106 protein-coding genes, 1 tRNA gene, 2 pseudogenes and 1 other annotated feature (2 of these 110 only partly in view) are annotated in these 115,343 nt (G+C 41.3%); of the genes and pseudogenes, 25 read left to right on the forward strand and 84 right to left on the reverse strand.

Going from position 1 to position 115,343, the window contains the following annotated elements; all coding sequences use genetic code 11:
- From H7992_RS18170 to H7992_RS18185, 4 genes are all read right to left on the reverse strand, one after another.
- Positions 1-333: the 5' end (the start) of an efflux RND transporter permease subunit gene (locus tag H7992_RS18170; protein WP_187045489.1), read on the reverse strand. 2,733 nt of this gene lie to the left of the window's left edge; only the first 333 of its 3,066 coding nucleotides appear in the window; it begins with the start codon at positions 331-333; the stop codon falls past the left edge of the window.
- A gap of 385 nt (positions 334-718) precedes the next feature.
- Positions 719-2,293 carry a peptide chain release factor 3 gene (locus tag H7992_RS18175; protein ID WP_187045490.1) on the reverse strand — a complete coding sequence of 525 codons (1,575 nt, stop codon included), beginning with the start codon at positions 2,291-2,293 and terminating at the stop codon, positions 719-721.
- A gap of 198 nt (positions 2,294-2,491) precedes the next feature.
- A complete protein-coding gene (locus H7992_RS18180) occupies positions 2,492-3,982 on the reverse strand; it encodes a UDP-N-acetylmuramoyl-L-alanyl-D-glutamate--2,6-diaminopimelate ligase (RefSeq protein WP_187045491.1) in 1,491 nt (496 codons plus the stop codon).
- A 13-nt stretch (positions 3,983-3,995) separates the two neighbouring features.
- Positions 3,996-5,048 carry a M42 family metallopeptidase gene (locus H7992_RS18185; protein ID WP_187045492.1) on the reverse strand — a complete coding sequence of 351 codons (1,053 nt, stop codon included), beginning with the start codon at positions 5,046-5,048 and terminating at the stop codon, positions 3,996-3,998.
- A 92-nt stretch (positions 5,049-5,140) separates the two neighbouring features.
- Between H7992_RS18185 and H7992_RS18190 the strand changes: the two genes are divergently transcribed.
- A complete protein-coding gene (locus H7992_RS18190) occupies positions 5,141-6,709 on the forward strand; it encodes a two-component system sensor histidine kinase NtrB (RefSeq protein WP_187045493.1) in 1,569 nt (522 codons plus the stop codon).
- Positions 6,710-6,731: 22 nt separating this feature from the next.
- On the opposite strand, the gene H7992_RS18195 is transcribed toward H7992_RS18190, so the two are convergent.
- The gene (locus H7992_RS18195; protein ID WP_187045494.1) at positions 6,732-8,120 is read right to left on the reverse strand and encodes an aldehyde dehydrogenase; all 1,389 of its coding nucleotides are present in this window, start codon (positions 8,118-8,120) and stop codon (positions 6,732-6,734) included.
- Between the two features lie 80 nt (positions 8,121-8,200).
- Positions 8,201-9,139 carry a Gfo/Idh/MocA family protein gene (locus H7992_RS18200; RefSeq protein WP_187045495.1) on the reverse strand — a complete coding sequence of 313 codons (939 nt, stop codon included), beginning with the start codon at positions 9,137-9,139 and terminating at the stop codon, positions 8,201-8,203.
- Positions 9,140-9,283: 144 nt separating this feature from the next.
- Between H7992_RS18200 and H7992_RS18205 the strand changes: the two genes are divergently transcribed.
- Positions 9,284-9,427, forward strand: coding sequence for a hypothetical protein (locus tag H7992_RS18205; RefSeq protein WP_187045496.1), 144 nt, complete (start codon positions 9,284-9,286; stop codon positions 9,425-9,427).
- 193 nt (positions 9,428-9,620) lie between these two features.
- On the opposite strand, the gene H7992_RS18210 is transcribed toward H7992_RS18205, so the two are convergent.
- Positions 9,621-10,463, reverse strand: a complete 843-nt coding sequence (locus H7992_RS18210; protein WP_255428705.1) for a DNA-3-methyladenine glycosylase family protein — start codon at positions 10,461-10,463, stop codon at positions 9,621-9,623.
- 139 nt (positions 10,464-10,602) lie between these two features.
- Here H7992_RS18210 and H7992_RS18215 point away from each other — a divergent pair.
- A tRNA-Val gene (locus tag H7992_RS18215) sits at positions 10,603-10,675 on the forward strand.
- A 508-nt stretch (positions 10,676-11,183) separates the two neighbouring features.
- On the opposite strand, the gene H7992_RS18220 is transcribed toward H7992_RS18215, so the two are convergent.
- From H7992_RS18220 to H7992_RS18240, 5 genes are all read right to left on the reverse strand, one after another.
- Entirely contained in the window at positions 11,184-12,176 is a 993-nt protein-coding gene (locus H7992_RS18220; protein ID WP_187045497.1) for an S-layer homology domain-containing protein, read from the reverse strand.
- 180 nt (positions 12,177-12,356) lie between these two features.
- A complete protein-coding gene (locus H7992_RS18225; RefSeq protein WP_187045498.1) occupies positions 12,357-12,749 on the reverse strand; it encodes an RDD family protein in 393 nt (130 codons plus the stop codon).
- Positions 12,750-12,988: 239 nt separating this feature from the next.
- Positions 12,989-13,672: a YfjL-like protein gene (locus H7992_RS18230; protein WP_187045499.1), complete on the reverse strand. Its 684-nt coding sequence runs from the start codon at positions 13,670-13,672 to the stop codon at positions 12,989-12,991.
- 2 nt (positions 13,673-13,674) lie between these two features.
- Positions 13,675-14,223 carry a zf-HC2 domain-containing protein gene (locus H7992_RS18235; RefSeq protein WP_187045500.1) on the reverse strand — a complete coding sequence of 183 codons (549 nt, stop codon included), beginning with the start codon at positions 14,221-14,223 and terminating at the stop codon, positions 13,675-13,677.
- Positions 14,220-14,714 carry an RNA polymerase sigma factor gene (locus H7992_RS18240; protein WP_067211747.1) on the reverse strand — a complete coding sequence of 165 codons (495 nt, stop codon included), beginning with the start codon at positions 14,712-14,714 and terminating at the stop codon, positions 14,220-14,222. The genes H7992_RS18235 and H7992_RS18240 overlap by 4 nt, the downstream gene beginning before the upstream one ends.
- 1,431 nt (positions 14,715-16,145) lie before the next feature.
- Here H7992_RS18240 and H7992_RS18245 point away from each other — a divergent pair.
- Both H7992_RS18245 and H7992_RS18250 read left to right on the forward strand, forming a co-directional pair.
- Positions 16,146-16,565: a hypothetical protein gene (locus tag H7992_RS18245; RefSeq protein ID WP_187045501.1), complete on the forward strand. Its 420-nt coding sequence runs from the start codon at positions 16,146-16,148 to the stop codon at positions 16,563-16,565.
- A pseudogene (locus tag H7992_RS18250) lies at positions 16,543-17,157 on the forward strand (IS30 family transposase); the annotation flags it as partial. The gene H7992_RS18245 and the pseudogene H7992_RS18250, both read left to right, overlap by 23 nt.
- A 362-nt stretch (positions 17,158-17,519) precedes the next feature.
- Here H7992_RS18250 and H7992_RS18255 read toward each other — a convergent pair.
- The 7 genes from H7992_RS18255 to H7992_RS25130 form a co-directional block, all read right to left on the reverse strand.
- Positions 17,520-18,098 carry a phosphatase PAP2 family protein gene (locus H7992_RS18255; RefSeq protein WP_187045502.1) on the reverse strand — a complete coding sequence of 193 codons (579 nt, stop codon included), beginning with the start codon at positions 18,096-18,098 and terminating at the stop codon, positions 17,520-17,522.
- Positions 18,095-19,084 carry an LCP family protein gene (locus H7992_RS18260; protein ID WP_187045503.1) on the reverse strand — a complete coding sequence of 330 codons (990 nt, stop codon included), beginning with the start codon at positions 19,082-19,084 and terminating at the stop codon, positions 18,095-18,097. Before H7992_RS18260 ends, H7992_RS18255 begins: the two co-directional genes overlap by 4 nt.
- 30 nt (positions 19,085-19,114) lie before the next feature.
- Positions 19,115-19,759 carry a DUF1232 domain-containing protein gene (locus tag H7992_RS18265; protein WP_255428472.1) on the reverse strand — a complete coding sequence of 215 codons (645 nt, stop codon included), beginning with the start codon at positions 19,757-19,759 and terminating at the stop codon, positions 19,115-19,117.
- Between the two features lie 1,087 nt (positions 19,760-20,846).
- The gene (gene ftsW, locus H7992_RS18270; protein WP_187045504.1) at positions 20,847-22,001 is read right to left on the reverse strand and encodes a putative lipid II flippase FtsW; all 1,155 of its coding nucleotides are present in this window, start codon (positions 21,999-22,001) and stop codon (positions 20,847-20,849) included.
- Between the two features lie 25 nt (positions 22,002-22,026).
- Positions 22,027-23,178 (reverse strand): rod shape-determining protein RodA, encoded by a 1,152-nt coding sequence (rodA, locus tag H7992_RS18275; RefSeq protein ID WP_370569903.1) that lies wholly within the window; start codon positions 23,176-23,178, stop codon positions 22,027-22,029.
- A gap of 84 nt (positions 23,179-23,262) precedes the next feature.
- Positions 23,263-23,838: a DUF1232 domain-containing protein gene (locus H7992_RS18280; protein ID WP_255428473.1), complete on the reverse strand. Its 576-nt coding sequence runs from the start codon at positions 23,836-23,838 to the stop codon at positions 23,263-23,265.
- Positions 23,839-24,626: 788 nt separating this feature from the next.
- Positions 24,627-24,827: an S-layer homology domain-containing protein gene (locus H7992_RS25130; protein WP_187047948.1), complete on the reverse strand. Its 201-nt coding sequence runs from the start codon at positions 24,825-24,827 to the stop codon at positions 24,627-24,629.
- A 405-nt stretch (positions 24,828-25,232) separates the two neighbouring features.
- Between H7992_RS25130 and H7992_RS18290 the strand changes: the two genes are divergently transcribed.
- Positions 25,233-25,961, forward strand: coding sequence for a hypothetical protein (locus H7992_RS18290; RefSeq protein ID WP_187045506.1), 729 nt, complete (start codon positions 25,233-25,235; stop codon positions 25,959-25,961).
- Between the two features lie 321 nt (positions 25,962-26,282).
- On the opposite strand, the gene H7992_RS24845 is transcribed toward H7992_RS18290, so the two are convergent.
- From H7992_RS24845 to H7992_RS18310, 5 genes are all read right to left on the reverse strand, one after another.
- Entirely contained in the window at positions 26,283-26,501 is a 219-nt protein-coding gene (locus H7992_RS24845; RefSeq protein WP_255428474.1) for a hypothetical protein, read from the reverse strand.
- 101 nt (positions 26,502-26,602) lie between these two features.
- Positions 26,603-27,559 (reverse strand): group II intron reverse transcriptase/maturase, encoded by a 957-nt coding sequence (ltrA, locus tag H7992_RS18295; protein ID WP_255428475.1) that lies wholly within the window; start codon positions 27,557-27,559, stop codon positions 26,603-26,605.
- Positions 27,560-28,074: 515 nt separating this feature from the next.
- A complete protein-coding gene (locus tag H7992_RS18300) occupies positions 28,075-28,260 on the reverse strand; it encodes an S-layer homology domain-containing protein (protein WP_187045507.1) in 186 nt (61 codons plus the stop codon).
- 126 nt (positions 28,261-28,386) lie between these two features.
- A complete protein-coding gene (locus tag H7992_RS18305) occupies positions 28,387-28,632 on the reverse strand; it encodes a hypothetical protein (RefSeq protein ID WP_255428476.1) in 246 nt (81 codons plus the stop codon).
- Between the two features lie 383 nt (positions 28,633-29,015).
- Positions 29,016-30,716: a methyl-accepting chemotaxis protein gene (locus H7992_RS18310; RefSeq protein WP_187045508.1), complete on the reverse strand. Its 1,701-nt coding sequence runs from the start codon at positions 30,714-30,716 to the stop codon at positions 29,016-29,018.
- Positions 30,717-31,575: 859 nt separating this feature from the next.
- Between H7992_RS18310 and H7992_RS18315 the strand changes: the two genes are divergently transcribed.
- A complete protein-coding gene (locus H7992_RS18315) occupies positions 31,576-31,761 on the forward strand; it encodes a hypothetical protein (RefSeq protein WP_187045509.1) in 186 nt (61 codons plus the stop codon).
- 100 nt (positions 31,762-31,861) lie between these two features.
- Here H7992_RS18315 and H7992_RS18320 read toward each other — a convergent pair.
- Positions 31,862-32,049, reverse strand: a pseudogene (locus H7992_RS18320) (EamA family transporter); the annotation flags it as partial.
- A 465-nt stretch (positions 32,050-32,514) separates the two neighbouring features.
- On the opposite strand from H7992_RS18320, the gene H7992_RS18325 reads away from it, so the two are divergent.
- Together H7992_RS18325 and H7992_RS18330 are read left to right on the forward strand one after the other, a co-directional pair.
- Entirely contained in the window at positions 32,515-33,654 is a 1,140-nt protein-coding gene (locus H7992_RS18325; protein ID WP_187045510.1) for a YibE/F family protein, read from the forward strand.
- Positions 33,651-34,424: a YibE/F family protein gene (locus tag H7992_RS18330; protein WP_067211806.1), complete on the forward strand. Its 774-nt coding sequence runs from the start codon at positions 33,651-33,653 to the stop codon at positions 34,422-34,424. The genes H7992_RS18325 and H7992_RS18330 overlap by 4 nt, the downstream gene beginning before the upstream one ends.
- A 457-nt stretch (positions 34,425-34,881) precedes the next feature.
- On the opposite strand, the gene H7992_RS18335 is transcribed toward H7992_RS18330, so the two are convergent.
- The 5 genes from H7992_RS18335 to H7992_RS18355 form a co-directional block, all read right to left on the reverse strand.
- Positions 34,882-35,496, reverse strand: a complete 615-nt coding sequence (locus tag H7992_RS18335; protein ID WP_370569904.1) for an MEDS domain-containing protein — start codon at positions 35,494-35,496, stop codon at positions 34,882-34,884.
- A gap of 450 nt (positions 35,497-35,946) precedes the next feature.
- The gene (locus tag H7992_RS18340; protein ID WP_187045511.1) at positions 35,947-37,986 is read right to left on the reverse strand and encodes a TRAP transporter permease; all 2,040 of its coding nucleotides are present in this window, start codon (positions 37,984-37,986) and stop codon (positions 35,947-35,949) included.
- A complete protein-coding gene (locus H7992_RS18345; RefSeq protein ID WP_187045512.1) occupies positions 37,958-38,497 on the reverse strand; it encodes a DUF1850 domain-containing protein in 540 nt (179 codons plus the stop codon). Before H7992_RS18345 ends, H7992_RS18340 begins: the two co-directional genes overlap by 29 nt.
- A 96-nt stretch (positions 38,498-38,593) precedes the next feature.
- The gene (locus H7992_RS18350; RefSeq protein ID WP_187045513.1) at positions 38,594-39,589 is read right to left on the reverse strand and encodes a TAXI family TRAP transporter solute-binding subunit; all 996 of its coding nucleotides are present in this window, start codon (positions 39,587-39,589) and stop codon (positions 38,594-38,596) included.
- 195 nt (positions 39,590-39,784) lie between these two features.
- Positions 39,785-40,369: a phosphatidylglycerophosphatase A family protein gene (locus H7992_RS18355; protein ID WP_067211817.1), complete on the reverse strand. Its 585-nt coding sequence runs from the start codon at positions 40,367-40,369 to the stop codon at positions 39,785-39,787.
- Positions 40,370-40,479: 110 nt separating this feature from the next.
- On the opposite strand from H7992_RS18355, the gene H7992_RS18360 reads away from it, so the two are divergent.
- The 3 genes from H7992_RS18360 to H7992_RS18370 all read left to right on the forward strand — a co-directional run bounded on the left by H7992_RS18360 (position 40,480) and on the right by H7992_RS18370 (position 42,237).
- On the forward strand, positions 40,480-41,202 hold the full coding sequence (locus H7992_RS18360) for an alpha/beta hydrolase (RefSeq protein WP_082786660.1): 723 nt from the start codon (positions 40,480-40,482) through the stop codon (positions 41,200-41,202).
- A gap of 84 nt (positions 41,203-41,286) precedes the next feature.
- Positions 41,287-41,802, forward strand: coding sequence for a YjcG family protein (locus H7992_RS18365; RefSeq protein WP_067211818.1), 516 nt, complete (start codon positions 41,287-41,289; stop codon positions 41,800-41,802).
- Positions 41,803-41,805: 3 nt separating this feature from the next.
- Entirely contained in the window at positions 41,806-42,237 is a 432-nt protein-coding gene (locus H7992_RS18370; protein WP_187045514.1) for a GNAT family N-acetyltransferase, read from the forward strand.
- A 183-nt stretch (positions 42,238-42,420) separates the two neighbouring features.
- On the opposite strand, the gene H7992_RS18375 is transcribed toward H7992_RS18370, so the two are convergent.
- From H7992_RS18375 to H7992_RS18405, 7 genes are all read right to left on the reverse strand, one after another.
- Positions 42,421-42,720: a hypothetical protein gene (locus tag H7992_RS18375; protein WP_187045515.1), complete on the reverse strand. Its 300-nt coding sequence runs from the start codon at positions 42,718-42,720 to the stop codon at positions 42,421-42,423.
- A gap of 89 nt (positions 42,721-42,809) precedes the next feature.
- Positions 42,810-43,064 carry a stage VI sporulation protein F gene (locus tag H7992_RS18380; RefSeq protein ID WP_067211824.1) on the reverse strand — a complete coding sequence of 85 codons (255 nt, stop codon included), beginning with the start codon at positions 43,062-43,064 and terminating at the stop codon, positions 42,810-42,812.
- A 17-nt stretch (positions 43,065-43,081) separates the two neighbouring features.
- The gene (locus tag H7992_RS18385; RefSeq protein WP_082786662.1) at positions 43,082-43,234 is read right to left on the reverse strand and encodes a YjcZ family sporulation protein; all 153 of its coding nucleotides are present in this window, start codon (positions 43,232-43,234) and stop codon (positions 43,082-43,084) included.
- Positions 43,235-43,301: 67 nt separating this feature from the next.
- On the reverse strand, positions 43,302-43,664 hold the full coding sequence (gene spoVAE / locus H7992_RS18390; protein ID WP_067211825.1) for a stage V sporulation protein AE: 363 nt from the start codon (positions 43,662-43,664) through the stop codon (positions 43,302-43,304).
- A gap of 9 nt (positions 43,665-43,673) precedes the next feature.
- A complete protein-coding gene (locus tag H7992_RS18395; protein ID WP_187045516.1) occupies positions 43,674-44,675 on the reverse strand; it encodes a beta-ketoacyl-[acyl-carrier-protein] synthase family protein in 1,002 nt (333 codons plus the stop codon).
- Positions 44,669-45,124, reverse strand: coding sequence for a stage V sporulation protein AC (spoVAC, locus tag H7992_RS18400; RefSeq protein WP_067211830.1), 456 nt, complete (start codon positions 45,122-45,124; stop codon positions 44,669-44,671). Before spoVAC ends, H7992_RS18395 begins: the two co-directional genes overlap by 7 nt.
- A complete protein-coding gene (locus tag H7992_RS18405) occupies positions 45,124-45,531 on the reverse strand; it encodes a hypothetical protein (protein ID WP_187045517.1) in 408 nt (135 codons plus the stop codon). Before H7992_RS18405 ends, spoVAC begins: the two co-directional genes overlap by 1 nt.
- A 114-nt stretch (positions 45,532-45,645) precedes the next feature.
- On the opposite strand from H7992_RS18405, the gene H7992_RS18410 reads away from it, so the two are divergent.
- Positions 45,646-46,167 (forward strand): CotY/CotZ family spore coat protein, encoded by a 522-nt coding sequence (locus H7992_RS18410; RefSeq protein WP_187045518.1) that lies wholly within the window; start codon positions 45,646-45,648, stop codon positions 46,165-46,167.
- A 221-nt stretch (positions 46,168-46,388) separates the two neighbouring features.
- Here the strand turns inward: H7992_RS18410 and H7992_RS18415 are convergent, their stop codons facing one another.
- Both H7992_RS18415 and mgtE read right to left on the reverse strand, forming a co-directional pair.
- On the reverse strand, positions 46,389-46,790 hold the full coding sequence (locus H7992_RS18415; protein ID WP_187045519.1) for a hypothetical protein: 402 nt from the start codon (positions 46,788-46,790) through the stop codon (positions 46,389-46,391).
- A gap of 262 nt (positions 46,791-47,052) precedes the next feature.
- Positions 47,053-48,426, reverse strand: a complete 1,374-nt coding sequence (gene mgtE, locus H7992_RS18420; protein ID WP_231885702.1) for a magnesium transporter — start codon at positions 48,424-48,426, stop codon at positions 47,053-47,055.
- A 93-nt stretch (positions 48,427-48,519) separates the two neighbouring features.
- Between mgtE and prpE the strand changes: the two genes are divergently transcribed.
- Positions 48,520-49,260, forward strand: coding sequence for a bis(5'-nucleosyl)-tetraphosphatase PrpE (prpE, locus tag H7992_RS18425; protein ID WP_187045520.1), 741 nt, complete (start codon positions 48,520-48,522; stop codon positions 49,258-49,260).
- Here prpE and H7992_RS18430 read toward each other — a convergent pair.
- Genes H7992_RS18430 through H7992_RS18445 form a run of 4 tightly spaced genes read right to left on the reverse strand, consistent with a single transcriptional unit; the run spans position 49,244 to position 52,054 of the window.
- Positions 49,244-50,200 (reverse strand): RluA family pseudouridine synthase, encoded by a 957-nt coding sequence (locus tag H7992_RS18430; RefSeq protein WP_187045521.1) that lies wholly within the window; start codon positions 50,198-50,200, stop codon positions 49,244-49,246. The genes prpE and H7992_RS18430 overlap by 17 nt on opposite strands.
- Positions 50,172-50,972, reverse strand: a complete 801-nt coding sequence (locus H7992_RS18435; RefSeq protein WP_067211841.1) for an NAD kinase — start codon at positions 50,970-50,972, stop codon at positions 50,172-50,174. The genes H7992_RS18430 and H7992_RS18435 overlap by 29 nt, the downstream gene beginning before the upstream one ends.
- The gene (locus H7992_RS18440) at positions 50,969-51,646 is read right to left on the reverse strand and encodes a GTP diphosphokinase (protein ID WP_067211844.1); all 678 of its coding nucleotides are present in this window, start codon (positions 51,644-51,646) and stop codon (positions 50,969-50,971) included. Before H7992_RS18440 ends, H7992_RS18435 begins: the two co-directional genes overlap by 4 nt.
- Before the next feature lie 18 nt (positions 51,647-51,664).
- On the reverse strand, positions 51,665-52,054 hold the full coding sequence (locus H7992_RS18445; protein WP_187045522.1) for a UPF0738 family protein: 390 nt from the start codon (positions 52,052-52,054) through the stop codon (positions 51,665-51,667).
- Positions 52,055-52,210: 156 nt separating this feature from the next.
- On the opposite strand from H7992_RS18445, the gene H7992_RS18450 reads away from it, so the two are divergent.
- From H7992_RS18450 to H7992_RS18460, 3 genes are all read left to right on the forward strand, one after another.
- The gene (locus H7992_RS18450) at positions 52,211-52,900 is read left to right on the forward strand and encodes a lytic transglycosylase domain-containing protein (protein WP_187047952.1); all 690 of its coding nucleotides are present in this window, start codon (positions 52,211-52,213) and stop codon (positions 52,898-52,900) included.
- 105 nt (positions 52,901-53,005) lie between these two features.
- Positions 53,006-53,398 carry a globin domain-containing protein gene (locus H7992_RS18455; RefSeq protein WP_067211850.1) on the forward strand — a complete coding sequence of 131 codons (393 nt, stop codon included), beginning with the start codon at positions 53,006-53,008 and terminating at the stop codon, positions 53,396-53,398.
- A complete protein-coding gene (locus tag H7992_RS18460; protein WP_187045523.1) occupies positions 53,395-54,201 on the forward strand; it encodes a DsbA family protein in 807 nt (268 codons plus the stop codon). The genes H7992_RS18455 and H7992_RS18460 overlap by 4 nt, the downstream gene beginning before the upstream one ends.
- Before the next feature lie 571 nt (positions 54,202-54,772).
- On the opposite strand, the gene H7992_RS18465 is transcribed toward H7992_RS18460, so the two are convergent.
- The 10 genes from H7992_RS18465 to H7992_RS18510 form a co-directional block, all read right to left on the reverse strand.
- A complete protein-coding gene (locus tag H7992_RS18465; protein ID WP_187045524.1) occupies positions 54,773-55,690 on the reverse strand; it encodes a nuclease-related domain-containing protein in 918 nt (305 codons plus the stop codon).
- A gap of 526 nt (positions 55,691-56,216) precedes the next feature.
- Complete coding sequence (pepF, locus tag H7992_RS18470; protein ID WP_187045525.1) at positions 56,217-58,034, reverse strand: oligoendopeptidase F; 1,818 nt, start codon at positions 58,032-58,034, stop codon at positions 56,217-56,219.
- A 54-nt stretch (positions 58,035-58,088) separates the two neighbouring features.
- The gene (locus H7992_RS18475; RefSeq protein ID WP_187047953.1) at positions 58,089-59,243 is read right to left on the reverse strand and encodes a competence protein CoiA; all 1,155 of its coding nucleotides are present in this window, start codon (positions 59,241-59,243) and stop codon (positions 58,089-58,091) included.
- Positions 59,244-59,331: 88 nt separating this feature from the next.
- Entirely contained in the window at positions 59,332-59,997 is a 666-nt protein-coding gene (gene mecA / locus H7992_RS18480; RefSeq protein WP_187045526.1) for an adaptor protein MecA, read from the reverse strand.
- A gap of 252 nt (positions 59,998-60,249) precedes the next feature.
- Complete coding sequence (gene spxA / locus H7992_RS18485; protein ID WP_186669618.1) at positions 60,250-60,645, reverse strand: transcriptional regulator SpxA; 396 nt, start codon at positions 60,643-60,645, stop codon at positions 60,250-60,252.
- A gap of 546 nt (positions 60,646-61,191) precedes the next feature.
- Positions 61,192-62,115, reverse strand: coding sequence for an ABC transporter ATP-binding protein (locus H7992_RS18490; RefSeq protein ID WP_067211875.1), 924 nt, complete (start codon positions 62,113-62,115; stop codon positions 61,192-61,194).
- Positions 62,115-63,179 (reverse strand): ABC transporter ATP-binding protein, encoded by a 1,065-nt coding sequence (locus tag H7992_RS18495; protein WP_067211878.1) that lies wholly within the window; start codon positions 63,177-63,179, stop codon positions 62,115-62,117. Before H7992_RS18495 ends, H7992_RS18490 begins: the two co-directional genes overlap by 1 nt.
- Positions 63,180-63,193: 14 nt before the next feature.
- Positions 63,194-64,213 carry an oligopeptide ABC transporter permease gene (gene opp3C / locus H7992_RS18500; RefSeq protein ID WP_067211880.1) on the reverse strand — a complete coding sequence of 340 codons (1,020 nt, stop codon included), beginning with the start codon at positions 64,211-64,213 and terminating at the stop codon, positions 63,194-63,196.
- A complete protein-coding gene (gene opp3b, locus H7992_RS18505) occupies positions 64,213-65,142 on the reverse strand; it encodes an oligopeptide ABC transporter permease (RefSeq protein ID WP_067211883.1) in 930 nt (309 codons plus the stop codon). The genes opp3C and opp3b overlap by 1 nt, the downstream gene beginning before the upstream one ends.
- Positions 65,143-65,312: 170 nt before the next feature.
- Positions 65,313-67,025 carry a peptide ABC transporter substrate-binding protein gene (locus H7992_RS18510; protein ID WP_067211885.1) on the reverse strand — a complete coding sequence of 571 codons (1,713 nt, stop codon included), beginning with the start codon at positions 67,023-67,025 and terminating at the stop codon, positions 65,313-65,315.
- 238 nt (positions 67,026-67,263) lie between these two features.
- On the opposite strand from H7992_RS18510, the gene H7992_RS18515 reads away from it, so the two are divergent.
- Both H7992_RS18515 and trpS read left to right on the forward strand, forming a co-directional pair.
- Entirely contained in the window at positions 67,264-67,608 is a 345-nt protein-coding gene (locus H7992_RS18515) for a DUF3899 domain-containing protein (RefSeq protein WP_067211888.1), read from the forward strand.
- Between the two features lie 59 nt (positions 67,609-67,667).
- Positions 67,668-67,922, forward strand: a binding site (T-box leader).
- Between the two features lie 251 nt (positions 67,923-68,173).
- The gene (gene trpS, locus H7992_RS18520) at positions 68,174-69,160 is read left to right on the forward strand and encodes a tryptophan--tRNA ligase (protein WP_187045527.1); all 987 of its coding nucleotides are present in this window, start codon (positions 68,174-68,176) and stop codon (positions 69,158-69,160) included.
- A 681-nt stretch (positions 69,161-69,841) separates the two neighbouring features.
- On the opposite strand, the gene fabF is transcribed toward trpS, so the two are convergent.
- Complete coding sequence (gene fabF, locus H7992_RS18525) at positions 69,842-71,077, reverse strand: beta-ketoacyl-ACP synthase II (protein WP_187045528.1); 1,236 nt, start codon at positions 71,075-71,077, stop codon at positions 69,842-69,844.
- A 79-nt stretch (positions 71,078-71,156) separates the two neighbouring features.
- On the reverse strand, positions 71,157-72,089 hold the full coding sequence (locus tag H7992_RS18530) for a beta-ketoacyl-ACP synthase III (RefSeq protein WP_067211895.1): 933 nt from the start codon (positions 72,087-72,089) through the stop codon (positions 71,157-71,159).
- Positions 72,090-72,275: 186 nt separating this feature from the next.
- On the opposite strand from H7992_RS18530, the gene H7992_RS18535 reads away from it, so the two are divergent.
- Entirely contained in the window at positions 72,276-72,458 is a 183-nt protein-coding gene (locus tag H7992_RS18535; protein ID WP_067211898.1) for a DUF2929 family protein, read from the forward strand.
- Positions 72,459-73,294: 836 nt separating this feature from the next.
- Here the strand turns inward: H7992_RS18535 and H7992_RS18540 are convergent.
- The 4 genes from H7992_RS18540 to H7992_RS18555 all read right to left on the reverse strand — a co-directional run bounded on the left by H7992_RS18540 (position 73,295) and on the right by H7992_RS18555 (position 78,027).
- Positions 73,295-75,430 carry an ATP-dependent Clp protease ATP-binding subunit gene (locus tag H7992_RS18540; RefSeq protein WP_187045529.1) on the reverse strand — a complete coding sequence of 712 codons (2,136 nt, stop codon included), beginning with the start codon at positions 75,428-75,430 and terminating at the stop codon, positions 73,295-73,297.
- Positions 75,431-75,585: 155 nt separating this feature from the next.
- Entirely contained in the window at positions 75,586-76,068 is a 483-nt protein-coding gene (gene rraA, locus H7992_RS18545; RefSeq protein WP_067211899.1) for a ribonuclease E activity regulator RraA, read from the reverse strand.
- Positions 76,069-76,896: 828 nt separating this feature from the next.
- A complete protein-coding gene (locus H7992_RS18550; protein ID WP_067211901.1) occupies positions 76,897-77,205 on the reverse strand; it encodes a metal-sulfur cluster assembly factor in 309 nt (102 codons plus the stop codon).
- Positions 77,206-77,259: 54 nt separating this feature from the next.
- Positions 77,260-78,027: a prolyl oligopeptidase family serine peptidase gene (locus H7992_RS18555; protein ID WP_187045530.1), complete on the reverse strand. Its 768-nt coding sequence runs from the start codon at positions 78,025-78,027 to the stop codon at positions 77,260-77,262.
- 135 nt (positions 78,028-78,162) lie between these two features.
- Between H7992_RS18555 and H7992_RS18560 the strand changes: the two genes are divergently transcribed.
- The 3 genes from H7992_RS18560 to H7992_RS18570 are packed head-to-tail and all read left to right on the forward strand — an operon-like array spanning position 78,163 to position 81,206.
- Entirely contained in the window at positions 78,163-78,972 is an 810-nt protein-coding gene (locus H7992_RS18560; RefSeq protein WP_187045531.1) for a Cof-type HAD-IIB family hydrolase, read from the forward strand.
- Between the two features lie 27 nt (positions 78,973-78,999).
- Entirely contained in the window at positions 79,000-79,866 is an 867-nt protein-coding gene (locus tag H7992_RS18565; protein ID WP_187045532.1) for a DegV family protein, read from the forward strand.
- A gap of 14 nt (positions 79,867-79,880) precedes the next feature.
- On the forward strand, positions 79,881-81,206 hold the full coding sequence (locus H7992_RS18570; protein ID WP_370569905.1) for a CoA-disulfide reductase: 1,326 nt from the start codon (positions 79,881-79,883) through the stop codon (positions 81,204-81,206).
- Positions 81,207-81,349: 143 nt separating this feature from the next.
- Here H7992_RS18570 and H7992_RS18575 read toward each other — a convergent pair whose 3' ends face one another.
- The 8 genes from H7992_RS18575 to H7992_RS18605 all read right to left on the reverse strand — a co-directional run bounded on the left by H7992_RS18575 (position 81,350) and on the right by H7992_RS18605 (position 94,865).
- Positions 81,350-82,810 carry an alpha-amylase family glycosyl hydrolase gene (locus tag H7992_RS18575; RefSeq protein WP_067211913.1) on the reverse strand — a complete coding sequence of 487 codons (1,461 nt, stop codon included), beginning with the start codon at positions 82,808-82,810 and terminating at the stop codon, positions 81,350-81,352.
- Between the two features lie 1,347 nt (positions 82,811-84,157).
- The gene (locus tag H7992_RS24850; protein WP_255428477.1) at positions 84,158-84,289 is read right to left on the reverse strand and encodes a hypothetical protein; all 132 of its coding nucleotides are present in this window, start codon (positions 84,287-84,289) and stop codon (positions 84,158-84,160) included.
- 55 nt (positions 84,290-84,344) lie between these two features.
- A complete protein-coding gene (locus tag H7992_RS18580; protein WP_187045534.1) occupies positions 84,345-84,719 on the reverse strand; it encodes a YisL family protein in 375 nt (124 codons plus the stop codon).
- Between the two features lie 73 nt (positions 84,720-84,792).
- Positions 84,793-85,692: a fumarylacetoacetate hydrolase family protein gene (locus H7992_RS18585; RefSeq protein ID WP_067211921.1), complete on the reverse strand. Its 900-nt coding sequence runs from the start codon at positions 85,690-85,692 to the stop codon at positions 84,793-84,795.
- 43 nt (positions 85,693-85,735) lie between these two features.
- Positions 85,736-86,932 (reverse strand): DUF418 domain-containing protein, encoded by a 1,197-nt coding sequence (locus H7992_RS18590; protein ID WP_255428479.1) that lies wholly within the window; start codon positions 86,930-86,932, stop codon positions 85,736-85,738.
- A 2-nt stretch (positions 86,933-86,934) separates the two neighbouring features.
- A complete protein-coding gene (gene addA / locus H7992_RS18595) occupies positions 86,935-90,642 on the reverse strand; it encodes a helicase-exonuclease AddAB subunit AddA (RefSeq protein ID WP_187047956.1) in 3,708 nt (1,235 codons plus the stop codon).
- Positions 90,620-94,117 carry a helicase-exonuclease AddAB subunit AddB gene (gene addB / locus H7992_RS18600; RefSeq protein ID WP_187045535.1) on the reverse strand — a complete coding sequence of 1,166 codons (3,498 nt, stop codon included), beginning with the start codon at positions 94,115-94,117 and terminating at the stop codon, positions 90,620-90,622. The genes addA and addB overlap by 23 nt, the downstream gene beginning before the upstream one ends.
- Positions 94,118-94,241: 124 nt before the next feature.
- Positions 94,242-94,865 (reverse strand): TVP38/TMEM64 family protein, encoded by a 624-nt coding sequence (locus H7992_RS18605; protein ID WP_187045536.1) that lies wholly within the window; start codon positions 94,863-94,865, stop codon positions 94,242-94,244.
- Between the two features lie 157 nt (positions 94,866-95,022).
- On the opposite strand from H7992_RS18605, the gene H7992_RS18610 reads away from it, so the two are divergent.
- Positions 95,023-95,748, forward strand: a complete 726-nt coding sequence (locus tag H7992_RS18610) for an AzlC family ABC transporter permease (RefSeq protein ID WP_187045537.1) — start codon at positions 95,023-95,025, stop codon at positions 95,746-95,748.
- Complete coding sequence (locus tag H7992_RS18615; RefSeq protein WP_187045538.1) at positions 95,748-96,056, forward strand: AzlD domain-containing protein; 309 nt, start codon at positions 95,748-95,750, stop codon at positions 96,054-96,056. The genes H7992_RS18610 and H7992_RS18615 overlap by 1 nt, the downstream gene beginning before the upstream one ends.
- Before the next feature lie 510 nt (positions 96,057-96,566).
- On the opposite strand, the gene H7992_RS18620 is transcribed toward H7992_RS18615, so the two are convergent.
- From H7992_RS18620 to fliS, 17 genes are all read right to left on the reverse strand, one after another.
- A complete protein-coding gene (locus tag H7992_RS18620) occupies positions 96,567-96,818 on the reverse strand; it encodes a CsbA family protein (protein ID WP_067211939.1) in 252 nt (83 codons plus the stop codon).
- A 38-nt stretch (positions 96,819-96,856) separates the two neighbouring features.
- Positions 96,857-98,026: a PDZ domain-containing protein gene (locus tag H7992_RS18625; protein WP_187045539.1), complete on the reverse strand. Its 1,170-nt coding sequence runs from the start codon at positions 98,024-98,026 to the stop codon at positions 96,857-96,859.
- 736 nt (positions 98,027-98,762) lie between these two features.
- Positions 98,763-100,211: a S41 family peptidase gene (locus H7992_RS18630; protein WP_187045540.1), complete on the reverse strand. Its 1,449-nt coding sequence runs from the start codon at positions 100,209-100,211 to the stop codon at positions 98,763-98,765.
- A gap of 73 nt (positions 100,212-100,284) precedes the next feature.
- Complete coding sequence (locus H7992_RS18635) at positions 100,285-100,866, reverse strand: redoxin domain-containing protein (RefSeq protein WP_067211949.1); 582 nt, start codon at positions 100,864-100,866, stop codon at positions 100,285-100,287.
- Positions 100,859-101,506, reverse strand: a complete 648-nt coding sequence (locus tag H7992_RS18640; RefSeq protein ID WP_067211952.1) for a hypothetical protein — start codon at positions 101,504-101,506, stop codon at positions 100,859-100,861. Before H7992_RS18640 ends, H7992_RS18635 begins: the two co-directional genes overlap by 8 nt.
- Before the next feature lie 121 nt (positions 101,507-101,627).
- Complete coding sequence (locus H7992_RS18645) at positions 101,628-102,941, reverse strand: murein hydrolase activator EnvC family protein (RefSeq protein ID WP_255428480.1); 1,314 nt, start codon at positions 102,939-102,941, stop codon at positions 101,628-101,630.
- A gap of 34 nt (positions 102,942-102,975) precedes the next feature.
- Positions 102,976-103,860, reverse strand: a complete 885-nt coding sequence (ftsX, locus tag H7992_RS18650) for a permease-like cell division protein FtsX (protein ID WP_187045541.1) — start codon at positions 103,858-103,860, stop codon at positions 102,976-102,978.
- The gene (ftsE, locus tag H7992_RS18655) at positions 103,850-104,533 is read right to left on the reverse strand and encodes a cell division ATP-binding protein FtsE (RefSeq protein ID WP_187045542.1); all 684 of its coding nucleotides are present in this window, start codon (positions 104,531-104,533) and stop codon (positions 103,850-103,852) included. Before ftsE ends, ftsX begins: the two co-directional genes overlap by 11 nt.
- 904 nt (positions 104,534-105,437) lie before the next feature.
- On the reverse strand, positions 105,438-105,779 hold the full coding sequence (gene cccB / locus H7992_RS18660; RefSeq protein WP_067211961.1) for a cytochrome c551: 342 nt from the start codon (positions 105,777-105,779) through the stop codon (positions 105,438-105,440).
- Between the two features lie 325 nt (positions 105,780-106,104).
- Positions 106,105-107,206, reverse strand: a protein-coding gene (prfB, locus tag H7992_RS18665) for a peptide chain release factor 2 (RefSeq protein ID WP_156476176.1) whose coding sequence is annotated in 2 segments (ribosomal slippage) — positions 106,105-107,133 and positions 107,135-107,206 — 1,101 coding nt in all. Because the reading frame shifts where the segments join, the coding sequence is not laid out codon by codon here.
- A gap of 38 nt (positions 107,207-107,244) precedes the next feature.
- On the reverse strand, positions 107,245-109,752 hold the full coding sequence (gene secA / locus H7992_RS18670) for a preprotein translocase subunit SecA (RefSeq protein ID WP_067211966.1): 2,508 nt from the start codon (positions 109,750-109,752) through the stop codon (positions 107,245-107,247).
- A 223-nt stretch (positions 109,753-109,975) separates the two neighbouring features.
- On the reverse strand, positions 109,976-110,542 hold the full coding sequence (gene hpf / locus H7992_RS18675; RefSeq protein WP_067211968.1) for a ribosome hibernation-promoting factor, HPF/YfiA family: 567 nt from the start codon (positions 110,540-110,542) through the stop codon (positions 109,976-109,978).
- A gap of 119 nt (positions 110,543-110,661) precedes the next feature.
- The gene (locus tag H7992_RS18680) at positions 110,662-111,057 is read right to left on the reverse strand and encodes a PilZ domain-containing protein (RefSeq protein ID WP_067211970.1); all 396 of its coding nucleotides are present in this window, start codon (positions 111,055-111,057) and stop codon (positions 110,662-110,664) included.
- 63 nt (positions 111,058-111,120) lie between these two features.
- The gene (locus H7992_RS18685) at positions 111,121-112,596 is read right to left on the reverse strand and encodes a methyl-accepting chemotaxis protein (RefSeq protein WP_187045543.1); all 1,476 of its coding nucleotides are present in this window, start codon (positions 112,594-112,596) and stop codon (positions 111,121-111,123) included.
- A gap of 476 nt (positions 112,597-113,072) precedes the next feature.
- Positions 113,073-114,539, reverse strand: coding sequence for a methyl-accepting chemotaxis protein (locus H7992_RS18690; protein WP_222617987.1), 1,467 nt, complete (start codon positions 114,537-114,539; stop codon positions 113,073-113,075).
- Between the two features lie 415 nt (positions 114,540-114,954).
- On the reverse strand, positions 114,955-115,311 hold the full coding sequence (locus H7992_RS18695; RefSeq protein WP_187045545.1) for a flagellar protein FliT: 357 nt from the start codon (positions 115,309-115,311) through the stop codon (positions 114,955-114,957).
- A protein-coding gene (fliS, locus tag H7992_RS18700; RefSeq protein WP_187045546.1) for a flagellar export chaperone FliS crosses the window boundary here: on the reverse strand, positions 115,308-115,343 show its end. Its footprint extends 366 nt past the window's final position; 36 of the gene's 402 nt are visible here — the last part of the coding sequence; its start codon lies off the right edge, out of view; its stop codon occupies positions 115,308-115,310. Before fliS ends, H7992_RS18695 begins: the two co-directional genes overlap by 4 nt.

Genomic DNA, 115,343 nt, shown 5'->3' on the forward strand with positions numbered 1-115,343 from the left:
CCTTTGCATAATATCGAGCTGGACATCATCGATTTTCGTTGACCAGTCAAACATAAGTAAGATGAAATTGGCGCCCTCCTGCGAGGTGGATTGCATTGATTTCAATCCAGGCGCAGTCGAAAGACTCGCTTCGAGTGGTTTTGTTATTTTCTCGCTCACTTCTGCCGGAGATGCACCTGGATAACTTGTCACAACGACAGCAATCGGCGGGTTCAATTCTGGTATTAGCGTCACTGGAATACGAAAGAATGATACCGCCCCTAAAATGATGATAAGAAACATAATGACAATCGTAAATACGGGCCTTTTTATAGAAAAATCACTAATTTTCATGGACACGTTCCTTTCTTTATTGGAAAAGCGGAAGGCGCCGCCTAGCCCCGACAGGCATAAGTGATAAAGGAAGTCAGTCTAAGAACGCGACGTCCTGTCGCAACAAGGAGGTATGTAGTTCAATCCCTCCCCGCTGCGTAACTCACATCCTGTAAGCCTCCGAGTGGTTGGCGCCTGGAGTCTAGACAACGACCAAAGTAGAAAAAATCGGTATTTTCTTATCTTTTAAAAAAGCTTCACTCCATTAATCATAATGAAACATGGTGTCGACTTCAAACGGGAGCGCCTAAAGCTTTGGTAACGGACTTAATTAATATCCTTCAACTGTTCGTAAATGATAAGAAAACCCGACAGGACGGATAGACCGTCTTGCCGGGTTTTTAAATTATAATTGGCTATATAATTCGATTTCCGGATACTTATCATGGAACCAACGCATTGCAAAATCGTTTTCAAATAAGAATACACGTTTGTCGTGGCGATCTTTTACAAGCATTGCTCGTTGCCCTGCCATCGATTCTTTGAGGTCACCTTCGTTGACAATCCAGCGCGCAACTTTCGAACCGACGTGCTCCATGCGCACTTCGACGTTATACTCATTCTTCATTCGGTGCTCGAACACTTCAAATTGAAGTTGACCAACTGCACCTAAAAGTACTTCCTCAGTATGGAGCGTCCGGTAATATTGAATTGCTCCCTCTTGCACAAGCTGAAGAATTCCTTTATGGAAATGTTTAGACTTCATAACGTTTTTCGCTGTTACACGAACAAAGAGTTCCGGTGTAAACTGTGGTAACGCATCGAATAGGAAGTTTGATTTACCACCGATTACTGTATCCCCGATTTGGTAGTTACCTGTATCGTGAAGTCCAATAATATCACCAGCTACCGCTTCCTCCACTATTTCACGATCATCCGCAAGGAACTGCGTTGTCTGTGTCAGTTTGAATGTCCTGGAAATACGCGGAACCGTTACAGTCATTCCACGTTCGAATGCACCTGAAACAATACGAACGAATGCGATTCTATCACGGTGCATCGGATTCATATTCGCTTGAATTTTGAAGATAAAACCTGAAAACTCTTCCGAATACGGATCGATTTCTGTTTTATCTTTTGTTATTCGTGGTTGTGGTGGTGGTGAAAACTGTAAAAACGTTTCCAAAAATGTCTGCACACCAAAGTTTGTCAATGCACTGCCGAAAAATACAGGTGTCAGTTCACCTATTGCTATTTTCTCTTCATCAAAATCATTGCCTGCTTCGTTAAGAAGTAGAACGTCTTCAAGTGCTTGCTTATAATATGATGTTTCCATCATTGGATGTGGTTCTGCAAGCCCTCCGTCTTCATTGATCGCAAGAAAACGCTTGTCATCGTCGACCCGAACCTGTTCAACACGGTTGTTAAAACGATCGTAAATACCAAGGAACTCTTTACCCATTCCAATTGGCCAGTTCATCGCGTAAGACTGGATACCAAGCACTTCTTCCAATTCTTCCATCAGTTCAAGCGGTTCCTTCCCTTGACGGTCCATTTTATTAATGAACGTGAAGATTGGAATCCCACGCATACGGCATACTTTGAATAATTTAATCGTCTGTGGCTCGATTCCTTTTGCTGAATCGACCATCATGACAGCCGCATCGACGGCCATAAGTGTACGATATGTGTCTTCACTGAAATCTTCGTGTCCCGGTGTATCCAAGATGTTAACACGCTTACCATCGTAATCGAATTGCATGACGGATGATGTTACCGAAATTCCACGTTGCTTCTCAATTTCCATCCAGTCAGAAGTTGCGAATTTCCCTGATTTCTTACCTTTTACTGTTCCGGCATCGCGGATTGCACCACCGAAATAGAGTAGTTTTTCTGTGATTGTCGTTTTCCCGGCATCCGGGTGAGAAATAATTGCAAACGTCCGGCGGGATGCAATTTCTTCATGTATTGGTTTGTCCATTATATATTGTCTCCTTCTGTTCTCTTTTCTTAGCATAGACACATTGGAGGATGATTTCAACAATTTTTTATCGGAATTAGTGAAGCACAGGTAAAACTGAACGTCAGATTCCCAAAACTCTTCAACAACAGCAAAACCACGATGTCATCCATTCCACAAAAAAAAGAGCTATCCCAAAATCAGGACAACTCTCTCTACTCATTTTCCAACTAATCCTGTACCAAATTTCTTCTCTGCCTCTACCAGCGCAATCTCCGCGTCTGAGTGTGGGTATTTCGTAGAGCCGATAATTTGATAATCCTCATGCCCTTTACCAGCGAAAATGATAATGTCATCACGCTCTGCAACCGCTATCGCATGGCGCACTGCTTCCGGTCGGTCACCAATACATGCATACTGATTATGCTTCATACCCGCTTCCAACTCTGCAAGTATCGATTCATACGGCTCGTCCCGCGGATCGTCCGTCGTTAAGATTACATAATCTGCGACGGATGCTTTATCTGCCATAATCGGACGTTTTATCCGATCACGGTTGCCACCCGTACCAATGACGAATATTAGACGACTTCCTTCCTTCTTATAAGGAAGAACTGCATCAATCGCTTTTTCAATAGCATCAGGTGAATGCGCATAATCGACATACATTGTAATCGGCAATTCTGTCGGTACTTGTTCCATACGCCCTTTAACGGCTGAAATCTTCCCTAGATAGTTAATAACATCTTCAGTCATCATTCCTTTGGCATACAAAGTAGCGATGACCGCGAGCGCATTATAGACACTGAATTCACCAATGAGGCTCATGTCAACTCGGAATTCACCATCGGGCGCAGTAAGCCTGAATGTCGTACCATTTGCCCGTAGCTCAATATCCGATCCACGAAAAACGGCTTCATTTTGGATACCGTATGTCAAAACTGGATAAGAAGTCATTTCCAGTAGCTTGTTGCTCCATTCATCGTCTGCATTGACAACGGCAAATTTACGCTTTTCCAAGTCTTGTCCTAGCTGAGAAAACAACAATCCTTTCGCCTGACCATAATTGTCCATTGTCCCATGGTAATCGAGATGATCATGCGTTAGATTTGTAAAAACAGCGATGTCAAATTCCGTACCAGCCAAACGACCTTCCACTAGACCATGTGACGATACTTCCATCGTCATTGTTGTACATCCTTCATCCGCTGCACGGGCAATCATCCCTTGTGTCGTCAATACATCAGCCGTCGTGTTCTCAGTCTCATAAAGGGTTCCATCCAAATCGAAACCGATTGTTCCAGTAACGGCGGATTTCTCACCCGCCCGCTGAAGAATCGCTTGGATGATGCCACTGACACTCGTCTTGCCGTTCGTACCCGTTACCCCAATCATCGTCATCCGCTTCGATGGATAATCGTAAAAACAGGACGCCAACAAGCTGATAGCCCGTGACGTATTTTCAACCATTACCACCGCGACTTTTTCCAAATCGACATCGACTTGCTTCGAAGCAACAATCACCCTTGCTCCATTGTCCACGGCTTTCCCAACGTAATTATGGCCATCTACCGTAAATCCTTCGATACAGACGAAAATTCCTCCTGCATTGACCGCGCGCGAATCAATCGCGATATCCGTCACAGTCGGCGGAACCGCTCCTGCTACCCGTTTGACAGGTAACATTGAAAGTAACTTTTCCGTTTCCATTAAACCCCTCCGTTCAGTCCATCATTGCTGAAGTTACATATGCACGAAGCAGCTGTGCTGATGCTTTTAGCGAATCGATATGTGTCCGTTCCAATGCATGCGATGATTCGATGCCTGGACCAAACAATGCATGTTTCACGTCAAAGCCCGCTCGAATTGCAGCAGATGCATCTGAACCGTAAAACGGGTAAATATCAAGTTTGAACGGAATGTACCCTTCTTTGCAAAGGCCCGTCAAATGTTGTGTCAACGCATAATGATATGGCCCGCTTGAATCTTTGGCACAAATCGACACTGTATATTCGTCCGAAGTTTGCCCGTCACCAATCGCTCCCATATCGACCGCGATATACTCAACAGTCTCAACTGGAATATTAGAGTTACCACCATAACCGATTTCTTCATTGTTAGAAATATAGAAATGCGTCGTATGCGGAAGTTTGACTCCTTCTTCTTTCAATGAACGAATCAGTTCAAGCAACAGCGCAGTACTCGCTTTATCATCAAGATGACGTGACTTAATGAAACCGCTGTCCGTCGCTTCAAAACGCGGATCAAATGATACAAAATCGCCCACTTCAATACCTAGTGCACGTGTTCCAGCTGCATCAGTTACTTTCTCGTCAATACGCACTTCGATATTTTCCACGCTTCGTTCTGCAGTCCCTGCGTTTTTATAAACATGAACTGTAGTCTGATGCATAAGAATTGTTCCTCGGACTTCTTTCCCTGACGCCGTATGAATGAGGCAGTATTCTCCTTCAACCGCGTTCCAATTGAAACCACCAATCATTGTCAACTTCAGGCGACCATTGCTTTTCACTTCTTTCACCATCGCCCCAAGTGTATCGGTATGCGCTGTAAGCAGACGATGTCGCGTTGAATCCACTCCTTCAATCGTTGCAATGATTGCCCCTTTGTTTGTTTTCTTATGTGTTACCCCAATTTCGTCAAGTTCCTTTGCTATTAACTTCATCACTTTTTCCGTATAACCTGACGGACTTGGTGTTTCTACAAGCCTTTTTAGCAGTTTAACAATACGTTTTTCATCAAATGTTGTAGTCATTTCTATTTCCCCTCTCTCGCGTCGAAATATGTAATTCAATCCCAATGTCGAATCATGTATGATAAGTATAAAGTAATGTTGTGAGGTGCCCAATGAAAGATTCGACAATCGTCCATTCACGCAATATATTTATTATACTTTTTTTTGCCTCTAGCGTCACCGTACATATTTTCACGTCACTTCTTTTAGATTTTCATAGCGCAATGATTTCAGGCCTTATCGGATTGTTCATCGTTACTGTACTGTTTGTCCTTTATAAATCGGGGATGAATTCTCTTACTTTTCGAATTCCCCTAATAATTGGGTACTTTTTATATATACTTATTTCAAACTTAGTAAATCCTGATTTAGTACACTTATTTTATCTTATCTTCCCTATCGCCTTAGTGGCAATCTACAATATCACTTGGTTAAACATACTGATTATGGCCATCACGGGTATAGAAGTGTTTGTTTTATTTTACTTATTCAGTCCAATTTATAAATCAGTGGATGAAACTCAATTACTCCCCAATATAGCTTTCATTTTCAGCTTGGCGGTGTTCCTTTGCGTACTGTACACTTTCAGAATCACACCGGAATGGAACAATATCTTCAAGGAAAACAAGAAGTTGGATGTTTTACTTACATCCAGAGAAAGCTATCTCGATCTCTTTTTTGAACATACGGAAGACGCAATTGTTGTGTTCGACTTAGATCAGAACATTGTCGCAATGAATCCCGCATTTGAAAAAACATACGGCTGGAAGCGCGAGGAATGCATGGGACGTTCGCCACGACTCTTCCCTTTGTCCGAGGATGCAACGATTGCAGAGAGGACAAAAAAATTATTGAACGGGGAAAGTTATCATTTTCTGCTAACCAAAGAGATGAGGAAAGATGGTACCGTGTTTGATGCTGAACTGACATTAGCCCCTATCTACGATTCTGAAAAAAAGTTAGTCGCCACGTCATTCATTGCACGCGACATTACACTTAAGCTACAAGCTGAACAACTAAAAATCGATACAGAAAAACTAAAAGTAATCGGTGAGATTGCAGCAAGCGTCGCCCACGAAGTACGTAATCCTATGACATCCATTTCAGGATTCGTACAGATGATGAACAACGATCCCGCTAATCCATATCGCGCATACACCGAAATTATGTATACAGAAATAAACCGTATTGATTTGATAGTCAGCGAGTTTCTCGTCCTATCAAAACCGAATTTAAAAAAATTCACTGATTTCTACATTGAAAAGTCACTTCTAGATGTAGTATCGATATTCGAAACGGAATTTAGTAATCGGTCAATTTTTTGCGATGTTCAGATTCCTAAAAATAATGCAATCATTAGAGGTAATGAAGATGGTATGAAACAAGTCTTCATTAACTTATTTAAAAATTCGTGTGAAGCGCTTGTAAAAAACGGCATAATCACTATCGTTGTCAAATTCCAAGACGAAAGAGTTACTATCTTCATCCGCGATAACGGTCCCGGGATGAATACCGAAACAATTGATAATCTATTTGAACCATTTTACACGACTAAAGCAGAAGGTACCGGCCTTGGCATGCTAATTACAAAAAAAATCATCGTCGATCAAGGCGGAACGATAACCGTGACCAGCAAAATAAATCATGGAACCGAAACAACGATTATACTTCCACTAGTTTAAACGAAAAGAAAACCGCCACCCATTAACGGATGAGCGGTTTTACTATTTTTAATTTATTGCCGTATGGCGGAAATGCAAGTGTCATTGGAATGGACGTACTTTTTTTCATCATGGATTTTGCATGTGTGAACGTATCGAAACTTGCTTTTCCATGATATGCACTCATACCTGATGAACCGACTCCGCCAAACGGTAAATTAACGTTACCAACATGCGCAATTGTATCGTTAATACATCCCCCGCCAAACTGCACGTTTTCAATGAAATAATCTGCGGCTTGCCCGTTTTCAGTAAACATATACGCCGCGAGCGGTTTTGGCAATTTACGAATACTTTGAATCGCTTCACCGAGATTCTCATACGTCATAACCGGTAGGATTGGACCGAATATCTCCTCTTCCATTGAAGCACTATTCCATGAAATAGTATCAAGCACTGTCGGTTCAATGAATAAATCTGAGCGGTCAGAACCACCACCACTTATCACATGTGCACAGTCTTTATTGATGATGTCAACTAGACGATTGAAATGTTTGTCACTGATAATTCTACCGTAGTCCGGACTTTTTGAAACATCTTTCCCGTAAAATTTACGGATTGAAGTAAGCATTTCTTTGACAAGTTTCTCTTTGACAGAATCATGAACAAGTATATAATCCGGCGCGACACATGTCTGTCCTGTATTAACAAATTTCCCCCAGACAATGCGTTCAGCTGCTTTTTTAATATTGGCAGACTGGTCTACAAGGGCAGGACTTTTCCCGCCAAGTTCAAGCGTAATTGGTGTCAGCCGTTCAGCTGCTGCCTTCATAATAACTTTCCCAACTGCTACACTGCCTGTGAAAAATATATAATCGAAGGAAGCGTGGATGAGTGCGGAAGTTTCTTCACGCTCCCCTTCTACGACTCGGATATAGTCTGGCGAGAATGTTTCTTTCACTATTTTTTTAATAATATGTGCCGTGTGGGCAGCTACCTCGGACGGTTTGACAATTGCGCAATTTCCACCTGCAATCGCTCCAACAAGCGGTTCCATCACAAGTTGAAACGGATAGTTAAATGGACCAATGATTAATACGGATCCGTATGGTTCACGAACAATGAAACTTTTCGCAGGTTGTAGATGAACAGGTGTCTTCACCGTCTCATCCTCCATCCAGCCTTCAAGATGCTTAATCATGTAAGAAATGCTTGAAAGGACGAAACCGATTTCCGTCACATAAGACTCGAAAGGACTTTTACGCAGATCTTTATGTAACGCTTCCGTAATTTCAGCTTCATTTGCAACAATTGCGTCTTTCAATGTCAAAAGCATTTCTTTACGGAATGCAAAACTCCTTGTTTGGCCTGAAAAATAATATGCGTGTTGGGAAGCAATCATCGATTCCACGTCTTGTGCAGTAAAGTTCAACTTATTCCCTCCATCCCTTTATACCTTCAATCATAGTTAGAATTGTTGCGGGATGCAAAAGTTAGCACTTTATTCCTTTATCAGGTCAAAAGGTGATCAATCAATTTTTGTATTTCAAGTCCTTCATCAAATGACACAAGTAGCGCAGTTTCACCGTTAGCTGCCGCAATGCACTCATCCGTAAGCGTTTTCACTGTATCGAAGGAAGTCAATATCTCAAAAGGACTGTCTTTTTGTGCCATGCTAAGTTCCGACCAATTGCGCAGTTTCAGAACACCTTCATCTCCATATACTGTATAGGACAGTTCTTCTTGTTGACCGATTCCCGAAACACCATTCAAGAAGACCGGAATGTCATCCGCGGTTTTTCCGATTGTAAGGACACTCGTTTCCGCAAGCGTTTCATCTTCAGGATAAACGGTTTGGTGGGAAGTAATCGCAAGTTGACCAAACATCCTGTACATAAGTTGAAGGTAATGCGGGAATACTTCTCGTGTAAAGCCGCCTTGTTTTCGCGAAGCGATCCACGGATTTTGTTGCCATAAACGTGGCCAATGCGGGAAATAAGTTTGTAGTTCAATTCGAATGATTTGACCAATTTCACCTTCATTAACAAGTTTCATCATATGACGAACGGACGAACTATACATGAGCGGAAAATGCATTGCCGTTTGAATTTTACTGTTCTCTGCAGCCGAAGCCATAACTAATCCATCTGTCACATCGTGTGCAAGTGGTTTTTCACAAAGCACATTCAAGCCTTTTGAAATCGCTGCCGTACTCAGCGCAGCATGCGATACGGGTGGAGTTCCAATATAGATCCAGTCAGGTTTCATCGCCAAAACCTCCTCATAAGAGGATGCCGCAAATAATCCGTATGTATCCGCCATTTCAGAAAGTCGTTCATCATTTTCATCAAACAAGGCAATAATTGTTGCAGATTCGTTATTGCGTAATTGATTGATGATTCGCTCGCCAACAATACCTGTACCAACGAGGGCAAATGTAGTTTTCTTCATAGAAATAACCCCTTTTCACGAATAATTGTATGAAAGGAAAAAGGATAGGTCTAACGATTCCTTTTCACCCTTTGACGTTTTGTATTATAGCATTGAAGGGAATAGAATGTTCAAATAACAAAGAATTTAAAGGAGGAAATGGACATGACAACAACTGATACTTGGTGGGAAACGATCTTTGAAGGAAATCTTTCATTGGGGATTAATAAAGAACGTCTTGTAGAACTTGAAGAAGAAAATTTCCTTTATTTTGATGAAGAGAAGCAACTACAGGTGCCTACACACTGATAATTATTGTAACTAACTTGTCAACGATACCAATTTCCAACGGACCATAAAAACAGCCTTTCCATGTATTTAAAATGGGAAAGCTGTTTTTTTATGTGTACGAATGGTGAGTTGATCTTTCGAGTGTGTGTTGTTTAGTTTTAGGCTTATGTTGTGCAGTTCTAGGCAAGCGTTGTTTAGTTCCCTATATACGTCACTCAATACTGTGCCACAGATAATGTGCTGCATAACTTAAGTACGGTGACCACTGAAAACGGGCAAGCATTTCATCTTGCGTGGGCTTACGATCCATCTTCCACACCTGCTTCAATGCGTTTTGCAAACCAATATCCGCCAGTGGGAATAAATTTGGACGTCCGAGCCCAGACATTAGGAAACCTTGTGCAGTCCAAGGTCCTACACCACGGTAAGCAACAAGTTTTGAAGTTACTTCATCGTCATCCATTTTCCTGAACTGCTCAAGGTCAAGCGTCCCCTCTGCAATCGATTGCGACAAGCCAATGACATATTCAGCCTTACGCGTGCTAAACTGCAGGTCTCGAAGTACTGAGACGTCAAGCGACGCAATACGCTCAGGGGATGGATAACGCCAGACGTCATCGACCATCTCCCCAAATGATTCTACAAAACGTTGCGTCAACGTATGTGAGAACGACAAATTGAGTTGCTGGTGAATGATGCTTTTCATTAGTGTTCCATATAATGAAAAACTTTTAACAAGCGGGGTTCCTTCACACTCAAGAAATAGCGGCCCAAGATCTGTTCCCGCAAAATGTAACCCGATTGCATCCAACGGTTTATCAAAATGAAAGATTGATTTAACCGTTTCAATTTGACTATCATCAATTGCATTTCCCACTATAAATGCAGGTAGTTGTTTCGTGCCTGTACTTTGCAACGTGATATTATTTCCCTCTTCCATAGGGATGCGCACTATGCGGCTTTGCAAATCCACAGAATTCACCGGGTCCCCTGCCAACCGAATAATTGCCCGATCGAAATCATAGACATAAGGCAATGAAAATTGAACGTCGATAAGAAACACCCCCTTTTTTTACAGCATTCTAGTGTCTATTATACTCTTTTTTAAAAAACTTTTCCTAAAGGTGTTGACTTCTATTACAGACCCGCTATAATAATAAATGTGCAGTAAGCAGAAACACAATTTAATTCCCGGTTCCGTAGCTCAGCTGGGAGAGCACTACCTCGACAAGGTAGGGGTCGCTGGTTCGAGCCCAGTCGGGACCATTGGGTGCCAAACCCGAAGAAAACCTTTAGGAACAAAGGTTTTTCCATAAAAAAGACGTTCAGGCCTTGTGCTTGGAGGTCTTTTTTTCTTTGGATTTTTACACCTAATGTCCGCCATTTGTCCGCAGCTTCAGGAAGATTCTCAATCCTTTCCATTAGTAAATAAGCAACAGTAAAAGATTAATGAGTAAAATAGGCTCGGTTCCACTAAAATAGGAACCGAGCTATTTTTAATTAAACCCACCAACAACTCTTGTGTTGCCACATACACTCTGCACATAACTCTTCATTCCAAATTGCCATGATTCCGACTGCTTCGCAGTGTGTCATAGGCATAGCATCATCATAAGCTAGAATTTCACAATTTCATCTTCGTTATAAATATAAAAACCTGTTGTTAAATCTTCACTTTTCATGCCTATCTCATTGAGTCTCTTTTCATCTGTTGAGAAAAACAGTTCTACCTAATTTATTGTAATTGTTTTGTTCTTAGAATCTACCACATTACCTACTTATTCTTTGAGACTTTCCTAATAAGCTCAAAATATGTGCCACCACCGGATATAATTAATGTATTATCATCTTTTATGAAGAATGTAGAAACATGACCTTTTGAATCTGAAACATTAATTTCTGTAATAGGTGCTTTAAGACCTAAAAGATCAAAAGGGATACGATGTTTTTCTACGAAATCACTTGCTGGAATAATCGTTTCGGTGTAAATAGGATTGGTAGCCACCTTTACTATATCTGAAGGTTTATCTCCAAAACAACTTGCTTTATTAGCTGTAAAAGTTAAACTTTTCCCTAATAAACTTTCTGCATCCTCACTACTATAAGTACCTACTCCATAAGCTTGAACTTGATTAATAATCCACTCACCATAGTACGACTCTGAAGCACGGCGAAAAGCCGGATTCATCGCTCTCGCAAGAAATGCAGATATATGTGCTCTAGATAGACCCTCATTCGGTTTAAATGTACCATCCGGATAGCCCGAGGTTATATTGGCTGCTGCTAACTTCCTGACAGCAACATATGAAGTTGATCCTTTAGGAACATCTTTAAATTTTATATCTGCTTGATTGGTCAATTTAAAGGCATTTGCTATAAAGGCTGCCATATGACCTCTTGTTACTTGTTGTGTCGGTTTAAATGTACCGTCTGGATATCCATTAATAATTCCAGCCCTGACTGCTGAATTAATATAACCCGAAGAATGCCTACTCTCCGGTACGTCTTTAAACTTCGTTTTGGTTTTCTTTCCATCAAGTCCAATTGCCTTAGCAACCGTTATTGCAACTTCTTCTCGTGTGACTTTTTGATTAACCCCAAACTTTTCAGCAGGCTCAATAACCCCCTTTTCCAGTAGATACATAATTTCTGTGTAATTCGGATGGCTTTTAGGCACGTCTTTAAAACCAACATTGTTAGCCTTCGTCTGCGGAGCTAGTGAAAGCAATAATACGAATGTCAACAAAACAGATAATACTTTTCTCATGATAATCCTCCTAAATATATTTCCATAATTTATCGTAACATTAATAATTGGGTATGAACATAAAGTGTTCTGAATAATCTCACTCAAAATAATGGGTGCTTTAGTTTAACAATCGGGATTTCGATGTGAATTGAAATTCCTTAGGTGCCCTGCTCTTGTAAACCATCCTTTTACTTCATGTTAAACCTCTCTAACAACCGTACCCGAAACCTGGTCATGAGGAAGAATTGCCCCATCTTGTACTTCAAACGCTTGCCGATTTTTTAAGTAATCAAGCGTACTCAAAGTATCTCGATAAGCCAACCGTTTAATGATTTGATTAGATGTTAGTTCTGAGCCATCTTGATTTTCTAGGGTTAGTCCCATTGTTTTATAACCGATTGTCTGACCATATTTACGCAGCTGTGCATATTCCAATGACCACATGACGACGAGAGTTGGTGTCACTAGAGCATGAAAAGCTTCATTTTTCACCTTTTTCCGCAAGAAATACTCAACACATGCTGTTACAGCCTTTGAAATTGCAAGGTCAATCAGAATCGCTTTTGTACGTTTTTTCGTAATGGATTTCATTAATATTCCCTCTTTTCTATTTTTTCTTAATGATACATATACGAATGGAAACGAGAAGAGTTTCATAGATAAGTGGGAAATATCGGGTGTAATGTCTACCAAAGTGATGTAGCATACAACCTTGCTGGTATATTTTTATTCAAGATCCTCAAAGGCTCTTTTTTATTGGTTTTGCTCCGAAGCGGAAAATCTTTCTTTCTCAACTATTCAAAATAAAACTGTATAAAGTATCTTCATTTTTAATTCACATCATCTATCGTCAGTTCTTGTTTTGGCGTAAAACTCACATAATCATAAATTTCTTCCCCGTCTACAATGCTGTGGTATCCGACTTCAGCCATATAATAATCAATGGATTCGCCGTTCAGCTGCTGTTGGATCGCCTTGCTCTGCTGCAGCATTTGCTCTTTGGTCAAGTCGCCTTTTTCAATTTCCGTCATAATGAGCATGGGCTTTGGTGTTTTCAGCTGGGGCGTCCATTCCGCGACTTCGTTGCTGTATACTTCTACATCTGTGGACACTCCATTGATTTCTGGAACTCTTTTCTGTAGAAGCGCTAGAATATATTGCTCCGCCTCTGCATTTATTTTTTTTGAGGCCGCTTTGTCGATTTTGGATACGTGGATTGTATCGCCAAGAATTTCGTACGGTTCGAAAGCGGAGACATCGAACATATAGGTGGTTTCAACTCCTATCGGTTCCTTTTCCACTACTTTAAAACGAAAAGTGCCATCGATCCATCCATACTCTGCCGACCGCTTGATCTCATAGTCCATGTCCGGATAAGTTTGTTCTAAAAACGCTTCCAGGCTCTCTTTTGCCCTGTTTTTCTCAATTGGATTTCCGCTCATTTGTATGTAAGCGAACACGACGGCGGCAATTAATAAAATTGCAATTACACTGTATATTATTTTCTTTTTCATGATTAATTTTCCTCCATTATTTTAAGAATACAAAAGCCGATGACGATTCCGATAAATGTAAACAGCAGGTGGACAATTAAGGAAAACAACGATAATTGAAGAGCTTCAGAAAAACTTTCAGCATAAAATTCGCCGAACCAATCTGTCATATATAGCAGGCAATTCCAAATGAAGTTCGGTACTCCAGCGAGCAAGACAGCAACGAGGACCGAACGATAAAACAGGTAGGTGACGGCCCCTAAAATGGCATAGGTCAGGATAAAGGTCTTGTTGTCATTCATAATGGTGGTGCTCATTGCTAATATAAAGGCAATGGCCACAAAGAAAATCTGTATCGTTGTCAAACGCACGGTTATTTTCCGGATCATTTTTTTAGAAGAACTCCCCGGCTTTACTTGTACAGGCAGCGGAATTTGTGACTGTTCTGCGATATGGCAGCATTTTGGGCAGCTTTGCAGATGCTCTTCAACAAATCGTTTGGTTTCCTCCTGCAATAACTCTTCTTCATATAAAGGCAATAAATCTTGTACAATGGCACATTCTTTATTCATAAAGTCACCTCCATCGCTTTTTGAATTCTTAATTTCAACCGGTGAAAAGTTACACGTGCGTAGTTTTCCGATTTACCGATCAACACGCCGATTTCTGCAAAACTCAGTTCGCCGTATATGCGCAGTAATACAATTTCCCTCGCAGCATCCTCCATTTTCGAGATATGGTGCAACAGCATTTTTGTATCTTCATTGACTTCCGTTAACTCTTCTATTGACTGTATTTCAGCTTCTGGAATTATTGCGAGCTTTTCCATTAAGCTCTGTTGATATTTATTTTTGCGGTAATACTTTTTTAATAAGTTGTTGGCAATTGAGAACATCCACGTCGACAAGGTGGAATGGCCATTAAAAGATGCAATATTTTTACACGCTTCATAAAAGGTATCGTGACAGAGATCCTGAGAGGTCGCCCGATTTCCTGTCTTGGCATAAAAAAACGCATATATTTTCGGTTGGATCTCTTCATATTCATCTTCAAGCTTATTCATGACGGCCCTCACTCTCACTGTTCTTAGTATTAATACCTTGACCGCAAATTCCGTTACAACTTTTCAAAAAATATATATAAATTTCCCAAGGCAAAATGATTCTTGTTGTTATTTTGCTTACACGATTTTAATATCCACGATTTGCTAAGCTTAACCGACAAAGGCAAGTATCGATAATGAAAATGAGGAGATTCTTTATGATTTATGAAGTATGCTGAAGGCGACCACCGCAAAAGAGACCGATTATAAGCGGGAAATGACGAGGAAATACAAGGCTTTCGAACAACTCACTCGGAGTGAAATAAACAAGGAAGAATGCTAGGTATGTAATTTTTATAGGGTACTCATTCATTCTCGAATAATTTATTTGAAATTATTATTACTTTTATCTGTTACTAAAAGAAAAGAAGAAACTCTTTGGTAAGTTCCTTCTCTACCTATAACTCCTGAAGTATTCCTTCTCTTAAGAGACTATTTTGAACATGGGTAATTGAAGTTAATAATCTTCTAACTCTGTCTTTTTCCGTTTCATCCATAAAAAGTTTCCTTATGCATTTTTCAATCGCATAATCATATACAAATATCACCATTACATAAAAAGTTGTATTACTAAAAAAAGCGTTCGCATAAGTACACTTTAACGAACGGGTCGAAATGAATTGCGATACAGCGAAAAGAGCGTCCGCCAATCTATTTAACTAGTTTGCGAACGTTCTTTTAATTACGTATAATTTTACGAACAGATAAGGTATGCAACAACAAATAAAAACTAAACAAGTGTTGTAAGGTATTCAAAAACGTCAGGAATTGATTCGACCCTTGCGATTAGCATAAAGTTCGGACGACCATCGATTCAAATAACAGATGAATTTATACAGGCTTACGGAAATTGGAAAGCCGGAAAGATCACAGCTTTTAGAACAATGGATGAGGCCTGATTGAAAAAACTTCGTTTTATAAGATGATAAAGGAGTATGAGGCTTTATTAATTTAATTAAATACCACACCCGATAAAGGAGGTCTATTTTGCGAACCAAATTGCAACGTTGGCTTAAAACTATCAGCTAGCATCCAAAAGTATATGACCACTATCTGATAACAGGGCTAAACTATGAACAGTCCTTCGAAAACTCAAAAAGCATAATGAGGTTGTAATGATAACGCAATGACGAGCCCCCGATTATGATTATTCCCTTCTCGTATTTCTGCAAATATTCATCCCCCGCCATTCAAGTACCTCCTTTATGTTTTTTCTTTGTTATTGACAGATTTGGTGTGAATAACCCTGTAATCGTAGGACCCACCCTTTTTTTGAGTGTTTATTCTAACTTTGACATACACCACTTCTGTGTGTACTGTTATTTTAAGGGTGTTATACCTTTTATCTTGAATATTGTTTATTTTAGTAATAGAGCTATATGGGATGGAAAAATGAAACAGTTTGAAAATGTTTATTATTTTTTTAGTAACGCAGAATTAAATCCTAATAAATTTTTTAAAGATTTTTTTGTAAAAAAGACAGAAGTTCCAATTAAAACGAGTGATTCAAATACTCCAAGACTTCTAGTTATAGAGATTGAAAATACAATTAAAAATTTCACTTTCAACTTTAAAGATTTTGATTATAACTGCTCTTACTGTTATCAAAGCTTGGATCCTGAGAAAACAGTGTTTAAAGTTACTAATGTTCTTAGTTATTCTTCTAGAAAAGAACAGGCTGCTCATGCCTTCTCTGAACTAATTCGAACTATAAAAATTAATAAGAAAAGTGATTTTAATATGACCGCAATAATCGACTCACTCTCAACTTACTATTCAGACCAATCAAGAAGTCCTGCCAATGAAGGGTAAACGAAAACCAAACGGTCATCAAGAAAGAAGAGGTAAGCAGGCTTTTAGACGCAGCATTCTCGATCGAAACAGTGAACATCCAAACTACCAAAAAGAATTCGAACATCTTGAAGGAGATACAATCGTTGGACGCCACCATAAGAACGCAATCATCACGTTAGTTGAACGAGTAAGCAAGTGCATTATCGCCACTAAATCTGCTGGAAGAAAAGCAATAAATATCGAAGAGGCATTCAATCAATGGTTCAACCAGTTACCGAAACACTTATTTAAATCAGTTATTTTTGACTGTGGCAAAGAGTTCTCCAACTGGAAAAGCATCAGTAATAATCACGGTATAGATATTTATTTCGCTGATCCAGGAACCCCTTTCCAAAGGGCTTTAAACGAGAATTCCAATGGGCTACTTCGCAAAAATGGGTTACCTAAAGAAATGGATTTCCGTCCTGTCTTACAGGATTATATCTCTAGTGTCGCTTTACGTAGAAACTATATACCTAGAAAATCATTGGATTATCAGACACCTATTGAGTGTTTCATGAGTCATATGGACGAACATGTTGATAAGGATATTCTGTCTCGCTTAATTTGACAAACCAAGATTATAGAAGATTTTTGTGTGTCAGCCAAGGTAACAACTCCGAAAACTGTTGTAGTATAAAGAACAATTTAAAAAAGTAATACAGACCACCTGCTTAATTTCTTGTCCGCTATTTGTCTGCATAATTAATTTTCTGTGCCGAACTTATTTTACTGAATTGATTTCCCAACTAAATAAAACCTTATTAAATCAAACTTCTTTAACCTCAACTATTTCAGCTTAACTAGTTTTTCTAAGGGCTACAAAATCGACAAATGATGTGTCTTTTTTTGTTACTTGAAATTGTCAATGGAACTATTGATTCGGCTACAAGGCTAGTGCAGTCAACTGATCACAGTGCAAAAGTTGAGTTATTAACCGATTTTTTTCGAATTTGATTTACTTAGGATGCGAATGACCCAATTAGTTGGCGATTCAAGAAGACGGCTTTGGGACATTACTACATAGGTTACAGCTAATGCAACCATTGCACCCGCTAGCAGATCCAAAGGATAATGCACTCCGATAAAAACTCTTGAAAGCGCCATAAAAAAAGCCGAAATTAGAAGGATACTCCCTGCTGTTCTTCGTTTCCAAAAAAGAGCGAGCGCTAAAGCAAAAGAACCTGCCGCATGATTGCTTGGAAATGAAGGATCAAGGTTTGATTTCTCAACTAACAATGTAACTGCATGATTGACATATGGACGCGGCCGAAAATATGTCATCTCAATGATCTTATCTATACCAAGTGTGATAATGACGATTGTTAGCGCAAATAATACGATTTCCCGATTGTCATTCTGATTCTCAGATTTTGAAAACCAAAGCCATACAAATACCACCCCAAACAGAATAGGACCATATTTTGAAAACCAAAGGACAATTTGATCGAAAGTATTGTTTTGCCCTGCAAACTGGTTGATTAGTTCGAAAAGTTGATAGTCTATAGTCATAGCCTTTTCTCCAATGGCCTAATTTCATCCAATTCGACACTACCGATATTGTTTTCCGATGATAAGAATTGTTGTAAAGACTGTTTATTTTTCTCAAAATCAATACTAAGTACTGCACCGACGTTCACACGTTCGTCCACATAAGAATTTGCAACAGGTATGCGTAATGTCTCTATCTTTTTAGACTTCCCAATGAGTAAACCTTTTCCGATTGTAAGAAGTGTTCGATTATCAACGTTAGTATTAACGTAAGACTCCACAACGCCGAGTAGCTTAGGCAAATTCATTAAATTGTGAATGCTGACAGCTTGTTCCTTCAATTTCGACAACGCTTCCTGCTGTCGTTCTACCCGCCCAAAATCACTTTGGATATCGTGACGGAATCGCACATATCCAAGTAACTGATCTCCATTCAAAAATTGGTTTCCGGACTGTAATGTCATTCCGATTCCATGAGACATGGCATATGGAATATCAACTTCTATCCCTTCAGGAGCTATAACATCTACAATTTTTGAAAATCCAGTAAAATCAACAATTGCATAGTATTGAACATCAATATCAAAGTTTTGCTTTATCGTTTTCCTTACAAGTTCCGGGCCTCCAAAAGCAAAAGCAGAATTTATTTTCTGTTTTCCGTGATCTGGGATATCAACATACGTGTCTCTCATAATGGAAACGAGTTTTACATCGTTTGTCGTTTGATCATAATGTGCGATCATTAAAGAATCTGAACGTGCATCTTCATCCCCACGAGCGTCACTTCCTAATAACAAAACATTAATTTCACCAAATTGCGGATCCGCTCCTTCGAACGGCTCAAATATAGTTTTGTCATCCTTAATCACACTTTCGCTCGCCAAAGACTTTCCGCTATTGTATTGATAGACCCAATAAATAATCCCCATTACGGCGACTAACGTGGTGACTAAGAAAATCTTTCTTAGCCCTTTACGTTTCGACTTTCTTTTTTCGCTTCTTTTCATAAATAAATCCACCTATCACTTAATTGTGTGTTATTTCTTTACTAATGAATTTGTAGCAAGTTGTACAGCAATTGCATCATCTAAATAACCGATAGGAAATATATAATCTGGTATAACATCCACGGGAATAATAAAATATAATAATGCACTTCCAATTAAAATGATTTCACTTGGAGTCCCCTTCCCAGAGGTGAATCTCTCATATAACTCCTTCAATTTGCTAATAAATGGACCTACACTGCCAACATTTTGTATCTTCTCTTCAAAGCTATTATGAATGGTATTTTCACCATCTTCCGTTTGCGAATATAGTCCGTAGTTTTCTAATTTTTGTTCAACACGTTCTATAGAGAACTGATTATTGTAAACATTAGAAGACGCAAGAACCCCTTGTATTGCGTCAATAGATGTATGGATATCTGAATGTGACTTTTCCTTTATCTGTTCAACAGAATAACCAGCAGCTTCAAAAAGATTGAGTAGAGGAACTTCAAGACAGCCGGCAAATCGTTCTAAATGTTGCAAGTTTGCCTTTCGTTTACCATTTATAATTCGCGAAATCGTTGCTGTATCGATTTCGGTGAGTTCACTAAGCTTTCGCATTGACAATGAACGTTCTTTTAATAAATCCCTTAGCAATAAACCAAAGGCGGTACTATTTCCTGCATCAGCCAAATTCTATTCTCCTTCCCCATTTTCTTAACGGGAATTAATTGGTAGTCAACTATGTAAATACATACTATGCTAAAGTCTATATAAGTGTTGACTTTTTGTCAACACTTGCTCTTAAATAAATGACGTAAAAGCAATTATTTATATTGAAATAAAGATTCCCATGAATCCGCTCCAGCGCCCAGTTATATAAGAATTATTTTGTTCAGCTTATAAAGTAAAATGGTTACAAAATTGATAATAAATCCAGAGTATTACCAGAAAAAGCGTACATATCAGTGACACGTACGCAACTTTTTCATCAGCCAATCATCCCTTTATTTCCGTCGACTGGGTAACTTCAAAAGCCTAGTTTCTTCTCGTAATTTAAGGAGAAATTAGGCTTGCGCTACTATAATTACAAATATTTATATCATTGACTCTGCAACTAGGTAAAAGAAAATCGTAAACCTTCAATATGAATTGAAACTATTCAACTCAATCACTCGATCAAAGTCTATGAATTAGCATCTCTTCATAGCTAATAATGATGAACCCCATCTCTCTTATTTGAGCAATTTCAAGGACAGAATGCCAAATCTGAGCTTGCGTGATTGCATCGAGCATTGTTATTATATTTTACAGATTCCAACTTTTTTTGTTCTATACAATTGAAAAGGATTCATTTAGCATAATAAACTATTACGGATCCATTTTATTACTTGATTTTCAAAACGGTTAGAAAAAAATAGGAAAATCGTCTTCAGGAGAAATGGATCCCTAGAAGATGATTTTTTAGTATACAACTTTATTGTAATGTGTATCTGACTTTAATGTCACCGGACAGTGATAAAGAGAAAATAAATGTATATTTAGTAAAAAACTTTATTGTCATATTACAATCTTACATGATCATGAACCCAGTACGTACCTTCACGAAAGACGTCGATTGATGTGACTTGGTCACTTCAATCGACGTCTTTTAACGTGCAGTAGATTTGCATTCCACAGCTCCCCTGATACTCAAGGAAATACTGTATGGAAATTACTTTTTAGTCGGTACTCTATCCATTATTAATAAGTTTTCCACCAAAAATGAAATACCTTTCTGTTAACTTGTTTCACTCGAATACGAATCTTCTAACTGCCGGTTCTTCTCGCTAGCTTTATTAACAACTGCAGACAGATTGACTAATATCCCCATTGTGATCATCATCAAAATAAGCGAGGTTCCACCATAGCTGATGAAAGGCAGCGTGATGCCAGTAATAGGAAGCATCCCAGTAACTGCCCCTAAGTTGAATACCACTTGGATCATTATCATGAAAGTTAGTCCAATAGCTAGTAGCTTAAGGAACGGGTCTTTCCCCTTTAGTGAAATACGCACACCACGATACATGATAAATAGGTAGCACAAGATTACAACGAGAAATCCTATCGCACCGAGCTCTTCTATGATAATTGACATGATGAAGTCTGTATGTGCTTCAGGTAGGTAGCCCATTTTTTGCACACTGTTGCCGATTCCATTGCCCCAAAGTCCACCAGAGATAATGGCGATATACGAATTGATGAGCTGATAGCCATCTCCTAAGGCATCTTCAAACGGATTGCGAAATGACAGTAACCTGTTCAAACGGTAAGTTGCGCTAAATGCGAAATAGACGATACCTGCAAATGCTACGCTACCAAGTGCAAACAAATGTGCGTAGCGGATACCCGAACACAGCAAGATACAACCACAAGCTAAGATAAGCGAAGTTGCCGTACCTAGATCCGGTTGTTTCAAAATTAACATAAAAACGGTTCCAACGATGAGCAGTGGAGGCAACACGCCGTTTGTTAAATTGTTGATGTTGTTTTGCTTTTTTGCGTAAACGTTAGCAAAATAAACGACCATTGCTAGTTTTACGGCTTCTGAAGGCTGAAACAACAGTGGTCCGAGTTGCAGCCATCGTTGTGAGTAATTCCGTTCCACTCCGAGTCCAGGAATTAACACCAGTACGAGTAAAACTAGCGAAACAATCACCAGTAAAGGGGTCAACCTTCCTAATGTGCGGTAGGGAAATATGATGGCTGTGAAAAACAACAGCAGTCCGATGCCAAACGATTTAAGCTGTTGCGTAAAAAAAATTTTATCATTATTATACTGAACCGTTCCCAGTGGATAGCTGGCACTGTATACCATGACTAACCCCAAGATACATAAAAACAGGCTGACCGTTACCAGTAAATAATCGACTTGTCTCAAATGCCTGACTATCATTACATCACCTTCAGCATAATTTCTTTTATTGGCGCAAAAACAGAAACTTCTTCGACCTTAACTGGATGCTAAGGACCAGACCCATAACTATCATATTGGTCAGCAGTGCACTTCCTCCGTAACTTATGAATGGCAAAGCAAGACCGGTAACTGGCATTAAGCCAATGGTCATGCCTATGTTTTGAAACACTTGGAATGAAATCAACCCAATAGAACCGGCGACGATATAAACGCCTAACAGATTTTCTGCACTAATGGCCACAATAATCATCCGATAAATTAACAGGAAATATAGCCCGATCAAAAAGGCTCCTCCTGCAAATCCAGATTCTTCCCCTACAACGGAAAAAATAAAATCAGTATGAGCTTCTGGGATTCTTCCGCTTTGAACTTGTGTCCCCTGATTGAAGCCAGAACCAAACATCTGTCCGGAACCTATACCAAGCATTGCCTGTGTCAGCTGATAGCTATAGCTCGCAATAAACTCATGGGGATTAAGCCAGCCATAAATCCGATCTAATTGATGGGGCTTAATAATCTTAATGAAATTATCGAAGAAATGATTATGCATCCACACTAACATTCCGATAAATACTGAAAAACCTGTGAACAATAAACCAATTAATCGATAGGAAATCCCTGAAGAAATCAGTAGTGTAAATAGTACAGCCGCTATTACAAGTGCTGAACCGAGGTCAGGTTGCACAAGCACCAAATAGAAAGGTATCATCGAAGCAATTACCAGCTTTAGCATAATGGGAATGCTTTCTTTAAATGTTAGCTTTTTCTCACCTTTTCGCTTTAGCATGACTGCGAGAAAAATGATTAACCCAACTTTCATGAACTCTGACGGTTGTATATCAAACAAGCCAAAACTCAACCACCTCTGCGAACCATTTTTATTCGTTCCGAAAAAATGAACCAATACCAGAAATACGATCCCTAGAGAATATATTGGCCAAGCCAGACGTTCAAGAATATCATAATCGAAACGCGCTACTGCCACCATTACCGAAGCACCTATTATATACCAGATAACCTGCCTTTTTACATAGAAGTAAGGATCCGACACTGAATATTGCCCTGAGCCGCTGTATACTGCCAATAGACTAAAAACGAACAGAGCGAATAATATATATGCTAATGAATAATCTATATGTGCTTTACTTTCTCTCACTTTCTTCATCCTTTACCGCAGTTGAGCCGTGTAAATTTTTATCTCTTTTTATATGTAAGAGCATTAACAGCTCTTCTGACAAAATCAAATTTTTGGATATAGTATATTAATAACAAATTTCACCGCAACTGCATCGTCCAAATAGCCGATTGGAAACATATAATCTGGAATCAGGTCGATTGGCATAATGAAGTATAGTAACGCACTCCCAATTATTGTGATTTCACTGACCGTGCCCGTTTTCATCCGGAATCTCTGGAACAGATGTTTTAATTGATTTATGTATGGTCCCTCGCTTTCTAGCTTTTTAAGCTTATCCGCAAAGCCCTTCAAAATGACTTCATGCCCTTCTTCTGTTTGTACGACTTTCTCGTAATTGAGCAGTTCCTGTTTTATATTTTTCTCAAAGGATTTTCTATCATACATAATAAAGGAAGCAAGAAAGTCCTGAATGCTGTCAGGATTAGGCAGCGGATCGTTCTCTTTTTCTTTTTGCTTGTTCTCAATATCGTAGCCTGCCGCCTCCATCAATTCGGCAAGTGGTACCTCCAAACAATTCGAGAATTTCTGTAGATGGTGTATATTGGCATTTCTCTTGCCGTTGATAATGCGAGAAATTGTCGCTTTATCAATACCAGTCAGCTCACTTAGTTTTCCCAATGATCACAATCGTTTGTCCAATAAATCTTTGAGCAACTTACCTAGTTTAAAATCATTACTTCCAGTACTCATAATTTCCCCTTTTTATACGAAAGATTTGTCCATTGCTAATAGGACAAATGAGTTATTCCATTTATATTAAGTCGCCCTTACTATATCTATTCGTTGACATTTTGTCAACGAATTAAAGAAACTGACAATATGCCTTATCCTCTTAAATAAAGATTGTTGTATTAAGTAATGGATTTATCCAAAATTTACAAAAATTTGATTTCATGCTTTATTCAAGCGTCCATAATTCCTTTAAACTCAGCATTTATTAGTAAAATCGAGTCCAAGAAAGTACTAGCAGAAAAAAATTGCCTATGATGCCTACATTACTCCCAGCCGCTGATTCTTTCTTCACCGAACCTACTGTTGAGTAACAAAAAAGTTCTTTACTGAACACACCTCAAAAACCAATGAATACGTCGATATATATTTACTAATAAGATGAAAAGTTCTTTACTGCATTTCACATAATTTGTAAAATAAACTAACGGCTGCCGCTGCCCCGTTAGCTGAATAAGAAATGCATTACTATTGTCACACTGTCGAGTAAAAGGGATCCTTTCTACCTATCCGAAAACAAAGACGAAAGGATCAATTAAGCTCTATAAGATGAATAAATTGTTCTTGGAAGATGACAAAGAAGAATACGGCGATGGATTTGGGGGTTTTTAATAAACGGTTTTTCCAATACAACATAAAAAAGCAGGGCAGAGTTTTTACTCTGCCCTGCACATATTTTACATAAACTTCGCTTTCTTCAGCATGCCACTAAGCACTTTCGCCATCTGTACACGTGTCAGAAACGCTTGAGAATCAAAGCTGCCATCTTCTTTCCCGGTCATGATATCAAGTGATTGTAGGACAGCAATATCACCTCGAGCGTAATCACTGATTGCCGCCGCATCCGTGTATTCTACATCCAGTCCACTTTGGTCAATGTTGACAGAGTGCGCATATGAATGGGGTAACTCACATCATTGATGAATACGTGTTTAAAGTGTTGTAAAAAGCATTCAGTTTTTTTCACTCTTAATATAAATTAAACAAATCGCAGCCACTGCTATTGAAGTTTTGGTGGAAAATCTCAAGATCACCAATAAATAGTTTGGCATTGATAAGCGTGAAAATCATAGTAGTCTCATAACATATTTGTACTCGCTTCAGGTATGAAAAGGAAACCATAATATATTCCGATGATGAATCCATAGCCAAGACCTTTTAATACATTTTTCTCCACAAAAGTTGCCCCCCCCCCCCCCCTCTTTCAGAATAAATGGTTATTGTTAGTAATTAAAAAACTATAGTGATATGGTTAATCTATTCCAAAATAGGAGGAGAATTACATGAAATCAAGAATCGGAAAACTATCTTTGTTGGCCGTTATGATCTTTTCAGTATTTAGTTTTTCTTCAAACCAGAATACTTCAGCCATGGAGCCTTTATTAAAATCTGCTGAAGGTGAGAATTGTGTTTTCAATTTACCAAAAGATGAACTTCAAATCTCTGAAAAGCTTGTATCTAAAGTGGGTCACGATGTTTATGAAGTAAAAGGGGACCCCGATAGATACGTTGAAGAATTAGGTCTTGTACGTCCAAGCCCCGATGCAAAATTAGTAGGGCTTGCATTTTCGCATGATAGTTCAGCTGCCACTGATTCTACTATGTTCTCAGATGACTATAGTACATTAGCTACTGGTGATAAATACGCTAAAAAAACAAGTTCGGGTGAAGTTTGTCTATTAAATGTACTTAGATCTTCGTACTATCCTGCTGGAAATGCAAAAATGATTGTTTCTGAAAAAGTTGCTGCTACAGTTTCTGCAAATGCAGAAATATCAGCTGTTGCGCTGTCTGCTAGTTTAGGATATAGCGTAACAAATGAGTTTCTTGTTTCTGACGAATACTCGACAGTAGTTCCGGCTGGGAAAACGTTAAATATATCTGCATATCCAATAAATATTGCTACAACTTTCGATATCTATCAAGAACGCTTTCTCATTTCTGATAAACTTATAGGCAGTGGAACTGCTTACAGACCTGTAGGAGTATGTTTCCAGGCTTGGGAGATTTAGAACTCTTTGAACCGAAGGCTTTAGGAACATAATCTTAAGGCACCTATCGTATCGCGTTACACTGAGTGTAATACTATTTCTAAACAGTAACATCCTTAATTCACTGGCATAGCCGTGGAATTAAGGATGTTTTTTAATTAATCTATTCCGTTTCCTAATAAACTCTTTGTACCGTACCAGGTAGAAACGATCGAGTAGGAGGCTAATCATTAATTGATTAGCCGACCTCTCACACCACCTTACGTACCGTTCGGTATACGGCGGTTCAACCTTTTAAGTATCTTCGCTCATAAAGTTGGAACATCTCTTTCAGTCCCCACTTTACGAGCTTTTTTTTGTTATTGCACGATGTAAGATTTCAGTCCTAGAAGTACGCCAGTATCCCTTTCGGGAATTTGCTTGTTTTATGACAGCCTCATGATCGATGCCATATTTACGGAGCATTGCGTATCTCGTACGGACCCTCTTCCATCTTTTCCAGACGATTTGCCTAAGTCGATGATTTAACCAACTCTGGGTTTCCAGGATAAAACTCTTCATTCTGTTTATCCCATAGTAGTTAATCCATCCAACTGTAATCTGATTAATCTTTTAACTATTCCCCAAAATTGTACCGGGTCGTTTGCGGATGGTTGCTTTCCTCAGTTTGTTTTTAAATCGTTTTTTCGCCGACTTACTTGGTCGGCATCCAACTTTCCCCTGAGGTTTTGAATATTGAACCCAAGAAATGTTGACAAGGTTGCACCACAGACTTTACTCTTCTCCTGGTTAATAAAGAGTTGTAAATCCTTTTCGATGAATTGGGTGACGCTTTCCATCACTCGTTCTCCCGCGCGTTTACTTTTGACATAGATGACTAAGTCATCCGCGTATCGGATAAAACGATGTCCCCTCTCTTCCAGTTCCCTATCCAACTTATTCAAGTAGACATTCGCAAGAATTGGAGATAGTAGACCACCTTGCGGGGCGCCTTCCGTTGTTTCGATGTAAATATCTTTATCAAGAATACCTGAACGAAGAAATTTCCAGACCAGTCTCAGAATAATCTTATCTGATATGAATTCTTCCAAGTACGCATGTATTCTCTGATGATGTATCGTATCGAAATAACTCTTTAGGTCGCAGTGCACTACAACTCGGTATCCTTCTTGGTAGTATTGCTCTGCCAACTTTATGGCTTGATGAGCGTCCCTACCTTTTCGGAAACCGAAGCTATTTTTCGAGAATTCTGGGTTAATGATTGGTTCAATGACCTGTAGAATAGCTTGTTGCACTACTCTATCCAGTACTGTCGGGATTCCCAAATTTCTTTTAGACCCATCAGATTTCGGCATGGCAACTCGTTTTACTGGCTGAGGCTGATAGGTACCATCCCTCAACTTCCTTTTTAGATGCTGAAAGTATTTTTCCATGTGTCCTACTAATTGATAGACGGTAATGCCATCAATACCAGGAGCACCTTTGTTACTTTTCACTTTTTTATACGCACTCCAAAGGTTGTGGTCTGCAATAACTTTATCGATTAAGTTAATACCATTTTGTTCTTTCAAATCCATATCGACATCCCTGCGCACTCCTATATACCCTTCGGTTTCCAACCTATCTCTCCATAGGCAGCCATCTATCGGTTTTAACCACGATGTTTTCTGCGTTTCGGCGGTGATGTCTACACATCCCTGCTTTCCAAGATTTAAGACTGTTCAGCCCTTCATTTCCGAAAGGAAATTACTATGGCTTCTGCTGACTTCTCACGATAAATCTTGTTTCAACCGAGTTTTCACTCGTCCGTGAGACCTCCCCGGGTAAGAGCTATAACCTTCCTCCCATGTGACTGCTGTATCTACTGAATGGAACTTGTGCAGTATTGGACTTCGTTTTGTTTTGCAAACTTGTACATTCCAATTCAGCCTTATATACAGTTTCTGTCCGTCAGATCGGGATTTTGCCGCCGGCTTCCTTCAGATTCCACCTCACGATGGACACCCTTGCCTTAAGCTAACAGTTCCTACTGCCAAGCCTGTAGTGGTCTTTCACCACCAAGTTATAGCCCATGCCGGGCGCACAAAAAAGACGGACAGAAGTTGAATACTTCTGCCCGCCTCTCTTATTCCCCTTACATAAATTTCGCTTTCTTCAACATACCACTAAGCACTTTAGCCATCTGTACACCTGTCAGAGACGCTTGCGGATCAAAGCGGCCATCTTCTTTCCCAGTCATGATACCAAGTGATTGTAGGACATCAATATCACCTCCAGCGTAATCACTGATTGCCGCCCTATCGGTATATTCTACATCCAAAGTGGACGTAATACGCTCCCTCAGTCATTGAGCCGAACTTTATGCCGTCAATTACAGCAGTCTTGGAATTGAACTGGCGGGGTTGCTTCTGAGCTCTTGGTCTACTAGGAACCCTCTGAACATTCTTCATACAACTAATCGCTCCTGATACTCATTTACTTCGAAGATAGTGATTTGAATTCTATCAAATTCCGCATCAGCCTCTGCGACCTGTTTCCTCTTACATACCAACCCATAACCAGCCCTAATGCTCTTATCTGATTTCAATGGTTTGCCGCTATTTCGCCTCGCTTTTAGGTACACCATTGAGATATTGTCGGGCAAGTCCTTCCTTGAAAGTGTGAAGTAACGGTGAAATACTACTTCTTCCATCGATATGCTCTCCCTTCAAAGATCACTCTCCCTATACTGATTGAAAAAAACTTTGTGGACATTGTGAGGTGTTCCTGTTACAAAATGGAGAACAAACAGTGTTTTTACATGAGGTTGTAGAAATATTGTCATGGACACTGTAAAATAGAAATTTCGAACGAAAAGTGAGAAATCTTATTCAAATCAGAAAGTCGACAGCAGGAACCTATTTCAATAATTCCGCGAATAATTCAGTATAATTCAAATAAAAAGCACTACAAATCTCTATGCTCTTTATCATTAAAAGACATGTCGATATGTAGTGCTTTTTGTATTTTAAGTTTGATTACTGTGTGGGTACAAATAATTATACTGGTCTGAATTCTATTATAAACACATACCGTTTACACTTTAAATTCATGAACTATTTCTTGTAACTCAGATGATAACTTACCTAATACTTGTGCCGATGCAGAAACTTCCTCCATTGTTGCGTTTTGCTCTTCCGCAGCAGTAGCAACTGTTTGTGCTTTATCAGACGAACTCTCTGAAAGAGTAGCCACTTCATCTATCTGACCTTTTACACTAATTGTATTCGCGCTTAACTGCTCAATAACTGCAGTAATATTTTCTGTTTGACTTGCTACATTTTCTATCATCAAAGAAATTTCTTGGAAATTATCTTCTGATTTTTTCACAAGCTCTATTCCTTCATGTACAGTACTAGTAGATGTCGTCATTGCATTTATTGCTTCAACTACTTCCTGTTGAATCGTTACTATTACCTCACGAATTTGATTCGCAGCAACTGATGAATCTTCCGCTAATTTTCTAACTTCGTCTGCTACCACAGCAAACCCTTTTCCATACTCTCCAGCCCTTGCAGCCTCAATTGCTGCATTTAATGCTAGTAGGTTCGTTTGATCTGCAATAGAGGTAATAAGCCCGACAATTTTGCTGATTTCCGTTGATTTCTCTCCTAGCGAATGAATGACTTTTGATGTCGTTTCAGATGAGCGTTGAATATTCGTCATTTGTTTCATTGTTTGATCCATCATAGATGACCCTACGGATGTATATTCTTTAGTAGATTTGGCTAAATCAGATACAGAATGAATAGACAAAGTCGCCTGATCCATCCCTGTTACCATTTCTGAGATTGCTTCATTACTAATTCTTGCTCCTTGAACTTGTTGTTCTGCTCCTTCTGAAACGTCTAGCATAGCGCTTGTAATTTGTTCTGTCACTTTACTCGTTTCTTCAGCACTCGCTGCCAATTCTTCAGAAGTAGCTGCTACAGTTTGAATATGATCTTGTAAATTCCGCACTAAACCTTGCAAATTTAATAGCATTAGATTAAAATCTGTTCCTAATTGACCAACTTCATCATGATTTTTAATATTTACTGGTTCAATTGTTAAATTCCCATCAGCTAACTGCTTTGCTTGTTCTGATAGAAGTTCAACTGGCTTTTTAATAACTCGAATAAAGAAGAACATAATTCCAATGATTAATACTAAAGAAATAATGCTGACAACGACTAGCATAATAAACGTTCTATTAAACTCAGCTGTTCCTGCATTATAAATGTCTTCCGATTGCTCTTTAAGTAACCCCATTAGAACATTGATATTTTCATTTGTTGCGTCAAATAGAAGATCTACTTCATAATATTTCTTAATCGCTTGATCCATCTCGCCTGCATTGCTTAAACGAATAACCTCATTAGTAAGTTCTATTAAGGCAGTCCAGTTGGACTTAAACTTATCAAAAGCTTCTATTCCCTGATTCGTTACCACTATTTCTTGATATTCACTCAAAGATTGGCCTAATTGCTTATTAAGCACTTCTATCTCTTTTTCATATTTTTCTTTAAATGGCAGATCTTCAGATATCAAATTCTTTTGAGTAGCAATAAATATGCCGTCAGTTTGATCATTAATTTTATTAAGCATGTTTATTTCTGGAATTATTTCATTATTTATTGTCGTTGTATTACCATTCAATGTAAAAGAACTTTTAATTGAAAAAACACTAATCGTCAAAATAATGAACATAATAATAGAAAATGAAATACCTAATTTCCTTCCAATTGTCCACTTCATAATTTTTCCCCCTCGATGGATGCATAGTATTCTATATTAAAAATCGATACTATAATTCATATATCGACATTATTCGACGCCTTTAAATAGGCCACTCGAAATAAAATTCAGCTCATTTAAATACCTGTAAACGCTTATAAAATATGGATTATATCCACATTTACACAAATAGTTTATTTTATAACCTTTTTTGTAAAATTAGTGTTACTCCCATTACTATATATTTAGGTATAGTAATGATGTGCATAAAGTACTGAAAATGAGATGTATAAAATAAATATTAGTTTAACGGCAGCTGCATTATTTGTTATAACTTTCTCAGCAAGCATTACTTTTGCAGGGGAGTTAAGTGCTCAGATTAAGAGAATCAACTTAAATGGGATGAGATTTGGAGCAACATAGACCAAAATCCGTTTCTTGACCTTCTACCGTTTCGAATTGCCCCCGATTATTTTGCATGAACTTCTCGACTCGATTCACTGCTGTACGCATCTTCTCGCCTGGACGAATAAATAGCAGCCAATCACCTCTTGAAACTTCCCGAATTTTGCTTTACATCACCTGTCGACCTTAAGCAGACGACAGAAATTCGCGCCATTTACCATTTTCCGCTTCGTTCTTCCTGATAAACTCCAGATCTCAACGCTTGCTCTGCTTATGACCTACTCATTGCGACTTGCCAGCTGCATCACGTCCCGCACATTAGCTGCTGTTTCAGTTCCCCTCCATTTCTCGAGCTAACTCTACCGCATGTCGTTATATTCACGCTCTGTCCATGCCCTATTGCCTTTTACCGCAGGTGTCTTGTCTAATACAATAGAAAATGCATTTCTCAACCCAAAATAAAGAAATGAATGCCATGCGGGAAATACTTGAGGAATTAGTAAAAGGACAATTGGAGTTGAAAAATTACATCAAGGAATCATTACCAGGACAAGTACAACTGGAAGAGCACGACAGAGAACCATTGTTAAGTTTAAAAGAAACTATGGCTGGTCGTAAAGAGGTACTGGACATGGTTGAAATTGCTGCTACAGAAGAATAAAAGCCGGATTTTTTCGCTCGCTTTTTTAAAAGGCAGTAAAAAAAGAAGAAGGAATAAATCCTTCTTCTTTTTGATTTGTTCTTGTAATTTTTCATTGGGGTTATTCTTCTCGAATGACTAATAAAACACCAATAGAAATTAATATTGTACCTATCCAAAAAGACCAGCCAATTTGTTCACCTAGTAATAACCAACCTAAAAAAGTACCAACTATTGGTGGAAAAAGAAAAACAAACCGCCACTTGAAGCCGTAAGCATTTGCAGTCCGCGATTCCACAGTAACAAGGCCAACCTTATTAAATACCTGGTTCATTAGTTGGTGCATTTGTCAAATATAGCTCGTACTATAATTTTCCTTTATTTTATAATTAGACCATATAATCCTCAATCCCTGAACTTTTTCTTTCATTCTCAGCAGGGATTTGTTCTGCGTCTTTATCTTATTTTGCCGTTCTCCAATTAATTCCTAACGTTTTTTGATTTTATTGGTAGTTAATGATTTTTGATTCCTCATTAATTTGATACAATTGACTTCAGACATCCTCAGCATTCCTTTCGACCTCCACTGCATTTGATTCTACACACTAAAGCAGAGAAATTTCGGGAGACAGGCAAGTCTTTTTTGTTGAAATTTAAGTTTAACGTTATGTACTTTTTTGTTTCATAACACTTTACTTTTATTTCTCACTATACAATTGTCCGTATACTTTTGTTATATGCGATAGACACTAACTATTAGTCGGAGGTTTTTCTTTGAATGTTGTCATAAACAAATTAAAAAAATTGCTACTCAAAAATATTGTTTTGTACAGCATTATAGCAGTTTGTTTTGTTGGTTCTATACTGTTTGTTCAATACAATTATTCTTTTTACGATCGACCAATTGCTAAAATTATCGAGACCAATCTCGAAGATTCAGTTCAAGTTGTTGATATGCATAACAATCGCGACCAGTTGTTCACACAGCAAATCATCGCCGAGGTTAAAAATGGACAAGAAAAAGGACAACAAATCCATATAACGAACGAGTATTCAACTTCTGGTGCTTATGACCATGCATATCGTGTAGGAAACGATTTGTTTGTTTCAATTGATGAGCAAACAAAGGCATCAGGCGATTTAACCGGAAGTATAAAAGATATTAAACGTGATAAATACATTGTTATGATCATGTGGGTATTTATATTTGTTTTACTTCTAATTGGGAAAAAACAAGGATTTTTTTCGATCGTCAGTTTAGCAGTCAATGCCCTCTTATTATCTTTTGCACTAGATGTTTATGTAAACAATTCATCTATCAGTTTACTTTGGATATGCGGGATAACCGTTATTTTATTTACCGTCACCTCTTTGTTACTCGTGAACGGTTTTAACGAAAAAGCATATGCTGCGATTGTCGCAACACTTTTAGGAACATTTTTCTCCTTACTGATTGCTTATCTGGTCATATGGATCACTGCAGGAAGCGGGTTACGATATGAGGAGATGAGCTTTCTGACACGCCCTTATGAAATGGTATTCATGGCTGGTCTCTTCGTCGGTTCTTTAGGTGCAGTGATGGATGTTGCCATTACAATGTCTTCCTCTATCTTCGGGCTTTACGAGAAAGACAATCATATATCGACAAAAGCATTGAAGAAATCCGGTTTAGAAATTGGAAAAGACATTATGGGTACCATGACTAACATTTTGTTCTTTGCGTACATTAGCGGATCCATTCCAGTCCTTATTTTATATATAAAAAACCACACTTCACTGTCATTTGCCCTTTCTATGAACCTTTCTTTGGAATTAGCGCGAGCGTTGGCAGGTGGCATTGGGATTGTACTGGCAATTCCGATTGGTTTATACACTTCTATCTTCTTTGTGAATCGAAAGAGGCATAAATTATGAATGTATTGGTGTGGCTAGCAGCCATTTTGTTTATATTGATGATTGTCATTGGCGGAAAAAAAGGAGCACGGTCCTTCATTTCCTTATTCTTAAACTTTGGTGTCATCCTTCTTATCACATTGATCATGGCAGATCCGAATGCAAACCCAATTATCCTGACGATTATTGGGTGCACGATCATTAGTTGTATTAACCTTTTTTTCATCAATAAAGTGAACAGTAAAACAAAAACTGCATTCCTTTCTACTGCCATCACTATTGTTATTTTATTGATTTTTATCAATCAAGTGACGAAATTAACTATGATTCAAGGGTTTGGCGAAGAAGAAATCGATGAACTGACCATATTTTCTCTTTATATTGGTGTAGATTTTGTTAAAATTGCAGCTTCAGTCATTATTATGAGTACAATCGGAGCTATTACGGACGTAGCCATTTCGATTACTTCCCCTATGCTTGAGATATTTAACCAACATCCAACCATTAGTAGAAGAGACTTATTCAAATCTGGGATAAACATTGGAAAGGATATTCTAGGGTCAAATACAAATACGTTGTTTTTCGCCTTTTTTGGGGGTTATATGGCATTGCTTTTGTGGTTTAAAGACTTATCTTATTCTATAGGGGAAATCGTAAATTCAAAGATTTTCGGTAGTGAAATGATTACAATATTTAGTGCAGGTATTGGTATCGCACTGATTGTACCAATTGCTTCCTGGATTAATGCATATTATTTAGTGAGGACAAGGGAAAAAAAGAAAGTTAAATAGGAACCTGACTAGCAAAGTCCAGATGCAACCCTTTACGAGGAAGGATTTCGATCTGGCAATCATCAGTATTTGAAATGCGATTGCCTATTGGCTAACTAAAATCGACCAACTAAATGTCCACAGTATGATAAAGTACGTTCTACCCCTTGATAATCTAGGGGATACAAAATCGACATGGAGAGGACTGGATTGATTCCAGTCGGGACTATATCGTTAACCCCTTGTGCATAAGGGGTTACAGAGTAACACAACCCTTTATTGGGTTGTGTTTTTTATTATTAGTAATCATCGAATGACAAGTTTTTATTGGTTATTTTTTTAAATAAAAAAAGATGACCCGTCTAAATAAGGATAGGTCGTCTTTAATTTTACATGCCTTCTGTTCGAAAAAAACCGTCAATAAATGATCTCCTGTTGTTTAACTACTACGAAGGCGCCTATTGTTTATTAATAAATATCATTTTACTACATTCGATGGCTGGTATTGATCAGAGACAATAAAATCGTCTTCTAATAGAACATATGGATGTGTTTCCATCAAACTCGTCTTGAGGTAGTCGGGCATTTTATTTCCTTCGTATGCACAAATCAATGGAAACGACAGCAGATTTACAGCTTCGTCTACTATTACCTCTAAATCTTTTATAAGATGCAGTGGCTCTTCCATAGTAGCCCACTCGACATGTGCCCATGCTCGGAAAGAGATTTTATTTTCAACATAGGGCTGAATTGTCTTACTGAAGTAATCAGCGATTGAAGGTGGATGATAACTGCCACTTGACCAATAGAATTCGAGGCTATTTACATAGTGTATGAATTCCATTTGATCTTTCGTTAAACGTGTACTTAGTTCTTTGCGAATAATAGGATAAAGACGAGAATTCTCAATGAGAATCACGTAATCTCCTGCTACAATACCATCTTGTACATAACTCAAAACCTGTATAATGTAATTTTCAATCCCATTATACTTATATAGTACATGAAGGTGACCATTCTTTTCGTCCTCAAACAACTGATTCATTTTGCTTTTCATTTCTCTTTTTGCAATACCATTTGAAATTTCAACCACAGTAACTACCTCCTTTATTATTAATTCGACATAGAATCCGATAATTCCTTCTTTATACAGACAGGTAAGCTTTTGAGGTTATCCTCCAAATTCCCCTTCCTACTCTACACGTGCGGCTGTCGATGCATACGGCGTACCGATTAGTTCAATTCAATTTAAATCATCAACTCTTATTGTTATGATACACAAACAAGTGCACCAAATTGTAATAAGGCTACTAACGACAATATCCATCCCTTCATTTTTATATACTTCATAAGACTTCATCCTCCCCTCTCTTCTAAAATTGTTACAGATATTCGAACAGTGAGTAATAAATGGTGAGGTGATTTTAAATACGTTCAGATATAATATGGTCGGTCAGCCACGAGATATGATCAAGCGACTATTCCCCAAACTAAAAATCCCTTCGCATATGAAAACTCATAGCAAAGGGATCTCCATATTCTATTAAGCTACTGTGACTTCCTTGCTATCGTCTTCTTTCTCCCGTGTCATCCACTGGAGTGCGACCATTGCCGCGAACAGAACCAGTCCGATAATGTCAGTAATAGTTTCTGGGTATATGAGAAGCATCCCTGTCGCTAAAGCGAACAGGCGCTCAATCCAATTACATTTTCGATACCAGAAGCCAATCATTCCTGCACCAATCGCAATCATCCCAATAATGGCAGTGAAAACGACCCATAAAATCTCTGGGACAGAGGCTCCCATCATGAGCATCGCAGGATTGAATACAAACATGTACGGTATGATAAATGCCGCAACAGCGAGCTTCGCAGAAACGACACCTGTTTTAATAGGATCTCCGCCTGAGATACCAGCTGCAGCGAATGCTGCAAGGGCAACAGGTGGTGTGATGTCTGCGATAATACCAAAATAGAATACAAATAGATGTGCGGACACAGCCACAACAATTGGAACAGTTGCGCCTGGGTTATCAAGCATAAGAAGCGTGATAATCGCAGGAGCAGCGATTGTTGACGTTATGACATAGTTCGCTGTTGTCGGTGAACCCATGCCCAAAACAATTGCAGCAAGCATTGTAAAGAACAGTGTGAGGAAGATGTTTCCACCTGCAGCTGAAATCAATCCAGTCGCAAGACTTAGGCCTAAACCTGTCTTCACAACAACCCCTACGATAATACCGGCACATGCTGTCGCTGCCGCGACACCAAGCGCTGTACGCGCACCATCAACCAATGCTTCAATCATATCTTTAAATCCAAGACGCGTTGACTTATCGAATGAGCTGACAATAATCGTTAAGACGATTCCCAACAATGCTGCTTTCATCGTAGGAATACCAATTAATAAAAAGACGATAATACCGATAATCGGTAAGAGTAAATATATTTTCTTTAATGTCTTTTTACGGTCAGGAATTTGGTCTTCCGTCATTCCTTTTAGACCGACACGCTTCGCTTCAAAGTGTGTCATAATCCAAACTCCAGTGAAATAAAGGAGTGCTGGAATCGCTGCGGCTTTTGCAATTTGCCAATAGGTAACGCCGCCTATGAATTCAACCATAAGGAATGCGGCTGCTCCCATAATCGGTGGCATAATTTGCCCGCCCGTCGACGCTGCCGCTTCAACGCCGCCAGCAAATTCCTTTTTATAACCAAGTTTTTTCATCATCGGAATTGTATACGAACCCGATCCAACAACGTTGGCAACCGAACTTCCCGAAATTGTACCTTGTAAAGCACTTGAGAAGATGGCAACCTTAGCCGGTCCACCGACTAAACGGCCCGCCAATACAACCGCAAGATCGTTGAAATAAGCTCCGACCCCCGTTTTGACAAGGAATGCTCCGAATAACAGGAACACGAAAATGAATGTGGAAGATACACTAATTGGCGTACCTAAAATTCCATCTGTCGTGAAAAACATCAATTGAACAACACTTTTCAGATCTTGTCCACGGTGTGCAAGGAATCCTGGGAAATATGGTCCGAAAAATGCATAGACTAAAAACACAGCCGAAATAATTGTAATCGGCATACCAACCGCTCGTCTCGCGGCCTCCATCGTTAAGAGGATGGCTAGGACCCCAACGATTATATCAAGTATTGATACACGACCAACACGTAACACAAGATCTCCGATTAGAAGCGGCCAATAAAGTCCGACCCCTATAGCCAGAAGCGCCAAAATCATATCGTAAAATGGTACCTTATTTCGTTCTCTCTTACTTTTTTTCCTAGCCGGAAACAGGATGAAAATTAAAGATAATGCAAATCCTAAGTGAATTGAACGTTGAATGTACGCCGTAAAAGGAGTTCCAATTGCTGTATATAATTGAAATATGGAAAACGCTAGTAAACCAAAAAATACAATTTTCTTAAATATGCCTGTAACATCACGTGTATTCGATTCGGGGTCATATTTTTGAAGTATTTCCAGTTGTTCTTCTTCTGACAACATTTTAAACTCTTCTGTTTGCGTTTCCAGCTCTAGCTCATCGTTCCGCTTTGTTTTTTTTCCCATTCATATGAACTCCTTTCAGCATTTGATAGAAGGATAGGTTCACAACACGAAATGTGTACGATTTTCCCCTTATCAACTGTTTCTTTAAATTTAGTTCGTTTCTTAAGTATCGAAAAGCTAATTCTGCATCTACATCTCCAACCAGCATGACAAATGAATCTATAACATTATCATCATATGTAAGCGTATACACCCCATCCTGCACAGTTAGGGTTTCTCCTTCTTCTGCATAGCCAGGCAAACCAATTGCAAGATCCTCGTACTGCATCGATAACAGACGTATTTTTCGATCAGCAGTCACTTCATAGAATTCAATGACATCTGTCAAATGAATGGAGTGAACGTATCTGATTTGAAAGCTGTTAGTATTTTTTAAAGGGACATAATAGACGTCAGGGTTTTCCACACGATGTTCAGTAAACGTAAACGCTGGTTTTATTGGAATAAAAAAAAGAATAGCAACTGAACAAATGAAAAAAGTAATAAACGGAACGGCTTTTTTGTGACACATCTCGCCTCTTCCTTCCGTTTCTAATTCATTAGATTAATTTCAAAAATGGGACGGCTAAAGCTTAACAACGCTTCACCGCCCCGCTAACATTACATCTTATTTTTTGATTACTTCATCAAAGTATTTCTGTGCACCTGGGTGAACCGGAATTCCGATTCCATCAAGACCTTTTTCAGCTTGTATCAATTTCCCTTTTGCATGTTGCAATTTAGACGCATTGTCGTAAATTGCTTTTGTAATTTCATAGCCTAATTCTTCAGGAACTTCATTTTGGATAACAAGCATCGCCCCAACGGAAACTGCTGGTGTTTCATTTGCCATTCCATATGTGCCTGAAGGAATCATTTCTTTAGCGTAGTAAGGATACTTTTTGATCAATTCGTCTGCTTTTGCATCTTCCACTGGAACAACAAATACTGACGCAACTGCGTTCAAGCCTTCAACCGCTCCCGTAGGTGTACCAGCTGTGATGAATGCAGCATCAATTTGACCCGCTTGTAGACTTTCTTGTGATTCACCAAAATCTAGACTTTGTGGCTTTATATCATCCATTGTTAGTCCATGTATTTCTAGCAATTGTTCCGCGTTCGCATACGTTCCAGAACCTGGTGCACCAACGGAAACTTTCTTCCCTTTCAAATCTTCATATGTTTTAATACCGTTCTTTTCAAGTGTAATCAATTGAACCGTTTCAGGGTATAATGCACCAATAGCTGAAACATTATCAATTACATCGCCATCAAACATAAGCTCACCTTTAGATGCGTAGTAAGCAATATCTGTTTGAACGAATGCAATGTCAGCATCACCGTCTTGAAGTGATGTCATATTCGCAGCAGATGCTTGTGATACTTCTGCTGTTGTTTTAATACCAGTCGCTTCTGAAATATAATCTGCGAATGATCCCCCGAGTGGATAATAAGTCCCTTGTGTTCCTCCAGTTAAAATACTTAGAAACTTATAATCTTCTTTACTTTTACCAGCATCTGAATCTTTCTCCGATGTCCCTGTATCTCCTGAGTTACATGCTGATAGAACTAGTAATGCAATCATCATAATAAATGTAAACAATCGCAATCGCTTTTTCTTCATTCCTTCATCCCCTTAAGTGTAATAATTCTCCATAATCCTAAAATACATCTTACCATGAAGTCTCTCTATTTTGTCAATAAACTTTAAAATTAATCAGTTTTTTGCAAGCGTTTACATGTACTTTCTCACACACTATTCGCCAAATTCAAAAAACACCTAAAAGGGAGAATCCTTTCAGGTGTTTGCAGTTATTCACTAAATTTGTGCACCTTTCACTTTCGTTTCAGGCATCGTTTCCTCAGGTGTAATATCTTCAAACGTTTCGCCCGCTTCTTGAAGATCGCGAGTTCTATGTGCGATTCTTGAAGCTGCACAAGCAGCAACACTGGCAACGAGATCGTCTAAAAATGTATGAATAGCTTGACCTTTTTTCGTGTCTAGTTCGTTAATGATGCCCATTTTATTTTTATCGAGATGACCAAATGTTGTTACTGCAATGGAACCATATGTAAACACGGCACCCAGTGCTATTGTTTCATCAACCCCGAATAGACCTTCATCAGACTCAACGATTTGTTGTAATGGGGCGGACAGTTTTCCCTGTTCTGCCAGTTCATCTAATTCAATTCCCACAAGGATCGCATGCTGAAGTTCCCGTTTTCGAAGGACTCCTTCGATAGATTCAATGCAGTGGGCCATTGTAAGACCATTATTATACGGATATTGTAGTTCATAGACAATTTCAGCGATTGCTTCCAACGTCACACCGCGCCGTTTCAAAGCCGCTTTCGTTGCTTCAGTCACAACTTTTGAATGTACAATTTTTGTATCATCATGCATTCCTGCCAACCCCTTTTATAGTTAGTATATAAACAGAACACAACTATTATACCTGACCTTAACGATATGATACAATTTCAATATACACGCAATTTGAGGAGGCAACCAGAGTGAAATACGGAAAAATAGAAGATATATCAATTTACAGTAAAGCACTTGATGAGGAAATGCAGTTGCTCATTCATTTGCCCCACAACTTTTCACCTCTCTATAAATATTCAGTGCTGATTGCATCTGATGGGAAAGATTATTTTCAGTTCGGCCGTATAGGACGGGTCGTTGACGAATTAATTGATGCCGAAGAAATTGAAAACGTCATTGTAGTTGGTGTTCCTTATAAGAGTGTCAAAGAACGCAGGCGCATGTATCATCCCGATGGGGACCGACGTGAAGCCTACACCCGCTTCCTTGCTCATGAACTTGTTCCGTATATCGACGACAATTATCCAACATATCAGATTGGGGCAGGCAGGGCTCTTATCGGCGATTCCTTAGCGGCGACGATTTCTCTTCTAACAGCATCGAAGTATCCCAATATATTCGGGAAAGTGATTCTGCATTCCCCTTATGTCAATGATTTTGTGCTTGAAAAAGTGGAAGCTTCACAAGATCCTTCCCGATTCTCCATTTATCATGTAATTGGAAAGGAAGAAACCCAAGTAAATACGCAAGTTGATGGTGTTCAAGACTTCCTTACGCCAAACAGAACATTAAACGAATTACTTGAAAGAAAAGGCTTCCCTTATTTCTATGATGAATTCAATGGAGACCATACCTGGAAGCATTGGCAACCCGATGTCCGCCGCGCCATTCAAATGGTTTTTGGTCACTAATTCAGACAAAACGGACATATTTTCAAGTATTCTGCTATAATCAAATTTATAAAGCTAAAACAATTATTCTAGGAGGTTTTTATTATGAAATACGGTGTCGTTGCTTTCCCATCAAAGAAACTTCAGGACTTGGCAAACGCTTACAGAAAGAGATATGATCCACATTATGCACAAATCACGCCGCATTTGACGGTTAAAGGTGTATTCGAAGCGAACGATCAAGAAATTGAAGAAGTTGCAAAGGCAATTAAAGAAGTAACTAAAAAACACACTCCATTTGAATTAAACGTGTCAAAAGTGGGCACATTCGCTCCTATCACAAATACAATTTATTTTAAGGCTACCCTTAACGATGAATTAGCTGCTTTGCATAAAGACCTGAACAACGATTTCTTCGGTGAAAAACCTGAGTTTGCATTCGTTCCCCACGTGACGATTGCTCAAAAACTTTCTTCTGGCGAACACGATGATATCATTGGTCAACTGAAAATGATTGGTGTCGATCATACTGAAACAATTGATCGTTTGCACCTTACTTATCAACTTGAAGACGGCTCATGGACGGTATATGAAACATTCCGCCTTGACGAGGATAACTGAAAATTGTTTGAAGTAAGATTCGCAACTTCTGACCTTGAACAAGAAGATGCATTTTCTGTCAGAAGAAAAGTGTTCGTGGAAGAACAAGGTGTGCCACTTGACCTTGAACTAGATCATTTCGATAAAACTGCATCACATTTCGTCGTCTATTCATCAGAATCTCCAATCGGCGCAGGCCGAATCAGGGAAATCAACGACGGAATCGGAAAAGTTGAACGTGTCTGCATTTTAGGGGAATTTCGCGGGAAACATCTCGGAAACCTTATCATGCATGCACTTGAAGAACATGCTAAAACAACGGGTATGAACAAGATTATTTTAAATGCACAATCATATGCTGTCCCTTTCTATGAAAAATTAGGCTATGTCATTACTTCACCCGAATTTATGGATGCGGATATCCCGCATCGCGCAATGGAAAAAAGGATGATATGAAAAGCCTAAGTACGCCGTGTCCTGCGGCAATGGCTACGTGACCCCACATCCAGTGGGCCTCCTAGCGGTTGGCACCTGGAGCTAGACACCTACCTAAGTAGAAAAACTTATTCTTTCTTTTTTAAAATAAAAAAGGTTCGCATTGCTTTATAACAGCAATGCGAACCTTTTTCTTGTTATCAGTTAGACATAAGCATTTATCGCGATACCTTTCCCTACTACTCTGGCGATCACCGGTGATAGATTAACTGGATTGGGACGGACAAATCCTTGATATGCCAAAGGTGCTGCTACAATGGGTTTTTCCTCTTCTTCCTCCCTTTCTCGTTCTTGATGCGAGGACTCTTTAAATTCATCCAAAAAGTCTGAATTTAACTTAACATTGTTCACCCGATCAATATAAGCAAAATTATAAGCTTCCATACTCAATCGATTTGCATATATTTGAGATTGGATTGGTTGAATTGGTAAAATATAACCCATCGTTAACACCTCCATTTTTGCTAGTACTATTACTATATCCAGAAGTTAGTATTATTAAACCTATTATTCTGCTTTTTTATTAATTTATTTTATTGTCGGCCAAGCATATCTTGAATATCACTAATATTAACCGCTTTGCCATTCTTGACGATAGAATTAACAAGCTCATCTTCCGTCTGTTGAGGTACTTCTTTTTTGGCGAGCCTTCCGACTTTCCGTATAATTTTCCTCACTTGCCGTTCATCACTGAAATCTGCATATTGAATTGCATTTGCAAGTGCAAAAACTTCTTCCATCGGGACGCCTGTTTTTGATTCGATTTTCCGGAAAAATGAATCATTCATCTGTTATCTCCCCCTTTTTATACGCAAAAAGTGCGGCCTACAATGATAAGCAAGATGAATAGAACCACAATCAGGCAAAATGTTGAACCGCCGCCTTTTTCATTTTCATAACCGCCACAACCTCCGCCGCCGTATCCGCCGCCACCGAAAGAATTACATCCTCCAAACATAATAATACCCCCTTCCTTTCTTCGTATCCTATGCAGACACGAGAAGAAGGAAGAGGGCGCATGACTATTAAACCTTTCCTTTCGATTTAAAAATAACAGATGCAATGAATCCAAATAGGATCGCTGAACTAATTCCTGAACTAGTCACTTCAAACATGCCTGTCATAACACCAATCAGTCCATGTTTTTCGGCTTCTGCCATTGCACCATGGGTTAGGGCATTACCGAAAGAAGTAATTGGTATCGTTGCCCCCGCTCCAGCAAAATCGATAAACGGCTCATACAGACCCACCCCGTCCAACACTGAACCTGCAACAACCAAAATGCACAATGTATGTGCCGGTGTTAGTTTTGCTACGTCAAACAACAGCTGCCCCACAACGCAAATGAGACCACCTACAATAAATGCTGTAATGAAAATCGAAACCATAATCCACACTCATTTCATTGTTAATTCGATTGCATGCGCAATGCACGGAATCGTATCACCTTGTTGAAATGATAACGGAGATAATAGCGCGCCCGTCGCAATTAGAAGGACCCGTTTATATTCACCCGTACTCATTTTATCAATTATTTCCGCGAAGAAAACGGAGGCAGAACAACCTGCACCACTTGCCCCGGATAAAAATGATGCGTCAGCACCGTAAAATTCTTTACCTGCATCCCGGAAATTTTTAGTCACGTCAATTCCTTGATTGCTCGCAAGTTTTTTGTATAACTCAAAACCAGTTTTCCCAAGATCTCCTGTCATGATCACATCATAGTCTTTCACGTCTTTATTGTGACCTTTTAAATGGCGGGTAAGCGTATCTGCCGCTGCCGGTGCCATCGCCGCCCCCATATTCAGTGGATCTGTCATTCCGAGATCTATTGCGCATCCGATTGTTCCGCACTCTATAGAAGGAAACCCTTTTTTATAAGGTGCGACAGCTGCTACCCCTGCCGCTGTGACAGTCCATTGAGATGTCTCAGGCTTTTGTGAACCGTACTCATTCGGATAGCGGAATTGTCTTTCAACTGCATTATGCTGACTAGATGCTCCAGCAATAGCGCAAGTGGACATGCCCGTTTCTGTCAGCAATGCAGCCATTAAAAGCGAAGATACTGACGTTGCACAAGCTGAAAACAGGCCAATATAGGGAATTCCAACCGTTGTAGCCGCAAAATTTGAGGGTGTCATCTGGTTAATAAGATCGCCAATTAACAGGAAATCGGCGTCGCTTGGTACAGAATCCACTTTACTTAACGCAATCATGCACGCATCTTCCATCATTTTTGCATGACCATGCTCATTTGTTTTCATTTCACAGCGCTCATCCTCGTAAACTTTATCAAATTTATCGACGAATAGACTTTTCTTTTCCAAAGGTCCAACTGTAACACCCGTTGCCACAATGGATGGGGTCGTTTTGAATGTCAGCAGGCCGCGCGCTACCATGATACGACACCAAATTTCACAAGTATCGTTTTAATGAGTGCAACAACAAATGCCGAAAAAACACCGAAGAGAATGACTGAACCCGCTAGTTTGAACATGTTGCCGCCAACTCCAAGAACATACCCTTCCGTCTTGTGTTCAATTGCAGCAGAAATGACAGCATTGCCGAAACCTGTAATTGGAACCGCACTCCCCGCTCCTCCAAATTGGGCAATTTTCTTATACAACCCAAAACCCGTTAACAGCATCGCAAAAAATATCATCGTTGCAACAGTCGGGTTACTAGCCGTCCGTTCCGTGAAATCAAAATAGGTCATATAAAATAGCGACACAAATTGGCCTACCAAACAAATTGTGCCTCCCGTCAGAAATGCAAAAATGATATTCCGCATCAATGGTGTTTTAGGGGAAATTTCTTTCTCTAACTTCGCATATTTTTTTTCGTCCATCATGTCTCTTCCTTTATAAGCGATTTCAATTTTTCAATCTTTTTTCCCTGATCCTTTTTGTCATCCAAATCAATGAGCTTGTTCGTTTCCATCCATATCTTACTGTCTGCTGAAACGGTAACGTCCAACTCTGGGTAGCTATTTCCTAATTTTTTCTTGAGCTCCTTTTCAATCTTTTCTTTTTTGAAGCGCGAAAAAGTTGTAAGCGTAACGCCAGTTAGCAAGTCATTTTCATGAAAAACAGTGACCGCTGATGTGAGACGTTTGTCATTTATCAATACTTCTTCGGCTTTCGCATGATCCTCACTGGAATTGTTGTCAATCCGGAATCCGCTACCTGAACAGCCGGATAGTAAGACAACTGCGAAAAACACAAGGCTAAATTTACGGATACGCGTCCCCTCCATTTTTATACAGTATGCCTTTTCATACTAAACTTTATTCATTATTCACCTAAGCGCCCTAACACTATGAACTTTGCCGCATAAAGTATAAAGAATTGAGAAATGGAGGTGGAATTAATGGGATGTGGAAGAAATGAAGAAGATAATGAAAGAAAGCACCAAGATGACTGTGTATGTGAGGTTGTCAGGTTCATCAAACGTTTACAGGATGCTGGAACAGACGATGACTGTGTAGAATGTGAAACAGATTGTTTCATGGCTCCGCTTGGTAGCATATCCAGCCCTGCACGTAACCGTGTTAATACACGCGTTTTCATGCTATTGACGAAGAATGGTGATCCGTTCAAAGCAATGTTCCGTCCGGAAAGCCGAAGACATTACCTACACAATTGCTTCTCTACTTTTTTCAGAGTCCAAAACGTCTTTGACGGCTGCTGCGCAACATTGCAAGTACTAGCACCGTTAGACAGTAACAATAATCCGGTGGACATTATTAAAAACGGCAAGCTAGATCTCGAAGAACTTTGTAAAGTTACTAGGTTTGGTGCGACAGATTCATGCATCACAGTAGACTTGACTTGTTTCTGTGGAATCCAATGTATCAAAGATACGTTTATCGACTTTTGCGACGTAGATTAATTAATACCCTGCAATGCCCAAACAACCCAACAGTTTCAATCTGTTGGGTTGTTTTAATTTTTCTTCATCATTGTAAAAAAGCAGGACGGAGAGATTCCCCATCCTGCCTTTTTACAATAATAAGAAAGTATAGGTTTTTCACATGCAGCAGTGTCTAGACTCCATCTCCTAGCCCCTTGAGTCGCTTCAGTCCTTAAGTTAAAGGCACCTCCGTTTTCTTATTAAATTTCATCAAACGGCTTACCACGCCATAATACTTCTTCAATCTTCCCCATTTCCACGGCTACTATTTCATGATTATCACCTTCCAGATCAATCCATACTGTTTCTTCTTCAATTTTCTCAATCTTTCCAGCTAGTGTTTCTTCCTCTAGAACAAATTGAAGTGGCTGATAAGCTTGGCGACGGAACGAATTACTTAAGTAAATAATTTTACGTTGAATGCCCGGATTCACTGGCACGACTTCGGTAACACTTAACTGTTCCTCATTTTCCACCACCGATTCCTCTTCATTGTTAAGTAAAAATACTGACGTGCTCTCCTCCACTATAATCGCAACTTTAATAAAGACTGGTGGCCCGTCAACAAACAATAACGGTTTATTTTGATAAATGTTAAGCACATCCTTTTTAACACAGTATATGCGCCCATTTTACGGATGTTCATAAAAAAAGCGCATGACGCTGATTAGCCCCGACAAGCATAGAGGAAAAGGAAGGTAGTCTAAATTCGCGACGTCCTGTCGCAGCGACTACTTACCTGTATCCTTGCAGGTAAGAGGATGCATACTACAGAGCCCCCACAGCAAACCGTCTTATGACCCATGGGGCTGGCGTCTGGAGTCTAGACATCCACCCAAATAAAAAAAGGTTTTCACCAGTGATCTAAAGATCACTGATGAAAACCGTTGCAAGACCAAGATAAATAATAACGCTAATAACATCATTTAATGTTGTGATGAAAGGACCGGACGCAACTGCAGGGTCGATTTTCAACTTATGCATAAGCAATGGGATGAATGATCCTGAAATCGTTGCGACAAAAATTGAGACAAAAATGGCAGCACCTACTAATAGACCAATTACGAATTCATTCTTCCACACGTAAATTAGACCAACTACAAATAGTGCACAGATAAAACCTGTCATCAATCCTGTTCCTGCTTCACGGATAAGTAGCTTGAATTTACTTTCGTCCTCAACATCTCCTGTCGCAATACCGCGCACTGCGACAGCAAGTGCTTGCGTTCCACTATTCCCTGCAGTACCCGCAATAAGAGGAATGAATGCAGCTAGAAGTGCCACTTTCGAAATTGTTTCTGTAAATAAGTCTATTAAATTAGCAGTAAGCATTCCGAGTACTAATAAAATAAGCAACCATGGAAGTCTTTTTTTCATAGCTGAGAATGAGTTTTTATCGAATGTATCCATATTGGAAACCCCAGCAAGTTTGGAGTAGTCATCTGATGCTTCTTCATCGAGTACATCGATAATATCATCGACTGTAATAATCCCAAGTATATGCTGTTGGAAGTCGACAACCGGGACGGCAAGGAAATTATAGTCCTTGATCATCTTGGCAACATCTTCCTGATCTTCTGAAACGAGAACACTTACGACTCGTTCACTCATTATAGAACTAATCAGTGTATCTTCATGTGCAATGATTAAATCGCGTAGCGATATAACACCTGTCAGGCGATTATTATCGTCAACGACAAATATATAATAAATTGTTTCTGCCTTCGGTGCTTCATTGCGCAAAATTGTCATCGCAGAACGGACTGTCGAATTCTGTGGAATTGTAACAAATTCCGTTGTCATGATCGACCCGGCCGTATATTCTTCATAATGAAGTAATGCTTTGATCTCAGCAGCGGCTTCTTTATTCATTAGCGTCAAATAGCTGACAACTTGTGATTTGTCGAGTTCATTCAGGACATCTACCGCGTTATCGACAAACATGAACGAAATCATGTCTGCTGCATACGTCGTGTCCATCTCCTGAAGGAACTGTTTGTATTCATCGTCGCTAATTTCACTCGTCTCAAATATTTCCGCAAGTTCTTTTGGTGATAAGTATTGATAGATGATTTCCCGGAGTTCCGGTTCGATTTTCTCGTAAAATATCGCTCTGTCATACGGATGAAGGCGTAGGTACTCATTTCGGAAAGATTTAATGTTGTGCTGGATAAGCGTCTCTTTCAACTTCTCTTCATCGAAAATAATTTCTTCTTTATGCTCTTCTTTTATGTTCACAGCTACACCTTCCTTTCTACTTCTATCGTGGATTAATAAAATGAATAAGGGTATTATATACGAATACATATTGTGAAAAAGGGTGATGAAAATATGAAGTACGATATTGTCGGTGATATTCACGGTTGTTATGATGAATTCATGCATTTGATTGACAAATTAGGATACGAGATGATTACAGGTATCCCCCTACATCCCGATGGCAGAAGTCTGGTATTTGTCGGAGATACGATGGATAGAGGGCCTCAGTCGATTAAAATGTTGAATCTTCTTTTCAAAATCCAAGATGAGCATACACTTTATTATTCCCCGGGAAATCATTGCAATAAGTTGTATCGCTTCTCCAAGGGTAACCAGGTTCAACCCACACATGGTCTTGAAACAACAGTAGCTGAACTCGATGCATTATCAAGTGATGCGCGTAAACATTTCTTAACTAGATACCGTCAATTTTACGAAGCGCTACCGTTATACCATACCCTTAATGAAGGTAATCTTATCATTGCACACGCAGGCATCCGTGAAGAAATGATTGGTGCACCCTATTCGGAAAAAATACGGGTATTCGTTCTCTATGGAGATATCACAGGCCAAAAGTTACCCGATGGTAGACCTCTTAGACGTGATTGGGCTAAGCACTACAAAGGTACTCCCCTCATAGTCTATGGTCATACGCCTGTAAAGGAAGTACGCTTTGTAAATAACTCTGCGAATGTTGATACAGGTTGCGTATTCGGCGGTAAACTTACAGCCCTTCGCTATCCCGAAATGGAAGTTGTATCAGTTCCTTCTTTACAACCATTTGTGCCAGAGAAATTTACTGTGTTTGTTTGATATCAGTGTTGGTTAGACGCTTTATATCTAACGGAATATCGCATCTAAACTCAACTTTTTCACTTGTAAGTGGATGCAAAAACCCAATCATCGCACAGTGTAAAGCCTGCCGACCAATCAACCCATGGGAGCCGCCATATAAATCATCACCATGTAGCGGATGGCCTGCCCACCTCATATGGACACGTATTTGATGCGTCCTGCCCGTATAAAGGGTTAGTGCAATTTTTGTTAACTGTTGACCTTTTATGTCCGAACGACCCAGTACTTCTACATCTGTCCGAGCGAATTGGCCATCTTCACGCACAATTCGTTCGATAATGCTACCATCTTTTCTACCAATTGGTTGTACAATGCTGAATTGGTCCCTTTCAACATGTCCTTCAACCAGGGCGATATACTGTCGATGAAAACCGGAATTTGTCATCTGTTCACTAAGCAGATGATGAATATGCCGGTTTTTTGCAATACAAATTAGACCCGATGTATCCTTGTCAAGACGCGTGACGACATGTACTGTGGCTGGAAGTCTTTCCTTAGCAAACTTTCCGGCAACGGCATTCGCCATCGTTCCATTGGGGTGATCTCGCGACGGGATAGTACTTTGCCCTGCTGGCTTATCGACAATAATTAGCGCTTCATCTTCATAGACAATTGTTAAATCACCTGTCTCTGGAAGTAAACCTGGGCTTGGCTCTTCTGATGGAAAAATAATAAGTACTTCATCACCTGACTGCAACGGATGTCGCACATTGCGTTCAAAGCCATTCACGCGGATATCTCCGCCATCATATTTAGTCGCAGTTAACGTTCTTTTAGATATCCCTTTTGCGTGCAAGAATTCGCGTAGCAGTATACCGCCTTCATCCACCTGAAATACGAGGCGAAACCTGCGATCCAGCTCATCCCCCTTAGACATCGCTGTCAATGAATGAATCATGCACACGTCTCCAAAATGGAAACGGCCTGAACCTTCCGAAACGTACTTTTTCCTTTGAAACTTGATATTCAATCGACTTCACATCTTTATGTAGAAGTTGCAAATGGTCGACTGTTACCATGAAATCTGGTCCTTTTACAGGTGTTAGTGCACATTTATGATGCGCGGGTAGCACTAGTGGTGCGCCAACTGTACGGAACACCCGATTGTTAATAGATGCCATTTCTGTCAATTGCATGGACGGTAGAGAAGGATGAATAATTGCTCCGCCCAATGCCTTATTGTATGCAGTAGACCCAGAAGGCGTTGACATACATAACCCGTCGCCACGAAAACGTTCAAAATGGTTGCCATTCAGTTCAACATCCATGACGAGCGTCACATCAGGAGATTTCACCGTCGACTCATTCAGTGCAAGGTACAATGCGCTATCCTTATCGTTTCGGTAGTTAATCTTCACATCAAGAAGTGGGTATTCGAAAACTTCGAATTCTTTACGAGCAATAGAAATGACAAGCTTTTCAATTTCAGCCGGCTTCCAGTCTGCGTAAAACCCTAGATGGCCTGTATGAATTCCGACAAACGCTGTATCTTTCAATCGGTACTTATACTTATGAAAAGCGTGGAGTAAAGTACCATCTCCTCCAATTGACAAAACGATGTCCGGTTCTTCTTCATCGAAAAAAAGCCCAAAATCTGTCAAATATTCCTTTGCTTCATCCATAAGTTTGTTCGACAATGCATCGTTTCGTGTCTGTATTGCAAATTTCATAATTTCCCTCCTCCTTTCCCGTTCGCCTCTCCATAGCGTCTTGTCGCCGTTTCTTTGAATGCACTGAAATATTGTTGCGCATCCTGAATTTCATTACGAATCTGCGACATTTCTTCATCTAGCTGGAAGGCTGCTTCCGCTGCTCGTTCTAGACGATGCCTGATTTCATCCGGCATTTCGCCTTCGTATTTATAATTCAATGAGTGTTCAATCGACGCCCAGAAATTCATTGCTAACGTACGGATTTGAATCTCGGCAAAAATCGTCTGCTCCCCATGAATCGTCTGAACAGGGTATTTGATAATTAAGTGATAAGATCTGTATCCACTTGGTTTATTATGTGCGATATAGTCGCGCTCTTCAATCACTTCGAGGTCATTCCGCTGTCGTAACGTTTCTACAACAGTACTAATATCATCGACAAACTGGCACATCAGACGAAGGCCCGCAATATCAGGCAGTTCAGCGGCAAGTTCTGCCGATGGTTCGAATGGAATCCCTTTTTCAAGTGTTTTGTCATAGATACTCGCGAGCGGCTTCACCCTGCCCGTCACGAATTCAACGGGCGTATGTACGTCTTCCAATTCATACTGAGCTCGCAAGCCCTTCAATTTCACTTTCAGTTCATCTACTGCTTGTTTATAAGGTTCAAGAAATTGATTCCACTGCCTCATCCGGACCCCTCCCAGCTGTTATTCCATATGTTGAAGTATCGAGCTGAATGCTTGCTCGACTGCCGAGGAGAATGCTTCCCCGTAATTATCATTACCCTCAATATTAAAAATAAGCATTGTCAGTTCATCTTTGAATCCAGGAAGCGGAATTATTTCATCCTTCCACGAAAGCACCGGATCTAAATTCGTCGTCAATACATCGACCATAAGTGGCCATACAGCCTGTGTTAAATGAAGATGCTCGTACCCTGCTTCTACTTCTAAAAGATAAACAAACGACAAGTTGTCTGAATCTGTTATCATCTTTCCAGCTGGTATACCTTGAGGCTTTTCTGCTTGTTCTGCTACTAAAAAGAGGATTTGTTCATCATTTCGAAGTCCACTATCAATTCGATTTTTAATGTTCACAATTTCTTCTTCCCTTCATGCGTCATTACGTTTATTCTATCATATGCTGCGCGGCCTTGCAGTCTAGAAAATGCGTTTCCCCACATAAATTGGTATACTAATGTTAAGTTATTATTTCGCGAGCGAACAGCTTAACGTCAGAAGGGACAGATCATGATGGATACGCACACAATTCGTACATTAATGGAAATAAATACACTCCAGTCTCTCGGAGCTGTTCAGACACAAACTGAACAAAATAACACATCCCCATCCCTCTTTAACACACTATTAGAGGAGATGTTAGGCGGCACATCCATAACGGATTCCTTATCTTCCGTTTCATCTACACTACTCGGAAGCCTCAATAATATAGAAAGCTTGCGCTATGACGGAAAAAATGGTGTGTTTGAACCTTCTTCTCTCAGCGCTATCCTTTCCGCGGCGCAACAAAGTTCAACTGTTCCCATGAAAAATACATCCATTGGGGATGACAGCTATCGCGATATTATTAGCCAAGCTGCAAACAAATATAACTTGCCCGATAAACTGATTTCTGCCGTTATCAAACAAGAATCGAACTTCAACAACGGTGTTGTCAGCCACGCGGGTGCACAAGGCCTTATGCAGCTAATGCCTGGAACGGCAAAGTTCCTAGGCGTCAAAGATAGTTTCGACCCCGTCCAGAATGTGATGGGCGGTGCCAAATACTTAAGACAAATGCTTAATCAGTTTGGCGGTAATATCGAGCTTGCCCTTGCTGCTTATAATGCAGGTCCCGGAAACGTAAAAAAACATGATGGGATTCCCCCATTCAAAGAGACACAGCAATACGTAAAAAAAGTGCTCGGCTATTTCAATGCATAAGATTGATAATCTAACCTACTGTTTCATAAACGGAGCGCTTTATTTGTGAAAAGAGTGCAGGGTTGATAGAATATCAATACAGTCAGAGCAAAGGAGATTGACATAATGATGCGAAAACCTTTGATCCCTTATGAGGAGATCGGTGCTACAAAGTTGTCGGAACTCATCGACCTGTTTTACGCTAAAGTGGCCGTACACCCGGACCTATATCCGATTTTCCCAGATGACCTGACAGAAACAGTACGCAAACAAAAACAATTTCAAACACAATATTTAGGTGGTCCCAATTTATATACTGAAGAACATGGTCATCCGATGATGAAAGCTCGTCATATGCCATTCCCAATTACACCAGTTCAAGCGGAAGCATGGCTAGCGTGCATGGCAGAAGCAATGGACGAAGTCGAACTTGAAGGAAATATACGTGATATCTATTATAAGCGCCTCGTCTTGACCGCCAATCATATGGTGAACAGGGCTGGGGAGGAGAAAACGTGAATCGACAAACATTACTGGAGAACCCAATCAGTACTTCCGCATGCATAAGGCCAATCGAGCTATATGTTTTCATCGATCCTTTATGCGGAGATTGTTCGTCGCTCCCGCCTTTACTCCGAAAATTACAAGTTGAATATGATCGCTATTTCACACTGCGCATTGCATTACGCACATCATTGCCTAAAATGAATCTTCAATGTCTGCATAAAGATGAGGATGAGCTGGCTTGTGAAAAAACACATCCAGCTTTCCCAAGTATTGCTGTTAAAACTGCAGAGTTTCAAGGCAAACGTGCCGGTTTTCGATATTTATCAAAAATGCTTGAATATTCATTTTTGAAGTCAAGGAATGTATCGTCTTTTTCCGTACTCGTCGAAATTGCAAAAAAGTTAAATCTTGATGTCGAAGAATTTATCCGAGACTTTTCTTCAAAAAACGTCTTGCGCTCTTTACAAGTCGATTTGTACATGGCCAAAGAAATGGAAGTCGACAAAGCACCTACTTTCGTCTTTTTCAATGAAAACATTGAAGATGAAGGATTAAAAGTGAGCGGTTTATACGACTACGATGTCTACGAACAAATTTTAGAAGAGTTAGTCGGCGGGCCGATTCTGCCGGACATCCCCCCTCCCCTTGAGGATTTGTTCCAACGTTTCGATACACTCTCAACAACAGAGATTGCTAGTATCTACAACATCACGGAAAAATCTGCAGAACGCGAACTCAAGAAACGCCTTCTCCAACAGCATGTCGAACGGATTCATTTCCAGGACATGACATTATGGCGTAAAAAAATGATATGAATTAAGTGAGCTACTTCATTGCCTGGAGATTCCGGGGAGTGAGGTGGCTTTTTTTGTTGAGCGGGTTTAGGTTGTTGGGTTACAGTTGATTAGTCGGAAAGAGCCATGACTTTATTTGGTCTAGCCATGACTTCATTGAGGCGTGCCATGACTAACCGACACTTGGCCATGAAGTCAACGCTTGGCCATGACTTCATCGAAGCGCGCCATGACTAACTGACTCTTGGCCATGAAGTCAACGACGGGCCATGACTTCATCGAGGCGCGCCATGACTAACCGACACTTGGCCATGAAGTCAACGACCGGCCATGAAGTCATCGAAGCGCGCCATGACTAACCGACTCTTGTCCATGAAGTCATCGCTGGGCCATGACTTTATCGATGCGCGCCATGACTAACTAACTCTTGGCCATTAAGTCAACGACGGGCCATGACTTCACCGAGGCGCGCCATGACTAACTGACTCTTGGCCATGAAGTCAACGACGCGGCCTGTTCGCCCTATTCACCATAGCAATAATACATCTCATTAGAAAAAAGCCTTTCTAAAGCGAAAGGCTTTTCATAACTATCAATGATTCGTTTTCTTAGTACCTTTAATGTAAAATGTCCCGGTAGATTTCCCCTTCTTCACAAGTAACGACGAAGACAATACATACCGTGCTGCATTGGAATCTTTCAAGTTTAAAAACTTTCGGCACTCTTCGTTCGTAATGGAATTTTTCACCAGCATAAACCAATCATCGATACCTTTCGCGTATGGATTTTTGACATCTTTTTCGCAACCGCTACACCGCCATGTCCTCAAACTCTTTCGTTGAAGTAACTGATGGCAATAATGACATATAAATCCTGTTCGCAAATCTTGATGGTTAATATGAAAATAAGAACATAATGGAAAAGGTTTAAATTCATGTTGTTCTTTATCTATTTCCTTTGAAATTTCATTAATTTGGGCAGTCGAAAAAACTGTTGTGAATGGTCTAATTTTTTGCAAATAGAAAGGGATTTGCTTTTTATAGATAATAGGAAAGTCTTGGGGCACATCTATCACTTTTGTGTTCGGATTTGCGAGAACGACTAAACCTAGTATTTTCAGGTTAATCCCTCGTTGTCGGAACCATTCATCTAAATTCAATTTATTTGATTCGACTTGATAAACAGGGCAATCGATAATCGCTTGATCACCAGTTTCTAACACTTGTTCGAGATGTGGGGGGTTTTGGACAAATCGAATTGTACCCTTAATATTTTTCACTTCAACGATTAAGACATACCGTTCTGTGATAATCAAAGTGTCAATCTGAAATGTAAAATTGGGGGAAACGCGTAATTGAACATCAGTAAACACTTTGGTACTTTCAGGAAATCGGGTACGTTCGATGTATGAATCGACGTTACACTCTCCAGAATAGCCTGCACTGATCCGATAAAGTTGTTCTTTTAAATTCTGAACTTTCCAATGATCAGGGGGTATGCGGGCAATCAAGCGTGGTATTCCTTTGAGCAGAGCAGGGGTACTCCTTTTAATGGGAACCAGTATTTTATTCACCCCTTAAATATGATTGATTATTCTACTTAATTATACAAAATGCTAACTTATATGGCAATAGTCTGCCGTAAATCCTTTTTTCATCACATTCCATAAAATATTGATTTTGTCATAATTAGTCGAACTGTTAGTGACCCATTACGTGACTTCCTCCACTATACATACAAAAGAAAAGAGCATTCGCTCCTGGGGGGGAGGGAATGCTCTTATTCAAAGGGAATGGGAGAAATGTTCACGTTCAAACAAAAGGGGTGTATGTTTGGTATGTGATTTATTTCACATCCTTACCTTATCACAAAATAATAGTAGCATCAAGAATTCACAATTATTTTCACATGACTGTCACAATGATGATTTCACCAATACGCCTTACTTTATATTTATATAGTAATATGTATAGAAGAAAAAGCCCTATCTCGACCAGAAATATGGCGGACAAGGCTTTTTGCTAGGTCAATTTAATTTATTTTTTCAAAAGAAGTGATTCAAGTTCGTTCAACTTTTCTTCGAAGACGCGGCATGCTTCTTCGATTGGAGCGGCACTAGTCATGTCGACACCTGCTTTTTTCAGTACTTCGATTGGGTAATCGGAAGAACCGGCTTTCAAGAAGTTATTCACATAGCGTTCAACTGCCGGCTCTCCTTCTGTCAAGATTTGATTGCTTAGTGCGACTGCTGCACTATAACCTGTTGCATACTGATAAACATAATAGTTATAGTAGAAATGTGGAATTCTTGCCCATTCCAAGCCAATTTCCTCGTCGACGACTAGATCTTCACCGAAATATTTCTTATTGAGTGCATAGTACTCTTCTGTCAATTTTTCAGCAGTCAGCGCGACACCTTGCTGATCAAGCTGATGAATAAGGTGTTCGAACTCAGCAAACATGGTTTGACGGAAAACAGTACCACGGAAGCCGTCAAGCCAATAATTCAGCAAATAAATTCGTTTCTGTTCATCATCAATCGTTTTCAAAAGATGATCATTCAAAATAGCCTCATTCACAGTTGACGCGACTTCAGCTACGAAAATGGAATAACCGCTATAGACGAATGGCTGGCTTTTCCGTGAATAATAACTATGAACACTATGGCCGAATTCATGCGCGAGTGTGAACAAGTTACTGACGTTATCTTGCCAGTTCATTAAGACATATGGATTTGTTCCATAGGCGCCTGAAGAATAAGCTCCTGAACGCTTCCCTTTGTTTTCACGGACGTCTACCCAACGATTCTCAAGACCCTCTTTTACGATCGATACATACTCTTCACCTAGTGGGTGGAAACTATCAAGCATCGTTTGTTTAGCTTCGTCATATGGAACTTCCATGCCTGCATCTTTCACAAGCGGTGCATACATATCCCACATATGAAGTTCTTCCAATCCGAACACTTTTTTACGGAGCGCGACATAGCGCTGTAGCAAGTGGACGTTTTTATTGATTGTTGAAACAAGATTTTCATAAACCTGTTCAGGGATATGATTATTTGACATTGCAGCCTCGCGCGCAGATGAATAATTGCGGATACGTGCATTAACGTTATCGCCTTTTACATTACCTGAAAGCGTGGATGCGAAAGTATTTTGGAATTCGCTGTATTTCGAATACATTGCTTTGAACGCATCCTCGCGAACACGCGGATCATCACTTTCCAAAAACCCTACATAACGGCCATGTGATAATTCTACTTCTTCACCTTTTTCATCTTTCACCATTGGGAAAGTTAAATCAGCATTGTTCAACATACTGAATGTTTCTGAAGAATTGCCCGTGACTTCTGATAGTTGTGCAAGCAAAGCTTCTTGTTCAGCAGGCAGCACATGTGGCCGCTGCGTGTTGACTTCTTCGAATTCTTGTTTATAAAGAGCTAGTCCCTCATGCTCAGTAACCAGCTTGTTCAATTCTGTTTCATCAATAGCCAGAAGCTCTGGCAAGAAGAATGATAATGCAGTTGCTACTTTCACGTAAAGTGATTTTACACGGCTATCCATCGCCTGATAGAAGCTGTTTGTCGTATCCTGGTCAGTCTTCAAATGCGCATACGTGTAAAGCCTGCGCAGTCTTTCAGAGAGGGTGTCACGGTATGTCAATGCAGTGTAAAGCGCATCTCCACCACCCGAAAGTGTCCCTTTGTAAGAATCTGCTTTACCGGAGAATTCCTCAACTTCAGCGAATTCTTTTTCCCATGCTTCATCAGTTGCAAATATGTCTTCGAGACGCCAAGTCTCCTCTACCTTTACTTCACCACGAGTTAATACTTTGTTCTTAGTTTCAGCCATCGTCACTTATCCCCCTTCTCCCATTACTTCGGGAAACGAATCAATCCTATTTTCTCAATTTTCATAACGCTTTGCAAGCAATCTTTCTGAAATTAGTTGAATTATTTTTTCTTCGTCAATAACTGTTCTGTTTTGACAAGAATCTACAGTCGCGGAAATAAGGAAATCGCGGTATGCTATGCACGCTTTTCCCTTTGCTTCCGATGGCTCTTCTAACAGAGAGACATATTTTCTAACCTGACTGCGGGATATAGTTCTAACACTAATCCCCTTTCTTCTCAAATAATAAAGGAATGCTAATTGCCATTCACAGTCATGCTCGCGGAATGACTCACTGAAAAGGACGGGTAATCCAATCCATTTTGGAAGATTCGTTGGTATCACTCGCAGTTCATAGCACATTCTTAGAAAAGGATTGTTCACCCCCCTTTTATTCAATAAAATACGGGATTGAATAAATTGATTGCGTATGGATAAATAAAGGGTTACATAACGGTAAATTTCTTGCTCTGTCGGGGTTTTTGGCCGAGCAAATGGAAATATCTGCATCGATAATGGCAAAGTACGATGGATACCAATATAGCGCTTACCTGCGACATGAATAAGACTCGTAAAATAATGGAATCGTTCCGTTTGGGGGTTATATGTGAGTAAGAAATAGCCTTCAGGGGATGTATGTGTCAAGAAGCTTTCGTGGAATCTTGAAAAATCGAATGTACCGACACCTACAGGTAATGAACTAAATTTTGCTGGGGTATGCAAAATCCAGATGGGTTTCATATCTATACTACGATAACCTGCGGATCTAGCCTCTACGTCAGTAATGGGAATCGTACTGCACTGGAATTCAACGGCTATCGATTCAGATTGTGTCGTTATCAGGATATCAGGTCTTTGAGATAACATTCTTAAAAATGGTTCAAGTTCGACAAGCTCGGCATGTTTTTGAAAAAAAGCATACAATTGTTGCTTACCTTGAAGATGGCTGTAAGATTCACCTTCAGAGAATAAAGTAAGACAGGTAGAATCCTTCAAATGTGCGAAATGTGGGATGATAATATCTCCAACTTTCAACTGAACCGGAAAATTACATTGTGGGCAAAAGAATGATCGCAACTTTCGCCATTTGCGCAACCGTTCTCTTTCTAATTCCGGTGTAAGAACAACAAGTTTTCCTTCCTCTGTTTTTGCTGTGAGAATAATATTCAGCTCCTCCCTGCATTAATAATACAAATATTCAGATACTAAAGCAAGTAAAAAAACAGCTACCATTTAAGATAGCTGTTTCTACTGTCCTTTATTTTGCCCCAAAGTATCGCTCTATTGTCACGAAAACATCTGAGTCCATGATAAGTTTGCCGTACTCTTCAATTCGATGAATCGTCATGTTTGACGGTTGACCGAATTCTGAAAGTACGCTAAACAGATCTGTCTTGCGAGAATCATCCATAATTTCATCGTCATATAACAAGTGTAAATAAAAGTTATTTTCAAACGAATATAGAGATGTCTTCACTTCATAATCTTTCATCTTCCCTGCTAGAGGAATAAGATCATCAAATTCGCTAAAGACAAACATATTGTCAAGCCATTCAAATGCTGCATCCCCTATACCTGGCATAGTATCATCATCATCATCGTCGTCATACATTTTGCCATGCTGGAACAGTTTTCTTGGATCATCGTTAGTGAATGGTGATTCAAGTGGTTCACCATCCTCAGACATTTGCGCACGTGTGACCGTCACTTCAATGCCGCCGCTCATCGCATGTACTTGAATCCATAATGGCCCCTCGACTTCAAACTCAGACTCGTCACTGACTTCGTCCATCATCTCCCAGAAGAGTTCCTCGCTCTTGTCGCGATTATACCAAACTTCCTCACGAGTAAAGCCACGCTCTTCGATATCAATATATGAAAGAAAAAACTTAACTGTATTTTCATTAATACGCTCTATTTCCATCCCTTTTCTCTCCCTTCCTATGGAACAGGATTTGTCCGGTTCCCTTCGATGTGTGAAAAAATCCTGCAATGCTTATACTTACTATATGACCGTCCTCTACGTTTTGAAAGGGTTCCGCCTTAGGACGTATAATTTTGATAGTAATAGCATTGTAGAGAACATCCACCCGGAAAGCAAGAGAAACACAAAAAACCGATAGGTGTACGGCATTTTGCAATGTCAACCCCTATCAGCTTCACACTATTTTACGGATTAGTTTACCATGCGCCGCGCTTCAAGCAGCTGATAGGCTCTTACTTTTCTAGGTAGGAATCGACGAATTTCATCTTCATTGTATCCCACTTGAAGTCTTTTCTCATCAAGAATAATTGGTCTTCTTAAAAGACCCGGATGTTCTTGGATTAATTCATATAGGCGTTGTAATGGAAGGCTTTCCACATCAACGTTTAATTTTTGGAATATTTTCGAACGAGTTGAAATAATTTCATCTGTTCCATCTTCAGTCATACGAAGTATTTCTTTTATTTCATCAATATTCAATGGTTCCGAAAAAATGTTACGTTCAGTATACGGAATCTCGTGTTCCTCTAACCATGCTTTCGCTTTTCTGCATGATGTACAGCTAGGTGAAGTAAATAATGTGACCATCATATGCTGACACTCCCTTTCAGTCGGCTCGAATGTTTTGATTTATATTTTTACGTTTAGATTAGAATTATTTTAAACTGCCTGCTTCTAATCCCTATTATACACATTTTCATTACCGATGAATACACTTTTTAAAAATTATTCGCAATCCCATACACTATTGTCACAGTTCCGCAACATAAGCGACTTTCATCAGTATGTGCATGTTCTCTCTACTGTTATACCCGATGCAAGAATTAATTAAACATCTGCTTTGTCAAATAAAAAACTTTCTCATTTGGGTAGCTGCTAATTGAAAATAATTTAGTGTCTACATTATATAGTACGTCTAAATACGGGCAAAGGTTTCATATTAATTTAAAAAAATTCAGAAACATAAGGCTCACCACTGAAATTCTTTATCTATTTTGGTTTGTATTTAACATTTAGGGAATTCCTATTACCTGAATCCATGAATTTCACCGCATACTTACCATTATCTATATTCAAACACGCAAAAGGACTGGTTCTCTTATCGAAAACCAGCCCAGTTGCTTCTATTTAAACTTACTTTGCAAAAGAATCGAATTCGCGCTGTGAGCAAAGGACAAAATGCCCTGGTGTCACTTCACGCATGATTACTTCTTCATCCTGAAGATACTTATGTGATGTTGAATCGTAGCTTTTTCGTACACGGCTACGCTCATAAGCTGGATCTGGCAACGGAATCGCAGATAATAGCGATTGCGTATAAGGATGTAAAGGCGCCGTATAGATCGTTTCGGCTGGTCCAATTTCGACAAGTTTACCGAAATGCATAACACCAATTCGATCTGAGATATATTTCACCATCGACAAGTCATGTGCGATGAATAGATATGTCAGTCCTCTTTCTTCTTGAAGCTCTTTCAACAAGTTGACGACTTGCGCTTGAATAGATACGTCCAAAGCTGAAATCGGTTCATCTGCGATAATGAATTCTGGTTCTACAGCAAGCGCACGTGCAATTCCAAGACGCTGACGTTGACCACCAGAGAATTCATGCGGATAACGATTGGCATGCTCACGGTTTAATCCTACCGTCTCAAGGAGCTCATGAACACGTGCAGTACGTTCTTTCGTATTCTTAACAAGACCATGAATATCGAGGCCTTCAGCGATGATATCAAGCACTTTCATACGCGGATTTAATGATGCATATGGATCTTGGAAAATCATCTGCATTTTCCGGTTGAACGCTTTTAGTTCTTTTTTCGATTTTTTCGCATGGACATCGACGCCATCATAAATGACTTCCCCGCCTGTCGCATCGTAAAGACGGATGATTGTACGACCGGTTGTTGATTTACCGCAACCAGATTCACCAACAATACCAAGCGTTTCGCCTTTATAGATGTCGAATGTTATATCGTCAACAGCACGCACTTCATTCTTTGTTCCCACATTGAAATACTGTTTCAAGTTTTTGATTTCAAGTAATTTTTCAGCCATTATCGAACACCTCCTGCATTGCCTTCATAATACCGGCTACCAGGGAATCTCTTCATTCGCTCTATGACCGCTACCGGCGGATCCACTTGAGGTGCATCCGGATGGAGTAGCCACGTCGCCGCATAATGTGTTTCACTTACTTTAAAGAGTGGCGGAACTTGTTCCAAATCAATCTTCATCGCATACTCACTACGCAGTGCAAATGCATCTCCTTTCGGAGGATCCAACAAATCGGGTGGCGTGCCTGGAATCGCATATAGTTTCTCTTCAGATGTATCCAGTGACGGCATTGAACTTAGAAGCCCCCACGTATACGGATGCTGCGGATTATAAAAGACTTCATCAACCGTTCCCACCTCGACGATTCGGCCGCCGTACATGACCGCAACACGGTCTGCAACGTTTGCTACGACTCCAAGATCATGTGTGATGAAAATGATTGCCGTATCAATTTTCTTTTGCAAGTCTTTCATCAATTCTAAGATTTGCGCTTGAATTGTAACATCCAAGGCTGTCGTCGGCTCATCCGCAATGAGAAGCTTTGGATTACATGCCAAGGCAACAGCAATGACGATACGTTGACGCTGTCCACCAGAAAATTGGTGAGGGTATTGTTTCAATCGCATTTCTGGCTTAGGCATCCCAACCAGAGTCAACAATTCAATAGACTTTTTCCGAGCTTCGGTTTTACTAAGTTTTTGGTGTTTTAGCAGTGGCTCCATAATCTGGTTACCAATCGTCATTGTCGGATTAAGTGAAGTCATCGGATCTTGGAAAATCATCGAAATGTCTTTTCCTCTTACTTTTTGCATTTCTTTTTCAGAAATCTTCAGAAGGTCTCTTCCTCCGAATAAAATCTCACCATTTTTGTACTCGGTACTAGACTTCGGAAGGAGCCGCATAATCGATTTCGTCGTTACCGATTTACCTGAACCTGACTCACCAACTATAGCGAGCGTCTCCCCTTTAAATACTTCAAAATTAACCCCTTGAATCGCTTTCACTTCTCCTGCAAATGTATGGAAGGAAAGCTCCAGGTTTTTCACTTCAACAATTTTCTCCATTTCACTTTCCTCCTTTAATCTTTCATTTTCGGATCAAGTGCATCACGTAGTCCATCCCCAATTAAGTTGAACGCAATCATAAGTAAACTTATGACAACCGCCGGGAAGAACAAAATATGTGGCTGATACTCAATGAATTTATAACCATCATTAATAAGTGTTCCAAGAGAAGCATTCGGCGCTTGAAGGCCAAGTCCTATAAAGCTTAAAAATGCCTCAAAGAAAATTGCTGTAGGAATTGTGAACATCATATTTATGACAATAATCGCCATGATATTCGGCAGTAAGTGCTTGCTGATAATTCGTGTATCGCTTGCACCTAAAGTTTTAGCTGCCAAGACGAATTCCTGGGTTTTATATTTAAGAACTTGTCCGCGTACAATACGGGACATTCCAATCCATCCTGTTATCGATATGGCTATGATAATGGACAATATGCCCGGATCCATGATCATAATCATAAGAATAACGATGACCAGTGTCGGAACTCCAATTAGCACTTCGACAATTCGTTGCATGACATCGTCGGTTCGACCTCCGTAATAACCGGAAATTCCGCCGTAGATGACGCCTATCACAACATCAATGATAGCGGCTACGAATGCGATTAACAGTGAGATTTGCGTTCCTTTCCAGAGACGTGAAAACAAATCGCGCCCTAGGCTATCCGTGCCGAACCAGTAGTTAACTTCTACTTTCTTTAACTCATACAGATTAACTGTTTTAGAACCCAGTTTACCTTCGCCATCAAAAATACCTAATTTTTCAAGCCCTGGAATTTTAGGCGGTAAGCTTGCATGCGCAACTTTTACATCCTCTGGATCATGTTCAACCATGAAAGGACCTGCAAATGCCATAAATACAATAAACACAAGAATGAACATACTGACGATAGCCGCTTTGTTTTTACGGATCCGAAGCCAAGCATCCTGCCAGAAACTCAAACTCGGTTTCGAAATTTTTTCGGCATGCGAGCTATCGATTGTAATCCGCTCAAACGAATCTTTTGGTAGTTTCTTCATGTTAGTAGTCATTACTTGGAACCTCCAGACAAACGGATACGCGGATCAATGACCCCATAAAGAATATCCACTATTAATATAATCACAATTAGGAATACCGAGAAGAACATTGTTGTACCCATGATGACAGCGAAGTCGTTCGAGTTAATTGATTTAACGAACTGTTCACCTATACCTGGGATTGCGAAAATCTGCTCAACTACAAGTGATCCTGTTAATAGTCCTGCTGCAACTGGTCCAAGGACTGTGATTAGCGGAATAAGCGCATTACGGAATGCGTGTTTGAAAGCGATTTCAAACCAATTTGCGCCTTTCGCTTTTGCTAGCAAAATATAGTCTGAGCTTAATACTTCTATCATTTCTGTTCGGATGAATCTTGCCGCAATAGCAATAGGTCCCATCGCAAGTGCGATTGAAGGTAGTATACTGGACTTCCAACCTTCCCACAGGCCAACTGGTAGCACTCCAAGCCATACTGCAAAGACATATTGCAGCAATACTGCAAAAACAAAGGACGGTATGGAGATACCGAGAATTGCGATAATGGTACTACCATAATCCCAAACTGTATTTTGTTTCAACGCGGCAATCATTCCGAGAATAATTCCGATTAAGGTCCCGAAAATAAGTGCCTGAGATCCTAAAATCGCCGAGTATTTCAGTTTTTTCACAATAAGTGTTGTGACATCTGCATTTTTATATTGAAACGATACACCAAAGTCACCTTTTGCAAGGTTCCCCATATAGCGGGCGTACTGTACGGGAATCGGATCGTTCAATCCATACTTCTCATAAACGACTTCCCTTTGCTCAACGGATAATTTTGCTGCGGAAGCTAACGGGGACCCTGGAAGCAGTTTCATTAGAACAAATGTAAACGATGCTATCAAGAATAGTGATAGGAACATATAAATCACACGTTTAGTGATATACTTTGCCATTTTCGCACCTCCTATATTTCATAGATGAATTTAATTAAAAAACTATTAATTCTAGCAAATAATACAACGAATTTTTAGTTAGTTTAACCTCAGTGAAAAAGAGAGTACATGGTCATAAATGCCCATATACTCTCTTTTCTATAAGATTTTAAGCTAACAAGTTATACTTCTTACTTTTCTGCAGCTTCCATATACGTCCATTTGTAGCTATAGTCGCCACCGAATGGATGTGTAGCAAGACCTTTTACAGCAGGGTTCATAAGAACCATTCTTCCGCGTTGATACTGAGGTACAAGACCTGCATCATCTTCAAGAAGAATTTTTTCAGCTTTTGCAAATGCTTCAAAACGAGCTACTGGATCAGTTGCAATTGTAGTTTTTGTAGATTCAATAAGCTTGTCATACTCTGGGTTAGAGTAATTCATTTTGTTTTGTGGACTTCCCGTTACGAACAATTCCATGAACGAGATTGGATCCTGGAAGTCAGGGCCCCATCCTGCTGATTGAACATCATAATCACTTGTATCATCAAGTTCAAGACGAACAGCAAAAGGAACTTCTTTCAGTTTGATTGTCAAACCTGGAAGGTTTCTTTCAAATTCCGATTTGAACCATTCTTGTTGTTTTTTAGCGTTTTCAGTGTCGCCACCGAGAATTTCAATTTCCACTTTGTCTGTTCCAAGTGCTGCCAGACCTTTTTTCCAATATTCTTGTGCTTCTTCAACGTTATATGCAGAGAATTCACCGCTGTAATCACGGAAATCTTTTCCATCCGCATCAAAAGTAAAGTCATCTGCAACTAGGAAGTTAGCAGCAATAGAACCATTAGCAAGTATTGCATCTGCTAACTCTTCTTTGTTGAAGGCTCTTGCGAATGCTTTACGAATGTCAGCATTTGCAAGTGGTGTAGCTTTACCGTTACGTTCTTGATTCAGTTTAAAGTAGAATACAGATGTTTCAAGCTCATTGATGATATTTGGATCATCAGCAAATTGCATTGCATATTCAGCAGAAAGTAGTACACGGTCTTTCTTGCCTTGTTCATATAATTTTACACCTGTTGCAGTTTCTTTAACGACGTCAACAATGATTTCTTCAAGTTTTACAGTATCAGCATCCCAATACTTGTCATTTTTAACATATTTCCAGTTACCAGTACCATCCCAATCAGCTAATGAGAATGGACCGTTATAGATCATTGCTTCAGAGTTAGTTGCATATTTATCACCCTGAGCAGTTACGAATTCTTCGTTAAGTGGGTAGAATGTACCGAAAGACATAAGTGATAGGAAGTAAGCAACTGGACGTTCAAGTTCAACGATAAGTGTTTTATCGTCTTCTGCTTTAATTCCAAGATCTGCAATTTCTGCAGTTCCTTCACCGATTTCAGTTGCGTTTTTAATCATGCCTGCCATCAAATATGGTCCGTAAGGTGAACCAGTATCCGGATCGACTGCGCGCTGCCAAGCATATACAAAGTCATGCGCAGTTACAGGTGTTCCATCAGACCATTGTGCATCACGGATTTTGAATGTGTATGTCAATCCATCTTCACTGATTTCAGGTTCTCCATCTGCCATAGCAGGTACTGGAAGACTGTCTTGGTCAAGACGGTAAAGTCCTTCCATAATGTTGTTCAGTACGTTGAAACCTACAGCATCTTCTGAAATTGATGAGTCAATAGAAGGAATCTCTGCTGTTTCAATCAGATTCAGAACTTGCGCCACTTCTTCATTAGCTGGTTCTTCTGTAGTTCCTTTGTCCTCTTCTTTGTCTTTTACCGGTTCAGTAGTGCCTGCTTCTTCTTTGTCGCCGCACGCTGCTAAGAACACGCTAAGTACAAGCATGATACTAATTAGCCACATAAATTTGTGGTTTTTCAAATCGATGACCTCCTCAAAATTGTCTGAAAACTAGGTACATTTATATTATACAATGATTCTCACAGTTGTACATACCTTTTTGAAATTTTCTAGTGTAATAGAACAGCGTTATATAGACAAAGCCTGCATTGACAACGCTTACAACGATAAATTAATTCATATTTTTTATTGATATACTTCTGTTATATTGATTTTTCCTTACCAATACTTTACTATTACTTTGGAACGGGGTGGAAATATGAAGAAAATAGTTAGGAATATTCTGATTGCACATGTAATAATTATTCTGCTTATTCTACTCTATTTTAAAGAGCTCACTTTACTCTCTTATATAAACGCATCTTTCATCGTTGGAGGCGTACTAACATTTCTTGGTCTGGTCTCTTTCGTTTTTTCAACCGGATTTTTCGATGTATTTACCGTTAGCATGAGAAAAGTAGTTACACCTAAACGTCGGATGGATGATGTTATGGCGATGCGGAAGCCTTCAGAAGTTTTTTCAGGAAACGTAAGTCCAATGCTCGGAAGCGGTACACTCATTCTTATTATGATGGGAATCGCGCTCCTTATTTTTTATATTTAAGGAGCAAGCCTATTGCATTTTCCCAGTGTAAGATTTATAATTATTAGAAACATTTAGAGCGAATGGCAATGACGGAAAAAAGTATTTCAGTATCAGTCTTTCAGAGAGCCTGTGGGTGGTGCAAACAGGTAGACTGAACCGAAAGAATGGGATCCCGAGCTTGATAAGCGAACCTTTTGAGCTAATTCAAAGTATATGGACTTTTTGAATTAGCCCTAAAGAAGCTCGTCACGTCCCCCGCGTTATGGGAATCAGAGTGGCCTTCGGGCAATTCGGGTGGTACCACGGTTGATCAAACATCAGTCGTCCCTTTTTTTACGGGGACGGCTGATGTTTTTTTTGCGCCTACAGCATGTAGGTGTGCAACCATTGCCGGGGTCAGCAGGATGCTGATCATGTAGTCGTTGCGACAGGACGTTGCGTTCTTAGACTACCTTCCGTTATCGGCGTACTTTGGTTGCCTTCCATAGTGGCGAACTTAAGCCGCCTTCCATCGGAGCTTTTTCATCATATTAGGTAGCCTTAACAATTTATTTTATCCATCAAACAGGAGGAGTTTTTCAAAATGAAAACCATTTTTTCAGGCGTACAGCCGACAGGAACAGTAACACTTGGCAACTACATCGGTGCCTTCCGTCAATTTACAGAGTTACAAAATGACTATCAATGCCTATTTTGTATTGTCGATCAGCATGCTATCACAGTTCAGCAGGATCCAGTGGAATTGGCAAAAACAATCCGTTCTCTTGCTGCAATCTATATTGCAAGTGGAATCGATCCAGAGAAAGCGGTATTGTTTATCCAATCAGAAGTCCCTGCACACGCGCAAGCAGGCTGGATGATGCAATGTATTGCTTATATCGGTGAACTTGAGCGTATGACGCAGTTCAAAGATAAATCAGATGGGAAAGAGGGCGTTTCTTCGGCGCTTCTGACATATCCACCACTTATGGCTGCTGACATCCTTCTATATAACACTAATATCGTCCCGGTTGGCGATGACCAAAAGCAGCATCTTGAATTGACGCGTGATCTAGCAGAGCGGTTCAATAAAAGGTTCGGCGGTATCTTGACGATTCCAGAAGTCAGAATTCCAAAGAATGGTGCACGCATTAAGTCACTCCAAGATCCGTTAAAGAAAATGAGTAAATCTGATCCTAATAAAAAAGGGACTATCTCGCTACTTGATACACCCAAAGAAATCGAGAAAAAGATTAAAAGCGCAGTAACAGATTCTGAAGGCATCGTGAAATACGACGTTGAAAATAAACCAGGTGTATCGAATCTATTGACAATTGAATCAGCGTTAAGTGATGTTTCAATTGAAGATCTTGTTGTGAAATATGATGGACTTGGATATGGCGCATTTAAAGCTGGCGTAGCCGAAGCCGTCATCAACCATCTATCACCTATCCAAGAGAGATACTACGAACTTTTGGATTCGCCTGTCCTAGATGAAATTTTGGATGAAGGCGCAGTGAAAGCAAATGCGATTGCAGCTGTCACTCTCGGGAAGATGGAAGTCGCGATGGGACTCGGACGTAGACGGTAAGAATAATCATGATTGTTGCTACGACGAATAACGCAAAATCTGCCGTATGTATTATAAAATAAATGATTTGATACCAGTCGTAACCGAATGATCTGTAATTAAAATAAAATATTATTTGTGAAACAGTAACAACAATTAGCCCATAACTAATTAGAAATAAAAATATGCGTGTCATTAGCATCGTCCTTTTGATTTTCTTTGATTATATGACAGCATGGCCCCCTTTTAGACGAAGGGGGCCATTTAATTTGAAAAGATAGTACTTTGAATGTGTCGGGGTGGGTTGGCGCATTGCGGAACTCTGAGGACAAACTTCGGTACTGTGAGGGCTAATTACCAAACTGTCAGGGCAATCCCCGAAACTGTGAGCGCATCGCAAAACTCTGAGTACAAACTTCCGCACTGTGAGGGCAAATCATCAAACTGTCAGGGCAATCCAAGAAACTGGGATGGCATCGCGAAAATCTGAGGGCAAACTTCCATACTGTAAGGACAAATCGCCAAACTGTCAGGGCAAGCCAAGAAACTGGGAGCGCATCACTAAACTCTGAGGGCAAACTTCCATACTGTAAGGGCTAATCGCCAAACTATCAGGGCAAGCCGCGATTCTTTCTGAACAAGCCCAAAACTACATAAACAAAAAGACGCCCCAGTAAACTGGAACGTCCTGCCAAATTAAACTTATACTTTTTTGAATACGAGTGATGCGTTATGTCCGCCGAAACCGAGTGAGTTGCTCATAGCGTACGTAATGTCCGCTTTGCGCGCACCTTCAGTTACATAGTCGAGATCACACTCAGGATCTGGATTCACAAAATTCATTGTCGGTGGCAGGATTCCTTCTTGCAATGCCTTCACCGTGAAGATTGCTTCCAATCCGCCTGCTGCGCCGAGCAAATGGCCTGTCATTGATTTTGTTGAGCTCATCGTGAGTTTATAAGCGTGGTCGCCGAAAACTGTTTTCGCTGCCATTGTTTCAAATTGGTCGTTATATGGCGTGCTCGTTCCGTGAGCATTAATATAATCGATTTTATCTGGACTGATACCACTTTGCTCAATCGCCTGTTGCATCGCGCGTGCGCCACCTTCGCCCCCAGGAGCTGGAGCCGTAATATGGTGCGCATCACCTGTTGCACCATAGCCGGTTAGTTCAGCGTAAATTTTCGCACCGCGTGCAATTGCATGCTCGTACTCTTCAAGGATTAAGATACCAGCTCCTTCTCCAATTACAAAACCGTCACGTTCTTTATCAAATGGACGTGATGCGGTTGCAGGGTCCGGGTTTAACGACAATGCTGTATTCGCACAAAAACCAGCAACTGCCATTGTTGTGATTGGCGCTTCTGCTCCGCCAGTAATCATAACGTCAGCATCACCGCGGCGAATAACTTCAAATGCATCTCCTATCGAGTTCGTGCCTGATGCACAAGCTGTTACGGTACAAGAGTTAATGCCTTTTGCTCCGTGATAAATCGATACTTGGCCCGCTGCCATATCGGGAATCATCATTGGAACGAAAAACGGGCTAACGCGTCTATAGCCTTTCTCTTGGAACGTTAGAAACTGTTGCTCATGCGTTTCCATACCACCGATGCCTGAACCAATCCAGACACCCGTGCGAAGAGCTAAATCTCCTTCAAGCTCAAGATTTGCATCTTTCATTGCCATAATCGATGCCGCAAGTGCGTAATGCGTGAATCGATCCATTTTACGCGCGTCTTTCCGAGAGATATATTGTTCTATATCAAAATCTTTCACTTCTGCTGCCACTTTTACAGGAAACTTATCACTGTCAAGTCTTGTTAGTGGTCCGATTCCAGATTTCCCTTCCAAGACCGCTTTCCAAGACTCCTCCGCTGAATTCCCGACTGGAGAAATTGCCCCTATGCCTGTTACTACTACACGTTTTATTCCCATATGTGAAAACTTCCCTTCTATTCTATAAAGACTGACGCTTCTTGTCACTTTTCATACACCACTAAACATGTGTACTGTTTTATTTTCCCCACTTAATGCATATTGCGCCCCAAGTGAGACCTCCGCCGAATCCAACCATGACAATAACGTCATCATCTTTCACTCTGCCTTCAGCTAGATCATCGACAAGCGAAATTGGAATGGACGCGGCAGATGTATTGCCGTATTTATGGATTGTCTTGGACATTTTTTCTACTGGTAAACCTAGTCGTTCACGAGAAGATTCCATAATTCGTATATTCGCTTGGTGCGGAATAAGGAAATCGACGTCTTCCTTCATTAGACCCGCTTTTCTAATAACGCTTTCTGCGGATTCGCCCATTTGACGGACTGCGAATTTGAATACTTCACGGCCATTCATAACAAGTTTTTCATCCTGATAAAGGTGTTTGCCACCGCTACCGTCTGCACCGAGTTCGAATGACAGGATTCCTCGTCCTTCACTTACTTTTCCTATAATAGCTGCACCCGCTCCATCTCCGAAAAGAATGGCGGTATTGCGGTCTTCCCAATTGGTAATTTTAGATAACTTTTCAACTCCGACAACAAGTACATAATCATATGTGCCCGATTCGACGAACTGTTTCGCCGTTACGACGCCATACATGAACCCTGCACAAGCCGCTGAAATGTCCATAGCCGCCGCATTGGTTGCGCCGAGCTGTTGTTGAAGCATTGTCGACACTGAAGGAAAAGGACGATCAGGTGTGACTGTAGCTACAAGAATAAGTCCGATCTCTTCTGGTTTGATCCCTGCGTTGTTGATCGCTTCCACTGCAGCGTTGTATGCCATATGAGACGTATCCGTTGAATCGTCTGCGATGCGTCTTTCTTCGATGCCTGTCATTGTACGAATCCATTCATCCGATGTATCCAAACGCTTTTCTAGGTCCGCGTTCGTCAAAACGTGTGATGGTACGTATTTACCCATGCCGATAAATCCAGCAGTCATTCCGCATCCCCCGTTCTTTATCATCTATTATTAGTACCTGCTCTTAATCATAAAAGAAACGGGCTCACTTTTCAACCTGTTGACACTTTTTCGCCAAATAAAGTTCCGTTTGCATGGAAATTAGTTTCTCCAATGTAACCACTGTGATATGATTAAATATGAAATAGTAATGTAGAGGTGAATTCAATGAAATACGTAATGACATTTTTCTGGTCTTTCTGTTTAATCACTATGTTGAACTATGTTTCTGGAGCAATTGCTAACTTGCCATTTGACTTCATGCCAGGCGTATATGTTTCGCTTGTCGTTTCTGTAATCGTTATCTTACTGGCTGAATCTTTCCCAGAAGGCGAAATTGCAGATCATTAATCAACAAAAAACCATCTCCCTCGCTGGGGATGGTTTTTATATTGGATACTACATATGTTGATTAACCAAAAACAACCAGTAAATAACTGAATTAAACACTAGGCGCTTAGTGTACAGGATGTTTGGATTGCTTTGAATTGAATGACCTCTATACGATTACCGAGATGTCTTGATGTGTAGGGATGCGACTTTGACGCACCCCTACACATTTTTTCGGTAATCGTATGGTGCTTATTCATCCGTCGCGCTCCAAATTCCTAAGTACACAAAGTACTAAAATTTTTCGGGACGAAAGAATAACGGGGCTTCTTATCTAGATAATAGCCGCCAAAGATACAATTTTGTCGGCTGAAGCCTTCTCCATAGTCTTGTCTTTTTTAGTTAAGAAAGAGTCACTTTCTTATAGTCCATCGCATGATAAGATGCATACCCTTTACTAAAGGTAAACAAGGAACACCTTGTACAAAGTACAAAAGTGCCCGAAATTGTATCTTCAGGCACTTACAACATGTATAAAAAGTCATCTATTCTTTTATTCTAAAGCAGCTGTATTTTTCACTTGACCGTTGTAGGAACGCGATAGGAAACGATTCGCAACAGGGTTACTGAAAAGGGTGTGGCTAGGAATGACGAAGTCGTTTCTAGCCACAGTTGCCCCTCGGTAAGGTTGTCGTGAATAATTCTCTGAAAGCGGATCGGAAATGATCCAGTGAAAATGGCGTTTTTTAAGCCTTTCTTACCTGCTCTTCATGTAAGAAAATGGTTAATCAATAGACGTGATTGGATACTATAGAAAAAGCCGCAGGAAGTTCAAACTTCCTGCGGCTTTTTCTGTTTTAATCTGTTTGAATAACTAATTTCCCGTCTTCCATAGCTAGAACGAGTTTATCATTTAGTTTAAGATCACCTTTAATAATTTCTTTTGCAACCATCGTTTCAACATGTCGTTGGATAAAGCGTTTCAATGGACGAGCTCCGAAATCGGCATCTGTTCCTTCATTGACAATCCAATCGAGCACATCTTCACTATATTCCATAATGATTTCCTGTCCACGTAATCGTTTAACTAGGTCTTCAATCATTTTCCGTGCAATCTTGCGGAATGAATCACCTGTCAGTGAATGGAAAATAATGATGTCATCCATTCGATTTAATAACTCTGGTTTGAAATGATTTTTTAATTCGGCCATAACTAGATCTTCTGCTGCATGGTTTTCTGTATCGTCTAGCCCATGAAGCAAGTAGGCAGAGCCGATATTCGAAGTCATAATGACGACAGTATTGGTAAAGTTGACGAGTCTGCCTTGGCTATCGGTGATTCGGCCGTCATCTAATACTTGCAATAAGATGTTTGCGACATCCGGATGTGCTTTCTCGATTTCATCTAACAGCACCACTGAATACGGATTGCGTCGTACTGCTTCCGTCAATTGACCACCTTCTTCGTAACCGATGTAGCCTGGAGGTGCGCCAACAAGCCGTGATATACTATGCTTCTCCATATATTCCGACATGTCGATGCGGATGAAATGATCTTCCGAATCAAACAATGTCGCAGCGAGCGTTTTCGCCAGCTCTGTCTTCCCGACCCCAGTTGGTCCCAAAAATAGGAATGAACCAATTGGTTTATCTGGATCTTTAATGCCCGCACGTGCGCGCCAAACCGCTTCCGTCACAAGTTGTACAGCATCATCCTGCCCAATTACACGTTCTTCAAGTGTTTCACGCAGACGAAGTAGCTTTTCACGTTCACCTTCAACAAGTTTCGTTACCGGAATACCCGTCCAACGCGCGACAATTGTGGCAATTTCTTCTTCCGTCACTTCTTCACGGAGCAGTCGATTTTCCTGTCCCTCTACAAGCGCGGCTTCAAGTTCATGCAACTCCTCCTCTAGATTCGGGATTTTTCCATAAGTGAGTTCTGCAGCTTTATTCAAATCAAACCGATTTTCAGCTTCTTCTAGTTCACGTCGGAAACGGTCTAGCTTTTCTCGCTTATCCTGGATTCCACGCAATGTTTCTTTTTCAGAATCCCATTGCTCCCGCATGCCTGCAGACGATTCTTTCAGCTCTGTCAGTTCATCACGAAGTACTTCAAGACGATTTTTACTGACCGCATCCTTTTCTTTGCGTAACGCTTGCTCTTCAATTTCAAGCTGCATAATCCGGCGTGTCACCGCATCCAATTCGGATGGCATTGAGTCGATTTCAGTCCGTATCATCGCGCTCGCTTCATCTATTAAGTCAATTGCTTTATCCGGCAAGAAACGCTCTGTCAAATAGCGGTCTGATAATGTTGCCGCCGCAACAATTGCACGGTCATGGATGCGCACACCATGGTGAAGTTCATAGCGTTCTTTCAATCCCCGTAAAATCGACACTGTATCCTCGACGGACGGTTCACGCACGAGTACTTGCTGGAAACGGCGTTCAAGCGCAGGATCTTTTTCGATATATAACCGGTACTCGTCAAGTGTCGTTGCTCCGATACAGTATAATTCACCGCGTGCTAGCATTGGTTTCAGCATATTGCCAGCGTCCATTGCGCCTTCTGTTTTCCCCGCGCCGACAATTGTATGGATTTCATCAATGAATAGAATGATCTCCCCAGCACTATCTTTCACCTGTTTCAGTACGCCTTTTAAACGCTCTTCAAATTCACCACGGTATTTTGCACCCGCGATAAGTGAACTCATATCAAGTTCAAAAATTTGGCGATCTTTCAATCCTTCTGGCACATCGCCCTTCACAATTCGTTGCGCAAGTCCTTCAACGATTGCCGTCTTACCGACACCCGGTTCCCCAATTAAAACAGGATTATTTTTAGTCTTTCTTGATAAAATCCGAATGACGTTACGTATTTCCTCATCTCGACCAATAACGGGATCCATTTTCCCTTTTTTAACTTCTTCAACGAGATTTCGTCCAAATTGTTCAAGAGGTGTACGCTGGTCTTCTTGCTGTCCGTCCATTCGCATATACATCCGCCTTTCTATAAGTCAACGTCTGACTTTGACTATCTTTGATTAATTAAATTATAAGATGAATTTGATTGAAAGTAAAGCGATTTGCACGGCGATTAAAGATAACAAAAGACCCCTACAAAGAAACATCTTAGGGTTTGTCATTAGCTGTACAAATTACGAGTGGCTACCACTACGCCGTCTTCGTCCGCATATACAAAGTGATTGGGATTCCACTCTACATCTCCGAAAAGCAGTTTACTGTCCTGTTCCCCTTTTCCCTCTTTTGTACTCTTCAACGGATGACTGCCTAGTGCCAGCACACCAATATTTTGTTCGATTAATTCTGCTGTATCGCGAACACATCCGTAGATAATAACCCCTGCGAGTTTACGGGTTTCAGCGATAACACCTAAATTGCCGCCCATTAACGCACATCTTTTTGAACCTCCGCCATCGACAACAAGAACACTACCTTCCGGAATAGTTTGCAGTGCTTCTTTCACAAGAACGTTATCCTCAAATACTTTCACAGTAGCAATTGGGCCAGAAAATCTTTTGCTTTTGCCATACGATTTAAATACCGTTGAACACACTTGCAATTCGTTTGAAAAATCATCACATACATCCGCAGTTTTTATCGACATTTGAACACTCTCCCTTATTGGAATTCTTTCTCATATCTATTACCATTCGACATTATTTCGATATTCCTTTTTAAGTGAGAAATATAATGTCTGTTGATGAACCACTTTTTCAGATGAAGCACCTGATAGAAAAGCATACAAGTCTGCATTTGCACGTGTACACTTCTGGCTTGCTTTGGACGAAATAATCACAATACTATTACCGCGGGTTCAATCTGGTTGGAAATGACTTCGTCACTTCCAGCCACATTTTTTTCGGTCATCCTGTTGCGACTATCTGTCTGTCGCATACCTACAATGATCAAGTGAAAAATGCAACTACTCTTGAAGATGAAAGAATAACTACCTTTCTAGAGAGGTTGCAAGTGCCCGAAGATGAAATTTCGGGCACTTAACTACTTTTAATAAAGCCTTCTTTGCGACAAGTAACAGTGTGACACTAGATAGAAAGTAACCCTGCCTTAAATTTGAAAAGGAAATATTACAAAGAAGGAGTAAGCAGCCAAAATTGTATCTTTGGCTGCTCCTTTATTGGATAGCAAAGTGGCTATTCATTCATTCCCAAAAGCTTTGGCACTTGGTGTACCGGTATTTTTGGAGAGCTACGGACGAACGGACACCATACGATTAACGAAAAAAAGAGTAGGGATGCGACATTGTCGCATCCCTACTCAGCAAGATATTCCGATAATTGTATAGTAATCGTTCAGTCCACAGCGATCCGAAAGTACCTGTACGTAAGGATAATCTGTTGTGAAGATTTACCCGTGAAACCAACAAAAAAACCGCGCGACTTATCTCTAAGTCACACGGCTTTACTATTTTCTATTATCTTACGCCTAACGCTATTTTTGCATAACGAGACATATTATCTCTTGACCATGGTGGACTCCAAATGATATTAACATCTACGTTTTTCACTTCTGGAAGTTCCATCAATTCTTGTGTAACGTTAGCAACGATTTGTGGTCCCATTGGACAACCCATCGATGTTAGTGTCATTGTCACTTTTGACGTGCCTTCTTCGTCCAGCTCTACATCATAAACTAGACCTAAGTTGACGATATCGACTCCAAGTTCCGGGTCAATTACGTTTTCAAGTGCCCCCATCATGCTATCTTTCATATCCTGGCTCATCTTCATCCCTCATTCCTTGTTTTTACTAGCTTCATCATAGCAGAGTTCGGCTGTTCATTTCAAATGGCAGGCAAGCCAATCAGCCGCCTGAAGCATTCCGGCTCTAGAAACGGCATGCCCCGAGGTAGCGCTTGAAACAAATTCAATTCGCTCCGGTTCAGTAGCATACTCCTTCTTGATGGCCTGATAGAAGTTGTGTGTCGGTTCGTATGGCACAACCGCATCCTGCTTACCATGCCAAAAGTAGACAGGTCTATTGTTCAATGCCGATGGATGTTTCGTTAAATCAAACGTAGATAATGTGGCGAGTAATTTTTTCTTTTCATCTTCAGTAACAGGCAATGTAAAACCGCGACGTTCGAACTCAGACATTTGTGCTTTCGCTAACTGGACAAAGCCTGGAGCTCCCATCATAACAGCGGCAGCATCGACCCAATCATAGACAGCAAGACAGCCGAGCGTCGTAATACCGCCCATCGATGTGCCTCCTAAACCAATTTTACCTGTAGTAAGAAGTCCGCGTTGCACTAGCTCTTCACGAATGACACTCACTTCTTCAATTGACGTCAAAACGATTTCCCAAAAACGTAGACTCAGTTGGACTTCATCAAGATTATCTTCCCGAGCACCGTGTAGATGCGCGTCAGGTAAGAGAACTCGGATGCCTTTCTTCGCCATATTATAGGCATAATGCAAATTATGTTCTTTAGCACTCATGAATCCATGAATAAAAATAACGACTGGAACTTGTTTGTCTTTAAGCTCATCCTCAACTATATGTAATAAGGGGATATCGCCCCATAACTCTTCAGTAACATTCATTGAAATCACACCTTTTCCTTTTCACTTGAGCGTACCAAAGTTTTTCTAAAAAAACAAAAGGCACGATTTCATGACTGGATTTTTTGACTTGATTCATATGTTAGCGATAGACTATTTATAGAAGGAGGCGTTTTTTTGAAGCCACATTTAATCGTCCTCGATCTTGATGGGACATTACTTACAGACGAAAAAGTAATTTCAGATAAAACCAAGCTAACACTGAAAAAAGCAGAAGAAAAAGGTCATCACATTATGATTGCGACCGGAAGGCCATACCGAGCAAGCGAAGTGTATTACCGTCAACTCGGGCTTAAAACACCGATTGTCAACTTCAACGGTGCGTTCGTTCACCATCCTGATAATCGTTCTTGGAAAACAATCCATGAAACGATCTCTCTTCCCGTGGTGAAAGATGTCATTGATGCTATGCAGCAATTTACATTCCATAATATTGTTGCAGAAGTGATGGATGATGTATACATGCACCATCACGATGAAAAACTGCTCGACATTTTTGGATTTGGTGAGCCTAAAATAACGCAGGGAGACATTCGTGAATTTTTGCAAGTCGATCCTACAAGTTTACTGATCCATGCACCTGACGATAAAGTTGATGCAATCAGACGCCATCTTGGTGATGTACACGCGGAAGTCATTGATCATCGTCAATGGGGAGCACCGTGGAAAGTCATTGAAATCGTTCGGCATGGCTTGAATAAGGCTGTCGGACTTTCACACGTCTCGAAGTGGATGGATATTCCAAAAGATCGAATTATTGCTTTTGGGGATGAAGACAACGACCTTGAAATGATAGACTATGCCGGGGTCGGAGTGGCAATGGGAAATGGAATTGACAGATTGAAATCAATTGCGAATGAAGTGACAGACACGAATAATGAGGATGGCATTGCACGAGTGCTCCGCGAAAGGTTACACTTGGAATAACTACAATTATCCAACGGAGGGGTCTATATGAAAATATTTGCGGACAGTGCCAGTGATTTACCAAAGTCTTTTTTCGAAGACAACGATGTAACGCTCTTCCCATTACGCGTCCTCATCGATGACAAAGAGTACGACGATATAATGACGATCGATTCAAAAGAAGTCTACCAAGCAATTCGCAACGGCAAGCAACCTAAAACATCACAAGTATCACCTGAACTGTTCCTTCGAAAGTGGAAGGAACTCGCATCATCAGGTGAAAGTGGGATTTACATCGCTTTTTCTTCAGAGTTATCCGGTACATTCGACACCGCAATCATGACCGGAGACCAAGCAAAAGAAACGAATCCAAAAATGAACCTTATTATTATCGATTCAAGATGCGCTTCGCTTGGTTACGGTCTTCTTGTAAAAGAAGCAGTTCGGCTACGCGATGCGGGAGAAGACGATGTTCGAACGATTGAGCGTAAAATCCGATACATGGCGGCACATATGGAGCACCTCTTCACCGTGCAAGACCTTGATTATATGGCACGCGGCGGTCGCGTATCTAAAACGAGTGCATTCATCGGCGGGCTGCTCAACATTAAGCCATTACTCCATGTCGAAAACGGCAAACTCGTTCCTATCGAAAAGCACCGTGGCCGCAAAAAAGTATTGCGCCGTATGGCTGATCTTATGGCGGAGCGCGGCGATAATTTAGCTGAACAGACAATTGCAATTTGCCATAGCGACGACGAAGGAATAGCACTCGAATTAAAAGCCATAATAGAAGAGTTATTTCATCCAAAAAATATCGAAATCCATATGATTGGATCTGTTATCGGTGCACATGTTGGTCCTGGTACAGTAGGCGTCTTTTTCCTGAATAAATTTAATCAGGAATTGATTTAAAGGAGGATTTGTTGATGAAAGTACTCATTGTCGGTGCAATCGCGGGTGGTTCCACTGTCGCCGCACAAATTAGACGCGCAGTTCCAGATTCTGAAATCATATTATTTGGACGTGATCCGGTACTTGGCTATGGGACATGCGGTATGCCATATGTCATCGGAGGATTAATCGAAGATAAATGGCAGCTAGTCGGCTCGTCTCCCGAAAAGTTCAGCGAGCTACGAGATATAACCGTCAAGTTAGGGCATGATGTACTGGCCATTAATCGGGAACAGAAAACGGTTGAAGTACGTAATATGGAAACAGATCATGTCTTTACAGAATCCTACGACAAACTTATTTTATCGCCCGGCGGAATCGCCCGTATACCTGACTTAAAAGGTCTCGGTGATTTGCCATTATTTACGCTGAAGAGCTTTGGGGATATGGAAGAAATCATCGACTATATAGAGCGTGAAAAACCGAAGTCGTGCGCTGTTATTGGAGGCGGATTCATCGGGATTGAACTTATTGAGAACTTCATCCATAGAGGATTACAAACGGCGCTTATTGATCGCAATGAACGCGTCATGACATTAATGGATCCTGAAATTTCACAAGTACTTGGCAAGGAAATGAAAGATAATAAGGTAGACTTTTACTTTGAAGATGCCATCGAACGCATTGAAGGCAAGCGCTTGATTATGAAAAATGGTGTGAACTTTGACGTTGACTTTATCGCGTCCAGTATAGGAATCGATCTTGATACGCAACTCGCGATTGAAGCTGATTTACATATCGGGCCGACGAAAGGGATCGTCGTCAACAGCTATATGCAGACAAATGATCCTGACATTTATGCAATTGGTGACGCGGCAGAATGCAAAGACTGGTTCACCGGTAAACCGAAAAACGTGAAACTCGCTTGGCCAGCGCATAGGCAATCATTCATCGTCGCACGCCATCTTGCCGGCAATCCAATCGAAATGAATGGGCTTCTCGGCACGACGATTACAAAATTGTTTGCGCTGACTGCAGCTATGACTGGCCATTCGGCGAAAAGTTTAACAGATGAAGGTATCAAGTTTGGCACGGCAGTCTATGAAGGCCGAACGAATGCAGGCTATTACCCTGACCATGGGCGTATTTTACTGCGTGTTCATTATGATGAACAATCCCGGCTCATCTTGGGTGCACAAGCGGTCGGTGACAAAGGAGTCGACAAACGAATTGACGTCATTGCAACTGCAATCATGGGCAAAATGACTGTCGATGACCTTGCAGCCCTTGAACTCGGCTACTCCCCACCCTATTCATCGCCGAAAGATCCCGTAAATATGATTGGTTATAAAGCGCGATAACAAGAAAAGCGTAAGGCGCCGTTTAGCCCCGAAAAGCGCTGGAAGGCTTGACGACAAAGGCGCTCTTTGCCTTTTCGGCAAGACTGAAGCTAGACATCAAAAAACACCAGATCGGCAACTTTGCCGATCTGGTGTTTTCTGTCTTACTTCGCCTTCGTTTCAGCTTTTCTATCTTTTCTGCCTTGACGTCCTTTTCTCCAAGCCATGAATAGGAATCCAAAGAACAGGACATAGATTAAAATTGATGCGATTAGATAAGGCGTATTGAATCCTTTGTCTTCATCAGCGATATAAATCTCTGCAACTTCACGTTCTAGTACGACGCGGTAAATTCCATCCTTACCTTCCCTTACCGAATCACCATCAAGTAGACCACGTAATTTTTTATTGTCCCCGATTACTTCTTTCGGAATTTCTACATTGGCTGTCTCAGTCGTATTATTAAGTGCAACAATCCATGTCTCTTTATCATTTGAAAGCTTATACACTGTAAATCCATTCTCATTGTGTAACATCTCAAAGTCACCGTTACGGAAAGCTTCTGATTGGTTGCGCAACTGGTTAAGGTCACCGATATGGTCAATTAACTCCTCATCGATCTTGAAATTCATGATCTGATGACTTTCAGGAGCAGATTCTCCATTTACCGCAATTTCGGTACCATAAGGCATAATCGGTACGCCTGGCATTGAAAATAGTGCCGTAATGGCTAGCTTCCACCGTGTCGGCGGGAACATTCTTGCTTCCACGATATCGTATGTAAAACGTGGTCCTGTTAATTCATCGAACTGGATTAATTCCTTTTCGGTTGCATTTGACACTATCGATAGCGGTGAAGAATCTACGTCATATTTAACGAATGAATTTCTCATTGCGTTCATTTTTTCGTTATTCGGAGCAGAATCGAAGTCAGCGTCACTTTCTTCATTCGTCAGTACATATGCTTTTGGTTTAACCGTTTTTACAGCTTGAATGATTTCATTCAAAAACGCCGTATCGATTTTATCAATCTTCGTTAAACGGATTCCATCCAACTTATACGTTTCCATGAAATCAACGATGGCTTCCTTCAATGCTTTTTGTGTTGCTGCATCCGAAGTATCCCAATCGATTGTTCCGTCAGCAATAGGAAGTGCTTTGACAGTTCCCTCTTTTGCCCAAACATGATTCGAACTCACTCCCGCAAGTGGGAAGTCAGCAATCACGGACATATCCTGCTTATGAATTGCTTTAATCATCTTGCTAAATTCTTCTGAAGTCCCAAAATGCGGGTCAAGTTTCGCATAATCAAGCACTTTACTTCCATCATACGTTTCCGTTTCAAAGACGGGTCCAAGTGAAATAAGCGTGAAGCCCATTCGGACAATATGCTCAAGTCTCGTAGCGACACCTGTGAAGTCTCCTCCACTGAATGCCGTCAAATCTTTCGTATTTACGTCAAAGTCGTTCTTGCCATCGGCGTTATTAAACCGGTCCACAAGCAAATCATATATACTTTCATCCTCTATTGTTCTTTCCGTTTCTGCAAACACCCCTGCTGGAGATAGGGTAGATACCAGTAATAGAAAAGTTGCAATAAGTCCAAACCATTTATTCGCTTTCACAAAATTGCCTCCTCAATACGAGCTGTCACTCGTCATTTTACCAAACGCCGCCACATGTCGCCATTGTTTACGCCAAAAACCTCATCCTTCCCAATGAAATAGGTCGATATTGTGAATAAGGAAAAGCGCAAGGTGCCGTTTAGCCCCGAAAAGCGCTGGCCGACTAAATTCGCCACGTCCTGTCGCAACGTCGGCACTAGTACGTCCTGTACGTCGAAAGGCTTGATGATAAAGGCGCCCTTTGCCTTTTCAACAAGACTGAATTTAAAGGAAGGCAGTCTAAAGTCGCGACGTCCTGTCGCACCGACTGCATGCCCCACTTCGTGTGGGACCAGGGGCTGGCACCTGAAGTCTAGACAGCAACCTAAATTGAATAAGCTTATACATTATTAACTTTTCACGTCTGTTTTATTAACCATTTACTTGCGTATAAAGCAGGTAAATGGTTAATATCCATTTTTACTGGGTCATTTGCGGTTCGCTTTCGGCGAAATAATCACGACACATTTTCCGAGAGGCATGTGTGGCTAGAAGTGACTCCGTCACTTCTAGCCACACTTTTTTCGGTCATTCTGTTGTGAATAGTTGCCTATCGCGTACCTTCAATGTTCAAGTGAAAAATGCAGTTATGTTTGAATGAAAAAAATAGATGACTTTTTATAGAGATTGTAAGTGCCCGTAGATGCAATTTCGGGCACTCTTGCACTTTGTACAATGCGTTCCTTGCTTACTTCTAGAAAATATTATGTATGTAATCATGTGATAGTTTGTAGAAAGTAACACTTCTTTACTAGTAAAAAAAAGAGAAAACCCTAAAGAAAGTTTCAACTAGGTAGATGCCCCTCTATTCTTTCGTACAAAAAAGCTTTTGCACTTTGTGTGAGGCCACTGAAAAAGTTCTTTTTATAGTAAGAAATAGTTGATTGTAGTGGAGAGCGGCGACTCCAGCGGGAACAGCGCGAGCTGAAGACCCCGCAGGAACGCAGTGACGAGGAGGCTGAAGCCGTGCCCGCGGAAAGCGTCCGCTCGGAACGGAAATCAACGGGATTGAAGGAAATTGGACTTTTTCAGTGGCCTCCTTTGTGTACTAATGCATTTGGAGCGCGACGGATGAATAAGCACCATACGATTACCGAAAAAATGTGTAGGGATGCGACGAAGTCGCATCCCTACACATCAAGACATCTCGGTAATCGTATAGAGGTCGTTCAATCCAAAGTAATCCAAATATACTGTACACGAAGCGCCTAGTGTTTGATTAAGTTATTTACTAGTTGTTTGGTTAATCAATAGACCTGTTATCAAAACGACAAAAAACACCCGCCAGCACAATCGCCAGCAGGTGTCTCATTCATCAAACAGTTCATCGTCATCAGTAGATGACCGCTTTTTCCGGGAAAACAGGATGACGGAAACAGCAAAGAACGCCATTAACATCAAAACAACGATAAGTAATATCGGTCCGATACTAGATTCCATCTTCATCCCCCGTTTGCATAAAACAGCACATTTTCAGTAATCGTTCCCGTAAGTATTATGCGAACCAGTTAATACCCATTGGTAATTTAAATCCTAGGAACATCGTCGCCAATACGAAGACGAAAAATAGGATCCATACTACTTTGACACTCTTATTCTTCGCAGAACGGACGAGCACCATTTCCATCATACCAATTGTCAGAAGACCCAATAAGAATTTGACGCCATACAACGCGCCATCAAGTGATGAATATTCAAAGAATAGCGCCGCGCCTGTAATTACAATCAGCACGTAGAATAGACGTGCAATCATATGAAGAATCTTTCTGCCTTTTGACTCTGTGTCCATACTTGCAGCAACGAGGAATAAGATAATTCCAACAACCCATGTGAAAATATGAAGATGTGTAGCGTTTGTTAATACGTCCAAATTAGTCACCTCATTTAATTAGTAATACTAAATAATCGTATCACAATTGACTAATTCGCAAAAGGGAAACTGCTCAAACAAACTTATTTACGAGAGTTCCGATGCTTTCAATGGACACTTTTACAGTATCGCCTTGTTTTAAAAATGTCGGAGGTGTCATGCCTTTACCGACGCCAGCAGGTGTACCCGTCAAAATGACATCGCCTGGTTCAAGTGTCACATAACGTGATATTTCAGCAATCAGTTCATCGATTTTGAAAATCATCGACGCTGTATTGCCATTTTGTCTCACTTCATCGTTCACTTTTGTCACAACTGATAAATTATGTGGATTCGGTATTTCATTTTTCGTCACAATATAAGGTCCCATTGGACACGATCCATCGAGACTTTTTCCTAAGAAGAACTGGCCATGTGCCGCTTGCACGTCACGCGCCGTCACATCGTTTGCAATGGTGTAACCGAAAATATAATCATAGGCCAATTGTTTCGGGATATTACGTCCTCCCTTGCTAATGACAACCGCAAGTTCTCCTTCATAATCAAGGCTATCCGTCACATCGGCATGGACTGAAACGTCTTGTTCATCCGCTGCAATAGCGGTTGGTGATTTCGTGAAAATCATCAACTTTTCAGGTGGTGCATCTGCGCCCATTTCCGCCGCATGGTCAGCGTAGTTTTTGCCTACGCATAGGATATTTTTAGGCGTTCTCGGAATTGGCGAAAGCCATTCTATAGCAGTGAATGCATATTTGAATCGGTCCGAATTCTCATCCGACCGCGCCTGTTCAGCAAGTTTCCGTACTTTTTCAACGAAATCCAGACCAGATGCAATACCTTCCGTGATTGTTTGTGGAAAATCAGTATCCTCAAATGCTTCTGCAATCGCTAACATATCCCATACTGCATCTTCCTTCTTCACTTTAGGTCCAAATAACGTCCTGCCTTCGTAACGGAACGATAATAATTTCATCTGTCAGCCCATCCCTTCATTAGTAAAACCCTTATTCTGATTACTACGACAAAGGCCGATCCTTTTCCTCTTTATTCGGCAAATTCTTTCCGTATGTTCCTTTGCGCCACAACCACTCTAATGGACCCATGCGGAATTTCGACAGCCAAAGTTCAGCAAATAGAACTTGAATGATGAACACACCAACTGCAATACCCACTCCCGTTGCCAAGTCTACTTTGCCATACATGCCAAAACCGTAGGCATAAAAAATGAGTGTCGCCACAATCGATTGTGTAATATACGTCGTCAACGACATCCTACCTACTTTTGAAATAGGGCGGAATATCGCGCGGAAAAATGGTAGTTGATAGAGTAAGAGCAACAAACCTATATAACCAATTGCTAAAACAGGACCGCCGAATTGCTCTTGCAATACAAGTGCATCCATTGAAGGACCACTAGTATGTGGTATAGCTTTCATCCATATGCCCGCAGCAAGTGAAACAACAGTCACGACTGCGATGCCCACTTTCAATTCCGCGGCGCGCTCAATTACTTTCCATTTAGACAACCCTGCCCCAATCATAATGAGTGGCAATACGACGAAGATACCTAGTAACGAACTCGTCAATCCCAAAGTTAGCCATTCAGTAAAACGGAAGCTAAAGATTTCGCCATAACTACCGTAGGCATACGCTTCAAGCGAGCGTTCAATTTGATGAATATCTGCGTAGCCTTCCATTATTGCATTCGAATCCAATTTATTGAGAAAATAAGTGATTCCATAAATGATTCCCGAAGGCACAATATAGACGAAAGCAGCAATCGGTAACATCCACTTCTTCGGAATCCTAACACACGCAATCATCATAAAGCCCATTAACGCGTACGTAAACAAAATGTCACCCATCCAGATGAACAATACATGAAGTAAACCGAAGACGAGCAAAACGCCCATACGACGTGCCATGACTGGCGCAAATGACATCTTATTTGCCATTGATTTTTCATATTGCATATTTAAACCATAACCGAACAGCATGGCGAAAATCGGGTAAAAACTCGCTTCCACGAAGATATCAACCCATTTAAAGACCGCCATATCACTCGATGCACTAAACCATGAATACGGATCCATATACAAATACGGTGAATGGAATACGAGCATATTCGCGATGAATATCCCGAGTAATGCAAACCCGCGCAGCATATCGAGCGCCTCAATACGATTTCCAAGCGTTGTTGGTGTTAATTTCAATTTTATTCCCCCTGAATATTTATAGTCCTCTGTCCGTCAAATAAATAAAGGACCATCTCTTTAATGTCGATTCCCACAATTTCTTCAATCGCTTTCTTGTACAGGTTCAACTGGATGCCATACCGGACCTGCATTTCTGCGTCGACTTCTTCATCAGAACCAAAGCGTCCGCTTACTCGGTCAGTTTTATAATCTAGCAGGACCCAACCATCTTGCTCTTCGAATAAACAATCCGCGATTCCTTGCAAGATTTGGTAATCCCCGTCGTTATCATCAAAAGCGTACGTAAACGGCAATTCCCGCTCCACTTTCTCAGCTTGCATAACTCGTTTCGCAATCGGCGTTTGGAAAAATTGAGCAACTGTATTGGCATCGACGGTAATCGCTTCTTCTGTAGTCAGCAACTGGCGAACCGTCAAATCTGCTAGCAACTTCTCAACGTCAGTAACACTACTTTCTTTCTGGATATCGATATGCTGCATAATCGTATGCATCGCCGTCCCGACTTCCGCCGCAGATAGTGCCCGCGATTGCATGAAGGCTGGTCGATTATGGAGATATGCCGTACTGACATCCGCATTCGTAGACACAAACAAGTCATCTTCCGCCTGCTGTTCTAGAATCGACAGCCGTTTCAACTCACTGACCGTCTGCTTAGACCGTTTTGTCACCGATGAAAGATGCGGATATGTCGCGTCAAACCTGCGTTTCACCTCCTGCAACATCCCCTCGTCGACTTCGTCAATTGGAACGACATCCAATGATTTCACTGGTTCCTCATCGCTATCTCCAAGCTTAGTAAACAATGCGGAAACAGGCAGCGCATCTATCTGCCAAACTGAGGCATCGATTACAGACTGACCTCCCGGGATACTTCCGAATTTCGCAAATGCCGGATGTCTCGCGACTGCTGGACCAATCCAGTCTAAATAACCGTTTGCACGTGACCTCGTATACTCAGGCAACATCAGTTCAGGGGCGATCAGCTGGGCATCTTGCCATTTGACAATCGATTTTTCAATATCTTTTACAGAAGCAATAATCTCAAGATGTTCTTTCGCCCGTGTCATAGCAACGTATAACACACGCATTTCTTCCGCACGCATTTCAAGTTCTTTCTTTTCCTTCATTGCAAGAAACGGCAATGATGTATACGTAATCCTATTATCCGGATCGATTGCCTTCACTGCCAGACCAAAATGCTGGTCGAACAAATACGGTTCATTGAAATCCATCTTATTGAATTTCCGACCTGCCCCTGCGATGAAAACGAAAGGAAACTCCAGTCCTTTCGATGAATGGACGGTCATGATACGGACAACGTTTTCCTTTTCAGTAAGCGAACGCGCGGCACCGAGATCATCGCCTCTTTTTCGCATCCGGTCAACAAAACGCAAGAAGCGGAACAGCCCACGGAACGACGTTTTTTCATAATCAATTGCACGATCATGCAGCGCACGTAGATTGGCCTGGCGCTGTTTACCATTTGCCATTGCACCGACCATTTCGTAGTAATGCGTATCGGAATAGACTTGCCATATCAATTCGGACAACGAACCGCGTCGTGCCAAGTTACGCCAATCCTCGAACTGATTGAAAAACCGTTGCAATTTTTCCTGCGTTGCTGCTGCAACACCTGCTCCGCCTGTTGTAACGAAACGCTTCAACGCTTCAAAGAACGGCTCGCTTTTTCCGGCAAGACGAATTTGTGCCAATTCATTTTCCGTCATGCCGATAAACGGTGCACGGAGAACAGACGCAAGTGGAATATCCTGATAGGGATTATCGATGACACGCAATGTATTCAACATAATCATCACTTCTAACGCATCGAAATAACCGCGTTTTAGTTCAGCATAGATTGGAATTTCCGCTAGTTTAAATTCCTCTGCGATTTCACCTGACCATGTCATTGAACGCATCAAAATAACAATATCTCTATATTCAAGTGGACGCTTTTTATCGCTAAATGCATCAGTTACTTCAGCGCCAGATGCGATCAGTTCACGAATTTTCTTAATCATAAATCGTGCTTCCGCCTGCGAACTCTTCAAGCTTTGGCCTGCTAATTCCGTTGCATCGTCTAACTCCTGCTCATCTTCCTCTTCTTCATAGAGCAACGTCAAACCAGCTGTTACGGCTTTTTCAGGATAGTTAGCGCCATATTTCAACGCCGCCGCATCATCGTATTCGATTTCTCCGACACGCGCGCCCATCACTTGTGAAAAGACGAAATTTGTCGCATCGAGCACTTCTTTACGACTTCTGAAGTTGGCATTCAAATCGATTTTCAAGCCTTCATGGCCATCCGTTGCCGTAAATCGATTGTATTTTCCAAGAAACAGCATCGGTTCAGCAAGACGGAAGCGGTAAATTGACTGTTTTACATCGCCAACCATGAACAGATTGCCATCCTCTTCCTCGCCGCGCTTAACGAGCTGGATAATCGTCTCCTGCAAAATATTGACATCCTGGTACTCATCGACAAGAACTTCTGAAAAGCGATTTTTGTAGTCAACTGCGATATCAGAAGGCACCAGTTCTCCATCTTGAACATTCGATAAAATCCGTAGCGCATAATGCTCTAAATCCGAGAAATCGACAATCCCTCGGTCAATTTTCACTTGTTCGAAACGCCTTCCGAAGTCGATCACTAAGTCAATGAGCGTTTGCATGGTCGGCGCCATCAAGCGAATTTCATCTAATAAACGGGCTGGTGTTCTCGTGAAATAAGATTCTTTCAACGTATTAATAATTTTCTTCACCGCATCACGCAGCGCTTTCGCTCGCTTTGCAAGTTCTTCATCACATGAATCTTTGCGGATTGTCCCCGCCTTTGCCCATTTGAGAGAGCCAAAAAATGCGTACATTTCTTCCCATGTACCATCCGTGATGCGTCGAATTGCTTCATTAATCCACATCAAATCTGCTTCAGCCGTAGCAGCAAGTGGTTCCGGTCCGTCCACCATCAGCGCAATATTTCGCATATCGACAGTTAACGCCGCCGCTTCTTCAAGCGTATGGAGAATGGCCGTTTTGAGCGGTTCGATAAATTCAAGATCATCGATAGAAGCTTGGTCACTAATCTCATATTGCATGGGAATTTCACGCAGCCATTGTTCGGGTACCGGGTGAACGCGGGAATAATCATACAAACGATCAATCAGTGTTTCGATGGACTGATCATTGCGGTCAGACGTAAAACTATCTGCCAGCCGGTACATTGCTTCCGGATTTTCCGCACTATAAGCATCTTCAAGGACAGCCCCAATTGTATCGTCACTTAACAGCGCCGCTTCCGTACTATCCGCAATCCGGAATCCCGGGTCGATATCGATTAAATAAGCATATTGTCGAACGACATTCATACAAAATGAGTGCAGTGTGGAAATCTGTGCTTTGTTCAATAAATTCAACTGCCTGCGCAAGTGGACAGATTCCGGCCTTGCAGCAATCGCTTCTTCCAATGCTTCCGCCATCCTGTGTCGCATTTCTGCAGCAGAGGCATTGGTAAATGTCACAACGAGCAATTCATCGACATCGATTGGATTCTTTTCATCCAGTACTTTTTCAATCATTCGTGTGATTAACACTTTCGTTTTCCCCGAACCAGCGGCAGCGGAAACGAGAATATCTTTCCCTGTCGCCCAAATTGCTTTCCACTGGGCGTCCGTAAATGTTAGTCCCTCAGGTTTCACGGGTATGTGCATCATCCCCCACCTCCTTACGCATTTTATCGAGAGACAATTCTGGGTCCATTTCGGCATAAGACCGATGCTCTGCTGACGGATCTGTTTGATCGAACTGACAAACGGATCGATACGAACAAAACTCGCATGGCATTTTATTTTTTAATTTATAGGGATAGACGCGGGTATCGCCCGCAAGCATGGCATCTCCGGCTTTTTGATGGCGCGTTCTGACAAACGACCGCATCATCTGCAAATCATCGGATGACAATACTTTCGACGTTTTCGCAAATGTTCCATCCGTTTTAATCGAGGCTGGCACGATTGAAGAGGATCTGCCAATATCAGCATCCATGCCGATGACAACTTCCTGATTATCGAGCAAATAGCCTCTCATCTTATAGGATTTCGCGATTTCCGCTTCAAGGAGTGCAGGTGTTAATTCGGAACCGGAGCGAATCATTGGGTTATGAATATGCATATACAAAACGCCCGCTGGATCCGCATGTATGCCGAGCCATTCGTCTGCGTTTTCTAGCGCTACGTCAAGATAGGTCATCATTTGCAAGGACAAGCCGTAATAGACTTCTGTTAGATCAAGGCTTTTGGCAGATGATTTGTAATCGACAACACGGACATAGTTTTTACCGCCAATTTCGGTCGCATCGACACGGTCAATTCGGCCACGCAGTTTCATCGAATCACCACGGCGCAATGGAATTTCAAGCGCTGGCAGTTCTTCACCAGGTCCAAATCCTGCCTCAATGGCAACCGGTTTGAATACCGTCGATTTGGCCTGTGTACTCAGTGAATAAATTGTCCGCTGAATAATATGCATGAGCTTACGTTTAATATAAACATAACGATTCGTTGACAATAGTATCCTATTAAAGAAGTAAGGAGAAATATCTTCCACCGCTGCTCTCGCAAGCTTCCAACATTCTTCGCGCGTCAGCTCTGCCCACGACTTATCGAGACGCATTGTTTCATCTGACACCCATTTTAGAGCCGCGTGAAATAAATCCCCGATAGCCGGTGCTTCCAACGTAAATTCCGTCCGTTCGCGCAAGCCAAGTCCAAACGACGCATAATGCTGGAACGGGCAGCTGTAATAGGATTCGATGCGTGACACACTGGAAACAAATGACTCCCCGTACAACCCTTCCGTTATCTCTGGACGCAGTCGTTCCGCCCCATTCTTCGCGTTCATCGGGCGAATGATATGACTGATGACAGACGACCAATACGGATCCTCGTCGTAATACGCCATCACTGCACGCCATTCACGTTCCAACACACCCGACTGTTCCGCCTCTTTCAACTTCATTGATACATAAGGAAGTGCCGAACGCGGGTGGCTAATGTAATCGAATTGATTGGCTTCTAGCGACAATTCGGATGGATCCGTTACCGCTATTTTAGTTTCAGTTCCTGGCAGCATTTGCGCAATTCTCGTAATATACAACGACGGAATAAGTGCTTTCCCTTCCTCGTCTGCAACTGGATACGACACATATAATTTTTCGCGCGGTGCCGTAAATGCACGATAGGCCATATACGTTTCATCCATCAATTTCATCTTCGACGTTGGAGCTAGTTCAAAGCCGATTTCCGAGAACCATTCACGGTCGGCATCTGACAGAAGCCCTTCATTGTCAACCCGCTTCGGCATGACGCCATCGTTCACCCCAAGGACAAATACAGCGTCAATTTCCATTAAGCTTGAAACTTCGACAGTCGACACCGTCACTTGGTCGAGCGACGGCGGAATGCGAGCAAATTCGAGTGAATCAAATCCTTCATCCAAAATCCGAGCTGCTTCTACAGCATCCATTTTTTTATCGCCGAACATAAGGACGAACTGATCTAGTACATTAATCCAGCCGTTCCAAGCTTGTTCATGTTCCGTTGCGCCAAGTAATCGTCCTGCACGCTCTTCTTCCGCACGCAGATCGATGATTTTATCATAGACATTTAAGTTTTCCATGAATAAAAACAGCGCTTCCGCGACATCACGTCCCGTTTTTGACCGTTTCAAACGTTTTTCAAAATCAGTAAGCGGATCCCGAATTTCATCACGAATCACATGCAGTTCTTGCTCCATCGCTATTTCTTCGTCGGTTTGCACATTTGAATGCAATTCAAGACCGCGGTATTTTTTCACGCGCCAACGGCTGTCATCGAACCAACGCTGTCCGTAAATCCCATGTGCAAGAACATAGTTTTCGAGTCTATCTGCTCGATCACGCCATAATAACTTGGTTTCTCGGTGTGGGAAAAAGAGATCTGTTTTTACTGCGCGGAACACCGATTCATATGACCAACCCGTTGTCACCGCTTCTAACACCGAACGTGAAAACTCGATAAGCGGATGATGCAACATCGGCTTTTTCTGGCTGATGAATACCGGAATATCATAATGCGGGAAAATGGTTTCAATGAGTTCATCATATTTTTCAGGCTGCCTGTACAAAATTGAAACGTCTTTGTAGCGCTTGCCTGCAATCATTAACTCACGGATTATACGCGCCACTGAGTGGATTTCCGCACGACGGTCCGCTGCTTCAATCAAGACAACATTGCCAGCTGACGTTTGTTGCTTCGCAGGATAGTGGTCGAATTCCGCTTCAAAATGTTTTAAGTCCTCATTTTGATAACGTGGCGAATTCGCCAAATGGATATCTTCCTCTACTTCCACCGATTCAGCACGCGCTAGTTCACGCAATTTGAGGGAGGTCCTTACGGGATTGAAAAATAATTCATGATCCGCAAACCCCGTGAGAGCGCCTTCCATCGGCAATACAACTGTCAGTCGATTGGCGTGTTTCATCAGTTCCGTGACGATTTCATATTCCCGCGTCGTGAAATTTTCGAAACCGTCGATATAGATATCTGCCCCTTTTAACAGGTCTGAATGGGTAATTTGTGAAGCAAGTAGAGCCAAATGTCCTTCACTATCGACATAGGTCGTACCCAGTTTTTCTTCGATTTTTGTCAACAATAATGACAAGTCTTCCGCTTTGTCGAGCAATGTGCGCGGTGCACCTGTTGAAGCTAGTGCATCATGGAGATTGCTCATCGTTTGATGGTCGAGGCAATAGCGACTAAACTCTTTCAGCAAGTCCCCAATTTGTTCCGTGAATCCACGTTTATTAGCCGCTTGTCGGAACAATTTGAACTGGTCCCGATTGTCTTCTAAAACGCTTCGTACAAGCATCCTGTACCCGAAACCATCTATTTCCTTACGCGTAATGCCGCCAGTTTCCTGCAATACACGCCACGCCAACCGCTTGAACGTCAATACTTGTGCACGGATAATCCCTTTTAATCCGAAATTAACGGACAAGCTATGCTCCATCGAAAACGACATCTGGTCAGGCACAATGACAATAACAGGCGCTCCCATTGGATCTCGTTCCAGTTCAGCAGCCATTTCCCGCTCAATGAACGTCGTCTTTCCAGCGCCCGATCTACCGGTTATGAAACGTAGTGACATAAGGTTTCCTCCCTTGCTATTTGGCTATATGTAATTTGTTCCAATAATAAAAACCTGTCATCCTTACTTTCCATTGTACAGAAAGTTAGGGATGACAGGAACCATTTCACATAATAGGGTACGATTACTTATCATTACGCTGGGTGGCAGATGCACGGAAATCGGCCTCCACTTTTGAATTCAGCCTGCGCTCAAAATATTTGCCCACGAGCCATAGTAAAAAGATGACGACTACGACAATCGCAGTTCGAATTGGATTCGTGAATAACGCTTTTATATCATAGCCGATATAACTAATCATGAAAATCATAACAAACTTTCCAGCCATCAATGTTATTAAATAATTCTTTTTCTTCATATCAGATAGGCCTGCAACAAGATTGACGAGTGCGGACGGTGTAAACGGGAAACATAGGAATAAAAATAAGGGTCCGAAACCGTTTCTCTCCACCCACTTGATTAATTTTTGGATACGTGCGCTTTTTGTCAAGAAATTAAGTAACCGATTGCGTCCATATTTTCGGATGATCAAAAATACAGCATAAGAACCCACTACAGTTCCCGCCCATGATAGAAGGAATCCATACCATAGACCGTAAGCGCCTGCATTCGCCAGAACAAATGCAAAGAGCGGAAGAAACGGTAGAAATGACTCGATAAATGGCAGTAATAGCCCAAGAAACGGCCCAAGTGATTTATAGTGTTGTGCTAATTCGATTATTTTATCAGGATTCATCCACTCATTCATTAGTAACAACCTCAATTCAAAAACTTTTTTCGTCAGGCTTTCTACTTTTTGATTACATAAAAATACCCCGTATTTAGAGTTTTCCTTTAAATATGAACATTTAAACCCTGAAGTATAGTATAATCGCTTAAATATACTTTGGGAAGATGTGAATACAATGAAGAATAACCAATTCTCAGCTGGTCTAAAAGCAGGGACGAGCATTGCAATCGGGTATTTCCCCGTGGCACTCACATTTGGACTGCTCGCTAAAACTGCGGGCCTGTCCATTATAGAAGCTACTGCAATGAGTATATTCGTTTACGCCGGTGCCGCACAATACATGTCGCTCAGCCTAATTACATTAGGCATCGACCCGCTTTTGATCGTCATGAATACATTCGTCGTCAATATTCGACACTTTCTTATGACGGCTTCGCTCAATGAAAAGATGCAGCCTGCCCGAAAATGGGTCAAAGCGATCTATGCGTTTGGCATTACAGACGAATCATTTACAGTACTAGCAACAGGGAAGAAAGGAAAGATTTCGACCGCATTCGCATTCGGCGTATCGTTAATTGCGTATGGCAGTTGGGTCATCTTCACCGTTATCGGTCACATTATCGGCGCAAATCTTCCACAGTTTTTACAAGCCGCAATGTCGATTGCACTCTACGCAATGTTCATCGGATTACTCGTTCCTTCGATGAAGGGCAACCGCAAAGTCGTCATGCTCGCTGCACTTGCGGCGGTCATCCATTGTGTCCTGTATGTAACAGAAGCCTTGTCGACGGGCTGGTCCATTCTTGTCGCAACGCTTGCGTCCTCGATCCTAGTGGAGATTGTTTATTCGCGGCGCGGTAAAACGGCTGAAGTGATGTTCAAACGAGAGGAGGAAGTTTAATGGGGCCAAGTTATTGGTGGATGCTTCTTGGTATGGCACTTGTGACGTACATTCCGCGTATGATTCCGCTGACTGTTTTAGACGGTAAAGAGCTACCGCCGGTTGTGTCAGGTATCTTGCGTAATATTCCCTATGCTGTCCTAGGTGCACTCATCTTCCCAGCAATTTTGTTTGTACAGGAAGGGAATATATTATTTGGGGTGCTTGGAGCAGGGGCCGCGTTTTTAATCGCAATTTTTGGCGGCGGGGTAATGTCCGTTGTTCTTGGCACGATTGCTGTGCTGGCTGTTTATAGTTTGTTTATGTGAGGATGGGGGGCCGCTTGGGTGCGGTCTTTTTTTGTTTTAGGATGATTGGTTGGTTGACAGCGGTTGATATGCTCGGTTAGTCGCGGGTTATGATCGGCTCGCGGCGGATATGTTCGGTTGGCAACGTCTTATGATCGGGCGGCGGCAGATATGCTCGGTTGGCAACGTCTTATGATCGGGCGGCGATGGATATGCTCGGTTGGCCACGTCTTATGATCGGGCGGCGGCGGATATGCTCGGTTGGCCACGTCTTATGATCGGGCGGCGGCGGATATGCTCGGTTGGCACGGGATATGCTCGATTGGGCATGGGCATATGCTCGGTTGGCACGCGATATGATCGGTTGACTCGCGGTATGCTCGGTTGACTCGCGATATGCTCGATTGGCATGGGATACGCTCGGTTAGCACGCGATATGATTGGTTGGCATCAGTTATGCTCGCTCAAAAGGAAAATCCCTATTTCATCCCACAACAAAACCGCTCCTTTAACAGCGAGCGGCTCCATTCGTCAATCCTCTTGTTCATGCTGCCTTGCAATCTTCATCATACGTGTCGCATACCAAAACCCGACCGTGAGCGATAGCGCATCCGCCCCGTAAAGTAGCCAGTTATGCGTATAACCGGCATATACTGAAGCTGCAATCAACGCAACCGTCAAAATAAGGCCGACGACGTGGTGAAATGTAACACGGGTGAATAAAATAACAAGTAATCCTGGCAAAAGCAAGGCAAGTAACAGTTTAGTATCGAATGAATCCATTTTCAACATTCCTTCCAGAGTAATCGTTCACTCGATGTTTACCGAACGACGAGAAGTCCTAGGCGATGGTGGTCATGTCGATAAATAACCTGTTGCATAAGCCGAACTTCCCCGTTACGATCAATCACTTGCAAGCGACAATGTGCAGCATTTAGCTGAATCGCGTCGTATAGTTCTTTCTCGTTGCTTACCTGAAGACCATTTACAGCACGAATGTATTCACCCGGCAGAAGCCCCATTTTTTCTCCTGGAGATCCTGGTACAACGCCCGCGATGACAACCCCCGCTGGACGCGGCGCAACAGCGAACCCACCTTGCCTGTCACGTACCGAAGCCGTAATGGAAATGGCGGCGCGACACACTACCCCTAGCAGTAAAGCTACCCATCCTAAAATCGGAAGCCATAATGCAGCAAGCCCTACGATAACGACAATACCGCCTGTCCAAACGATAGCGCGGCCAATTTTCGGAAATAAAACATCTGGATACAGCGAGCGAGCCACTTGTGAAAATCCGATTATAACAGGAACCGGAACAAAACTGAATGCACTCTCTCCAAATGTGAATTGCGGCCAATATGGTAAGAAAGCCGAAATCATATCCCCTGGCACCAGAAATACTACTGGCAACAGCCATAGCCGCTTCGTCTTGAAGGCTGCAGCACGCAGTCCACGGTTTGTATGCATCAAGGACGGCGACGCATACCGGATCGTATGACGTCTAATAAGAAGTCCTTCAACAATTAAGAATAACCCAGCGATGACTGGAATCGTTACCGCAAGATCGCCAAGTAAATCCGCCTGCCCTGGTGTCCAGCCACGAAACGAGAAATTCGCCATATACTTTTCTATGAAATAAAGAGCGAAAAAAGCCGCAGACGCAAAATAAATCGGTGAAGTCACTTTATAATAGAATGTCAGCAGTGCAATAAGTGCTGACGCTGAAAATAGCACAAGCCAACCCGGATCTGCTAGCAAACCTGCCCCGGAAATCAAAACGGACAGTACGAGCGCATAGGGCCATGACTCCGCCAATAGCCGCTTTAATTCTGTTAACCCCGGCAACAATCGGACTTTGAAACTCCGACGCTCTTTTTTTACACGGAAATACCCAACTCCAACTGCTGTAAAAAGAACCGCTATGAATAATGGATTCAGGAAAAACAGCGCAACCGCTTCTACTATGTCAAACATCGTTTTCTCGGACACGAACCGTCACCATCCAATCTTCGTTTACACTATCATGTTTCTACATTGTAACAAAAGAATCCTGCTCTATGTGAAACGGTATTGAATTATTCATTAAATGGTAAAAACCGCTTATAGTTTTGGTGTTGTGTAGGCGATAGTCTTGGCTCTTCCCCTTGAAGTCATGGCCATCAAAGTTAGTTAGGGCTAATATCGACTTTGTCATGGCTAGTCTTCTTGAAGTCACGGCAATCCCACGCGAAGTCATGGCCCCCAAAGTTAGTAAGGGCAAATACCGACTTTGTCATGGCTAGTCTCCTTGAAGTCATGGCTATCCCCCCCGAAGCCATGGCCGCTAATGTTAGTAAGGGCAAATACCGACTTTGTCATGGCTAGTCTCCTTGAAGTCATGGCTATCCCCCGCGAAGTCATGGCCGCACCTGTTAGTAAGGGCAAATATCGACTTTGTCATGGCTAGTCTCCTGGAAGTCATGGCTATCCCCCCCGAAGTCATGGCCGCACCTGTTAGTAAGGGCAAATACCGACTTTGTCATGGCTATTCTCCTTGAGGTCATGGCTATCCCACGCGAAGTCATGGCCGACAAAGTTAGTAAGGGCAAATATCGACTTTGTCATGGCTCTTCCCCTTGAAGTCATGGCTAGTCTCCCCGAAGTCATGGCCACCTGCCATCCATCTCATCCAATAAAACAAATAAAACAAAAAAACTCCCGACATCGTAATGTCGGGAGTCAACTTTTACTTTCCAGCTACTATATGATGGATATAGCCAATTGCCATTTGCAGCTGATCGTCATTTTTACGGTCGTTTCGGAATTCTTCCACTTTAATTTTTACCGTTGAGAAGAATAATCGATCCATGGTCGGTCCCGCTTCTACTTCAGCATCTTCCCGAAAAGCGCTAACTGCACGAGAAGTTGATTCATCAAAAAATCCGTCGTTTCGAGCGACACTATATCCTAGGCCCGTCAGCAACTTCTGGCCATAAGCGATATCGTCGTGATAATCGCCTTCCGTATAGACTTCTGTGACGAGTCGGATATGCTCGCCAAACAATTCACTTTGAACAACTTCAAGGTCTTCTTTCACACCTTTTCCGTGAATCCACTTTTCTTTTGGTGTGAGCCATTTATGAGTCGACAACTTCATCTCTCCACCGTTTGACAAGTCCAATGTTTCTTGAACCGTTCCTTTTCCGAAACTCGTTGCACCAATGATGTAGCCTCTTTTTAAATCTTTCAATGCAGCGCTCATCACTTCACTTGCGGAGGCACTGCCTTTATCCTGCAGTAAAACAATCGGCATTTTTTGCAGCTTTTCATCATATGGAAACTTGTCGGTCTTTTCCGTAACGAGCGGTTCCAGCGTTCCAGCCGCATCTTGCATATAGGCAAAAGTCGTATCTTTCTTCACTAAACTGCCCACGATGCCGCCAACAGTATGCAGGTAACCGCCGGGGTTGCCGCGCACATCGATAATCAGTGACTGTGCCCCGTCCTTAATAAGCTTGTTTGTTGCATCCAGCCACTCTTGGCGGCTCTCATTGCCGAACATCGTAATCGATATGTAACCGATCTTCTGTCCACGCTCTTCAATTATTTCAGTGGATACAGTTTTTACAGGAATACTGTCCCTCACGACCGACACTTCGATATGCTTATCCAAATCAGGTCTGAAAATCGTCATGGAAACCGTTGTCCCTTTCTTACCGCGGATTCGCTGTACAACGTCTTGCAGTGATTCCCCTTCAATTCGCTCGTCGTCAATACGAACGATTTCGTCATACGGCTGCAAACCCGCTTTTTCAGCTGGAGACCCTTTCACCGGAGCCACAATGATGTATTTCCCATTCGAGCGCGTAATTTCAGCACCGATCCCGATTCGCTCTCCTGCCAGCGATTCCTTATGGGCGGCCGCCTCTTCCTGCGACAGATACGTCGAATACGGATCGCCGATGACATCCGCCATTCCGCGCAGCGCCCCTTCAATCAACCTGTCCTTATCCACTGGGTATACGCCTTGTTTCTTGATGACGTTGAACGCTTCATCGATTACCGGAAACGACGCACTTAGCGTCCCCTCTTCCTTCTTAGCACTTCCTTCTCCTGCACAACCATCCAACAGAAGAAAGACGACCGTCGCCAAAGCGGCCAGTATGACGAATAACATAAACCGGCTTCTCTGCATAATGCAATGTCCCCTCCTCCGTCCACTATATGAACGATAAAGGAACATTACGACAGCAGAAAACCGGCTTTCTTCAATCTAAATTCTTAACAAGGCTCCTCAATGCTTTTTCATCCATCGGCCCAACAATTTTCTGACTGATTTTACCATCAGTGCCAATCATAAACGTTGTTGGAATTGGGATAATCCGATAATCATCGATAACAGTACCTTCTTTATCCAGCGGAATCGGGAACGTTAATCCATAGAGTTTGATGAATTCCTCAACACCCTTAAGGCCGCGCCTTTCCTCCGTCGTCAAATTGACCGCAATAATTTCCACATTATCGGTATCCTTATATTTCTTATAGTATTTCTGCATATGCGGCATTTCCGCCTTACATGGACCACACCACGAAGCCCAGAAATTTAATATTACTTTTTTGCCCTTCAAATCCGATAACTTCACCACATCACCAGACATCGTAGACAGTTCAAAGTCAGGCGGAACCGAACCTTTTTCCAAACCAGGCTCATCGTCTAATGCACTAAAGTCGGCACCAATCAGAAATTCATCAATTGGTTTTGGTTTATCCAAATTCGATTTCACCATAATGACCACCATCGATCCGATAAGCAGTACAGCTATGATGAATCCGAGTGTTTTCTTATTCATAGATATCCCTCCAATCTAACTTTCGCATAAACACAATCACAAAAAACAATCCCATGACTACAGTCGTAATAAGCGGTGTCTGAATAAATTCATCTGGTTGGACGGCAGCCACAAAAACATGAACCGCCATAAACACAAGTGCAAGTTGAACCGGCCAATTATCCGCTTTCCCACTATTCATCCAGAAAAATACCGCGAATAACCCAAATACAACTACCGTTACTACTTGCGCAATCATTTCGCCTTCATTCAATAAAACCATTATCACCTGATACACAACTTGAACTAAAACTGCACCCGTAAAAAGTGCCCGAAATCCATTAGCATCAAGCCGCCCCTTCTTCATGTCCCATAAGGTCTTCCCGGCAATAAATAGCAGCCCCAAGTAAAAACCGACTGCCCCACCGTGGAAATAAACAATCGCAAGTGGTGACCGAAGAACCGAATTGAAATCAGTGAGTACTATACTCAATTTCCAAACAATCACCAAGTAAAAGAACGCATCTCCTATGATTTCCGCCTGCTTCTTCCCAAATCTGAACCGAACTGCACTATATGCAACAACAAATGCTACCATGAGGGCAATCCAAGACGAGGGAACACTAAGGCTTCCTATCGTGAAAAATGAAGTGACTGGCATTCGCATTTGCCCCCTTCAACACCTAATACCATAATCGTATCCAAAAATAGCATCGAAAGCCATCATTCTAGTTGAAAGAAACAAAAAAAATCCGCCTCAGTCTTGAGGCGGACACAATTAGTTAGAATGATACATAACGTAATGGATTCACGGCACTTGGTCCAGATGCAGACCAGTTTCCGATATGCATTTCAAAATGGAGGTGAGGCCCGGTCGATGCGCCTGTGGTTCCAATCTTCCCGATGAACTGGCCTTTCGCAACTTGCTGACCAGCGCTTGTATTAATGCTGGACAAATGTGCATAAACTGTTGTGAAAATCTGCCCATCAATTGAATGTGTCACCATGATTACATTGCCGTAAGTTCCCATTGGTCCGGCGTGGGAAACAACACCATCACCCGCCGATACAACAGATGTTCCAGTGCTATTCGCAATGTCGGCTCCACGGTGCTGCCTTTGAGTGCCGTAAATTGGATGCGTTCTCCAACCGAATGACGACGTGTAAGTTCCGGAAGCAGGTTTCGTCCATGTCCCATTTGAGACGGGTGGAAGATAAGTAGATGAACCCCCACTACCACTACTATTTTGTCTGTCTTTCGCGGCTTGAGCTGCCGCTGCTTTACGTGCAATTTCAGCTTGACGCGCAATTTCAGCAATACGTTTTTGTTCTGTTATAATTTTCTTTTCAACATCCTTACTAACTTCATAAGTTTCATGAAAATCAACTTCTAGCTTTTCTTTTTCGTTGGCTAATTTCTGTTGTTCTGCTTCTAGTTTATCGATTAACTTATTCTTATCACTTTTCTGTGCTAAAAGAGATGCTCTCAAGTTTTGAAGTTCTTTTTTAGCGGCTTCCTGCTTGGCAAGTTTTGACTCGACAAGTGCTTTTTCTTCTTCAAGCTGCGCAATATCACTCGCTTGTTGCTCCATAATACTTCTGTCTGCATCCATTAAAGAATTGACAGCTGAAAAACGGTCTATGAAATCTGCAAAACTATTGGCTCCGAGAAGAACGTCAAGATAGCTAACTTGTCCGCCTTTTACTTGCATAGCACGAACACGTTCACGCAATACCACGTCACGCTCTTCAATTTTCTTTTCAAGATCAGCAATTGAAATGCGTAACGCATCAATTTCTTCGGTTGTTTTATTTATTTGTCCGATAACACGGTTAATCTGTTCATTGGATTCGTTTATTTTAGCGTTAAGTGCTAAAATTTGATCCGTAATTTTTTCGATAGTCGTTTTTTTGCTTTTAATTTCAGTATTCTTTTTACTAATTCCCGTATTCAATTCGCTTTTCTTCTTATCAAGTAATTTCTGTTCTTTTTTCAGGTCATCCAAAGGACTCGCTAAAACTCCCGCTCCACTAATAATAGTGGACAGGAAAACGATTGCAATTGTACCTGACAACAGCTTTTTATATCTATTCAACTTCCCAGTTCCCCTCTCACACTCTATCTATCACTTACACTTTAAGAAATTTACGCACAGACATAAAGCTGCCCCAAATACCAATAAAGATCCCCATAAACAGAATCAGTCCATTCAGTTGGATTATAAATGGTGTCGTGTTTAGTAATTGGAACAATTCTCCTTGTAGCTTCGGTTCCAAAAGCTCGAATAGTTTGTAATAGGATATAGAAATGATGAGCATTGGAGCTAATGCCCCCAAAATGCCAAGCCACATTCCTTCCAACAAAAACGGAATACGCACGAAGTTATTCGTCGCTCCGACTAATTTCATAATTTCAATTTCAGTTCTTCTAGCAACGATAGTTATTCGGATCGTGTTCGAAATAAGGAACATCGCCGTGAATAACAGTGCCAATATCAAAACAATACCGATATTCCGGCTCAGGTTAAGTACATTGAAGAGTTTCTCCACTTTTTCTTCGCCATACACGACCTCATATGTATAGTCGTATGTATCAATTTTCTTAGCAATAGTAGCAGTCTGTTGTGGATCCTTCGCTTTTACATAAAGTGCATCGCCAAGCGGATTGCTCTGTTTATATAAACTAAGTTCGTCACCAAATGATTTTATCATCTTGTCTAGCTCAGCATCTCTCGACGAATAGACCACTTCGAGAACGCCATCTGTCGAACGAACTTTTTCTACCAGCTCTTTAATTATCAACTTATCTGCAGCTGGATCCGCAACCACTTTAATTTCCACGTCATTCTCGATACTTTGCGCGAGATGATTAAAATTCATCATAATCACGATGAATACACCGACAAGCAGGAGGGTGACAGTAACAGCACTGACTGACGCAAATGTCATCCAGCTGTTACGGCGAATACTTTTGAAGCTTTCGCGTACATGCCGACCGAATGTTCTAGCCTTCATAGTACTCACCTCCGTATTCGTCACGGGTAATGAGTCCGCCTTCTATTGCGATAACACGGTGTTTTATAGCGTTAACAATCTCCCTATTATGGGTGGCCATGACAATCGTCGTTCCACGAGCATTAATCTGTTCGAAGATCCTCATGATCTCCCATGATGTTTCAGGGTCAAGATTTCCTGTCGGTTCATCTGCAATGACAACTTTCGGTACATTGACGATTGACCTCGCGATGGAAACACGTTGCTCTTCTCCACCTGATAATTCGTTCGGGAACATCCGCGCTTTTTGCGTAAGTCCGACAAGCGCAAGAACATCGTTCACTTTTTTTCGTATTTCTGCTGGCGGTGCTTCAATGACTTCGAGCGCAAACGCCACATTCTCGTAAACATTCAATTTAGGTAATAATTTAAAGTCCTGAAAAACGACACCAATCTGCCTGCGCAATTGGGGTACACGTTTGTTACGCAATGTTGCAAGATTTATACCATTAATAAGAATTTCTCCACTTGATGGTCTTTCTTCACGATACATCATTTTAATAAATGTCGATTTACCTGCACCACTCGGACCGACCACGTAAACAAATTCTCCCCGGTCGATTTCGATGTTAATGCCATTTGCTGCTACGACACCGTTCGGATACTTTTTGTAGACATTTTTCATCACAATCATTCTAAAACCACCTGAATATTTTTGTCTCTCTTTTTTTCCAACAGCCCCATTATAACATGATTCACCTTTCTAAGTATTACAGTTGTGTTTCAATTAAAACTTGAATATAACGTCGATAAATATAGAACGTAGTACTATTATACAGTAGAACTAGTAGACCAAAAGACCAACTCACTTGTTTGTATTCGACCTTTAGGAGGTAACTCCTCTTTTTATTGGCAATAATATTTGAACTAGCGGATGGTTTTATCAAATGATGAAGAGTGCCGTTGAACTGTGGGGGAAATGCGGGAGCTATGTCTAACTGTCATGGCTTTTCTGCAAACTGTGAGGGCTTATTGGCGAACTGTCACCGCATTTCGACATACTCTAAGGGCAACGTCTAACTGTCATGGCTTTTCTGCTAACTCTGAGGGCTTACTGCCAAATTGTCACGGCAAGTCGACATACTCTAAGGGCAACGTCTAACTGTCATGGCTTTCCTGCTAACTCTGAGGGCTTACTGCCAAATTGTCATGGCAAGCCGACATACTCTAAGGGCAGCGCCACACTGTCATGGCTTTTCTGCTAACTGTGAGGGCTTACTGTCGAACTGTCATGGCAAGTCGACATACTCTAAGGGCAACGCCAAACTGTCATGGTATTTCTGCTAACTGTGAGGGCTTACTGTCGAACTGTCATGGCTTTTCTGCTAACTGTGAGGGCTTACCGCAGAACTATCACGGCATTTCGACATACTCTAAGGGCAACACTAAACTGTCATGGTATTTCTGCAAACTCTGAGGACTAACCGCAGAACTGTCACGGCAAGTCGACATACTCTCCCGACAAACCCCACCCATCCCGTCAATAAACAAAAAAACCGCACCAGGCATATCGCCCAGTTGCGGTTTCATTGTAAATATTATTTTTTCTCAGCAAGCCATTTTGCAACTGCGTCTGCTTCTTCACCTTTGATAAGACCAGGTGGCATACTGCCGCGGCCGTTGATGATTACGTCATGGATTTCTGTTTCAGACATATGGTCACCAACTTTTGATAGATCGGGACCCACGCCGCCTTTAAGTTCAAGGTTACCGCCGTGACAAGCGATACAGCTCGTGCTAACCACTTTTTCAACGTCTACTGATGCTGTTTCATTACCAGTACCTGTTGTACCCTTATCTTCTTCTTTTGCTTTGTCGCCGCCACATGCCCCAAGGACAAGAACAGCTCCCAACATAATTGCTAAAAACTTAGTTTTCATTTTCTTACCTCCATTTATGAATTATTGTACTGCCTACCTAAGTATACCAAAACAACGTGCATTAAAATCACCTAGGGATTACCCTAAATTCATCAAACCGTCGACAAATAGCGTCTTCTCAACCTCCACTACAGTTTGTCTCAACTTTGTGAACTCCATTATTAGACGTGCAAACGACTAATAACATTAAAAATACGTCTGTATTAGTTAATATACACATAATCCATGCTTCCAAAACCTCTTTATAGGACTATCCATTTTTTTCATTAAAGATGCGGGCAAATGAAAAAGCGCACCGAAGTGCACTCCTTTTCATTTCGTTTTATTAAGATATCCGTGAACGTAAGTAAGCATTGATGAACAGGTCGATATCGCCATCCATTACCGCACTGACGTTTCCTGTTTCTGCACTCGTCCGGTGATCTTTTACCATGGAATACGGGTGGAAAACGTATGAACGGATCTGGCTTCCCCAACCGATCTCTTTTTGATCTCCCCGAATTTCAAGAAGACGTGCTTCTTCTTCTTCGACTCTGATCTGGTAAATCTTCGCTTTCAATAAATTGATTGCGCGATCACGGTTTTTAATTTGTGAACGTTCTGTCTGACATGTAACAATTGCTCCAGTTGGAAGATGCGTCATACGGACTGCTGAATCTGTCGTATTGACGTGCTGTCCACCCGCACCGCTTGAACGGTACGTATCGATTTTAACATCTTCCATTTTAAGGTCAATGTCAACTTCGCCTTCAAACTCCGGCATTACTTCTATTGAAGAGAATGAGGTATGCCGTCGGCCTGATGAGTCAAACGGAGAAATCCGAACGAGGCGATGAACGCCTTTTTCTGCTTTTAAATAACCATATGCGTTATGGCCTTTAATTGCCAATGTTACGGATTTCACGCCAGCTTCGTCTCCGGCTTGGTAGTCGAGTGTTTCGACTTTGAAGCCGCGATGTTCAGCCCAACGTGTGTACATGCGAAGCAACATAGAAGCCCAATCCTGGGATTCCGTACCGCCTGCACCCGAATGAAGTTCAAGAACCGCACTATTCGCATCAAATTCATCACTGAGTAGCATTTGCAGTTCGAATTCATCGAGCTTCTTCTTGAATCCCTTCAACTCTACGCCAAGATCTTCTTGCATCTCTGCATCGTTTTCCTCGCGTAATAGTTCAAGCGTCATTTCAAGGTTTTCCTGTTCATCAGTCAACTCCGTGTACTCGCCGACAACGTCTTTCAACGCATTCGACTCGGAGATTACTTTTTGTGCACCTTCCTGGCTATCCCAGAAACCTGGCTCTAGCATTGCTTCATCTAACTCTTGAATTCGTGCCTCTTTGTTTTCTAAGTCAAAGAGACCCCCTAAAGTCCGCTAATTTCTTAGCTGATTTGTCGAGCTCGTTGCGTACATCGGATAATTCCATCATAATAGTTTCCTCCTGAATTTGGGTTGCCCGGTAACTTATGCATTACCGTGGCAGTTTTTATATTTCTTCCCGCTGCCGCATGGGCATGGATCGTTACGACCGATGTTTACTGCGCGACGCACTGGTTTCTTACGCACTTGCTCGCCATCCTCTTTCGGATTAACGGCCTGTGCTTTAACAACTTCTTCACGTTCAAGGTTGTTGCGGATTTCTGCTTTCATCACATACTTCGCTGAATCGGCTTCAATCGATGCGACCATTTCCTCAAACATTGCAAATCCTTCCGCCTGGTACTCACGAAGCGGATCAGTTTGACCATATGCACGTAAATGGATACCGTGACGCAATTGATCCATCGCGTCTATATGATCTGTCCATTTCGAGTCAATGGCACGAAGCAAGACGACTTTTTCGAATTCACGCATGCGCTCTTCCGACATTTCTTCTTCCTTCTCATCGTACCGTTCAGTAACAGCTTCTTGGATTAACGACGTCAATTCCTCAACCGATTTCTCTTCCATAGCCACAGTTGTTATACGACCGTCTGGGAGTATATTTGCGCCCAAGAAATCTTCGAGTCCTTTTAGATTCCAATCGCTTTCTTTTTCTTCCGTCGTATGAATTGCCACAGCATTTGCAATTACATTCGACAGCATTTTCTCTAGTACGCCACGAATATTTTCTGACTCTAGAATTTCATTCCGTTCTTTGTAGATGATTTCACGCTGCAGGCGTAATACATCATCATACTGCAGCAAACGTTTCCGTGCATCAAAGTTATTTCCCTCTACCCGTTTCTGAGCAGATTCAACCGAACGCGATACCATTTTCGACTGAATTGGCGTCGTGTCGTCCATACCAAGTTTCGTCATCATCGACTTCATTTGGTCTGAACCGAAACGGCGCATTAATTCATCTTCAAGCGATAAATAGAACTGCGTTACACCCGGATCCCCTTGACGACCAGAACGTCCACGTAGCTGGTTGTCAATTCGACGCGACTCATGTCGTTCTGTACCAAGAACCGCGAGACCGCCAAGTTCCTGCACGCCTTCTTCAAGTTTAATATCCGTACCACGGCCCGCCATATTCGTCGCGATTGTTACAGCGCCTTTATGACCGGCTTCCAAAATGATTTCCGCTTCACGACTGTGATTTTTCGCATTTAAAACATTATGCTTCACACCGTATTTTGTCAAATGCTTCGAAATAATCTCAGACGTTTCAATTGCAACTGTACCAACAAGAACTGGTTGCCCTTTGTCATTCCGTTCTTTGATGTCTTCCGCAACCGCCTGGTATTTACCTTCCATTGAAGAGTAAATAAGATCTGCACGGTCATCACGGATTAGCGGACGATTCGTCGGAATAGCAATGACGTTCATGTTGTAAATATTACGGAATTCTTCTTCTTCCGTTTTCGCTGTCCCAGTCATACCAGACAGTTTGTCATACATACGGAAGTAGTTTTGGAATGTAATTGTTGCAAGAGTCATCGTTTCATTCTGAACTTCTAGGCCTTCTTTTGCTTCAATCGCTTGGTGAAGTCCATCACTGTAGCGACGACCTTTCATAAGACGTCCTGTAAATGAATCGACAATGACGACTTCGCCTTCTTGAACAACATAATCGACATCAATATGCATACTCGCATGTGCTTTCAACGATTGGTTAATCGCATGATTAAGTGTCGTATGTTCCAAATCGAATAAGTTATCAATACTGAATGCAGCTTCCGATTTCTCGATACCACTTTCTGTCAAGACGACACCTTTCGTCGACTCATCATATGAATAATCTTCTTCTTTTTTAAGTGATTGTGTAAATTTATTTGCCAAGCGATACAATTCTGCCGCTTTCGCAGCTTGCCCTGAAATGATTAGTGGTGTACGCGCTTCGTCAATTAAGATCGAGTCAACCTCATCTATAACTGCGTAGAACAGCGGACGCTGCACTTTATGTTCATTATAAAGCACCATGTTATCACGTAAGTAATCGAAACCGAGTTCGTTGTTCGTGCTATACGTGATATCCGCACTGTACGCTTCCCGTTTCTCTTCTTTCGATAAACTATTTAAGTTCAGACCAACTGAGAATCCGAGAAACTCATAAAGTAGCGCCATTTCCGTCGCATCACGACTTGCAAGGTATTCGTTCACGGTTACAACGTGTACGCCTTGACCCGCAAGTGCGTTCAAATAAACCGAAAGCGTTGACGTCAACGTCTTCCCTTCACCGGTTTTCATCTCCGCGATATTGCCCTCGTGTAAAGCAGCAGCCCCAATAATTTGCACACGGAATGGATACATGCCAAGAACACGTTTCGACGCTTCGCGAACGACTGCAAAAGCCTCAGCTTGAAGATCATCAAGCGTTTCTCCTTTTAAGAAACGTTCTTTGAATTCAGTTGTTTTTGCTGTCAGTTGTTCATCCGTAAGCTGTTCCATTTGTGTTGCAAGCGCTTCGACCTTGTCCGCAATCTTGTCAAGACGCTTCAAATCTCGTTTATTCATATCAAACATTTTATTCAATACGCTAAGCATTTAGGTCACATCCTCATTAGGTTCACCCTTCATTTTAACACTGTGAATTGCACGGTGCAAATGGTCTAGCCAAAACACATTAAGGAAATTTTGTATTGCGTGATGGGAGTACCATAATACGCGGGTATAATAGGTTTTTCCGCTCGTCCCCCACTATTGGAAATCAAAATAAGACCCCTAAGCAGTATTCCCGCTTAGGGGTCTTCCAAACTCAATTATCTATTCAGCTTGTTTCAATTAAGCCATATTTACCATCGCTACGTTTATAAACGATGTTTGTTCCATCAGAATCGGAATCTGTGAAGACGAAGAAATCGTGGCCAAGCATGTTCATTTGAAGAATTGCTTCTTCTTGGTCCATCGGTTTTAGATCAAAATTCTTAGTTCGGACGATCGCAAATGCCTGATCTTCTTCCCCATTTGCATCACTGTTTTTCTCTTCGCTTTTATTGACTGATGCGAAGAATGCTGCAACGCCTTCACGTTCACGGAACTTACGGTTTACTTTTGTTTTATATTTTCGAATTTGACGCTCTAACTTGTCAACAATCAAGTCGATAGCTGCATATAAATCGTTATGACGTTCCTCTGCACGAAGCGTTAAGTTTTTCATAGGAATTGTTACTTCCACTTTAGTTTGCTTATCATTGTAAACTTTCAAATTCACATGTGCAGTTGCGTTCGCATTTTCATCGAAGTATCTTTCGATTTTTTGCAATTTCTTCTCGACATGTTCACGAATTGCCGGAGTTACCTCGATATTTTCACCGCGAATATTAAAATCTAACATATGAACTCCTCCTTTAAGTTAACCTATACAGTACACTTCTACACATTCCCCATAAAGTCCTTCTAAAAACATTTAGAAAATTAAATATATTGTCGATTTGTGACGAATACGTTCAAAAATCACTTTTTTTCGTCCTTTATAGCGCTACCCAATGCACTTTCAGAGCGTCTGCGAAGTTTAAGCTCTTCGACGATTAAATGTTCAATTTCTACGTTTTCATCAAAATCATAACCGTACATGTATCCCCCACTATATGGCTTCTTCCACACAATTACGCCTTGCAGGTCGATTAATTTTTCATAAAGTGTGAATTTGATATGCAAGCGGACAGATTCACGTTCAAGAGGAATATCGAACTTCGCAAAAAGCTTTGCACCACCAGGACTGATGTCCAAGAAATGACATTCGCCCGGGCTCGATTCTATATCCGTTCCATTTTCAACGACAATCCGGAATTCAGCTACAAGCGGTTCCCCAAATGTATACCTAAAATATTCAGTCCGTTTATAAAGCATCTTCTCCACTCCGTTCTAACGCACCAAGATTTGTTTCTCTCATTATAGCAGACTACTTAACTTTCAACGAACTTCAGCCAAGCTTGCCGTTCTTCGCATTGTCCCGTCCAGCGTCGTCACAATCTGCTCATTGTCTGCAACCGTTCCATGAATCGTAGCGTTCACTTCTTCCAGTGATGCACTCGATTCGGTCAGTAAGTCAGCAAATGAGCTTGTCATACGCCCGATGTCCGTCGTTTCCTTTGTAATTGAAGCCATCTTGTCGTCAAACATGCCAAACTTCCGGTGAAGGTCACTCAATGTGTTGTGCATGAGTCCGATTTTCATTTCAGCATCCACCGACAATGCTGCCTGTGTAACAAGTTTTCCTGTACTGTTCGTCAAATTGGCACGCGAGCGATCATTCATCGTGTTGACGTTTTCCAAATTGCCATTTATTTCAACCAATGTCACCGCCGTTAATCCAGCAAGTTTCCTGATTTCATCCGCGACAACCGCAAACCCTTTGCCGTGCTCTCCCGCACGAGCCGCTTCAATCGACGCGTTCAATGCAAGAAGATTCGTTTGTCCAGTAATCGTCTCAATCGACTTGGCAAGCGCATTCGTCTTCTCGATATTCTCAGTAAGCGCATCAAATGATCCGTTCAAATCAGTGAGATAGACTTCCACTTCTTGCATACCTGTACGCAAGTTTTGCATAACTTCCACCATGTCAGCAGATTCAGCGCGAAGACTAGCTGTGTCTTCATTCATAAGATGCGTTTCCTTGTGCATATCAGCTACATCATCTTGCGTGCGTTGTGCATTTTTTGCGATGTTCGCAATTTGAAATGCTTCCTGTTCAACACTTGCTGAAACGCCATCCATAATTGTCAACAGTTCCTTCTGTGCTTCCAAATGTCGTCCAGCCGTCTCACCAATCGCCGTCAAATCAGCTGCAACCTGTTCAATCCCTTCATTCAACGAACGATGCTTGCTCTCTTCTAAAAGCGTGTGTGCTGCCTGCTCAGTCGTGAACAAATCGACTTGCATTTCCAGCTTTTTCGTCTGCTTTATTTGGATGAACAGCCCCACTGACATCAAGATCAGCACAAGCGCCAAACTTCCTTTGCTCGCTGCAATTTGCTCTTGATACGGATAGTTCATTAAAAATACGACCAGAACAGCAAGGGACAGCGCAAAACCATAGGTCATAATCCGCATGGATAAATGAACACTTGCAATACCTGCTATGAAAAACGCGATTCCAGCTGTCGCAACAGATGGTTCCCCTATAACCCCATTCAATATCGCGGCAAATCCCGTCACGCCTAGGACAATCCATGGAAACATGCGTTCAAAAATAGCGACCTTTTTCGCCAATGCATAAAACAATAACGTAACAACAACCGGTATCGCCATACTCACTGTCTTCAGCATACCTTGCCCCGTAACAAAATAAAAAATCAAACCGATGAAACTAGAGCCACCAAGTGTTATAAATAGTATGAAGTTCTTATTCGAAAATTCCTTCTGCCGCATGGTATCCACAGTGTGCATTCATAATCCCCCTTAGAAGTTCCTATCTATATACCTATCTCGCTTACCGTTGATTGAATTATCCAACATATTACTGTAAACCGAGCATATTTCTTCCTAACCAATCATAAGCAACGCACAACCGAGCATATTTCTTCCTAACCAATCATATACAACGTACGACTGGCATATATCAGCCTAACCAATCATAAGCAACGCACGACCGATCATATATCACGCTAACCAATCATATACAACGCACAACCGATCATATATCACGCTAACCAATCATATACAACGCACAACCAAGCATATAACACGCTAACCAATCATAAGCAACGCACGACCGAGCATATATCACGCCAACCAATCATAAGCAACGCACAACCGATCATATATCATGCCAACCAATCATATACAACGTACGACTGGCCAATAATTCCATAACTTCCTATGCAGCAGAAAACTCCCTCCCCAAAAAACGGGACAACATTGCATTAGTTTCTTATCCGAACAGCTTCCTCATGTGTTTCATTGATATACGTGGCGATTTGCTGTTGTTCTTCAGTCAGTTCGGTCAACGTAGCATTCAATTCTTCCACAGCCGCGGTACTTTGCTCGACAATCGCCGCAAAATCCATCGTCCGTTCCTGAATTAATGCACTGTCTTCCGTAATTTTGCCGAAGTCTTGGATGAAAATCGATAATACCTTCTGCAACTTCGTCATCGTTTCAAACAAATCTATAAAGGACGCACTAGACTCGTCTGCTACTGCAGTCTGCATCGTCACTTGCTCCAGTCCATCTCCAAGTTTTTTAACGGCTATTTCGTTGTAATTGTTCACTTCTATCAAGTTTGCATCAATTTTAGTTAAGGTCTCTCTTGTAAGTCCGGCCAATTTCCGAATTTCTTCCGCAACTACCGCAAACCCTTTTCCTTGTTCTCCTGCACGCGCAGCTTCAATCGAAGCGTTTAGCGCAAGTAAATTTGTCTGTTCCGTGATGGCTTTAATGGCACTTGCGAAAACGTTCGTTTCGTCAATTTTACTTGATAATATATCAAACGTTTCATTTAGATCAGTAAAAAAAGTAGTGAAAGAATCAATGCTTTCATTTAACTGCGCAATTTTCATAGTGCCATCTTCGGCTTTTCGGCCTGCTTCATTCGCCTGAATCACGACCTCACCTAAGCCTTCTGCAATGACTTGAACCGATTCGTAAGTGTGCTCCGCATTTTCCGCGATATCTGAAATATGATCCGCCTGATGTTGACTTCCGACACTTACTTCATTAACAGCCGCAAGCATTTCAAGCTGCGATGTGGCAGATGTCTCCGAATTTAAACGAAGATACGCAAGGTTTGATGTAATCTTTCCAACCGCCTCGTCAAGCTTTTCAGCAAGTGCTCCTTCTTCGTGCACCTTAAGTTCTGTTAGTTCGACAAGTTGTTCAATATGCCTGAATACCCGCCTATTTTGACGAACAAGAAGGAATAAGATAATTCCTGATAGGAAAAAAAGAATGGCAAGATTCTTTCCACTTTCCTCTACAAGTTCCGGAGCCGTGAACAATAAATTATTTATCATAATCGCAATCAGGCTCAACACAAAACCAAATGCCATGATCAACAACTTGCCGTGAATTGAACCAAGGATTAAAAGAAGAAGAATAATACCTATTGTTCCTAGATTCGCTTCTGAAAAAAAGATGACGCCCATCGCAATGGAAAAATTTAAAACGAGCAATAAATAGGGAAGAATTCGTGATAGAATTTCAATTTTAGTACTAAGAAAATAGCATAGGATTGCGCATACAAAAGGAATTGCAACGGATAAAAGGATAGCTATAGGCGACTGCTGAATAAGTTGTGCAATTAAGCCAAGTCCTGCAGCAAGTGCAAATCCAATAATCATAATCTGGTTTTTTCGAAGCCAATCTTGTCGCTTCAATTGGTTAATAGTCATCAGTAGCCTCTCCTTAAACATCAATTATTTTTTAAATATATCAAAAACTATTGTAAGTAAAATGTACCATTAATGAATACTCATTCATATGGGTGTAACTAACTATTTCACCGTGTTATGTATAACTAAAAAAGTCGGAAAGCAAATTTCATGCTTCCCGACTTTAAATGACATAGTAGCGTCAATTCCTAATCCGTATCGCTTCCTCGTGTATTTCGTCGAAATATGACGAAAGTTGTTATTGTTCTTAAGCAAGTTCTGTCCATGTTACATCCAACTCATCAATTGCAGCTGTATTCTGTTCGATAATCTACGCAAACTCTGCAGTCAGCACTCGAATTGTCCATACTATATTTATAGTCGTTTTATACAAAAGAAAAACCTCGGTAGACAAAAGATCCCTACCAAGGTCCATTTATTGCTTCGTATCGTAAAACGTACCATCACGCGCTACATTGCTGTAGGGATTAAGATAGTTTTTCATATTGCCTTTTTTCGATTGAGTGCCAGAAATATCCACGCGAATCTGTCGTCTAAACAAGTCTAATTCCTTTTGAACATTGGTTTCTAGTTTCACGAGTTCCTTACCAAGCGCTTCTTCTTCTGGTGTGAACGGTGCAGCAATATGCGGTTGCAGCTTATCACGATCATCAAGAAATCCTTCAATGCTCAGAATCGCCTCATCGCGCTGCTCTTCTGAAGTTTTCTTCGCCGACAATGCCAACAACTTCATCGTGACATCACGCCAAGCAGTCAGGGCGGGCCGAATCATATTTCATCCACATTCGCATACTGTTTTTGCCG

Source organism: Sporosarcina sp. resist (assembly GCF_014302295.1).
Taxonomy (GTDB): domain Bacteria; phylum Bacillota; class Bacilli; order Bacillales_A; family Planococcaceae; genus Sporosarcina; species Sporosarcina psychrophila.

Excerpts from the sequence above, each read along its gene's own strand:
- H7992_RS24850 (WP_255428477.1), bottom strand. The coding sequence starts at position 84,289 with ATGGAATCTAGTATCGGACCGATATTACTTATCGTTGTTTTGATGTTA.
- spoVAE (WP_067211825.1), bottom strand. The coding sequence starts at position 43,664 with ATGGTTTCGATTTTCATTACAGCATTTATTGTAGGTGGTCTCATTTGC.
- H7992_RS18345 (WP_187045512.1), bottom strand. The coding sequence starts at position 38,497 with ATGTGTCACAAAAAAGCCGTTCCGTTTATTACTTTTTTCATTTGTTCA.
- opp3C (WP_067211880.1), bottom strand. The coding sequence starts at position 64,213 with ATGACTACTAACATGAAGAAACTACCAAAAGATTCGTTTGAGCGGATT.
- H7992_RS18610 (WP_187045537.1), top strand. The coding sequence starts at position 95,023 with ATGAAGAATAACCAATTCTCAGCTGGTCTAAAAGCAGGGACGAGCATT.
- H7992_RS18565 (WP_187045532.1), top strand. The coding sequence starts at position 79,000 with ATGAAAATATTTGCGGACAGTGCCAGTGATTTACCAAAGTCTTTTTTC.
- H7992_RS18190 (WP_187045493.1), top strand. The coding sequence starts at position 5,141 with ATGAAAGATTCGACAATCGTCCATTCACGCAATATATTTATTATACTT.
- H7992_RS18340 (WP_187045511.1), bottom strand. The coding sequence starts at position 37,986 with ATGGGAAAAAAAACAAAGCGGAACGATGAGCTAGAGCTGGAAACGCAA.
- trpS (WP_187045527.1), top strand. The coding sequence starts at position 68,174 with ATGAAAACCATTTTTTCAGGCGTACAGCCGACAGGAACAGTAACACTT.
- H7992_RS18530 (WP_067211895.1), bottom strand. The coding sequence starts at position 72,089 with ATGACTGCTGGATTTATCGGCATGGGTAAATACGTACCATCACACGTT.
- addB (WP_187045535.1), bottom strand. The coding sequence starts at position 94,117 with ATGTCACTACGTTTCATAACCGGTAGATCGGGCGCTGGAAAGACGACG.
- H7992_RS18695 (WP_187045545.1), bottom strand. The coding sequence starts at position 115,311 with ATGATTCGGCCCGCCCTGACTGCTTGGCGTGATGTCACGATGAAGTTG.
- ftsX (WP_187045541.1), bottom strand. The coding sequence starts at position 103,860 with ATGAAGGCTAGAACATTCGGTCGGCATGTACGCGAAAGCTTCAAAAGT.
- H7992_RS18615 (WP_187045538.1), top strand. The coding sequence starts at position 95,748 with ATGGGGCCAAGTTATTGGTGGATGCTTCTTGGTATGGCACTTGTGACG.
- hpf (WP_067211968.1), bottom strand. The coding sequence starts at position 110,542 with ATGTTAGATTTTAATATTCGCGGTGAAAATATCGAGGTAACTCCGGCA.
- H7992_RS18205 (WP_187045496.1), top strand. The coding sequence starts at position 9,284 with ATGACAACAACTGATACTTGGTGGGAAACGATCTTTGAAGGAAATCTT.
- H7992_RS18305 (WP_255428476.1), bottom strand. The coding sequence starts at position 28,632 with ATGGAAGAAGTAGTATTTCACCGTTACTTCACACTTTCAAGGAAGGAC.
- H7992_RS18225 (WP_187045498.1), bottom strand. The coding sequence starts at position 12,749 with ATGAAATCCATTACGAAAAAACGTACAAAAGCGATTCTGATTGACCTT.
- H7992_RS18440 (WP_067211844.1), bottom strand. The coding sequence starts at position 51,646 with ATGAGGCAGTGGAATCAATTTCTTGAACCTTATAAACAAGCAGTAGAT.
- cccB (WP_067211961.1), bottom strand. The coding sequence starts at position 105,779 with ATGAAAACTAAGTTTTTAGCAATTATGTTGGGAGCTGTTCTTGTCCTT.
- H7992_RS18540 (WP_187045529.1), bottom strand. The coding sequence starts at position 75,430 with ATGGACGGACAGCAAGAAGACCAGCGTACACCTCTTGAACAATTTGGA.
- H7992_RS18310 (WP_187045508.1), bottom strand. The coding sequence starts at position 30,716 with ATGAAGTGGACAATTGGAAGGAAATTAGGTATTTCATTTTCTATTATT.
- H7992_RS18235 (WP_187045500.1), bottom strand. The coding sequence starts at position 14,223 with ATGAATAAAGAATGTGCCATTGTACAAGATTTATTGCCTTTATATGAA.
- H7992_RS18620 (WP_067211939.1), bottom strand. The coding sequence starts at position 96,818 with ATGGATTCATTCGATACTAAACTGTTACTTGCCTTGCTTTTGCCAGGA.
- ftsE (WP_187045542.1), bottom strand. The coding sequence starts at position 104,533 with ATGATTGTGATGAAAAATGTCTACAAAAAGTATCCGAACGGTGTCGTA.
- spoVAC (WP_067211830.1), bottom strand. The coding sequence starts at position 45,124 with ATGGACGAAAAAAAATATGCGAAGTTAGAGAAAGAAATTTCCCCTAAA.
- H7992_RS24845 (WP_255428474.1), bottom strand. The coding sequence starts at position 26,501 with ATGAAGAGTTTTATCCTGGAAACCCAGAGTTGGTTAAATCATCGACTT.
- H7992_RS18350 (WP_187045513.1), bottom strand. The coding sequence starts at position 39,589 with ATGAAGAAAAAGCGATTGCGATTGTTTACATTTATTATGATGATTGCA.
- H7992_RS18290 (WP_187045506.1), top strand. The coding sequence starts at position 25,233 with ATGAAATCAAGAATCGGAAAACTATCTTTGTTGGCCGTTATGATCTTT.
- H7992_RS18605 (WP_187045536.1), bottom strand. The coding sequence starts at position 94,865 with ATGAATGAGTGGATGAATCCTGATAAAATAATCGAATTAGCACAACAC.
- H7992_RS18315 (WP_187045509.1), top strand. The coding sequence starts at position 31,576 with ATGCGGGAAATACTTGAGGAATTAGTAAAAGGACAATTGGAGTTGAAA.
- H7992_RS18410 (WP_187045518.1), top strand. The coding sequence starts at position 45,646 with ATGGGATGTGGAAGAAATGAAGAAGATAATGAAAGAAAGCACCAAGAT.
- H7992_RS18185 (WP_187045492.1), bottom strand. The coding sequence starts at position 5,048 with ATGACTACAACATTTGATGAAAAACGTATTGTTAAACTGCTAAAAAGG.
- H7992_RS18245 (WP_187045501.1), top strand. The coding sequence starts at position 16,146 with ATGAAACAGTTTGAAAATGTTTATTATTTTTTTAGTAACGCAGAATTA.
- H7992_RS18550 (WP_067211901.1), bottom strand. The coding sequence starts at position 77,205 with ATGAGCCAGGATATGAAAGATAGCATGATGGGGGCACTTGAAAACGTA.
- H7992_RS18385 (WP_082786662.1), bottom strand. The coding sequence starts at position 43,234 with ATGTTTGGAGGATGTAATTCTTTCGGTGGCGGCGGATACGGCGGCGGA.
- addA (WP_187047956.1), bottom strand. The coding sequence starts at position 90,642 with ATGCACATACCCGTGAAACCTGAGGGACTAACATTTACGGACGCCCAG.
- H7992_RS18435 (WP_067211841.1), bottom strand. The coding sequence starts at position 50,972 with ATGAAATTTGCAATACAGACACGAAACGATGCATTGTCGAACAAACTT.
- H7992_RS18255 (WP_187045502.1), bottom strand. The coding sequence starts at position 18,098 with ATGACTATAGACTATCAACTTTTCGAACTAATCAACCAGTTTGCAGGG.
- H7992_RS18175 (WP_187045490.1), bottom strand. The coding sequence starts at position 2,293 with ATGGACAAACCAATACATGAAGAAATTGCATCCCGCCGGACGTTTGCA.
- H7992_RS18220 (WP_187045497.1), bottom strand. The coding sequence starts at position 12,176 with ATGAGAAAAGTATTATCTGTTTTGTTGACATTCGTATTATTGCTTTCA.
- H7992_RS18680 (WP_067211970.1), bottom strand. The coding sequence starts at position 111,057 with ATGCTTTATAAACGGACTGAATATTTTAGGTATACATTTGGGGAACCG.
- ftsW (WP_187045504.1), bottom strand. The coding sequence starts at position 22,001 with ATGATAGTCAGGCATTTGAGACAAGTCGATTATTTACTGGTAACGGTC.
- H7992_RS18380 (WP_067211824.1), bottom strand. The coding sequence starts at position 43,064 with ATGAATGATTCATTTTTCCGGAAAATCGAATCAAAAACAGGCGTCCCG.
- H7992_RS18585 (WP_067211921.1), bottom strand. The coding sequence starts at position 85,692 with ATGAAATTATTATCGTTCCGTTACGAAGGCAGGACGTTATTTGGACCT.
- H7992_RS18640 (WP_067211952.1), bottom strand. The coding sequence starts at position 101,506 with ATGCCAGTCACTTCATTTTTCACGATAGGAAGCCTTAGTGTTCCCTCG.
- pepF (WP_187045525.1), bottom strand. The coding sequence starts at position 58,034 with ATGGCTGAAACTAAGAACAAAGTATTAACTCGTGGTGAAGTAAAGGTA.
- H7992_RS18230 (WP_187045499.1), bottom strand. The coding sequence starts at position 13,672 with ATGAAAAAGAAAATAATATACAGTGTAATTGCAATTTTATTAATTGCC.
- fabF (WP_187045528.1), bottom strand. The coding sequence starts at position 71,077 with ATGGGAATAAAACGTGTAGTAGTAACAGGCATAGGGGCAATTTCTCCA.
- H7992_RS18635 (WP_067211949.1), bottom strand. The coding sequence starts at position 100,866 with ATGAATAAGAAAACACTCGGATTCATCATAGCTGTACTGCTTATCGGA.
- mecA (WP_187045526.1), bottom strand. The coding sequence starts at position 59,997 with ATGGAAATAGAGCGTATTAATGAAAATACAGTTAAGTTTTTTCTTTCA.
- H7992_RS18690 (WP_222617987.1), bottom strand. The coding sequence starts at position 114,539 with ATGACTATTAACCAATTGAAGCGACAAGATTGGCTTCGAAAAAACCAG.
- H7992_RS18330 (WP_067211806.1), top strand. The coding sequence starts at position 33,651 with ATGAATGTATTGGTGTGGCTAGCAGCCATTTTGTTTATATTGATGATT.
- H7992_RS18180 (WP_187045491.1), bottom strand. The coding sequence starts at position 3,982 with ATGGAAACGGAAAAGTTACTTTCAATGTTACCTGTCAAACGGGTAGCA.
- spxA (WP_186669618.1), bottom strand. The coding sequence starts at position 60,645 with ATGGTCACATTATTTACTTCACCTAGCTGTACATCATGCAGAAAAGCG.
- H7992_RS18450 (WP_187047952.1), top strand. The coding sequence starts at position 52,211 with ATGGATACGCACACAATTCGTACATTAATGGAAATAAATACACTCCAG.
- prpE (WP_187045520.1), top strand. The coding sequence starts at position 48,520 with ATGAAGTACGATATTGTCGGTGATATTCACGGTTGTTATGATGAATTC.
- opp3b (WP_067211883.1), bottom strand. The coding sequence starts at position 65,142 with ATGGCAAAGTATATCACTAAACGTGTGATTTATATGTTCCTATCACTA.
- H7992_RS18555 (WP_187045530.1), bottom strand. The coding sequence starts at position 78,027 with ATGAATGTTACTGAAGAGTTATGGGGCGATATCCCCTTATTACATATA.
- secA (WP_067211966.1), bottom strand. The coding sequence starts at position 109,752 with ATGCTTAGCGTATTGAATAAAATGTTTGATATGAATAAACGAGATTTG.
- H7992_RS18260 (WP_187045503.1), bottom strand. The coding sequence starts at position 19,084 with ATGAAAAGAAGCGAAAAAAGAAAGTCGAAACGTAAAGGGCTAAGAAAG.
- H7992_RS18200 (WP_187045495.1), bottom strand. The coding sequence starts at position 9,139 with ATGAAGAAAACTACATTTGCCCTCGTTGGTACAGGTATTGTTGGCGAG.
- H7992_RS18430 (WP_187045521.1), bottom strand. The coding sequence starts at position 50,200 with ATGATTCATTCATTGACAGCGATGTCTAAGGGGGATGAGCTGGATCGC.
- H7992_RS18455 (WP_067211850.1), top strand. The coding sequence starts at position 53,006 with ATGATGCGAAAACCTTTGATCCCTTATGAGGAGATCGGTGCTACAAAG.
- H7992_RS18240 (WP_067211747.1), bottom strand. The coding sequence starts at position 14,714 with ATGAATAAGCTTGAAGATGAATATGAAGAGATCCAACCGAAAATATAT.
- H7992_RS18365 (WP_067211818.1), top strand. The coding sequence starts at position 41,287 with ATGAAATACGGTGTCGTTGCTTTCCCATCAAAGAAACTTCAGGACTTG.
- H7992_RS18405 (WP_187045517.1), bottom strand. The coding sequence starts at position 45,531 with ATGGAGGGGACGCGTATCCGTAAATTTAGCCTTGTGTTTTTCGCAGTT.
- H7992_RS18570 (WP_370569905.1), top strand. The coding sequence starts at position 79,881 with ATGAAAGTACTCATTGTCGGTGCAATCGCGGGTGGTTCCACTGTCGCC.
- H7992_RS18535 (WP_067211898.1), top strand. The coding sequence starts at position 72,276 with ATGAAATACGTAATGACATTTTTCTGGTCTTTCTGTTTAATCACTATG.
- H7992_RS18630 (WP_187045540.1), bottom strand. The coding sequence starts at position 100,211 with ATGCAGAGAAGCCGGTTTATGTTATTCGTCATACTGGCCGCTTTGGCG.
- rraA (WP_067211899.1), bottom strand. The coding sequence starts at position 76,068 with ATGTCGATAAAAACTGCGGATGTATGTGATGATTTTTCAAACGAATTG.
- H7992_RS18490 (WP_067211875.1), bottom strand. The coding sequence starts at position 62,115 with ATGGCTGAAAAATTACTTGAAATCAAAAACTTGAAACAGTATTTCAAT.
- H7992_RS18375 (WP_187045515.1), bottom strand. The coding sequence starts at position 42,720 with ATGGGTTATATTTTACCAATTCAACCAATCCAATCTCAAATATATGCA.
- H7992_RS18495 (WP_067211878.1), bottom strand. The coding sequence starts at position 63,179 with ATGGAGAAAATTGTTGAAGTGAAAAACCTGGAGCTTTCCTTCCATACA.
- H7992_RS18515 (WP_067211888.1), top strand. The coding sequence starts at position 67,264 with ATGAAGAAAATAGTTAGGAATATTCTGATTGCACATGTAATAATTATT.
- H7992_RS18355 (WP_067211817.1), bottom strand. The coding sequence starts at position 40,369 with ATGCATGATGATACAAAAATTGTACATTCAAAAGTTGTGACTGAAGCA.
- H7992_RS18685 (WP_187045543.1), bottom strand. The coding sequence starts at position 112,596 with ATGCACACTGTGGATACCATGCGGCAGAAGGAATTTTCGAATAAGAAC.
- H7992_RS18395 (WP_187045516.1), bottom strand. The coding sequence starts at position 44,675 with ATGGTAGCGCGCGGCCTGCTGACATTCAAAACGACCCCATCCATTGTG.